The 112,333-nt window shown below is 66.2% G+C and carries 109 protein-coding genes and 8 tRNA genes (2 of these 117 running past the window's edge); 51 read left to right on the top strand and 66 right to left on the bottom strand.

Annotated features, from left to right (window positions below; all coding sequences use genetic code 11):
• Positions 1-601, top strand: the 3' portion of a protein-coding gene (locus tag CR918_RS05825; RefSeq protein ID WP_243378981.1) for a flavin reductase family protein. The gene continues 41 nt to the left of window position 1, outside the view; the window shows 601 of its 642 coding nt (coding positions 42-642); its start codon lies off the left edge, out of view; the stop codon is at positions 599-601.
• Positions 602-609: 8 nt separating this feature from the next.
• On the opposite strand, the gene CR918_RS05820 is transcribed toward CR918_RS05825, so the two are convergent.
• The 5 genes from CR918_RS05820 to CR918_RS05800 form a co-directional block, all read right to left on the bottom strand.
• A complete protein-coding gene (locus CR918_RS05820) occupies positions 610-1,155 on the bottom strand; it encodes a DUF4124 domain-containing protein (RefSeq protein ID WP_238492684.1) in 546 nt (181 codons plus the stop codon).
• 91 nt (positions 1,156-1,246) lie between these two features.
• Positions 1,247-1,807 (bottom strand): DUF998 domain-containing protein, encoded by a 561-nt coding sequence (locus tag CR918_RS05815; protein ID WP_133119670.1) that lies wholly within the window; start codon positions 1,805-1,807, stop codon positions 1,247-1,249.
• 137 nt (positions 1,808-1,944) lie between these two features.
• A tRNA-Cys gene (locus tag CR918_RS05810) sits at positions 1,945-2,018 on the bottom strand.
• Between the two features lie 65 nt (positions 2,019-2,083).
• Positions 2,084-2,159, bottom strand: a tRNA-Gly gene (locus CR918_RS05805).
• Between the two features lie 153 nt (positions 2,160-2,312).
• Positions 2,313-2,388, bottom strand: a tRNA-Gly gene (locus CR918_RS05800).
• Positions 2,389-2,462: 74 nt separating this feature from the next.
• Here CR918_RS05800 and CR918_RS05795 point away from each other — a divergent pair.
• Positions 2,463-2,915, top strand: coding sequence for a hypothetical protein (locus CR918_RS05795; RefSeq protein ID WP_133119669.1), 453 nt, complete (start codon positions 2,463-2,465; stop codon positions 2,913-2,915).
• 12 nt (positions 2,916-2,927) lie between these two features.
• Here the strand turns inward: CR918_RS05795 and CR918_RS05790 are convergent, their stop codons facing one another.
• From CR918_RS05790 to CR918_RS05775, 4 genes are read right to left on the bottom strand one after another with little or no spacing between them, the layout of a single operon-like run.
• Positions 2,928-3,839, bottom strand: coding sequence for an HlyD family secretion protein (locus CR918_RS05790; RefSeq protein ID WP_099842236.1), 912 nt, complete (start codon positions 3,837-3,839; stop codon positions 2,928-2,930).
• Positions 3,836-4,564 (bottom strand): ABC transporter ATP-binding protein, encoded by a 729-nt coding sequence (locus CR918_RS05785; RefSeq protein ID WP_025875189.1) that lies wholly within the window; start codon positions 4,562-4,564, stop codon positions 3,836-3,838. Before CR918_RS05785 ends, CR918_RS05790 begins: the two co-directional genes overlap by 4 nt.
• 10 nt (positions 4,565-4,574) lie before the next feature.
• Positions 4,575-5,714 (bottom strand): ABC transporter permease, encoded by a 1,140-nt coding sequence (locus tag CR918_RS05780; protein ID WP_099842235.1) that lies wholly within the window; start codon positions 5,712-5,714, stop codon positions 4,575-4,577.
• Positions 5,711-7,207, bottom strand: coding sequence for a TolC family protein (locus tag CR918_RS05775; protein ID WP_099842234.1), 1,497 nt, complete (start codon positions 7,205-7,207; stop codon positions 5,711-5,713). Before CR918_RS05775 ends, CR918_RS05780 begins: the two co-directional genes overlap by 4 nt.
• 41 nt (positions 7,208-7,248) lie before the next feature.
• Here CR918_RS05775 and CR918_RS21265 point away from each other — a divergent pair, with 41 nt between their 5' ends.
• Positions 7,249-7,716 carry a hypothetical protein gene (locus tag CR918_RS21265; RefSeq protein ID WP_223485043.1) on the top strand — a complete coding sequence of 156 codons (468 nt, stop codon included), beginning with the start codon at positions 7,249-7,251 and terminating at the stop codon, positions 7,714-7,716.
• A 67-nt stretch (positions 7,717-7,783) separates the two neighbouring features.
• Here CR918_RS21265 and CR918_RS05765 read toward each other — a convergent pair.
• The 15 genes from CR918_RS05765 to CR918_RS05695 all read right to left on the bottom strand — a co-directional run bounded on the left by CR918_RS05765 (position 7,784) and on the right by CR918_RS05695 (position 23,130).
• Positions 7,784-7,859 (bottom strand) — tRNA-Gly (locus CR918_RS05765).
• A 105-nt stretch (positions 7,860-7,964) separates the two neighbouring features.
• Entirely contained in the window at positions 7,965-9,071 is a 1,107-nt protein-coding gene (locus CR918_RS05760; protein WP_099842233.1) for an NAD(P)/FAD-dependent oxidoreductase, read from the bottom strand.
• Between the two features lie 138 nt (positions 9,072-9,209).
• Positions 9,210-9,285, bottom strand: a tRNA-Gly gene (locus CR918_RS05755).
• 262 nt (positions 9,286-9,547) lie between these two features.
• A complete protein-coding gene (gene pgsA, locus CR918_RS05750) occupies positions 9,548-10,174 on the bottom strand; it encodes a CDP-diacylglycerol--glycerol-3-phosphate 3-phosphatidyltransferase (protein ID WP_025875200.1) in 627 nt (208 codons plus the stop codon).
• A gap of 17 nt (positions 10,175-10,191) precedes the next feature.
• Positions 10,192-12,036 (bottom strand): excinuclease ABC subunit UvrC, encoded by a 1,845-nt coding sequence (gene uvrC, locus CR918_RS05745; RefSeq protein ID WP_088100368.1) that lies wholly within the window; start codon positions 12,034-12,036, stop codon positions 10,192-10,194.
• Entirely contained in the window at positions 12,033-13,445 is a 1,413-nt protein-coding gene (locus CR918_RS05740) for a hypothetical protein (protein WP_099842232.1), read from the bottom strand. The genes uvrC and CR918_RS05740 overlap by 4 nt, the downstream gene beginning before the upstream one ends.
• The gene (locus CR918_RS05735; protein ID WP_080149290.1) at positions 13,442-13,930 is read right to left on the bottom strand and encodes a low molecular weight protein-tyrosine-phosphatase; all 489 of its coding nucleotides are present in this window, start codon (positions 13,928-13,930) and stop codon (positions 13,442-13,444) included. The genes CR918_RS05740 and CR918_RS05735 overlap by 4 nt, the downstream gene beginning before the upstream one ends.
• Positions 13,927-14,700 carry a 3-deoxy-manno-octulosonate cytidylyltransferase gene (gene kdsB / locus CR918_RS05730; protein WP_025875212.1) on the bottom strand — a complete coding sequence of 258 codons (774 nt, stop codon included), beginning with the start codon at positions 14,698-14,700 and terminating at the stop codon, positions 13,927-13,929. The genes CR918_RS05735 and kdsB overlap by 4 nt, the downstream gene beginning before the upstream one ends.
• Before the next feature lie 75 nt (positions 14,701-14,775).
• Positions 14,776-15,795: a tetraacyldisaccharide 4'-kinase gene (lpxK, locus tag CR918_RS05725; protein WP_025875213.1), complete on the bottom strand. Its 1,020-nt coding sequence runs from the start codon at positions 15,793-15,795 to the stop codon at positions 14,776-14,778.
• A complete protein-coding gene (msbA, locus tag CR918_RS05720) occupies positions 15,795-17,543 on the bottom strand; it encodes a lipid A export permease/ATP-binding protein MsbA (RefSeq protein WP_025875215.1) in 1,749 nt (582 codons plus the stop codon). Before msbA ends, lpxK begins: the two co-directional genes overlap by 1 nt.
• Entirely contained in the window at positions 17,540-17,962 is a 423-nt protein-coding gene (locus CR918_RS05715; RefSeq protein WP_099783502.1) for an ExbD/TolR family protein, read from the bottom strand. The genes msbA and CR918_RS05715 overlap by 4 nt, the downstream gene beginning before the upstream one ends.
• A gap of 3 nt (positions 17,963-17,965) precedes the next feature.
• Complete coding sequence (locus tag CR918_RS05710; protein WP_025875219.1) at positions 17,966-18,628, bottom strand: MotA/TolQ/ExbB proton channel family protein; 663 nt, start codon at positions 18,626-18,628, stop codon at positions 17,966-17,968.
• 3 nt (positions 18,629-18,631) lie between these two features.
• The gene (locus CR918_RS05705; protein WP_099842231.1) at positions 18,632-21,043 is read right to left on the bottom strand and encodes a DNA internalization-related competence protein ComEC/Rec2; all 2,412 of its coding nucleotides are present in this window, start codon (positions 21,041-21,043) and stop codon (positions 18,632-18,634) included.
• Between the two features lie 70 nt (positions 21,044-21,113).
• Entirely contained in the window at positions 21,114-22,457 is a 1,344-nt protein-coding gene (locus CR918_RS05700; RefSeq protein ID WP_032975720.1) for a sensor histidine kinase, read from the bottom strand.
• 1 nt (position 22,458) lies between these two features.
• Entirely contained in the window at positions 22,459-23,130 is a 672-nt protein-coding gene (locus CR918_RS05695) for a response regulator transcription factor (protein WP_032975718.1), read from the bottom strand.
• Positions 23,131-23,274: 144 nt separating this feature from the next.
• On the opposite strand from CR918_RS05695, the gene CR918_RS05690 reads away from it, so the two are divergent.
• Both CR918_RS05690 and CR918_RS05685 read left to right on the top strand, forming a co-directional pair.
• Positions 23,275-24,042 (top strand): MipA/OmpV family protein, encoded by a 768-nt coding sequence (locus CR918_RS05690; RefSeq protein ID WP_099842230.1) that lies wholly within the window; start codon positions 23,275-23,277, stop codon positions 24,040-24,042.
• 39 nt (positions 24,043-24,081) lie between these two features.
• Complete coding sequence (locus CR918_RS05685) at positions 24,082-24,369, top strand: hypothetical protein (protein WP_099783496.1); 288 nt, start codon at positions 24,082-24,084, stop codon at positions 24,367-24,369.
• 8 nt (positions 24,370-24,377) lie between these two features.
• Here CR918_RS05685 and CR918_RS21130 read toward each other — a convergent pair whose 3' ends face one another.
• Entirely contained in the window at positions 24,378-24,518 is a 141-nt protein-coding gene (locus tag CR918_RS21130) for a hypothetical protein (RefSeq protein ID WP_162887621.1), read from the bottom strand.
• Between the two features lie 107 nt (positions 24,519-24,625).
• Between CR918_RS21130 and CR918_RS05680 the strand changes: the two genes are divergently transcribed.
• The 5 genes from CR918_RS05680 (at position 24,626) to CR918_RS05660 (ending at position 26,479) form a co-directional block, all read left to right on the top strand.
• Positions 24,626-25,195 (top strand): peroxiredoxin family protein, encoded by a 570-nt coding sequence (locus CR918_RS05680; protein ID WP_025875231.1) that lies wholly within the window; start codon positions 24,626-24,628, stop codon positions 25,193-25,195.
• A gap of 11 nt (positions 25,196-25,206) precedes the next feature.
• Complete coding sequence (locus CR918_RS05675) at positions 25,207-25,401, top strand: hypothetical protein (protein ID WP_025875233.1); 195 nt, start codon at positions 25,207-25,209, stop codon at positions 25,399-25,401.
• A gap of 65 nt (positions 25,402-25,466) precedes the next feature.
• The gene (locus tag CR918_RS05670; protein ID WP_088100374.1) at positions 25,467-25,658 is read left to right on the top strand and encodes a hypothetical protein; all 192 of its coding nucleotides are present in this window, start codon (positions 25,467-25,469) and stop codon (positions 25,656-25,658) included.
• 31 nt (positions 25,659-25,689) lie between these two features.
• On the top strand, positions 25,690-25,884 hold the full coding sequence (locus tag CR918_RS05665) for a hypothetical protein (protein WP_032975716.1): 195 nt from the start codon (positions 25,690-25,692) through the stop codon (positions 25,882-25,884).
• Between the two features lie 262 nt (positions 25,885-26,146).
• A complete protein-coding gene (locus tag CR918_RS05660) occupies positions 26,147-26,479 on the top strand; it encodes a hypothetical protein (RefSeq protein WP_099783494.1) in 333 nt (110 codons plus the stop codon).
• A gap of 113 nt (positions 26,480-26,592) precedes the next feature.
• Here the strand turns inward: CR918_RS05660 and CR918_RS05655 are convergent.
• The 3 genes from CR918_RS05655 to uvrB form a co-directional block, all read right to left on the bottom strand.
• Positions 26,593-26,667 (bottom strand) — tRNA-Val (locus tag CR918_RS05655).
• Positions 26,668-26,764: 97 nt separating this feature from the next.
• Positions 26,765-26,839 (bottom strand) — tRNA-Val (locus CR918_RS05650).
• Between the two features lie 107 nt (positions 26,840-26,946).
• Positions 26,947-28,971 (bottom strand): excinuclease ABC subunit UvrB, encoded by a 2,025-nt coding sequence (gene uvrB, locus CR918_RS05645; RefSeq protein WP_025875241.1) that lies wholly within the window; start codon positions 28,969-28,971, stop codon positions 26,947-26,949.
• A 176-nt stretch (positions 28,972-29,147) separates the two neighbouring features.
• Here uvrB and CR918_RS05640 point away from each other — a divergent pair, with 176 nt between their 5' ends.
• Complete coding sequence (locus CR918_RS05640; protein WP_032975713.1) at positions 29,148-29,642, top strand: GspH/FimT family pseudopilin; 495 nt, start codon at positions 29,148-29,150, stop codon at positions 29,640-29,642.
• 55 nt (positions 29,643-29,697) lie between these two features.
• Here CR918_RS05640 and CR918_RS05635 read toward each other — a convergent pair.
• From CR918_RS05635 to grxD, 11 genes are all read right to left on the bottom strand, one after another.
• Positions 29,698-29,771 (bottom strand) — tRNA-Asn (locus CR918_RS05635).
• Positions 29,772-29,816: 45 nt separating this feature from the next.
• Positions 29,817-30,224 (bottom strand): type IV pilin protein, encoded by a 408-nt coding sequence (locus CR918_RS05630; protein ID WP_059063701.1) that lies wholly within the window; start codon positions 30,222-30,224, stop codon positions 29,817-29,819.
• 23 nt (positions 30,225-30,247) lie between these two features.
• The gene (locus tag CR918_RS05625) at positions 30,248-34,009 is read right to left on the bottom strand and encodes a pilus assembly protein (protein ID WP_099842229.1); all 3,762 of its coding nucleotides are present in this window, start codon (positions 34,007-34,009) and stop codon (positions 30,248-30,250) included.
• A gap of 13 nt (positions 34,010-34,022) precedes the next feature.
• Positions 34,023-34,544, bottom strand: coding sequence for a pilus assembly PilX family protein (locus CR918_RS05620; protein ID WP_099842228.1), 522 nt, complete (start codon positions 34,542-34,544; stop codon positions 34,023-34,025).
• Positions 34,545-34,549: 5 nt separating this feature from the next.
• Positions 34,550-35,707 (bottom strand): PilW family protein, encoded by a 1,158-nt coding sequence (locus tag CR918_RS05615; protein WP_099842227.1) that lies wholly within the window; start codon positions 35,705-35,707, stop codon positions 34,550-34,552.
• A gap of 8 nt (positions 35,708-35,715) precedes the next feature.
• On the bottom strand, positions 35,716-36,213 hold the full coding sequence (pilV, locus tag CR918_RS05610) for a type IV pilus modification protein PilV (RefSeq protein WP_099842226.1): 498 nt from the start codon (positions 36,211-36,213) through the stop codon (positions 35,716-35,718).
• Entirely contained in the window at positions 36,210-36,725 is a 516-nt protein-coding gene (locus tag CR918_RS05605; protein ID WP_025875256.1) for a GspH/FimT family pseudopilin, read from the bottom strand. The genes pilV and CR918_RS05605 overlap by 4 nt, the downstream gene beginning before the upstream one ends.
• A 172-nt stretch (positions 36,726-36,897) precedes the next feature.
• Complete coding sequence (ppnN, locus tag CR918_RS05600) at positions 36,898-38,286, bottom strand: nucleotide 5'-monophosphate nucleosidase PpnN (RefSeq protein WP_025875258.1); 1,389 nt, start codon at positions 38,284-38,286, stop codon at positions 36,898-36,900.
• Positions 38,287-38,538: 252 nt separating this feature from the next.
• Positions 38,539-41,754, bottom strand: a complete 3,216-nt coding sequence (locus CR918_RS05595; RefSeq protein ID WP_099842225.1) for a TonB-dependent receptor — start codon at positions 41,752-41,754, stop codon at positions 38,539-38,541.
• Between the two features lie 208 nt (positions 41,755-41,962).
• Positions 41,963-42,760: an SDR family NAD(P)-dependent oxidoreductase gene (locus CR918_RS05590; RefSeq protein WP_099842224.1), complete on the bottom strand. Its 798-nt coding sequence runs from the start codon at positions 42,758-42,760 to the stop codon at positions 41,963-41,965.
• Positions 42,757-43,077: a Grx4 family monothiol glutaredoxin gene (gene grxD, locus CR918_RS05585; RefSeq protein WP_025875264.1), complete on the bottom strand. Its 321-nt coding sequence runs from the start codon at positions 43,075-43,077 to the stop codon at positions 42,757-42,759. The genes CR918_RS05590 and grxD overlap by 4 nt, the downstream gene beginning before the upstream one ends.
• Positions 43,078-43,196: 119 nt before the next feature.
• On the opposite strand from grxD, the gene CR918_RS05580 reads away from it, so the two are divergent.
• Positions 43,197-43,775 (top strand): superoxide dismutase, encoded by a 579-nt coding sequence (locus CR918_RS05580; RefSeq protein WP_025875266.1) that lies wholly within the window; start codon positions 43,197-43,199, stop codon positions 43,773-43,775.
• A 185-nt stretch (positions 43,776-43,960) separates the two neighbouring features.
• Here the strand turns inward: CR918_RS05580 and CR918_RS05575 are convergent, their stop codons facing one another.
• Positions 43,961-45,109 carry a 5-(carboxyamino)imidazole ribonucleotide synthase gene (locus CR918_RS05575; protein WP_099842223.1) on the bottom strand — a complete coding sequence of 383 codons (1,149 nt, stop codon included), beginning with the start codon at positions 45,107-45,109 and terminating at the stop codon, positions 43,961-43,963.
• Positions 45,106-45,609 carry a 5-(carboxyamino)imidazole ribonucleotide mutase gene (gene purE, locus CR918_RS05570; protein WP_025875268.1) on the bottom strand — a complete coding sequence of 168 codons (504 nt, stop codon included), beginning with the start codon at positions 45,607-45,609 and terminating at the stop codon, positions 45,106-45,108. Before purE ends, CR918_RS05575 begins: the two co-directional genes overlap by 4 nt.
• Positions 45,610-45,667: 58 nt before the next feature.
• On the opposite strand from purE, the gene CR918_RS05565 reads away from it, so the two are divergent.
• The 4 genes from CR918_RS05565 (at position 45,668) to CR918_RS05550 (ending at position 48,298) form a co-directional block, all read left to right on the top strand.
• On the top strand, positions 45,668-45,937 hold the full coding sequence (locus CR918_RS05565; RefSeq protein ID WP_025875269.1) for a Trm112 family protein: 270 nt from the start codon (positions 45,668-45,670) through the stop codon (positions 45,935-45,937).
• On the top strand, positions 45,934-46,785 hold the full coding sequence (gene nadC / locus CR918_RS05560) for a carboxylating nicotinate-nucleotide diphosphorylase (protein WP_032975701.1): 852 nt from the start codon (positions 45,934-45,936) through the stop codon (positions 46,783-46,785). Before CR918_RS05565 ends, nadC begins: the two co-directional genes overlap by 4 nt.
• 112 nt (positions 46,786-46,897) lie before the next feature.
• Complete coding sequence (locus tag CR918_RS05555) at positions 46,898-47,878, top strand: DUF2272 domain-containing protein (RefSeq protein ID WP_099842222.1); 981 nt, start codon at positions 46,898-46,900, stop codon at positions 47,876-47,878.
• 69 nt (positions 47,879-47,947) lie between these two features.
• Positions 47,948-48,298, top strand: coding sequence for a DUF3301 domain-containing protein (locus tag CR918_RS05550; RefSeq protein ID WP_025875275.1), 351 nt, complete (start codon positions 47,948-47,950; stop codon positions 48,296-48,298).
• A 37-nt stretch (positions 48,299-48,335) separates the two neighbouring features.
• Here the strand turns inward: CR918_RS05550 and CR918_RS05545 are convergent, their stop codons facing one another.
• From CR918_RS05545 to CR918_RS05515, 7 genes are all read right to left on the bottom strand, one after another.
• A complete protein-coding gene (locus CR918_RS05545; protein WP_025875278.1) occupies positions 48,336-48,791 on the bottom strand; it encodes a ClpXP protease specificity-enhancing factor in 456 nt (151 codons plus the stop codon).
• Positions 48,792-48,875: 84 nt separating this feature from the next.
• On the bottom strand, positions 48,876-49,511 hold the full coding sequence (locus CR918_RS05540; RefSeq protein WP_025875280.1) for a glutathione S-transferase N-terminal domain-containing protein: 636 nt from the start codon (positions 49,509-49,511) through the stop codon (positions 48,876-48,878).
• A 134-nt stretch (positions 49,512-49,645) separates the two neighbouring features.
• Positions 49,646-50,395 carry a cytochrome c1 gene (locus tag CR918_RS05535; protein ID WP_025875282.1) on the bottom strand — a complete coding sequence of 250 codons (750 nt, stop codon included), beginning with the start codon at positions 50,393-50,395 and terminating at the stop codon, positions 49,646-49,648.
• Positions 50,388-51,647 (bottom strand): cytochrome b, encoded by a 1,260-nt coding sequence (locus tag CR918_RS05530; protein ID WP_025875284.1) that lies wholly within the window; start codon positions 51,645-51,647, stop codon positions 50,388-50,390. Before CR918_RS05530 ends, CR918_RS05535 begins: the two co-directional genes overlap by 8 nt.
• The gene (gene petA / locus CR918_RS05525) at positions 51,647-52,267 is read right to left on the bottom strand and encodes a ubiquinol-cytochrome c reductase iron-sulfur subunit (protein ID WP_025875286.1); all 621 of its coding nucleotides are present in this window, start codon (positions 52,265-52,267) and stop codon (positions 51,647-51,649) included. The genes CR918_RS05530 and petA overlap by 1 nt, the downstream gene beginning before the upstream one ends.
• Positions 52,268-52,462: 195 nt before the next feature.
• Positions 52,463-53,401, bottom strand: a complete 939-nt coding sequence (locus CR918_RS05520) for a lytic transglycosylase domain-containing protein (protein ID WP_099783484.1) — start codon at positions 53,399-53,401, stop codon at positions 52,463-52,465.
• A 46-nt stretch (positions 53,402-53,447) separates the two neighbouring features.
• Positions 53,448-54,416, bottom strand: a complete 969-nt coding sequence (locus tag CR918_RS05515; RefSeq protein WP_099783482.1) for a helix-turn-helix transcriptional regulator — start codon at positions 54,414-54,416, stop codon at positions 53,448-53,450.
• A gap of 80 nt (positions 54,417-54,496) precedes the next feature.
• On the opposite strand from CR918_RS05515, the gene CR918_RS05510 reads away from it, so the two are divergent.
• The gene (locus tag CR918_RS05510) at positions 54,497-55,117 is read left to right on the top strand and encodes a glutathione S-transferase family protein (protein WP_099842221.1); all 621 of its coding nucleotides are present in this window, start codon (positions 54,497-54,499) and stop codon (positions 55,115-55,117) included.
• Between the two features lie 170 nt (positions 55,118-55,287).
• Positions 55,288-56,706 carry a tRNA (N6-isopentenyl adenosine(37)-C2)-methylthiotransferase MiaB gene (miaB, locus tag CR918_RS05505; protein WP_099842220.1) on the top strand — a complete coding sequence of 473 codons (1,419 nt, stop codon included), beginning with the start codon at positions 55,288-55,290 and terminating at the stop codon, positions 56,704-56,706.
• A 243-nt stretch (positions 56,707-56,949) separates the two neighbouring features.
• On the opposite strand, the gene CR918_RS05500 is transcribed toward miaB, so the two are convergent.
• Genes CR918_RS05500 through CR918_RS05490 form a run of 3 tightly spaced genes read right to left on the bottom strand, consistent with a single transcriptional unit; the run spans position 56,950 to position 59,959 of the window.
• Positions 56,950-58,062 carry an ABC transporter permease gene (locus CR918_RS05500; RefSeq protein ID WP_080149299.1) on the bottom strand — a complete coding sequence of 371 codons (1,113 nt, stop codon included), beginning with the start codon at positions 58,060-58,062 and terminating at the stop codon, positions 56,950-56,952.
• Positions 58,059-58,982, bottom strand: coding sequence for an ABC transporter ATP-binding protein (locus CR918_RS05495; protein ID WP_099783478.1), 924 nt, complete (start codon positions 58,980-58,982; stop codon positions 58,059-58,061). Before CR918_RS05495 ends, CR918_RS05500 begins: the two co-directional genes overlap by 4 nt.
• 20 nt (positions 58,983-59,002) lie before the next feature.
• Positions 59,003-59,959 carry an HlyD family secretion protein gene (locus tag CR918_RS05490; RefSeq protein WP_099842219.1) on the bottom strand — a complete coding sequence of 319 codons (957 nt, stop codon included), beginning with the start codon at positions 59,957-59,959 and terminating at the stop codon, positions 59,003-59,005.
• A 364-nt stretch (positions 59,960-60,323) separates the two neighbouring features.
• Between CR918_RS05490 and CR918_RS05485 the strand changes: the two genes are divergently transcribed.
• The 8 genes from CR918_RS05485 (at position 60,324) to CR918_RS05450 (ending at position 66,960) form a co-directional block, all read left to right on the top strand.
• Positions 60,324-61,310 carry a PhoH family protein gene (locus CR918_RS05485; protein WP_025875300.1) on the top strand — a complete coding sequence of 329 codons (987 nt, stop codon included), beginning with the start codon at positions 60,324-60,326 and terminating at the stop codon, positions 61,308-61,310.
• A complete protein-coding gene (gene ybeY / locus CR918_RS05480; protein ID WP_033830754.1) occupies positions 61,307-61,792 on the top strand; it encodes an rRNA maturation RNase YbeY in 486 nt (161 codons plus the stop codon). Before CR918_RS05485 ends, ybeY begins: the two co-directional genes overlap by 4 nt.
• Before the next feature lie 47 nt (positions 61,793-61,839).
• Positions 61,840-62,448, top strand: a complete 609-nt coding sequence (locus tag CR918_RS05475) for a hypothetical protein (RefSeq protein ID WP_025875304.1) — start codon at positions 61,840-61,842, stop codon at positions 62,446-62,448.
• A gap of 41 nt (positions 62,449-62,489) precedes the next feature.
• Entirely contained in the window at positions 62,490-63,101 is a 612-nt protein-coding gene (locus CR918_RS05470; RefSeq protein ID WP_099783472.1) for a hypothetical protein, read from the top strand.
• Positions 63,102-63,180: 79 nt separating this feature from the next.
• Complete coding sequence (locus tag CR918_RS05465) at positions 63,181-63,735, top strand: hypothetical protein (protein WP_025875308.1); 555 nt, start codon at positions 63,181-63,183, stop codon at positions 63,733-63,735.
• Between the two features lie 64 nt (positions 63,736-63,799).
• Entirely contained in the window at positions 63,800-64,681 is an 882-nt protein-coding gene (locus CR918_RS05460) for a CorC family transporter (RefSeq protein ID WP_032975685.1), read from the top strand.
• Entirely contained in the window at positions 64,678-65,919 is a 1,242-nt protein-coding gene (locus tag CR918_RS05455; protein ID WP_099783469.1) for a lipoprotein N-acyltransferase Lnb domain-containing protein, read from the top strand. Before CR918_RS05460 ends, CR918_RS05455 begins: the two co-directional genes overlap by 4 nt.
• Positions 65,920-65,925: 6 nt before the next feature.
• On the top strand, positions 65,926-66,960 hold the full coding sequence (locus CR918_RS05450) for a magnesium and cobalt transport protein CorA (RefSeq protein WP_051501564.1): 1,035 nt from the start codon (positions 65,926-65,928) through the stop codon (positions 66,958-66,960).
• Positions 66,961-67,049: 89 nt separating this feature from the next.
• Here the strand turns inward: CR918_RS05450 and CR918_RS05445 are convergent, their stop codons facing one another.
• From CR918_RS05445 to CR918_RS05430, 4 genes are all read right to left on the bottom strand, one after another.
• The gene (locus CR918_RS05445) at positions 67,050-68,414 is read right to left on the bottom strand and encodes an NAD-dependent succinate-semialdehyde dehydrogenase (RefSeq protein ID WP_099842218.1); all 1,365 of its coding nucleotides are present in this window, start codon (positions 68,412-68,414) and stop codon (positions 67,050-67,052) included.
• Between the two features lie 63 nt (positions 68,415-68,477).
• Positions 68,478-69,320, bottom strand: a complete 843-nt coding sequence (locus CR918_RS05440) for an ABC transporter permease subunit (protein ID WP_025875316.1) — start codon at positions 69,318-69,320, stop codon at positions 68,478-68,480.
• Positions 69,317-70,249 (bottom strand): ABC transporter permease subunit, encoded by a 933-nt coding sequence (locus CR918_RS05435; RefSeq protein WP_032975682.1) that lies wholly within the window; start codon positions 70,247-70,249, stop codon positions 69,317-69,319. The genes CR918_RS05440 and CR918_RS05435 overlap by 4 nt, the downstream gene beginning before the upstream one ends.
• Positions 70,246-71,382: an ABC transporter ATP-binding protein gene (locus tag CR918_RS05430; protein WP_099783465.1), complete on the bottom strand. Its 1,137-nt coding sequence runs from the start codon at positions 71,380-71,382 to the stop codon at positions 70,246-70,248. Before CR918_RS05430 ends, CR918_RS05435 begins: the two co-directional genes overlap by 4 nt.
• 249 nt (positions 71,383-71,631) lie before the next feature.
• Between CR918_RS05430 and CR918_RS05425 the strand changes: the two genes are divergently transcribed.
• Positions 71,632-73,101, top strand: coding sequence for a flavin-containing monooxygenase (locus CR918_RS05425; protein WP_425480178.1), 1,470 nt, complete (start codon positions 71,632-71,634; stop codon positions 73,099-73,101).
• Here CR918_RS05425 and CR918_RS05420 read toward each other — a convergent pair.
• The 3 genes from CR918_RS05420 to CR918_RS05410 form a co-directional block, all read right to left on the bottom strand.
• Positions 73,098-74,207, bottom strand: coding sequence for a polyamine ABC transporter substrate-binding protein (locus CR918_RS05420; RefSeq protein ID WP_032975677.1), 1,110 nt, complete (start codon positions 74,205-74,207; stop codon positions 73,098-73,100). The two genes, CR918_RS05425 and CR918_RS05420, sit on opposite strands and share 4 nt — an antisense overlap.
• Before the next feature lie 91 nt (positions 74,208-74,298).
• Positions 74,299-75,693: a glutamine synthetase family protein gene (locus CR918_RS05415; protein ID WP_025875326.1), complete on the bottom strand. Its 1,395-nt coding sequence runs from the start codon at positions 75,691-75,693 to the stop codon at positions 74,299-74,301.
• On the bottom strand, positions 75,690-76,451 hold the full coding sequence (locus tag CR918_RS05410) for a gamma-glutamyl-gamma-aminobutyrate hydrolase family protein (protein ID WP_099842217.1): 762 nt from the start codon (positions 76,449-76,451) through the stop codon (positions 75,690-75,692). The genes CR918_RS05415 and CR918_RS05410 overlap by 4 nt, the downstream gene beginning before the upstream one ends.
• A gap of 161 nt (positions 76,452-76,612) precedes the next feature.
• Here CR918_RS05410 and CR918_RS05405 point away from each other — a divergent pair, with 161 nt between their 5' ends.
• Complete coding sequence (locus tag CR918_RS05405) at positions 76,613-77,890, top strand: NAD(P)/FAD-dependent oxidoreductase (RefSeq protein WP_099842216.1); 1,278 nt, start codon at positions 76,613-76,615, stop codon at positions 77,888-77,890.
• A gap of 198 nt (positions 77,891-78,088) precedes the next feature.
• The gene (locus CR918_RS05400; RefSeq protein WP_099842215.1) at positions 78,089-79,699 is read left to right on the top strand and encodes an MASE1 domain-containing protein; all 1,611 of its coding nucleotides are present in this window, start codon (positions 78,089-78,091) and stop codon (positions 79,697-79,699) included.
• Between the two features lie 116 nt (positions 79,700-79,815).
• Here the strand turns inward: CR918_RS05400 and CR918_RS05395 are convergent, their stop codons facing one another.
• Positions 79,816-80,160 carry a hypothetical protein gene (locus tag CR918_RS05395; RefSeq protein ID WP_025875335.1) on the bottom strand — a complete coding sequence of 115 codons (345 nt, stop codon included), beginning with the start codon at positions 80,158-80,160 and terminating at the stop codon, positions 79,816-79,818.
• Positions 80,161-80,496: 336 nt separating this feature from the next.
• Here CR918_RS05395 and CR918_RS05390 point away from each other — a divergent pair, with 336 nt between their 5' ends.
• The 3 genes from CR918_RS05390 to CR918_RS05380 all read left to right on the top strand — a co-directional run bounded on the left by CR918_RS05390 (position 80,497) and on the right by CR918_RS05380 (position 84,044).
• A complete protein-coding gene (locus CR918_RS05390; RefSeq protein ID WP_099842214.1) occupies positions 80,497-82,059 on the top strand; it encodes an MASE1 domain-containing protein in 1,563 nt (520 codons plus the stop codon).
• 94 nt (positions 82,060-82,153) lie between these two features.
• The gene (locus CR918_RS05385) at positions 82,154-83,497 is read left to right on the top strand and encodes a diguanylate cyclase (protein WP_099844250.1); all 1,344 of its coding nucleotides are present in this window, start codon (positions 82,154-82,156) and stop codon (positions 83,495-83,497) included.
• Positions 83,498-83,582: 85 nt separating this feature from the next.
• Positions 83,583-84,044: a bacteriohemerythrin gene (locus tag CR918_RS05380; protein WP_025875341.1), complete on the top strand. Its 462-nt coding sequence runs from the start codon at positions 83,583-83,585 to the stop codon at positions 84,042-84,044.
• Here CR918_RS05380 and CR918_RS05375 read toward each other — a convergent pair whose 3' ends face one another.
• Complete coding sequence (locus tag CR918_RS05375; protein ID WP_099842213.1) at positions 84,045-85,325, bottom strand: MFS transporter; 1,281 nt, start codon at positions 85,323-85,325, stop codon at positions 84,045-84,047.
• Positions 85,326-85,472: 147 nt separating this feature from the next.
• Here CR918_RS05375 and CR918_RS05370 point away from each other — a divergent pair, with 147 nt between their 5' ends.
• Positions 85,473-86,126, top strand: a complete 654-nt coding sequence (locus CR918_RS05370) for a hypothetical protein (protein ID WP_243378977.1) — start codon at positions 85,473-85,475, stop codon at positions 86,124-86,126.
• Between the two features lie 6 nt (positions 86,127-86,132).
• Here CR918_RS05370 and CR918_RS05365 read toward each other — a convergent pair whose 3' ends face one another.
• Positions 86,133-87,629: an aldehyde dehydrogenase gene (locus CR918_RS05365; protein ID WP_099842211.1), complete on the bottom strand. Its 1,497-nt coding sequence runs from the start codon at positions 87,627-87,629 to the stop codon at positions 86,133-86,135.
• Between the two features lie 202 nt (positions 87,630-87,831).
• On the opposite strand from CR918_RS05365, the gene aptA reads away from it, so the two are divergent.
• The 7 genes from aptA to CR918_RS05330 all read left to right on the top strand — a co-directional run bounded on the left by aptA (position 87,832) and on the right by CR918_RS05330 (position 96,632).
• A complete protein-coding gene (gene aptA, locus CR918_RS05360; protein ID WP_099842210.1) occupies positions 87,832-89,184 on the top strand; it encodes an omega-aminotransferase AptA in 1,353 nt (450 codons plus the stop codon).
• A gap of 63 nt (positions 89,185-89,247) precedes the next feature.
• Entirely contained in the window at positions 89,248-90,132 is an 885-nt protein-coding gene (locus CR918_RS05355; RefSeq protein ID WP_025875352.1) for a ParB N-terminal domain-containing protein, read from the top strand.
• Positions 90,133-90,251: 119 nt separating this feature from the next.
• Positions 90,252-91,538, top strand: a complete 1,287-nt coding sequence (locus CR918_RS05350; protein WP_025875354.1) for a DUF445 domain-containing protein — start codon at positions 90,252-90,254, stop codon at positions 91,536-91,538.
• 488 nt (positions 91,539-92,026) lie between these two features.
• Complete coding sequence (locus tag CR918_RS05345; RefSeq protein ID WP_099842209.1) at positions 92,027-94,252, top strand: TonB-dependent siderophore receptor; 2,226 nt, start codon at positions 92,027-92,029, stop codon at positions 94,250-94,252.
• Between the two features lie 108 nt (positions 94,253-94,360).
• Positions 94,361-94,681: a DUF3649 domain-containing protein gene (locus CR918_RS05340; RefSeq protein WP_099783445.1), complete on the top strand. Its 321-nt coding sequence runs from the start codon at positions 94,361-94,363 to the stop codon at positions 94,679-94,681.
• The gene (locus CR918_RS05335; RefSeq protein WP_099842208.1) at positions 94,678-96,306 is read left to right on the top strand and encodes a PepSY-associated TM helix domain-containing protein; all 1,629 of its coding nucleotides are present in this window, start codon (positions 94,678-94,680) and stop codon (positions 96,304-96,306) included. The genes CR918_RS05340 and CR918_RS05335 overlap by 4 nt, the downstream gene beginning before the upstream one ends.
• Positions 96,303-96,632, top strand: a complete 330-nt coding sequence (locus CR918_RS05330) for a DUF3325 domain-containing protein (RefSeq protein ID WP_032975662.1) — start codon at positions 96,303-96,305, stop codon at positions 96,630-96,632. Before CR918_RS05335 ends, CR918_RS05330 begins: the two co-directional genes overlap by 4 nt.
• A gap of 121 nt (positions 96,633-96,753) precedes the next feature.
• Here CR918_RS05330 and rlmKL read toward each other — a convergent pair whose 3' ends face one another.
• Both rlmKL and CR918_RS05320 read right to left on the bottom strand, forming a co-directional pair.
• Complete coding sequence (rlmKL, locus tag CR918_RS05325) at positions 96,754-98,892, bottom strand: bifunctional 23S rRNA (guanine(2069)-N(7))-methyltransferase RlmK/23S rRNA (guanine(2445)-N(2))-methyltransferase RlmL (RefSeq protein ID WP_099844248.1); 2,139 nt, start codon at positions 98,890-98,892, stop codon at positions 96,754-96,756.
• 144 nt (positions 98,893-99,036) lie between these two features.
• Positions 99,037-99,564 (bottom strand): alpha/beta hydrolase, encoded by a 528-nt coding sequence (locus CR918_RS05320; RefSeq protein WP_099842207.1) that lies wholly within the window; start codon positions 99,562-99,564, stop codon positions 99,037-99,039.
• 72 nt (positions 99,565-99,636) lie between these two features.
• On the opposite strand from CR918_RS05320, the gene CR918_RS05315 reads away from it, so the two are divergent.
• Positions 99,637-100,203, top strand: coding sequence for an N-acetylmuramoyl-L-alanine amidase (locus CR918_RS05315; protein WP_099783439.1), 567 nt, complete (start codon positions 99,637-99,639; stop codon positions 100,201-100,203).
• A gap of 213 nt (positions 100,204-100,416) precedes the next feature.
• Here the strand turns inward: CR918_RS05315 and CR918_RS05310 are convergent, their stop codons facing one another.
• The 3 genes from CR918_RS05310 to CR918_RS05300 form a co-directional block, all read right to left on the bottom strand.
• On the bottom strand, positions 100,417-101,316 hold the full coding sequence (locus CR918_RS05310; RefSeq protein ID WP_099842206.1) for a sulfurtransferase: 900 nt from the start codon (positions 101,314-101,316) through the stop codon (positions 100,417-100,419).
• The gene (locus tag CR918_RS05305) at positions 101,313-102,116 is read right to left on the bottom strand and encodes a CoA pyrophosphatase (RefSeq protein WP_025875365.1); all 804 of its coding nucleotides are present in this window, start codon (positions 102,114-102,116) and stop codon (positions 101,313-101,315) included. The genes CR918_RS05310 and CR918_RS05305 overlap by 4 nt, the downstream gene beginning before the upstream one ends.
• A 129-nt stretch (positions 102,117-102,245) precedes the next feature.
• Positions 102,246-102,947 carry an FKBP-type peptidyl-prolyl cis-trans isomerase N-terminal domain-containing protein gene (locus CR918_RS05300; protein WP_025875366.1) on the bottom strand — a complete coding sequence of 234 codons (702 nt, stop codon included), beginning with the start codon at positions 102,945-102,947 and terminating at the stop codon, positions 102,246-102,248.
• Positions 102,948-103,113: 166 nt separating this feature from the next.
• Here CR918_RS05300 and CR918_RS05295 point away from each other — a divergent pair, with 166 nt between their 5' ends.
• The 10 genes from CR918_RS05295 to pstB form a co-directional block, all read left to right on the top strand.
• On the top strand, positions 103,114-103,908 hold the full coding sequence (locus CR918_RS05295; protein ID WP_025875367.1) for an enoyl-CoA hydratase/isomerase family protein: 795 nt from the start codon (positions 103,114-103,116) through the stop codon (positions 103,906-103,908).
• 4 nt (positions 103,909-103,912) lie between these two features.
• Positions 103,913-104,266 (top strand): hypothetical protein, encoded by a 354-nt coding sequence (locus tag CR918_RS05290; protein WP_033830735.1) that lies wholly within the window; start codon positions 103,913-103,915, stop codon positions 104,264-104,266.
• Positions 104,266-104,955: an endonuclease III gene (gene nth, locus CR918_RS05285; protein WP_025875369.1), complete on the top strand. Its 690-nt coding sequence runs from the start codon at positions 104,266-104,268 to the stop codon at positions 104,953-104,955. Before CR918_RS05290 ends, nth begins: the two co-directional genes overlap by 1 nt.
• 229 nt (positions 104,956-105,184) lie before the next feature.
• Entirely contained in the window at positions 105,185-106,396 is a 1,212-nt protein-coding gene (locus tag CR918_RS05280; protein WP_025875370.1) for an OprO/OprP family phosphate-selective porin, read from the top strand.
• Positions 106,397-106,506: 110 nt separating this feature from the next.
• Positions 106,507-107,286: a PA3715 family protein gene (locus CR918_RS05275; RefSeq protein ID WP_099842205.1), complete on the top strand. Its 780-nt coding sequence runs from the start codon at positions 106,507-106,509 to the stop codon at positions 107,284-107,286.
• A 136-nt stretch (positions 107,287-107,422) separates the two neighbouring features.
• The gene (pstS, locus tag CR918_RS05270) at positions 107,423-108,442 is read left to right on the top strand and encodes a phosphate ABC transporter substrate-binding protein PstS (protein WP_025875374.1); all 1,020 of its coding nucleotides are present in this window, start codon (positions 107,423-107,425) and stop codon (positions 108,440-108,442) included.
• 380 nt (positions 108,443-108,822) lie between these two features.
• Positions 108,823-109,911 carry a phosphate ABC transporter substrate-binding protein PstS gene (gene pstS / locus CR918_RS05265; RefSeq protein ID WP_025875376.1) on the top strand — a complete coding sequence of 363 codons (1,089 nt, stop codon included), beginning with the start codon at positions 108,823-108,825 and terminating at the stop codon, positions 109,909-109,911.
• A gap of 82 nt (positions 109,912-109,993) precedes the next feature.
• The gene (pstC, locus tag CR918_RS05260; RefSeq protein WP_025875378.1) at positions 109,994-110,962 is read left to right on the top strand and encodes a phosphate ABC transporter permease subunit PstC; all 969 of its coding nucleotides are present in this window, start codon (positions 109,994-109,996) and stop codon (positions 110,960-110,962) included.
• On the top strand, positions 110,962-111,825 hold the full coding sequence (pstA, locus tag CR918_RS05255; protein ID WP_099842204.1) for a phosphate ABC transporter permease PstA: 864 nt from the start codon (positions 110,962-110,964) through the stop codon (positions 111,823-111,825). The genes pstC and pstA overlap by 1 nt, the downstream gene beginning before the upstream one ends.
• Before the next feature lie 19 nt (positions 111,826-111,844).
• Positions 111,845-112,333: the 5' portion of a phosphate ABC transporter ATP-binding protein PstB gene (pstB, locus tag CR918_RS05250; protein WP_025875381.1), read on the top strand. It continues 342 nt past the right edge of the window; 489 of the gene's 831 nt are visible here — the first part of the coding sequence; its start codon is at positions 111,845-111,847; its stop codon lies off the right edge, out of view.

The following is a 112,333-nucleotide window of genomic DNA, read 5'->3' as shown; positions in this document are numbered from 1 at the left end:
CGCGCTCTACCCGGGAACACCGGTGGTGCTGATGACCACGTTGAATGAAGACGGCAGTGCGAACATCAGCCCGCTTTCGTCATTCTGGGCGCTGGGCGACCGCGTGGTGCTCGGTATCGGCGAACAGGGCCAAGGCTGCAGCAACCTTCTGACACGCGGCGAATGCGTACTGAACTTCGCAGATGCCACGCAGGCGGTGCAGGTCGAGGCCATCGCCCGCGCCACCGCTCGCACCCCGGTGCCGGAATCGAAGCGTGCCATGGGGTACGTGCATGTGTCTGACAAGTTCGCACTGGGCGGCTTCAGCCGCGTCGACTCGGTGCAGGTGGCACCGCCGGCGATTGCCGAATGCCCGCTGCAGGTGGAGGTCGCGCTGCTCGCCTCGCACCGGCCCAGCGGAACGCAGGATCAGGGCTTCATGATCGTCGAAGGACGGATCTGCCGGGTGCATGCGCACGAGGCGATCACCGTTGCCGGTACCCAGCACATCGACGTGCGGCGCTGGGCACCGTTGATCTACCTGTTCCGCCACTATGTGGGTACCACCACGCCGATGGCGCGCAATTTCCGCGCTGACGATCCTTTGCCGCTGACTGCATGACAGCTGCATCAGGGAGAAGACGCTGGCGCGTTGGAGTACTTCTCGCGAACCTCCTTTTCGCGGTCGCGACGCGCACTCGAGCAGCGCTCGCGGGCTGTCGTCATCTGGCTGTCGGCCGAGGTCCGTTCAGAACTCAACGACTGCTGCAGACTGGAAATCTGCGCACGGATGCCGGATTCGCTGGTGGCGCCGGCGAGATTGCTGCTCGCTGCAGCCAGCTGCCGGTTCAGATCGGCCACCTGCTGATTGACCGCTTGGCTGCGCGATTCCAGCGGGCCGTAGATGCGCGACTGCTCGCTCTGCAGGCAGTTGCGCTCGACAATGCCGGCGTCATTCAATTCGGCAGTGCGATAGACTGCGGTGCGGTTGGCAAGCTCGCCAGCCGATTCCGCTGCGGCGCGGTTGGAGCGCAGCTTCATCGGTTCTGCGCCGGCACCGCACGGATGCTGTGAATAGGTGGTTTCACCGGACGCACCCTTGCACTTGTAGACCTGTGCCGATGCCAGCGGCGCGACCAGCAGTAATGCCAGGACGATGCCAGATTTCATGTTCATGCCAGACCTCCTGTCCCGGGCCCTGCGGCCCCGTTTGGCCATACGCTACGACTGATCGTACCTGCGGGCAAATGCCACCGCGCCAGGCCAATCAGCGCCGGGATCGACTCAGCTCCAGCGCGGCGAAGGTGTACCAGCCGAACGCCGGCAGCAGCGCGATGCGCTGGGTGAGGCCGCGATAGGGCTCCGGGTCGAATCCGGAAAGCATCAGCCACAGATAGGCCATCCCCAGCAGCGAGATGGCACGCGCAATCCAGGCCATCCGCGTCGACGCAGCAGGGCCCAGCTCGGCCAGGAACAGCAGCGGGGTCAGGATCGAGAAGATGCCGATGCCATAGAGGCCATGCAGCGGGCTGCCCGTGGTGAAGACGCCATTGCTGACCATGGACACCCCGAACAGGATGGAGGTGAGCACAGTGAGCGCGAAACGGCGACCTTGCGCGAGCAATGCAAGGCTGAAGACGATGATGGCCGAGCCACTGACCACCGCGCCGACCTGCACCGCCTTGGCTGGCAGCCCCTGCATCAGGCCCAGCTCGCTGAGATGCTGGGAGAGCGGGTGGTAGCCGGGCACGGTGAATGCAAAAGCGATCAGCGCCAGCATGGCGCCGAGGGGAACGTACACCGCCTGCTGGATGGCCAGGTTCCGCACTGCAGTCACCACCGCTGAAGAGAAGTGCGGCGACGTTAGCAGCCGGTCCCGCCGGGTCGCATGTGCAGTTTGGTACCCCTGCTGGCGCCAGGGGACGCGCAAAGAAAAAGCCCTGACCGGAGTCAGGGCTTTTCAATTGGAGGCCTCAAGCGGAATCGAACCGCTGTAAACGGATTTGCAATCCGGTGCATAGCCACTCTGCCATGAGGCCAACGTACTGCGATCAGGAACGACGCCCTGACATGACAAAACCCCGCGATGGGGCCTGTCGGAACATGGAGCGGGAAACGAGACTCGAACTCGCGACCTCAACCTTGGCAAGGTTGCGCTCTACCAACTGAGCTATTCCCGCATAAGCCGTATGGTACCGGAAGCCCGGGACACACACCAGCCATTTCACAACAGTTTTCACTTTTCTGACTGCGCGAAGAGCCTTGTGGCTCAACGTGCCCCGCCTTGCCGTGGCGGGAGAAAAACAAGGCCCCAACCGGGGCCCTGTGCAATCTGGAGCGGGAAACGAGACTCGAACTCGCGACCTCAACCTTGGCAAGGTTGCGCTCTACCAACTGAGCTATTCCCGCAGATTCTCCGACCTGCGTCGAAGGAGCGCTATTGTGTCCAAATTCCTTCACGCCGTCAACAGTCCGCAGCACCGATGAACCCGCCCACGAGACCTCGTTTCGCCCGCCTGTGCTGGAGCCTTGTCGCCCTGGCCTGGCTTGCGGTGATTGCTGCACTGATCAATGCGGGCTTCACCCCGGACTATTGGATGCTGCGCCACTTCGAAGGCGCAACCCTGCCCTACCCCACCGGCGCGGTCATCCAGTTCGCTGTACTGGCCGGAGCGGAACTGTTGGTCACCGTGCTGATCGTGCGTCCCTGGAAACCAGGGCGCGTGTGGTTGCGGCTGCTGATCGCCCTGGTGCTGCTGCTGGCCTGGTCGTTCCCGTGGCTGGCCGCTGCCCTGCACCAGGCGCCGGTGCAGGGTATGCATCTGCTATGCCTGCTGCTGCTCGACCTGGCTGTGCTGCTGGCGCTGTGCGTGGTGTCGCTGGCCAGTGCGTGGCGGGCGCTGACCGGGAAACAGACCCGACGCGCACATCCCTAGCGAAGCACGCCCCTACCTGTGGAACTCCACCCGCACATGCTGGCCGACGCGCGCCTTGGCGGCGCTCTCGAATTCCAGCACGCACTCCACCACCTTGGCCACGCCGCGCCCTGCGTCTTCGGGCAATCGTGCCTGCGCGAACACCGGGCTGATGCGGACCACACGTGCCACCGGCAGTGGCTTGCCCTCTGCGCCATCGCTATCGATCACCACCGTCGCACGCATGCCAACCTGCACGGCATCGGCGTAGGCCGCACTCAGCTCGGCACGCACCTGCAACGGTCGAGCCGGCAACAGTGACATCGCCGGCTTGCCGGCCTGCACGAACGCACCCACGCCCGGCACTTGGCCGACCACGATGCCGGCGTCCGGTGCGGTCAGCGACATCTGTCGCAGCTTGAGCCTGGCGTGCTCCAGCTTGTGCTGGGCCAGGTCGACCTGCGCTCCGGCCACATCCACATCGGCGCGGACGCCGGCCAGCTGCTGCCTCGCTGCGTCGGCCTGCTGGCTGGACGACACGCCTTCACTGGCGCCGGTGGCCAGGCGGGTGGCGTTGCGCTCCAGTTCGCGCAGCTGCGCCTGGCTGCCCTTCAGCCGATCGGTGGCCAGCGCGAGATCGGCATTGGCCATGCCCACCTCCTGTTCAAGCAGTGCGCCATCCAGGGTGAGCAGGACATCGCCCTTGCGCACCACCGCCCCTTCCTTCACCGGTGCGGTGCTGACCGAACCATCCATCGCTGGTACCAGTGCAATCAGCCCGCCTTCCACATCGATGATGCCGCGCGCGACGGCGACGTTGTCCGCGCTGGCGGCCGTGGCAGCGGTCGGCTGCGCGGGTACGGGTGCATCCTTGCTGCAGGCACCCAGCAGCAATGCCGCGCCCAAGGAGAAGCTGAGGGAGAACAACGGCGGCATTCTGGTCATGGGCTGGGCTCTACGGTTTCGTTCTGGCGGCGGTCATCGCGGACCGTGCCGTCTTCCATGGCGATCACCCGATCCGCATGGCGGATCAGGCGTGGATCATGGCTTACACACAACACCGTGGCCTGATGCGCGCGTGCATAGCGGTGCAGGATGTCGATCACGCGCTGGCCGTTCTCGGCGTCCAGTGCGCTGGTGGGCTCATCGGCGAAGATCAGCGTGGGTGACTTGGCGAACGCACGGGCGACGGCTACGCGCTGCTTCTCGCCGCCGGACAGCTGTGCCGGGCGCATGTGGCTGCGGTGCGAGAGGCCGACTTCGTCCAGCGCCTGCCGCGCCAACGGCTCGCTGTCGCGGTTGCGCATGCCGCGATAGCCCAACGGCAGCTGCACCTGCTCCAGCGCCGTCAGCGCCGGGAACAGGTTGAAGCCCTGGAACACGAAACCGACGTGGTGCAGACGGAAGCGCTCCACCTCGCTGCGGGTCATGTGGCTGACGTCCTGGCCAAGCGCATGCACGCGACCGCCATCAGGCGTTGAGAGCCCGGACATCAGCGACAGCAGCGTGCTCTTGCCGCAGCCGGAGGGGCCCGATACCAAGGTCAATTCGCCGGGATAGATGTCCAGCGACAGGCCACGCAGCACGGGCACATGCACATCGCCGGACACGAAGCCCTTTTCGAGTGCGTCGGCACGCAGGGTCGGGATCGCGATGGGAGCATTCGTCATCGGTGGCCCCTCAACGCAACAGCAGCGATGGATCGGAACGGACGACGCTGCGCACCGCCATGATGCTCGACAGCATGGCCATCACCGCGACCAGCGCCACGCAGCCAAGAACCACCATCGGCGTGAGCTGTACCGGTACGCGCTGGGTCTGCGCGGCCATCAGCACCACCGCGCTGAAAGCTGCGGCCAGCAGCATGCCGACACCACCGATCAGCACGGCCTGTTCGAACACCACACGGGCCAGCGCGTAGCGGCCTGCGCCGAGCGCATTGAGGGTGGCGTACTCGCGTACCGACCCGGCCACCACTGCGGCAAATGACTGGTTGGTGATCACCGCGCCGACGAAGCAGACGATGACCGCCATGAACAGCACTGCGATGCCGGCGCCGGTATCGAACAGCCAGTACTGCTGCGAACGACTGGCGAACTCCGGCGCTGTCCAGAACTCGACGGGCGTGGCGCGGCCCGTCGATGCACCGAGTCGATCGCGCGCGCGCGCGGCCAGCTCCGGTGAGCGCGTGCCCGCCACGAAATAGGTGCTGCCTTCATGCGGATCGGTTCCGGCGATGGCACGCGCGGTATCCAACGACGCCAGCACGTTGACGCCGCCAAGGCCACGCAGGCCGGGTTGCGCGGCAACCACACGCACGGCCTTGCCATTGATCCACGCGCGGTTGCGGTGCAGATCGACGCCCAGCGTATCCAGGTCCGCGCTGTCGACGATCACCGCACCGGGTTCGCGCAACCGCGCACGCAGATCGGGCGACAGGATGCGCGAGAACATCATCGCGTCGCCTGCCGTGGAGATGCCGGACAGATACACCGACACGTTGCCGGCACCCTGTGCGCTGGAGCGCCACTCGCCATCGACCCACTCGTAGGGTTCGACGCGGGTGACATCCGGGTCCATCCGCAGGCGATTCTCTACATCTGCACTGATCGCATGACCGTAGTTCACGCTCTGCGTGCCGGCAAAGCCCGCCCAGACATCGGCGCTGGATGCCTTCACGTAGATCGCGGCGGTGCCGAAGATGCCCAGCACCAGCGCCGCCTGCACGATCAGCAGCACGCCGGCGAAACACATGGCCAGCACTACCGGCAGGAAACGGCGCCACTCGTAAACCAGGGTCTTGCGGGCAAGCGCGATCATTGCGCGTCGCCTTCAGGCTCGACTGGCAAGGGAGCACCGCCCACTGCGCGATAGAGCGATGCGAATGCAAGTACGCGAGCACCCTGCGCGCCGATCAGGTCGGCCTGCGCGGACAGCGCGGCACGCTGGGTTTCCAACCCGTCGAACTCACTGGAAAGACCAAGCTGCACCTGCCGGGCCTGTCGTACGACCTGCTGCCGGGCTGCTTCGTCGGCCACCTGCAGCGACTGGATGCTGCTGTCCTGGCGGGCCAGGCTGCCCAGTGCACCCTCCACTTCCGCCACGCCCTGCAGCACTGCCTTGCGATACCCCAGCAAGGCTGCATCCAGCTGCTTGTCGTCGGATTGATAGCGCGCGCGACGTTGGCCCCAATCCCACAGAGGGATATCGATGTAGGGACCGATCGATGGGCTGGAATCGGAATTGGAGCGAGCATTCTGGGTCAGGTTGTAGGCGTAAAGGATGGAACCGCCCAGGCTCAGTTTCGGGAACATCGACGCGCGTGCACTGCCCTTTTCGGCGGCAGCCTGCAGCACATCGGCCTCGGCCAGCAGGATCTGCGGGCGATGGCGCAGCAGATCGGCGGGTACCTGCTGCAGGGTGAAGGCGCTCAGCTGCGGTGGCGTGCGGTAGGCATTCCAGGCCGGATCCGGACCATCGCGACCCAGCAGCAGTGCCAACGCGCGCGAGGCGTTGCCCGCGTTTTCATTCGCCTGCGCAATGGCCGCGCGCGTGGCCGCCCGCCGCGCGCGCAGACGATCCAGTTCACCGGGCTCGTCCAGATGCAGGCGCTGCCGTACCAGGCCCAGTTGCTCGCCACGTGCGTCAACGGCCTGCTGCCTGCCCAGCAGATCCACCTGCGCCTGCGCGACGGAAAGATCCAGGTAGCTGCGCACCACATCAGCGATGACCGCCACCTGCGCCGCATCGCGCAGTGCTTCGGCATTTCCGTTGGCCGCTTGCGCGCTTAGACGGGCACTCTCCGCTGCGCCAAACAGGCCAAGATCCCAGATCGCTTCAACGCCGGCGTGGAAGTACGTGTCGACTGCGGCGGCGTCCTGCACCTGCTTGGCACTGGCGGAGATTTCCGGACGGAAGCGCGCATCGGAGGTGCCCGACACCAGGCGTACCGCCTGCAACCGCAGGGTGGCCTGGCGCAGGTCCAGATTGCCGGCGACGGCCTCGTCCACCAGCGCGTTCAAGCGCGCATCGGCCAGCACCTTCCACCACTGCCGCGCGTCGACCGCTACGCCCTGCCCTGCGGCGGTCTGACTCCAGACTGCTGGCACGCGATCAGGCAGATCGGGAACCGGCACCGACATGCAGCCCACCAGCATCATGCTGGTCAGCAGCGCCCCGGTACCCAGGACGATGCGCGGGACGACGCCATACCGGCGCGCGAACGCTGCCGGGAAAGTGATGCGACTGGCCACCCGCCCGCCTTCGTGGAGAGAGAAGCCGAGGAGGCTACGCCGCGATTGTGGAGTGGACATGGAGAATCGGTCGGAGGTGCGTTACAGCGCGTGTGCGGTGCATGCATTGCGAACCCTCGGCCTTTCCACAGCCTTTCATCGGCGCCGCCAAGCTGAACGCTGGACTGTCCGCGGGCGCTGCGGCACATTGTCCTGAACGCTTCCACTGGCAGGCAATACGCTTGAAATCCGCCCTTCGCCGCACGCTCGGCATCTTCGCGACCGTGCTCATCGTGGGCACGACGGCGATCTGCCTGACCACTCCGTTGGCGTCGAACGCGGCCATGCTGCTGATGGACCGCAGCAACTTCATTCCCGCGCAGTCGTCGATCTTTTCCTTCGAGCCCTACGTGATCAACGAGGGCTCGTCGAACTACTGGTTGTACGGCCAGGACCGGAACTACTACTACCACTTCACCTATCAGGCCGACGCCCCGTATCTGTACATCACGCGGAAGAACGCCTGCGCCGGCTTCGATCGTGCGGACGTGCGAACCTGGTGCGGTGCGGGCCGAGGCAGCCCGCGCTAGCGCGATCGCAATCCCTTTCCGGTGCGCAAACGAAAAACGCCCCCTTGCGGGAGCGTTTTTCTGAATCTGGAGCGGGAAACGAGACTCGAACTCGCGACCTCAACCTTGGCAAGGTTGCGCTCTACCAACTGAGCTATTCCCGCAGATTCCGTTCGACCTGCGTCGAAGGAGCGCTATTGTGTCGGGATTGCTGCACGGCGTCAACAGGATTCTGCTGCCCCCTCATGAAGCAGCGTTCAGCTTCAGGATCACATCCGCACGCCCCGCCGATGGAAGTAGATCTGCTCGGCCAGCCGGCGCATCGGGCCGGTACGCAGCAGCGCATTGACCGGCCAGTCCCGCTGCAGGTGGTCCATTGCCCAGCGCAGCATGCGCTTGCGGTGAAAGGTGGGGGCGGCCTGACGCGCCACCTGCTCTGCGGCCGGCCCCTTGCCGCGCCGGTGCAACCCGATCGCATCACCGACCGCCCAGCCATGCCGCCATGACGAGTGGATGCCGCCGGCCGACAGCGGCGAGACGACACCTGACGCATCACCGGTCAGGATCACGCCCGGCGCAGTGATCGGGCCATCCGGCAACCCGCAGGGCACCAGGCCCGCGCGGGTGCCGGCAACCTGGGCCGAGTGCGGAAGTCCCACAACGTCGCGCACGTGTTCAAGGAATCCCTCGATATCCGGCGCGCGTGCATGTGCGGGATCATGCCGCAGCGCCAATCCCACCTGCACGCCGGTGGGATTCTGCGCGGCCCAGCCGATGTAGCCGGGTGCGAACCGGCGGCTGACAAAGCAGTGCAAGGCATCGCCTTGCGGCAGCTGCACGCCGGCAAACTCGCGCTCGACGCCATACAGATTGTCGCGCACCTGGCCCAGGCCGGTACGCTGGGCAACACGTGATCGTGCGCCATCAGCGCCGACCAGATAGGCCGTGCGCCCCACCCCTTCAACCTGCCACGCGTCGCCGTCGCGGCAGGCGTCGGTGAACGACTGCTGCAGCCGCAGGTCCACGCCACTGGCACGCAGTTCGCTGGCCAGCCAGCGCATCAGGTTCGGCGTATCGGTGGTGAGGAAGTAGTAACCCGGTGCGGTCAGCAGCACGTTGTGCAGGTTCGGCGCATACAGGCGCACGCGTGCGACGCGTTGCACGAGATGATCGGGCATGCGCCCCAGCCAGGTCTGTTCCATCGCCTCCTTCACCACGATACCGGTGGTGTGCAGGCGTTCGCCAAGGTCGGCCTTGCGCTCGAGCACGCAGACGCGCAGGCCGTACTGAGCGGCGGCAAGTGCGCAGGCGGCACCACCAAAGCTGGCGCCGACGATGACCACGTCGTAGTCGTTGGCAGGGGGAGTGTGAGGCATCGCGGCATCACCTTGCTGGATCCGGGAGTACAGCGTGGGATCGGCGCATGGTGAGGCGATGGAGTGGCGGTGAAGTGGGGATGAAGCCGCTCCGGCCAAACGAAAAACGCCCCCTTTCGGGAGCGCTTTTCTTGAATCTGGAGCGGGAAACGAGACTCGAACTCGCGACCTCAACCTTGGCAAGGTTGCGCTCTACCAACTGAGCTATTCCCGCTTGGGAGGCGAAATTCTACCTGTTCTGCGCAACGCGTCAAGGCCTTTTTTTCAGGCAGATCGAGAGGTCATGGAATGCGTCATCCACGCATGGCGTGGATCTACCGCAGGACACATTCCAGGCGATCCACGCCATGCGTGGATGAGGGATCACGCGAAGCCCCACACAGTGCAAGCATGCCCAGTAGATCCACGCCATGCGTGGATGATGGCAGCGATGGGGTCAGAGCCCTTTCCTTCGGAAAGGGATCCGACCCCGGTGCTCAGTTGCCCAGCTTCTTCTGCCGCGAACGCTCGCGCGCGGCGCGCTCGTCGTCACGCAGGCTGGGCCAGGCGGCGTGCAGGTACTGCAGGCCCGACCACAGGGTCAGCACCGCGGCAATGGCCAGGGTCCAGTCACCGATATGGAATACCGGCGGGCCCATCCAGATGTCGTCGACCGGAACGTTCGGCGCCACCGAATACAGCAGGCACAGCAGCGCGACCATCTGCGCGGTGGTCTTGACCTTGCCGATCATCGCCACCCGCACCTTGGCACGCTGGCCGAGTTCGGCCATCCACTCGCGCAGCGCCGACACCGCGATCTCGCGGCCGACGATCACCGCCGCCCAGAACGCCATCCACGGGGTCGGATGCCCCTGCACGATAAGGAACAGCGCCACCGCCACCATCAGCTTGTCCGCGACCGGGTCGAGGAAGGCGCCGAACGCCGACTCCAGGCCGTAGCGACGCGCGATCCAGCCATCGAGCCAGTCGGTGATCGCGGCCAGGCCGAAGATCGCCGCCGATGCGAAGTTGGTCCAGGTGTAGGGCAGGTAGAACACCAGCACCAGCACCGGGATCATCACGATCCGCAACAGGGTCAGCCAGGTGGGCAGGGTCAACGTCATGCGGCTTTATTCTCTCTCTACTCGGCCGGATCCGGCGCGGCCAACCCGTGCAGGTTAGCGTAGATGCGCGCTGCGAGGGCGTCATTGATGCCTTCCACCTTGGCAATTTCCGCTTCTCCGGCCGCTTTCAGGCCGACCAGACCGCCAAAATGCTTCAGCAGGCTGGCGCGCCGTCGCGGCCCGATGCCGGGGATGTCTTCCAGTTTGCTGGTCATCCGGGCCTTCTGCCGGCGCCCGCGATGGCCGGTGATGGCGAAGCGGTGCGCTTCATCGCGCACCTGTTGGATGAACTGCAGGGCGGGATCGGCCGCACCCGGGCGCAGTTCGCGGCCATCGGGCATCACCAGCGCTTCGTGGCCGGCACGGCGTTCCACGCCTTTGGCCACGCCCACCAGCAGCACGTCTTCCACGCCCAGATCGGCCAGCGCCGCCTGGGCCTGTGCCAGCTGGCCGGCGCCACCGTCGATCAGCAGCACATCCGGCAGCACGCCCTGCTCCTCCACCGCGCGGCGGAAGCGGCGATCGATCGCCTGGCGCATCGCGGCGTAGTCATCGCCCGGCTCGATGCCACTGATGTTGAAGCGGCGGTACTGCGCACGCACCGGGCCGGCCGCATCGAACACCACACAGGAGGCCACGGTGGCTTCGCCCATGGTGTGGCTGATGTCGAAGCACTCCACCCGCTTTACCGGTTCGGCCAGCCCCAGCATCACCCGCAGCGCTTCGCTGCGCGCGTGCTGCGCGGTGCGGCTGTTGATCTCGGTGGCCAGGGTCAACTGCGCGTTGCGGCTGGCCAATTCCAGGTAGCCGGCGCGCTCGCCGCGGACGTTCCATTTCAGCTGCACCTTGCGCTCGGCCGAGGCCGACAGTGCGGAACCGATCAGATCGGCATCGGGAATTTCGCGGTCAAGCAGGATCTCGCGCGGTGGATCGAATTCGATGTAGTACTGCGAGACAAAGGCCGCCAGCACTTCATCCGGGCTTTCCTCGCCGTTGGTGCGGGGAAAGAACGGGCGGGTGCCCAGGTTGCGGCCATCACGGAAGGCCAGCAGCATCACGCAGGCCTGCGAGCCCTGCATGGCCACCGCCAGTACGTCGAGGTCGGCCGCGCGGCCGTCCACGTACTGGCGGGTCTGCATGCTGCGCAATGAAGTAATCAGATCGCGCAGTCGCGCGGCCTGCTCGAATTCCAGCGCTTCGCTGGCCACCTGCATCTGCTCGCCGAGCTCCCGGGTCAGCTCATCGCTCTTGCCTTCCAGGAACATCGCCGCGCGGCGCACCGACTCGGCGTAGTCCGCTGCTGGCACCAGTTCCACGCACGGCGCGCTGCAGCGTCCGATCTGATACTGCAGGCAGGGCCGCGAGCGGTTGCGGAACACGCTGTCTTCGCAGCTGCGCAGCTTGAACAGCTTGTGCATCAGGTTCAGCGTCTCGCGCACCGCGGTGACGCCGGGATACGGCCCGAAATAGCGCCCAGGAATGGCACGTGGACCACGATGCAGGGCGATGCGCGGCCAGTCTTCGCGGGTCAGCAGCACATGCGGATAGGTCTTGTCGTCGCGCAGGGACACGTTGTAGCGCGGCGACAGCGACTTGATCAGCTGGTTTTCCAGCAGCAGCGCTTCGGCTTCCGAGCGCGTTACGGTCACGTCCATGCGCACGATCTGCGAGAGCATCGACATGATGCGCGCGTTCTTCGGACTGCCGTTGAAATAGCTGCCCACGCGGTTGCGCAGCGCGCGGGCCTTGCCGACGTACAACAGCGTGTCGTCGGCCGCGTACATGCGGTACACGCCCGGGGCGGTACTCAGCTGGGCCGCGAATGCCTTGCCATCGAAGGTCGGGACAGGAACAACGGTCATTCGCTGATCGGCACTTCGCTGAGCACGCCGCTGTCAGGGTCCAGGCGCAGTACGGTGTGGGAATCGGTTTCGGCGATCCACACCGCGCCGGCACCGACGGCCAGGCCGGCCGGGCCATGCAGGCGCCGCGGCAAGGGCTGGGTGGTCAGTTCGCCGCCGCCCAGGCGCAACGTGCGCAGGCGGCCATTGCCGGTATCGGCGATCCACAACAACGGGGCATCCGGGCTCAATGCGATCGCCTGCGGGAACTGCAGGCTGGCCTGCGCACGCGGGCCATCGTCCTCGCCGAAACGCCAAGTGCCCTGCCCGACCAGGGTCTGCACCAGGTCACCGCGCAGCTGCAATGAACGGATCGAAGAGCCCAGCGCATCGGCCACGTACAGCACCTGCTGGACCACGGCCACGGCGGTGGGCTGGGCGAACGCGGCCAGATGGCCACTGCCGTCGCGCTCGTCGATGGCGCCGCTGCCGGCGCGCCACTGCAGGCTGCGCTGGCCGAGGTGGTAGCTCCAGATGCGGTTGTCGCCGGCCATGGCGACGTGCAGCTGGTTTTCGGCGATGGCCAGGCCCACCGGATGATCCAGCGACACCTGCCGTGGCTGCGTCACCGGCCCTTCCACGGGGGCGCCCGGACGGCCGTTGCCGCACAGGGTGTCGACCAGGCCGGTCAGCAGGTTGATGCGGCGCACGGCATGGTTGCCGGTGTCGGCCACGTACAGCGACTCACGCTCCAGCGCCAGCGCCTGCGGCCGGTGGAAAGCGGCTTCGGCGAGGTTGCCGTCCATGAAGTCGGCGGTACCCAAGCCGAACTGACGCAGCACGCGGCCGCCATGACTGCATTCCAGGATGCGGTGGTGGCCGCTGTCGGCGATGTACAACCGTTCCTGGTTCACTGCCAGACCCATCGGGAATCGCAGCGCCTGGCGGGGTTCGGGGTGCAGCTCGCTGCCGCCACGCGAAGGGGCTGACGGCGCACCCTCGCAGAGGGCATTCAGGGCCCGCTCCAGCTCGCCGGGCACGCCCTGGCCGATCAAGCGCTGCTGTTCGCGACCCTGCGCGTCCAGCAGCACCATGGTCGGCCAGGCGCTGACGCCGAAGCGGCGCCAGCCATCCCAATCGGCGTCAAGCAGCACCGGCATGGTCAGGCCCTGGCGGCGCAGCAATTTCAGCGCAGCCGTGGCATCACGCTCGAAGTCGAAGCGCGGCACCTGCAGCACCAGAGGTTGCAGCTTGCCGGGGTGGCGTGACAGCCACTGGCTGAACTCGGCCAGCCGTTGCGCGCTCCATGCGGAAGCCGCGTTGACGAACAACAGCGCGACCGGCCGGCCACGCAGTTCGGTCAGGGTGCAGGGCGCGGCATTGAGCCAGGCGGCGAACTCGGGCAGGTCCGGGACGGGCTGGATGTTCATGACCCGATTATGCCGGAGTCGGCGTGATGCAACAGGCGTGCCACGGTGCGTTCGGCAGCAGCGTCGACCAGCGACCAGACCTGTTCGAAATGATCGCTGCCACCGGTATAGGGATCGGGAATCGCACGTTCGCCCTGCCCGCCCGACCACGGCAGGTACAACGCCAGGCGCTCGCGCTGGGTGGCGGTAGCAAGGCGAGCGGCATCACGCAGATTGGCCTCGTCGGCGCACAGGATCCAATCGAAAGCATCGAAGTCCTGCCGCTGCAACTGCCGCGCGCGCAGGCTGCCAAGGTCCACGCCATGCCCGGCCGCGCATGCAATGGCACGCCGATCGGGTGGCTGGCCCACGTGCCAGTCGCCGGTACCGGCCGAATCGACCTGCACCCGCCCAGCCAGCGCCGAGGCATCCAGGCGGGCACGCAGCGCGCCTTCGGCCATCGGCGAGCGGCAGATGTTGCCGAGGCAGACGACCAGCAGCCTCATCGCGCGGCCATCGCCTGCAGCAGCGTTTCGGCGCGCTGCAGGTCTTCAGGGGTGTCGATGCCCGGCGGGAAGGGTTCGGGCGAGATCGCCACGGCAATCGGGTAGCCTGCTTCCAGCACGCGCAACTGCTCCAGCGATTCCACCTGTTCCAGCGTGCCCGGCCGCATCGAGGCGAACTGCTGCAGGAAACCGGCACGGTAGCCATAGATGCCGATGTGGCGCAGCCACTGATGGCCTTCGGGCAGGGTGTCGCGGCTGCGGGCGAAGCCATCGCGATGCCAGGCGATGGGCGCACGGCTGAAGTACAGGGCCTCGTTGCGCACGTTGCGCACCAGCTTGACCACGTTGGGGTCGAACAACGTGTGGGCATCCTCGACCGGCGTGGCCAGGGTCGACATCGGTGCGCTGCCCGCCACCAGTGCCTCGGCCACGGCGCGGATGCCGGCAGCCGGCGCGAACGGTTCATCGCCCTGCAGGTTGACCACCACGGTGTCATCGGACCAGCCCGCGATGCGCGCGCACTCGGCTAGGCGATCGGTACCCGAGGCGTGCGAGGCAGCGGTCATCGCCACCTTCACTTCCGCCAGGCCGGACAATGCGTCGGCAATGCGCTGGTCGTCGGTCGCGACCCATACCTCACCTGCGCCGGCCTGCAGCGCGCGGCGCGCCACATGCAGCACCATGGGTTCTCCGCCCAGCAGGCGCAGCGGCTTGCCCGGCAGCCGCGAAGCGGCATAGCGGGCCGGGATGGCAACAACGAAGTCGGTCATGCGGGCGGTACTCGGCAGGCGCGATACAGCAGGAATGCGGCCGGCGGCGTGCATTTGCAAGCGCCGCACGGCCCCTCAGTTCGGTCGCAGCTTGTCCAGGCGATCGGTCAACGCGATCCAGAAAGCAGCAGGCATCTCGGCACGCAGCGGCACCGCGTACTGCCAGTCATTGGCGAACGCGCGGCACTTCACGGCATCCTTTTCGGTCATCAGCACCGGCAACTGGCTGCCAAAGGACAGATCCTGCGGCTGGTAAGCATGATGGTCGGCGAAGGCGTGCGGCACCACGCCGATCGCACGCGCGCGCAGCATGTCGAAGAAGCGTTGCGGATGGGCGATGCCGGCCACGGCATGCACGCGCTGGCCCGCGAAGTACGAAAGGGGACGTGCGCGCCCGCCGGCCAGCGGCTGTGCACTGTCGATGTGCAGGGCCATCGGCCATTGGCCGAAGCCACAGGCCTGGGCAGCCGCCGCTCCATCCGCCTGGCCCAGGTTGACCACCCGGAAATCGCATTCCGCTGCGCGGCTGACCGGCTCGCGCAGCGGGCCGGCGGGAATCATCCGGCCATTGCCATAGCGGCGCTGGGCATCAACCACCTCGATCTCGATGTCGCGCGCCAGCCGGTAGTGCTGCAGGCCGTCATCGCAGACGATCACGTCGCAGCCGGCGGCGATCAATGCCTTGCCCGCTGCCACGCGGTCACTGTCCACGCGTACGGGCACGCCGGTCTTCCAGGCGATCAGCACCGGCTCGTCGCCCCCCAGGGCAGTCGGCGTATCGGCTTCCACCCAACGTGCCTTGTCCGCTTGCTCACGGCCGTAGCCGCGGCTGGCGACACCGGGCTTCCAGCCCGCGGCCCGCAGGCGCTCGACCAGGGCGATGGTCAGCGGCGTCTTGCCGGTGCCGCCGGCGGTGATGTTGCCAACCACGATGACCGGCACCGCCAGCGCATGGCGCTTGCGCCAGCCACGCCGGTACAGGCGCCGGCGCAGCGCGGTGACGCCGGCATACAGCGGCGCCAGCAGTCGCATCGGCCACGGAGCCGGGCTGCCGTCGTACCAGTACGGCGGGGTCTGGGTACCTTTGCCCGCCATCAGTCCTGCCTTTCGCGGAACTGCATGTTGTGCAGGTGCTGGTACAGGCCGCCCATCGACAGCAGCTCCTGGTGGGTGCCGCGTTCAACGATGCGGCCATGGTCCATCACCAGCACCTGGTCGGCATGCTCGATGGTCGACAGGCGATGCGCGATCACCAGCGTGGTGCGCTCGGGCATCAAGCGCTGCAGCGCATCCTGCACCAGGCGCTCGGATTCGTTGTCCAGCGCCGCGGTAGCCTCGTCCAGGATCAGGATCGGTGCATCGCGCAGGATCGCGCGGGCGATCGCCAGGCGCTGGCGCTGGCCGCCGGACAGCAGCGCGCCATTCTCGCCTACCGGCGTCTGCAGCTGCTGCGGCATGCGTGCGATGAACTCCCAGGCATTGGCCGCCTCGGCAGCTGCACGGATCTGCTCGTCGGTGGCATCCATGCCGTAGGCGATGTTGGCCGCGATGGTGTCGTCGAACAGCATGACCTTCTGGCCGACGATGGCCACCTGCCGGCGCAGATCGGCCAACGGGTACTCATCCAGGGCAACGCCGTCGAGCAGGATGCGGCCACCGTTGGGTTCGTAGAAGCGCGGCACCAGCCGGATCAGGCTGGTCTTGCCGCTGCCGGAACGACCGACGATGGCGGTGACCGTGCCCGGCCTGGCAACGAAGCTGATGTCGTCCAGGGCGATGCCACTGTCTTCACGGTAACGCAGCATGACGTGCTCGAAGGCCAGTTCGCCGCGTACGCGCTGCACCGCGTGCTTGCCCTCGTCGCGCTCGACCGGCATGTCGATGATGCCGAACAGGCGCTCGGCCGCAGCCACACCGCGCGAGATCGAAGTCTGCACGCTGGTCAGCCGCCGCAGCGACGGAATGATGGCCATCATCGACGTCATCAGGCCCATGAACTGGCCCGCATTGAGCTTGCCGGCCAGTGCCTCGCGGGTGGATACCCAGACGATGACTGCCAGCGCCAGCGCCGCCAGGAACTGGACCACGCTGGAGGCCGCCGCGCGGGTCACTTCCACCTTCATGTTCAGCGCCAGCATGCGGTTGGCCAGGCGCGAGTAGCGCGAGATCTCGTGCTGCTGGGTGCCGTGCACCTTCACTTCCTGCTGCGCGGCCAGCGACTGCTCGGCGGTCTGCGCCATGGTGCCCATGCCGTCCTGGATGCCGCGGCTGATGCGCCGGTAGCGCTTGCCGACGTAGGACACGATCACGCCGATCAGCGGCACCACCACCAGCATCGCCAGGGTCACCTTGACGCTCATCTGCAGCATCACCGCCAGCATGGCGATGATGGTCAGGGTATCGGCCACCACGGTCTTCAGCGCGTCGGCACTGGCCTGGGTGACCTGTTCGGTGTCGAAGTTCAGGCGGCTGACCATCACCGGCGTCGCCTCGGCATCGAAATGCGAGGACGGCAGGTGCAGGTACTTCTGCAGCACCTGTTCACGCAGGTCGCGGACCACGCTGCGGCCGGTCTTGGCCAGCGTGTAGTCGCTGACCCAGGTGGCCACGCTGCGCATCAGGAACAGGCCGAGAATGGTCAGCGGCAGGATCACCGCCATGCGCGGCTCGGGGTTGACGAACCCGCGGTTGACCAGCGGCTCCATCAGCTTGGTGAAGTGATAGCCGGCCAGGGCTTCGACCACCATCGCGATGACCGCGCCGATCATGAACACCCAGTAGGTGCGGGTATAGCCCAGCAGTCGTTTGTAGATCGGCCACACTGGCGCGTGATGGGAACTCATGGACGCACCTCTGGCGCTGTTGCAATGGCGATACGACGGAAGCCGAGCTGGCCCAGCGCGTCCTGCGCGGTGACCACGGCCTGATAGGGAGTGCGCGCGTCGGCACGCAGCAGCACGGTCTGTTCGCGGTCGCTGCCGGCGACGGCCGCAATGGTCTGCTTGACCGACTCGACGTCGCTGCGCAGCACTTCCTGATCGTTGACGAAGTAGCGGCCGTCAGCGTTGATCAGCACGCTCAGCGAGCGCGGCGGCTCGTTGGTCTGCTGCGGGCTGGCGGTCGGCAGTTGCACCTGCAGCGTCGATCGCGCATCGAAGGTGGTGGTGACCACGAAGAAGATGATCAGCACCAGGATGACGTCGATCAGCGGCACCAGGTCGATATGCGGCTCATCCTGGGACCGGTCGTTGCCGATACGCATCGATCAGGCCTTTGCCGTAGCGGCGGAAGACGCGCGCGCAGCAGGGGCCGGGGTCATCACCCCGGGGCGACCGTCCAGCGTATCCAGCAGCGCGCTGGCTTCCTGCTCCATCTCCACCACGTAGCCGTGGATGCGGCCCTTGAAGAAGCGGTGGAACATCAGCGCCGGGATCGCCACGATCATGCCGGTGGCGGTGCACACCAGTGCCTTGCCGATACCGCCGGCAAGCTGGTTCACATCACCCACGCCGTGGTCGAGGATGCCCAGGAACATCTGGATCATGCCAACGACGGTGCCCAGCAGGCCCAGCAATGGGCCAGCCGAGGCGATGGTACCCAGCGCGTTGAGGAAACGCTCCATGCGGTGCACCAGATGGCGACCGGTGTCCTCGATGCGCTCACGGATCTGGTCGCGCGGGCGGTTGCGCGCTTCCAGCGCGGCGGCCAGCAGGGCACCCAACGGTGAATTGGCACGCAGGGTCTGCAGGTGCGCCGGGTCCAGCTTGCCGCGCGCGGCCCAGTTGCGGACCTCCTGGCCCAGGCCAGGCGGCAGCACCTCGTTACGCCGCAAGGACCAGAAACGCTCCAGGACGATCGCCAAAGCCAGTACGCCCAACAGCAGCAGCGGCACCATCGGCCAGCCACCGGCCTTGACCAGTTCCCACACGTTTCAACCCTCCGGCCCAGCGGCCGCTTGTTCGATCGGCGATAGGATAGCAGCCGACCGAGCTCGCCCAGCGGCATCCCACCACCGGGCGGCGTGGATACGCTGTTCACGCAGCTGCAGGCCTTGTGCGCCAAGCCATACGCGGATCGCGCCCGACTCGGCGGTGGACAGCACTTCGGCGCCCGCCGCCTGCCAGCGCCGCACCACGTCACGTTTCGGGTGGCCAAAGTGGTTCCGGTGCCCGGCCGAGACCAGCGCCAGCCGCGGCGCCACCGCCTTCACCCAGTCCGGCGTGGAACTGCCTCCGCTGCCGTGATGGGGCACCAGCACCATGTCCGCACGCAGCATATCGGCAGCGCCCGCCAGCAGCGCCTGTTCGCCTTGCCGGCCGATGTCACCGGGCAGCAGCACTACCCCGTGCGCGCCAGCAACCCGCAGCACGCAACTGGCTTCGTTGTCGGCGCCCTTCCCGCCAACGGCAGGGAACGCGGCGGGCGGATGCAGCACCTGGAAATCGACCCCGTCCCATTGCCAGCGCAGGCCCTGTTGGCAGCTGCCGGTCGTGGCAATCGCACTGCCCGGTGGAGCCAGGACGTGCAGTCCCGGCAGTTGCTGGCGCAGCGCGGCGAGGTTGCCGCTGTGGTCCAGGTGGTCGTGACTGATCATCAGCTGTGCCGGCGGCTCCTGTCCCAACGCCCGCAACGTCGGCAGCAGCATCCGCTCCTCGCCCTCGCTGCCGGCTGGCGGGCCGACGTCATACCAGAGTGCGTGCCGGGCGGTCCGCAGCAGCACCGCCGCGCCCTGGCCGACATCGTGCACCACCAGTTCCAGCTCACCCTGCCGCGGCCCCGACCGTGCCGGCCACAGCAACGGCAGGCACAGCAGAGAACCGGCAAGCCCGGCCCCGGCGCCGCGTGGCAACAGCCACCAGAACACCCCCAGCGAGGCCGCCGGCAACGCCCAGGCCGGCCCCTGCGCCAGCCACCACATCGCCTGCGGGTGCTCGGCCAAGGGTTGCAGCAGCTGCCAACTGGCCTCGAACACCCAGGCAGCCGTGCGCCAAGGCCACTGCCCTGCCCCGGTGCGCAGGACCTCCAGAGCGGTTCCCAGCAGAGCCAGAGGCACCACCAGCAGGCTCCACAGTGGAATGATAGGCAGGTTCACCAGCGGCCCCAGCCGTGCGCTGCCACCGAACAGTGCCACCGCCAGCGGCAGCAGAGCGACGCTGGCCACCCCCTGCCCTGCCAGAGCGCCGCGCAGCATCGCGGCGAACCCCTTCGGCCGCCCCTGCGGCAGGCACCACAGCAACCACAGCACCCCACCGAAACTGAGCCAGAAGCCCGCAGACAGCACCGACAGCGGTGCCGGCAGCAGCATCGCCAGCGCGGCCAGCGCCAGCCCCTGCGCTACCGTCACCGGACGGCGGGCAACGCGCGCCAGGGCCAGCACCGCGATCATCAGCGCAGTACGCACGGTCGGCAGCTCGCTGCCTGCAACAACGGCATAGCCGGCTGCTGCCACCGCCGCCGCACAGGCCGCCGCCTGCGGTCGTGGCCAGAACCGGGCAAGCCCCGGCCAGGATCGCCAGAGCGCAGAACACAGCAATGCGGCGAAGCCCGCGACGAGACCGACATGGAAGCCGGAGATGGCGATCAGGTGGGTCAGGCCCAGCGCGCGCAGCTGCGCCCAATCGACGTCGGACAGGCCACGCGTATCGCCCAGTGCCAAGGCCTGGATGAACCGCGCCGACGGGTGTGCGATCTGCCTGGCAATGGCGGCACTGGTGCGCTCGCGCCACGCAGGTAGACCATGCGCAGGGCGCAGCCGTCGCGTGGAATTCGAGTCGCGCACGCTGGCGTTTCCTGCCAGCCCACGCAGCAGCGCATGCCGCTCGCCATCGAAGCCCCCCGGGTTGATGCGTGAACGTGGCGGTCGCACGCGCAGCGACAGCCGCCAGTCAGCTCCGGCGTGCAGGTGATGTCTCTGATCAACCTCGGCCTCGGTCGGCCCACCCCGTGGCGCGTGCCAGAGCACCTGCAGCCGCTTTCCACGCAGCGTCGGCATCGCATCGGACGCATCCACCCGGAACTCGAAGCGGGTGTGTGCAGGCGTTTCCTTCGGCAGATCGATGACCTGCCCCCGGACGAGCACATCCTGCGCAGCAGAACCGGCCGGCAGCTGCGTCTGCATTGCCCAATACCCGTGGCAGCAAGTCCAGGCCAAGCCGAACAACAACGCAGCCGCCGCGCGTCCGCGCCAGCGCACCACCCAGCCCAACGCGGCCACGACGGTCGCCGCAACAGAAGCCCACAGCGGTGGCAACACCGGCAGCAGCACGCAGACCAACGCACCGGCAACCAGAGCGGCAGCGCACGCGGGGCCAAACAAGGGCGACAAGGTCCGATCGGCTGCCATCGACACAGCGTGCCGAGGCGCGGCCTCACCCAGCCATCAGGCAACACCGTGTGGCGTTGTCAGCGCCCGGCTAGCGACGCACGCTGCCGCGGTGGAAGTTGACCCGGAAGCTCGCCCCCCCCCCAACGGCCTCGCCCACGCTCACCGTGCCGCCGTGGTGCTGCACGATCTCCTTGACCAGATGCAGGCCGAGGCCGCTGCCACTGCCAGCAGCACGCAGGCGGTGGAACGGCTCGAAGATCGCCTCGCGGTCACCGACCGGCACGCCGGCGCCCTGGTCGCTGACTTCCAGCAGGCCCTGCCGGTCCAGACGCACGCAGATGGTGCCGCGCCCGCCGCCATGGACGATGGCGTTGTGCACCAGGTTGGCGATCACCCGCCCCAGGGCGAGGCCATCGCCGTGGATCCATACCGGCGTCTCCGGCGCATCCACTTCAAAGCCGTAGCCGGCACCAACGACCAGAGGCGCAAGGTCGGCGGCCGCTTCGCGCACGACATGCGCCAGGTCCAGGCGCTGCAAGGCTGCGACGTTCCGGTCCAGGCGCTGCAGGTCGAGCAGGTGCTCGGCGACGTTGCCGAGACGGGCGACATCGGTCAGCAGCTGCGATTTGAGCTCCCCCTGCGGCAACTGCGACAAGCGCGCCTGTACCACCGCAATCGGTACCCGCAGCTCATGTGCGGCGTCGGCCAGGAATTTATCGCGTGCTGCGTAGCCCTGCTGCACCTTGTCGATCGCATCGTTGAACGCTTCGACCAGAGGCGCGACCTCGGTCGATACCAGCTGCGCGTCCAGGCGCGCACCGGGCTGGCCGATATCCAACTCCTTGGCCTGCTGCGCGGACCGGCGCACGCCACGCATGGCGCGATGGATCACCGTCGGCATCACCAGCAGCGTGACCACGATCAACGGCAGGAAGAACCACAGGCCGATCAGCCGCAGCACCATCAATGCGCCATCCAGCAGGCCGCCCTTCGGCGCCCCGCCCACCATCACCGTGATGCGGCGGCCGTCTTCGTTGCGGATCATCACGCGCGCCACATCCAGGTACGGCGGTACCAGCGAACCCAGCTCGGTGGCACCCAGTGTCGGCAGGCGGGCCAGCAGCGGCGCGTGGATGGCAGGCAGCGTGCCGCGCTGCAGCCATGCACCGCGATCGTCCACCGCCGCGAACCACAGGTTGCCACCGGCACGCGCATCGAGCTTCTGCCAGCGTGCTTCGTCCAGCACCAGACGGCCGCCTTCGCTGTGCACCGCATTGGCTGCGCTCTCGGCCATGAACATGTCCATGCCCCAGGTGTCCTTGTCGCCCCAGGTCAGGATCAGCGCGACGACGGCGAACAACACCGTGAAGGCCTGCGCCAGGAACAGCCGCCACGCCAGTCCAAGGGTGATCGAACGAATCGGTCGTGCCATCTCAGGCCTCCGCCAGCAGATAGCCGACGCCGCGGATCACGTGGATCTCCACGCCTGCCCCGGCCTGCTGCAGCGCCTTGCGCAGCTTTGAAATATGCGCATCGAGCGCATTGGACTGGATCTCATCATCGAATCCGTACACCGCCGATTCCAGCGCGCTGCGGGTGACCGTGCGCCCCTGCCGCATCGCCAGCGCCTGCAGCACCAGCACCTGCCGCCGCGGCAGTGCAACCGGCTGGCCGTCCACCTGCGCCTGCAGCGATTCGAAATCGAACTCCAGCCGGCCCAGCCGCAACCGGGGGGTCACCATCGCCGACGGTCGACGCGAGACGGCACGGATGCGCGCCATCAGCTCTTCGATCGCCACCGGCTTGACCAGGTAGTCATCGGCACCGACATCCAGCCCCTCCACCTTGTCCGACAGCCCACCCTTGGCAGTGAGCATGATCACCGCCAGGTTCGGCCGCAGCGCACGGGCAGTCGCCACGAAGCCCACGCCATCACCATCGGGCAGCTGCCGATCAAGCAGCATCAGCTGATGCACCGGCTCACGCAGGGCGAGCGCAGCCTCCGCCAGGCTGCCGACCACGTCGGCGACCACACCCTGGCGCTCAAGCCCGGACTGCAGGGCTCGCGAGAGATCGGGGTCATCTTCGACCAGGAGAATGCGCATCGGGGGCTCGGCAACCGGAAACGGTGCCGATCATAGTGCCTTCGGCGTGCAGGTGGCGGCGATGCCAGCAGATTGCGCCTGCGCAATGTTCCGACAATGTTGCGCGCGCAGCATGCATCGCCATCCCTGCAACGCACTACATCGATGACCTCACTGTCCCCCGCCCTGCTGCGCCCCCTGCTGTGCACCGTCGCTCTCTCCACGCCGCTGCTGGCCTCCGCGCAGGAACAGGCTCCGGGGGTACAGGCCGGCATCACCTTCGGCGCGACCACTGGCGCCTACGCGCACTATGACGACAAGCCGCTGGTGCTGCCGGCGCTGTCCTGGCAGGGCAAGCGCTTCTTCGCCAGCCCCGGTTCGCTTGGCATGAACCTCTACAAGGCCGACGGCCTGCGCCTGTCGGCGGTGGCGACGCCCTACACGTTGCGCTTCAAGACCGACGACGTGAACGATCCGCAGCTGCGCCGCCTGCACAGCCGGCAGATGTCGGCGATGGTCGGCATCAACGCCGACTACAGCGCCGACTGGGGCGCGGTGGCGGCCAGCGTGAAGCGCGAAGTGAGCGGACACGGCGGCGGCGTTGAATCCAGCCTGCATTACAGCTATCCGATCCAGGCCGGCCGCTTCACCTGGGTGCCGCGCGTGGGCGTGGTGCATTCCAGCGCCCGCCTGCTCGACTACTACTACGGCATCAGCGACGAGGAAGCACTGCGCTCCGGGCTGGCGGCCTACAAGCCCGGCAGTGCCACCTCGCCGAGCCTGCAGATCGCGGTCAGCACGCCCCTGGGTACGAAATGGCGCGCGACCGGCGTCGTCGCCAACCAGTGGTTCGGTGATGCCGTCGAAGACAGCCCGATGGCACGGCGCAGCAGCCAGACCTCCGCTTTCATCTCGCTGATGCGCGCGTTCTGACCGAACCTGCATCCGCCCCACGGACCACAAGGATCCCGCATGGCCGCTGTCACCCCCACCGCCGATGCCAACGCGATCCTGCGCGCGCCGGATCTGGACAGCGCCGAGCGCGCCTACCTGGGTCTGCTGCCGGACATGGATCATGTGGACGCGTTGACCCGACGTGCACTTGGCCTGTCACGCGCTGCCGATGCTGCGCGCGGATACGCACTGTCGATGACGCTGGTCGGCCTGCGCCTGCAGGAGCTGGAAATGGGCGAGCCGTGTGCGGCCGAACATCGCCAGGCGACGCTGCGCAGCCTTCGCCAGGCCTTCACTGCGGCCTGAGCGTTCCGTCAGCGGAAGGTCGTCCAGGCCAGCACCGCAGACAGCAGTGCGACCCAGATCACGGCCTTGAAGGTGCCTTCCAGCATGTTGCCGCCGAACAGCAGTTCGATGATCGGGTTAGGCCGGGAAACGGGAGCATGGTCACTCATGGTGGCGTCCTGAGGTTTGGGAACTGCGTCACCGATGATACAAAAGCTTGACATTCCTGTTGCTGTTTCCGGTATGGTCGATGCAACGCGGCGTTCAAGGATGATCGATGCTCAAGCGTGCACTGTTTCCCGTAGTCGCCCTGCTGCTGGCCGCACTGGTCATCATGCTCTCCTGGCAGAACCGCCAGTTGCGGCAGGTCAACGAACAGATGGCGGCGCAGCTGCAGCAGACGCAGCTGGACGCGCATGGTCTTGCCACCGGCACCCGGCCTGAACTGTTGACCCTGCGGACGACGCAGCAGACCCATGTCGATATCGGTGGCGCGCGCGGCGTGCCGCAGATCCTCTACTTCTTCTCTACCGCCTGCCGTTACTGCCTGGCCTCGGTGCCACAACTGCAGCAGATCGCGGCTGCGCGAGGCAGTGCCGAGCTGGTGGGCGTGGGCCTGCCACCGTACGACCAGCTTGCCGACTACGCAGGCAAGCACGCGCTGGCGTTTCCGATCGCCGTCGACGATCAGGGCGAAGTCTCCAAGCGCTACCGCGCCACGCTGACACCGATGCTGATGGTGCTGGCCGCAGATGGCAGCATCGCCTACAAGCATGTCGGCCAGCTCGACACCGGGACGGTGCAGGCCGTCGCCAACGCAATGAATCCGGGAAGCCACACCAACTGAAGGAGATACACATGATCGGGAAGAAAACGCTGTTCTCGTCCGTCGCCGGTATCGTCATCGTTGCTGCAATGTCATTCGGGGCCGCACAGGCCTTCGCCACACCGGTGAAGACCGGCTTTGCACCGGGTTGCGTGGATACCCCCGGATGCATGTTCGGCGGCAATGGCCGCGCCGGCGGCACGCGCATCTGCTGCGTCGCCAACTGATCCCGCTTCGACACCGCCCCGCACGCGGTGACTTCATGTTCCATCGCCATTCCAAGGAGATACACATGATCGGAAAGAAGAAGCTGTTCTCGTCCATTGCCGGCCTCGTCGTGGTGGCCGCCATGTCATTCGGCGCCGCGCAGGCCTTCGCCACTCCGGTGAAGACCGGCTTCGCGCCGGGCTGCAAGGAACATCCGAGCTGCCCCTATGGCAACGCAGGCTCCCACGGCCTGCTGGTCTGCTGCGACCCCATGTAACCCGCCTCGAAGCGCTGCAAAGGAGATACAGATGATCGGAAAGAAGAAGCTGTTCTCGTCCATTGCCGGCCTCGTCGTGGTGGCCGCCATGTCATTCGGTGCCGCGCAGGCCTTCGCCACTCCGGCCAAGGCCGGGTTCGCACCGGGCTGTGAATTCACCCCGGGCTGTCCGTATGGCGGCTCAGGGCATTGGTCCGGCCCTCGCCTGTGCTGCGATCCGCTCTGAGCCCGCCTGATGGTTCCAGCCACGTCGTGACCTGAGCCCAGGCTTCCCGGCCAACGGGGTCACTTACGGGCAAACGGGCCGGACTGCCTTCACGGGTGGCCCGGCCCTTTTTCATTATCGTGTTCTGCCGCCGCCCCGGCCGGGCACGGATTCATCCTTGCTGGCTCTGGTTGGCGCGCACTTTTCCGGTCTTCGTCGGATACCGGTTTCACAGCGCAGGCCGCAGTGCAACGCTGGGCTCCCTTCTCCGGAGCACCGTGCCATGCCGATGCTTGCCCTGCTGCTGTTGATGGCCGGTCTGTGCAACCGCGACGGCGGTACCGGAAGCGATTCGCTGCGGATGCAGATCCTGCAGGCCGACGCCCAACGTGCCGCCCGCGCGCCTGCCAGCTACGGCCAGACGGACAGCCAGAGCGTGCAGATCCTGCGCCTGAGTGCGGATCGCGTACTGCAGGTGGCCCACGCTCGCGTGCACGGTGATGCCGACGGTAAACAGCGCGGGCAATCGCACGCCCGGGGAATGCTGCAACTGTGGCAGCGCGTGGATGGTCATTGGCAGCTGCAGCGCAGCGCCAGTGTCGAGCAACGCGGTTGACGCTGGCAGCAAGCCGGCCAGGCTGAAACGAGCGCGGATCGCAGGCACAAAAAAACCGGCCCAGGGCCGGCTTTCATCGTTTCCACCGCTGCTCCGGCCATGCCGGGAACCGGTGGTGGGCGGTACAGGGTTCGAACCTGTGACCCCTACCATGTCAAGGTAGTGCTCTACCGCTGAGCTAACCGCCCAAATATTCCGTGCAGCCCGCAGGCTGGTGCTTCTACGTAAAAACCCGGCGCCAGGGCCGGGCTTTTCATGCTCACGACAGCCCCCTGGGGGACTTCGTGGTGGGCGGTACAGGGTTCGAACCTGTGACCCCTACCATGTCAAGGTAGTGCTCTACCGCTGAGCTAACCGCCCGTTTGTTGCTTCTGCAGCGCCGCGATTGCGTCGGTGCAGGCCGCGTATATTACGGACGACGACCGGCAAGCGCAATACTTTTGTGAAGAAAAGCCGCATTACCGCGTTCAGCCCAGGCTGGCTTCCTTCAGCTGCCTGATCTGGTCGCGCACCCGGGCGGCATCCTCGAATTCCAGGTCCTTGGCATGCTGGTACATCCGCTGCTCCAGGGCCTTGAGGCGAGCGGCCAGCTGCGCCGGACTGAGCGAACGGTAGTCGATCGTGTCCTCTGCCACCCCGGAACGGCCTTTGCCCTTGCCCTTGCGGGACTCCTTCTCGGCGGCGTCCGAGCGTGCGCCCTCCAGCACGTCGACGATCGGCCGCGCCACGGAGCGCGGAGTGATGCCGTGCTCCAGGTTGTACTCGACCTGCTTGGTGCGGCGGCGGTCGGTCTCATCGATCGCTGCCTGCATCGAACGGGTGATCTTGTCCGCATACAGGATCGCCTTGCCGCGCACGTTGCGCGCCGCACGGCCGATGGTCTGGATCAACGAGCCGGTCGAGCGCAGGAAGCCCTCCTTGTCCGCATCCAGGATCGCCACCAGCGAGACCTCGGGCATGTCCAGCCCCTCGCGCAGCAGGTTGATGCCGACCAGCACATCGAACTTGCCCAGACGCAGGTCACGGATGATCTCCACGCGTTCAACGGTATCGATGTCCGAGTGCAGGTAGCGCACGCGGATGCCGTGCTCGGTCAGGTACTCGGTGAGGTTCTCGGCCATGCGCTTGGTCAGGGTGGTGACCAGCACGCGGTCACCGGCCTTGATCCGCTCGTTGGCCTCGCTCATCAGGTCATCGACCTGGGTGCCGACCGGGCGGATCTCCACCACGGGGTCGATCAGCCCGGTCGGGCGCACGACCAGCTCGGCCATGTCCTCTCCGGCCTCGCGGAATTCATACGGACCCGGTGTCGCCGACACATAGATGCTGCGCGGGCAGCGCGCCTCCCACTCCTCGAAGCGCAGCGGACGGTTGTCCAGCGCCGACGGCAGGCGGAAGCCGAACTCGACCAGGGTTTCCTTGCGCGACCGGTCACCCTTGAACATGGCGCCGATCTGCGGAATGGTCACGTGCGATTCGTCGATCACCAGCAGCGCATCAGCCGGCAGGTAATCGAACAGGGTCGGCGGCGGCTCGCCCGCGTTCTTGCCGGTCAAATGCCGCGAGTAGTTCTCGATGCCGTTGCAGAAACCGACTTCGGCCATCATTTCGAGGTCGAACTGGGTGCGCTGGGCCAGGCGCTGCGCCTCGACCAGCTTGTTCTGCGCGTACAGCTGCTCCAACCGCTCCTTCAGCTCGACCTTGATGGTCTCCACCGCCGCCAGAACCCGTTCACGCGTAGTCGCGTAGTGGGTCTTCGGGTACACGGTGAAGCGCATGAGGTTGCGCATGGTCTCGCCGGTGAGCGGATCGAACATCGTGATCTTTTCCACCTCGCCATCGAACAGTTCGATGCGCAGGGCCTCACTGTCCGACTCCGCCGGGAACACGTCGATCACTTCACCGCGCACGCGGAAGGTACCGCGCTGCAGCTCGTATTCGTTGCGCGTGTACTGCAGCTGGGTCAGGTGATTGATCAGGTCGCGCTGGTCGATGCGCTCGCCCTTCGACAGGATCAGGCGCAGCGACAGGTAGTCTTCCGGCGCACCCAGACCGTAGATGGCCGACACGGTCGCCACCACGATCGCATCCGGCCGTGACAGCAGGGTCTTGGTCGCCGCCAGCCGCATCTGTTCGATGTGCTCGTTGATCGAACTGTCCTTCTCGATGAAGGTGTCCGACGACGGCACGTAGGCTTCCGGCTGGTAGTAATCGTAATAGCTGACGAAGTACTCCACCGCGTTGTGCGGGAAGAACGCCTTGAACTCACCGTACAGCTGCGCTGCCAGGGTCTTGTTCGGCGCCATGATCAGCGTCGGCTTCTGCACCTGCTGGATGACGTTGGCGATGGTGTAGGTCTTGCCCGAGCCGGTGACGCCCAGCAGGGTCTGCTTGGCGACGCCGGCCTCGAAATTGCTGGTCAGCTTGGCGATGGCATCGGGCTGGTCTCCCGCCGGCGAATACGGCGAGACAAGTTGAAAACTGTCGCTCATGGTGTTGCCAGGTCTCGGGGAAGGTAAGTATAGGGGGCGTCCGGTGACGGTCGGCTGAGGGGAAGCCGGGGAGACCGGCAGGGGGATGCCCGATGGCGACCCCCATTGAAAGGGGCGACGCTCGCTCCATGACCGCGCCCTTGAAACGCCCCCCTGTCCCCGGCCCCGCCCTTGGCATGCAACTGATTGAACTGGTGACGATTATTGCCGTCCTTTCGGTATTGCTGGCGGCAGGATGGCCGACGCTGCAGTCAACACTGCTGCGCCACCGGGCCGACGCACTGCAGCTGACGCTGCATGCCAGTCTCTCCAGCGCGCGCAGCCAAGCGCTGATCCGGCGTGAACTGATCGGCGTGTGCGCCAGCGAAGACGGGCATCAGTGCACGGACGACTGGAGTGCCGGCTGGATCATCTATCGCAGTGGCCTGCGGCGGGGCTCACCAGCAACGCCGGAAGCCATCCTGGCCCATCACCGTGGCCGCGACGATGTCTCGATCCTGGCACACGCCAGCAGCGGACGGCCGCTCCTGTTTTTCCAGGCGGATGGGCGAAGCCCCGGCGCCAATCTGACCCTGCGCATCTGCGCTGGCAGACACCTGCACGGCAAGCTGGTGGTCAACAATGGCGGGCGTACCCGCAGTGAACGCAGCAACCGCGATCTGCCGTGCTGAACAGAGCAAAGAAAAGCAAAAAGCCGCGATTTCTCGCGGCTTCTGCAGTATCTTGCGCCCGAAGTTGGACTCGAACCAACGACCCCCTGATTAACAGTCAAGTGCTCTAACCGGCTGAGCTATTCGGGCGGGGAGGCGCATTGTACTGGTCGAATCCTGGAAGATCAACACCCACTACCAACAATCGGAAACCGCTCCTTCCGAGGTCTTCCGGTTGGCCTGGTCGAGGGTCAGCTTGCCGCAGCTGTCCTTGACCTGCGTACCCGAGGGAGACGCCGTGATCGTGAACGTGGAACCATCGCCCTTGTAACTCAGGTCGTATCGCGTGGCCCCGCCCTCGCGTGGCGAGACCTTGCTGGGCAGGGCGTAGCCCGAGTAGGAATTGTTGCTGGAGTGATAGCGCTCCGCACGTTGCGCGTACTCGGCCAAGTCCGCTTTGGCTACTGCACGGTGTGATCGAAGTACGTACTGCTGGTACGAAGGAATGGCGATGGCCGCCAGGATGCCGATGACGATCACCACGATCATCAATTCGATCAACGTAAAGCCCGCTGAGCGATGAGGCGCACGGAAAGACTGCATGGATGTGGATCCTCGCACAGGGGTCACTGGAGCTGCCGCCAGGACTGGCGACCGCAGGGATAAGGCAGATACAGCGACTGGCTGCCGGCGGCGCCTACCACCATCCAGCAAGAGCTGCCCCCGGGCGGACCTTCCTTGCCACTACCCAGACGCGGTATGACCGACAGGGATACGTCCTTGACCGGCGCGGTTCCCTCGGTCTTCAACGACAGGCCCGCTGTACCCGACGCCGGCTTGACACCCGTGGGTGAACCGGTCCGGACATTCTCCAGGGCAGGCGCACCGGTCAGCGAGGAAAGACCAAACAGCCAGTTCGAACCACTCGTCGAACAGCCAACGGTTTCCAGATTGGGGACATAGGTCGGCATGAACATGATGCCGCTGACCAGCAGTGGATTACCAACGAACCGTTCACCGTTGCTCGCAGGCAGGTTGATCATCCACCCTCGCGCATTGGCCGGCGCAGTCCCTGCCACAATCCTGCGCGCCTCGGCGCCCGTCGCCGGAGCATCCGCGGTATAGGGCGCCAGATTGGCCGAGGTCAAGGTCGATGTGACCCTCTTCCCGCCAATGTCATTGACCGCATACAACGCCTGTCGCGAGGTGTCGTCCTTGTCACTGTAGAACGAGAAGCTGCCCGTACCGAAATACAGCATCACGCCACCCGATGGACCGGTCGCAGCGGTCATGCCGCCCGTGATCGGCTGGCGGAAGTTCCGCGCGCTGGTGTCTTGGCTGACCTGGGTGGTGAACACGGGAACGGTCAGCGCCGCGTCGGAACTATCGGTGAGGTCGAATTTCCAGATGGCGCCACGCTGATCGGCGGCGTAGACGGTATCGGCAAGACCATCGCGACCGCGCAGGTCCTGGCTGTCGCCACGCCAGCGATCCACCACCACCACGTTGCCCAACCCATTGTCTCCGGAGATATTGGCTCCCGAGGCATTGCTTTCTACCGCCTCGATCATCCGCGTGGCGCCGGACGCCATATCCACGACGAACAGAACGGCCTTGCGGCTGGCACTGTTATAGCCGTTGCCGAAGATCGCCTTCCATGCAACCGTCTTGCCTTCCTTCACCGGTACGATCACCGGCTTGCCCAGCACGAAGCCGATGTTGTTGCGCACGCCCTCGGCCAACGACATGTTCAAGTCGCTGATCTCCCAGAGCGCTTGACGCGTGGTAAACGCTGCCGGGTCACTCACGTCCAGCGCAAATACCGAGCGACCACCAGCGCCAGCCGTACCGACCAGTCCCGTCTGCCAGGTGCTGCCGACGAGCATGTCCGAGATGGTGATTGCACCGTCGACGAAATAGCGATGGCGGAAGGTCTGATCAGCGGTATCCGGTTTGTACGGGAACAGCAGGTTGGCCATGTGGCCCAGCGAGGTTGAGGGAATGTACGCAAAGCGCTCGGTCCCTCCCGTACTGTCCATCTCACCCGACGCCCCCATGCCACCATCGAAGGCATGCAGCATGCCGTCATTGGCACCGACGTACACCGTGTAACGACCACTCTTCGCCTTGGTGTCCAGGTACTTGGCATAGCTGACGGCATAATCGTCGCCGAGCTGGCGATAGCCGTAGTCATCGGTAGGCGAACTGACCACCGGCGCCGAATTGACGATATCGCCCAGCGGCGTGGTGCGGTCGCGGTACTTGCCGCCGCTGCGCTTTTCCATCGTCGTATCCGCTTTCAGATAGCGGATGGCCGTGTCGATATCAGCATCAATGGACTTCAGCTTGTCAGTCGAGCACACCAGCATCTCTGCGTACTTGCCATCCGGCTTGCTGCACAGATCGGCCAGGCTGATGTCGGCCGAACCGAAGTCAACCAGCGTACCCGCTTTGTTGGCCACGATGCGGCGACCCGTTGAAGCGAGTTTCGTTGACGCCTCCCAGGCCTCGCTGAACACAGCGACCTGGTCACTGTTGATCTTCACGGTCGACGCCTTCAGCTTGCTCGACCAATCGGTCGCACCATTGCGGATGTCATAGCTTGGCGTCACCGACAGCGAACCTGCGCCAATGCGGGCGCCGGTCATGCCAATGGTTCCCGACGACGACTTGCCGCCGGAAATCGAGGCCAACACACGTCGCATCGCCTCGGTTACATCGGCAGGCGTCTGCGCATTGATGAATTCACCACGGCTGTTGAGCGCGGCGTGCCAGATCTCATCGATGACCGTTCCATCGTCCACCGTCGACGGATCAGGGCTGCCGTTCCAGTTCGGCGGATTCTTGTACGGATCCGCCGTGGCGGCAGCATTCACGCCGTAAATCCGCCCCTGAGCACCAAGCGTGACACCGTAGAAATTCATGTGCAGATCGGCCTGGCAGTCCAGTCGCTTCCACTCCGCGCTGCCTTGGGACAACGTGCCGCAGCGCTCGTCCACCGGCACCTGCCCCTTGGGGAAGCCGGTATCGGAACGAAGCGGCGTCTTGCTGCCCGAGTAATAGGCCGCAGTGATGTCGGCCATCGTATTGCTGTAATTGTCGGCGAAGGGCAGTGTCGGCAGATTCACGGTATTGACCGCGTCCGCGTTGGCGAACGAGCCATTCGGATAGTTCTTGGAATTCGTGTAGCCATCCGTGAACAACATGCCGCCATTGCGCTGGCAGGCGCGGATGACGGGCGCGCCGTCATCGGTACGGCGGAACTGTTCGGCCAGATACTCCACAGCACGACGGTTGGGCGTACCGCTGATCGGCTTCAATCCGTAGATCTGCTGATAGAGATCGGCGCGGTTGGTCACCAGATCATGCATCTTCACGTTCTTCAGGTCATTGATCGTGAAGTAACCCACCCGCATGTTGTCGACGCCGTACAACGCCTCGGTGGACGCACCGACAATGGCCAACGTGCGGCTCCGGTGATACTGGAACCAATTGGCGAAGTTCTGCACCGCAGTATCGTAGGCACCATCGATGCTGTAGTTGTCCTTCTTGATCTGATAGCGGCGCAGATTGCACTTGGGCCCACAGGCCCCCTGGATCACCGGTCGATTCGCATCGCCCGACTTGTATCCGTACGGCGCCGGGGAATTCTCCGGCAGGTAGAAGGTCGCCGGGAAGTACTGCACGCCATATTGCACGGCAGAGCCGATGTCACGCGAAGCGGTGCGCCAGGCGTTGTTGCGGTAATACGCATTGTCGGTTCCCGTGAGATCGGGAATCTTCATCCCGTCGACGAACTGGAATCCCTCACCGCTGCTTGAACGGACACTGGTCATGTTGTACGTGATGTCATACCCCGCAAATCCGGAGCGCGGGTCGACACGCGCCGCCGTGGTACTGGCAGGGTTCCAGCGGGTTCCATCGGCCCTCAGCCACGGCTTGTAGCTGACTGACGGGTTGTAGTAGCTGGCGTTGTAGACGTGCGAGCGGGCGAAGCCGAAGATATCCAGCGGCGGGATCGCACGACCATACGAATAGCGCTCGTTGTAGTTGTTGTGCGCGTAAAGGTAAAGATAGCAATCGACTGAACCGGAGTTGCAGTCCTGCCCAACGCTGTAGAAGCTGCCATTGTTGTTGAAGAAGCTGCCAGTCGACGTGTTGAAGATCAACCGCCCGTCACCGCCCGGGAACATGCGCTCGAAGGTCATCGAATTCGAGTCATCCACGGCCATGATGAACGCAGGCGGGGTCTGCACCTGCACGTTCAAGGGCTCCTGCGCCAACACACCCTGCGCCTGTGCGGCCATCAGGGTATGCACCAGATAGCCGCCAGCGGCGACAACGGCAAGGCCTACGCCCGCCAGGATCCTGCGATTTCGCGTGTTCATGGGTTCCCCACCCTCACAGCTTGAATACGGTGTCGACCGCCGAGCGCGATGTCGCGTCGGTGGCCGTGTCGCCGGCGTATGTCGTGATCTGGTAGACCGGTGTTGCGGCCTCCAACGGCTTGCCCATGTCCAGCGCCCCCTCTCCCTGGATGCAGCCCTGGATCTGCCGGACCTTCACTGCCGGCTTGCTGCCCAGCTTGGTCTTGGCGACCCAGTCCGATGGATCGAAGCCATCGTCGCAGCGTTGATCGATGTCGGCCGAGGTAACCGTCGGGCTGTCACCCGGCGACTGGCGATTGGCAATCTTCTCCACGGCATTCTCGGCACTGCGGGCGGCGCCCTCGGCACTCTGGAAGGCCACGTTGCCTGCACGGTAGCCCGATGCCATGCGCTCCTGCATGCCGGCCACCTGCATGCCTATCACGCCCAGCAGCGCCAGCATGATCAGCAGAATCAGCGCGACGTAGAGCACGGCACCACGCTGCCGGACAGGGGCAGAGAAGGTGTGGCGCGAAGACAGCTTGATGGAGCGCATGGTCGTCAATTCCCGAACAGGCGGTTGCGCAACGCAACGGAAACTTCATAGGCGCCACGGTGGCGCTGGTCATAGGGATCGCCCGGCGCGATGGTCACACCAAGCACCCCCAGGTAGGTAGCTGCCGAACCCGGAGCCTGCGCCGACGCCCGCTGCGGGCTGCGCGCAAGCAGCCCCACCTGTACCATGCCGACGCGGCGCCATGCGCCAACAGCGGTCGCATCCGTCGCGGTGCTGACGGCACTGGCAACACGCTGGTCGACGATGCGGCCACTGGGCGGAGTGGAAAGCGAAATATCCGGCGTTGCGTCAAGGCCGTACAGGAGCTGCATGCTCTCGATGCCCTCCACCAGCTCCTCACCGTCACCGTAGCCACCGGCTCCGTTGGCGCGGGCGCGGTACAGGGCAGGCTCATTATTGCCGTTGCTGGCGATGTAATACACGAGGCCATCGGCGCGATACAGCATCGTCATCGCGTTGCTGACCGAATAGCCGGTCAGATCCAGCTTCTCGATCTTGACGGTGGATCCACTGATGGTGGCCGGGAACACATCGGCGCGGGTGCAATCGGCCAGCGCGAACACGGTCGGAGTGCCGGCGGCACCCGCCTTCAGGCGCGCCATGCCGTCACTGGACACCGTCACCGTGGTTGTAGTGCCATCCACACCGACGCCTGTCACAACCGCCCCTTCCGGGCTCAACAGGCGGAGCACAAGCACATCACTGCCGGGCAGTGGCGCCGGCTTCAGGTTGATGATGCTCTTGGGCACGGATATCGCCGCGCTCCACGTGCGCCCCAGGGTCAGTGTATTGGTCGGGCCGGTGCCTGCGGCCTCATACCCCTGCACCGGCACCGAGAAATCCAGCGGATCTCCACTGCCGGCGGCGATACCGAGGTTGTAGCGGACATCGCCGGTGTTCTTGATCACATGCGCCTGGTCGTTCACGCAGCCAAAGTGACCCGCCATGCGCAGGTCACGCTGCAGGAAGTCCAATGCGAAACGTGCATTCTCCTGGGTCCGGGCAGCCCCCTCGGACAGGCGTGAAGCCGCGCGGGACGCGATGAAGATCTGCGTGATGCCCAGCAGAAGGACCAGACCGATGACCATGGCAATCATCAGTTCGATCAGCGACAGGCCGCGGGCTCGTGAAGACGGACTCATGGACGCGCTCACAGGAAAGTGGTCAGGCCGAAGGTGGTGAGGCTGTCGGGCTCCTTCGGATCCCAACGCTGATCACCCCAGGTAATGGCCACGCTGACCCGGCCGGTGCTCTGGGTAAACTGGACCTCTGCACTGGCCTTTTCACCGAGTGTCTTCACAACCTCACATTGCCAGCGTGCCACGTTGGTCTTCGGCGTCACCGCCGCGCCGGTCGGCCAGGTACAAGCACCATTGGCCGTCACCGCTCCGGCAGCGAACGAGGCCGAAGAGTAGGCCCCGCCGGCAAGCGTATCGGTGCGCTGGGCGCGCATCAGTTCGATCAGGTCGTTGGCCAGGTTGGTCGCCTGGGTCCGGTAATTGGCACTCTGTACGAAGCGCACGCTCGTGGTCTGCAGCAAGGCAAAGCCGAGCAGCCCGAACGCAAGGATCAACAACGCCACCATCACTTCGATCAGGCTGAAGCCACCCTGGGACGAACGCGGAGAGGCAAGGTTGCGGCGATTCATGAGCAGGTTCCCTTGGTCACCCGGACCTGGCCGGACTTGTTGATCGTCAATGTGCTGCGCTGTTCGCCGGCCTTGCAGGACGCCGGGGACAGCACAACCGTCTGATCGTCCGCGGCCTTGCGACGGCCACGGCCGTCAAAGGCGATGGTCGCTCCCGGGGGACCAACCACGCTCAATTGCGGGTTGCCCAGGGAGAAACGCAGCACGCTGTCATTGCTGCCCAGCACGCCATCAGCGTCGAGATCGGACCAGGCCAGCAGCCCCTTGGACCATTCACCGTCACACGCCTGGCCATCGGTACTGCCACAGAGGCCACCACCACGGTTGTTGCGGATGGCCTCGCTGCGCGCAAGGTTGGTCAACGCGATCACTTCGTTGTTGGCAGTTGCCAGCCGGTTCGAACGAATCATGCTGCGGAAGCTCGGATAGGCGATCGACGCCAGGATCACGAAGACGGTCAGGGTGACCATCAACTCAATCAGCGTGAAGCCGTTTTGCCGGCGCAAAGACATTGGACGCTCCCCAGCGTGTTGGTGACCACGATGGCGCACCGGCCTGCCGCCGGCAAGCGGCGGCAGGATGAACGGTCAGATCCGGGCGACGGGCGTCAAACCCTTGACATCCCGCCCTCCCCCACCGGTCCGGCGCGGTCCCCGCCGCGCCGTCCAGCCACCCTCGCCTCGCTTACGCCAGCACCTGGTAGCAGGGCTGGTATTCGCCGGAGATCTTCATCCGGCGCTGCTCGACGAAGGCACGCAGCAGCGCGTCCAGGGCCTGCATCATGTCGGGGTCGCCATGGATCTGGAACGGCCCGAACTCCTCGATGCGGCGCATGCCGTCTTCCTTCACGTTGCCGGCGACGATGCCCGAGAAGGCCCGGCGCAGATCGGCTGCCAGCGCGTGCGGCGCACGCCCGTGGTGCAGGTCCAGCGCCGCCATCGCCTCGTGGGTCGGCACGAACGGCTGCTGGTATTCCCACGGAATCTCGATGGACCAGTTGAAGAAGAACGAATCCTTCTGCGCCAGGCGATGCTCACGCACGCGCTTGATGCCGGCCGACATCTTCTTGGCCACCGCCACCGGGTCGCCGATGACGATTTCGTAGCGCTCGGCCGCGGCGTCGCCCAGGGTCAGGCGGATGAAACGGTCGATCTGCTCGAAGTACGGCGCAGCGACGGTCGGGCCGGTCAGGATCAGCGGGAACGGCAGGTCCTTGTTCTCCTCGCGCAGCAGGATGCCGAGCAGGTACAGGATCTCTTCGGCGGTACCCACGCCACCGGCGAACACGATGATGCCGTGGCCGATGCGGACGAAGGCCTCAAGGCGCTTCTCGATGTCCGGCATGATCACCAGGTGGTTGACGATCGGGTTCGGCGACTCGGCGGCGATGATGCCCGGCTCGGTCAGGCCGATGTAGCGCGTCACGGTCCGGCGCTGCTTGGCGTGGGCGATGGTGGCGCCCTTCATCGGGCCCTTCATCGCGCCCGGGCCGCAGCCGGTACAGATGTCCAGGCCGCGCAGGCCCAGCTCGTAACCGACCTGCTTGGTATACAGGTACTCGTCGCGCGAAATCGAGTGACCGCCCCAGCAGACCACCAGGTTCGGGTCACCCGGGTTGAGGATGCGTGCGTTGCGCAGCAGCCCGAACACCGCATTGGTGATGCCCTCGGACGACTCCAGCTCGGCCGCGTAGGCCGGGCCCATCTCGATCGCCATGTACGCCAGGTCACGGACCACCGCGAACAGCAGCTCGGCCACGCCGCGGATGATCTCGCCATCGACGAATGCCATCGCCGGCGCATTGGCCAGGTCGATGCGCACGCCGCGATCCTGCTGTGCGACCTGGATATCAAAATCGGGGTAAAGATCGCGCGCGGCGCGCGGATCATCGGAGGCACTGCCACTGGTCAGCACGGCCAGCGCGCAGCGGCGCAGCAGCTCGTGCATGCCACCACTGGAGGCGTCGCGCAGGCGCGCAACCTCGGCCCGCGACAGCACATCCAGGCCACCACGCGGGTAGATCCGCGCGTCCTGCACCGGCAGCGTCCGCGCTGCCTTTTCATTCGTTGTCATATCCACTTTTCTGCTTCCTTTAAGGTGTCCGACTGTACTGCCGCCCCCTTAAAAAGCAAAACGGCCGGGAAGCCCGACCGTTGGATAGGTGCGTCCCGCGTTCGCCGCTCCGGGACCGCTTCGGCGGCATCTGCGCCGCGCACGTGCTTGGATGCTACGCCGATGCACCACCTCCCGCAAGGACTTTCGCCTGAACGGAAAACGGCCGGGTTTCCCCGGCCGCTTCCTTTTACTGCATCAGGCTCTGACGGATCAGAACTTGTACTTCAGGGTCAGCTGCATCGACCAGCGCGACACACCGGTGTTGCCCTTGTCGTTGTTGTTTTCCTGGATCGACGAATCGTCAGCACCGGTGAACGAGTACACATACTTGCCGGTGGCCGGATCGATACCGGCGTAGTTGGCAACACGGCGGGTCGAGTAGAAGCCGTAATCGTCGATCAGACCCCACTTCTTGTTGATCAGGTTGCCGACATTCATGATGTCCAGCGCGATCTCACCCTTGTGGCTCTTCACGAAGCCCGGGAACTCCTGGCTGATGCGGACGTCGAAGGAATTGATCCACTTGGCACGGTGCTGGTTGGCCGGGACGACGCTGCCACGGTAGGCCTCGAGCTCCGGATTCTTCGCGAGCCAGTCGAAGAAGCTCTTCTCCATCGCCACGCCGCCGGTGAACAGCACGTCGCCCGGTGCATTCGGCACGTAGAACAGGTCGTTGGTGGTTGCACCATCGCCGTTGGCATCGTTGTAGAAGATGTAGCTGTACGGACGGCCCGAGCGACCTTCGTAGAACAGGCCGATGCGGGTGGCGTTGTCACCGAAGAAGTTGTGCTTCCATTCCAGGGTGCCGGTGATGCGGTCCTTGATCGCGTAACGCGAATTGTAGGCCACGTCTTCATTGGCATTGAAGATCAGCGTGTTGTTCCAGTTCGAGGTGTTCTGCGAGCTGGACAGCGGGCTGACTTCCTTCGACTGGGTGTAGGTGTAACCCAGCGACCAGCCCCAATTCTCGGTCAGCGGCTTGGCCAGCGAGAAGGTCGCCTGGCTGCCACGGCCCTTGTCGGTATTGCGCATGACCAGCACGTCGCCCATGTCGCTCGGACGGTTGGCACGGTCACCCGCGCCATTGGTGCCGGTGGTCATGCCGAAGTTGGTGCCATCGGCGATGCGGCTGTTGGCCGGATTGCGACCCTGGGCGTTCCAGTAGATCGCACGGCCGTCCGGACCGTAGATGGTTGGCGCGGACACGTCCAGGCGATCAAAGTAGATGCCGTCCTTGACCTTGGTCACCAGCAGTTCGGCCGACGCCACGATGCCGTACCACGGCAGTTCATGGTCGAACGCCAGGTTGGCCTTCCACACCGACGGCAGGCGGGTGCCCGGCGCGATGATGTCCACGTTCTGGCGCGCCGTCGCCGGGCCACCGGCCGGAACGTACGGGTTGTTGCCATCCGGGGTGAAGGAACCCACCGGCGGGTTGCGCTGGTCATACTCGATGTAATTCAGACCGGTGTTCTGGTACGCACCGGCCAGCCAGACGTTCGGGGCGGCGCCACCGAACAGGCCCACGCCACCGCGCAGCTGGGTCGGACGCTCGCTGTCGAAGGTGTAGTTGAAGCCGACACGCGGCTGCACCAGGTTCTTGTCGACCAGCTTGGTGTTGTTGAAGCCATACAGCTGCTCGATGCGCGCGTTGTACAGGCGCTGGCTGCTGAAGTCAGGCATGTCGATGCGCACGCCGAACATCAGGTTCAGGTTGTAGTTGATCGCCCAGGTGTCCTGCACGAACACGCCGGTGTTCTTCAGGGTGAAGTCGGCCGGGATATCACTGCGGCTGCCATCGGCGCGCGGCGCACGCAGCTGGTAACGCGCCGCCTTGCCCGCCAGGAAGTCGTTGACGCTGTTGAACTCGTACACGCCGTTGAGGTTGCGGCCATAGAAGTTCATCAGCTCGTTCTTCGAATAATCGAAGCCGAACTTGACGGTGTGGTCACCGACGTACCAGGTGCCGGCACCGAAGGCGCTCAGTTCCTTCGACTCGACGATGTTGACGTGGGTGTTCTGCTCGGTACCGACGTACAGCGAATCGTTGCCCGAACGGATGCGGATCTGCGGCATGTCGACCAGCGGCACGCGGTTGGCCGAGTAATCCTTGTGCGAGACCTTGAACTCGGTCGAGAAGTTCTCGGACCAGTCACTGAACAGTTCGCCCATCCAGGTTTCGTATTCGGTCGGCTGCTGGTACCAGAAGTTGCTCAGCGAGATCGCGCTGCTGCTGACCTGCGGGAAGCGAACGACGTTCTGCTCCATCTTGTTGTAGCGCAGGGCGGCACGATGGTTCTCGTTGATGTTCCAGTCCAGCTTGACCGCGTACTCTTCGATCTCGGTCTTGCTGTTCGGCGCGGCCAGGCTGCCCGGGTCATAACCCAGGTTGCCCAGGTAGTTCTGGACATCGGTGATCTGCTGCTGGGTGATGGTGCCCTTGCCGATCGGGGTGTCGCTCAGGCTGATGCCGGCGGCCGAACGCTCGTACTTCTCGTAGTTGCTGAAGAAGAACAGCTTGTCCTTGACGATCGGGCCGCCGAAGGTCATGCCATAGGTCTTCTCGTCTTCGAAGCCGTTGAAGTCCTGGCGGTCACCTTCCAGGCGCGAACGGACCATGTCCTTGTCGCGGTACGAACCGTACACGGTGCCGTGGAATTCATTGGTGCCCGACTTGGTCACGGCGTTGATCACCGCACCGGTACCACCAGCGATGGTGGTGTCGTAGTTGGCCAGGTCGATGTTGATTTCCTGGATCGCGTCCATCGACACCGGCTGGCGCTCGGTCGGCAGGTTGTTGGAACCCAGGCCGAACGGATCGGAGGCACTGATGCCGTCGATGCGGATGGCGTTGTAACGGGTGTTCTGGCCACCGGCCGAAATCGCACCGTCAGCCTTGCTGACCTGCGAGATGCGCGGGTCGAGGCGGACGTAGTCCTGGATGTTGCGGTTGGCCGACGGCAACGCATCCATCGTTTCGCGGGTCACGTTGGTGCCGGTGCCCATCTTGTTGGCGCTGAAGATGTCCAGGCCACCCGCGGTCGCGACGACGTTCACGGCATCCAAATTGGTGGCCGCAACATCGCCGGCCAGGTTGGCGTTGACCGTGTTGACCTGGTTCAGGTTGAGGTACACGCCCTCTTCGGTCTTGGTGCCCTCACCCGGCTTGGTGATGGTGATGGTGTACGGACCACCCACGCGCAGGCCGCGCGCGTTGTAACGACCCGACGCATCGGTGGTCGCACGCGAAACCGTGCCCGATTCGGTGTGGGTGATGGTGACTTCAGCACCAGCAACAGGCGCGCCCGCATTGGACACGACCTGGCCGCCGACACCGGCAGAGGTGCTCTGGGCGAAGGCGGGAGCGGCGGCGAGCGCAGCCACGAGACCAAGGGTGAGCTTGGACATCCGGAATGGGTGAGTCATTGTTCGGTAGCCTCGATGCGAGTTGGCGATGGCGGAAAAAAAGCGCATCCAAGCAGCCTTGCGGGCGGCTGTTCGGACATTTATCTGGGGTTCCCTACCGTGAACGGCAGCTGCCGCAACGGTTAACACTAGATTAACACGCTACGCTTTCAATGTGACGGTTGTGCGACAAACGGCACCGGATCGCAACGCTATCGTGACGGAATCTTCATTCCGCTTTACGAACGCCTTCACTCGTCGATGGCGGATTGCCCGCATCGAGCACCTGCCCGCGCCACGCCAGTCCAGCAGCGGACAACAGGGTCACGGCCGCTGCAGCGGCGGCCTCGGGGCCGCATGCGGCCGGGTCCTGATCGATCGAATAGGCCCGCGCTCGCAGGGCGGTACGCAAGGGCCCGGGATACAGGCCACTCACCCGCACCGGGCTGCGGGCCAGCTCGTCATGCAGGCTGCCGATCAGCCCGCGCAGGCCGTGCTGGGCGGCACCGTAGCCGCCCCAGTACGCCTGCCCCACCCGCTCAGGGGCATCCACGGTGAACACCAGCGCCGCGTCTTCACGCTGGCGCAGCAACGGCAGGCAGGCCTGGGCCAGCCAGGCCGGGGCGGTCAGGGTGACGTGAACGGCGCGGGCAAAGCTGGCCGGGTCGGCCAGCTCGAACGGGGTCAGGCCGGGAAAGTGGGCCGCGCAGACCAGCAGGCCATCAAGGCGCCCCAGCTCCTGCGCCACCGCCTGGGCCAGTTCGGCATAGTCATCGGGACCGGCACCTTCCAGGTCCAACGGGTACAGCAGGGGCTCCGGCCCAACCGCCTGCACCTGGGCGTAGACCCGGTCCAGCCTTCGTGGCTTGCGCCCCAGCAGGACCACGGTCGCCCCCGCCTCGGCGGCTGCAACAGCGGCAGCGCTGCCGAGCCCGCCGCCCGCACCGGCAATGAGCATCACACGGTCCTGCAACGGGCGGCCATCGAGCGCCCCGTCTGCCGGTGACGTCGATGGCCAGGCGCTCATCCCTGCGCAGCCTCTTCGACGATGCGCTTGAGCTCGCCGGCTTCGAACAGTTCCATGACGATGTCGCAGCCGCCGATCAACTCGCCGTTGATGAACAGCTGCGGGAAAGTAGGCAGATTGGAGAAGCGCGGCAGGTTGGCGCGGATCTCGGGCTCTTCCAGCACGTTGACCGTGCGCAGCGCAACGGCGCCTGCGGCCATCAAGGCCTGCACGGCGCGACTGGAGTAGCCGCACATGGGGTATTGCGGGGTGCCCTTCATGAACAGCACGAGCGGGTAACGATCCACCTCGGCCTGGATTTGCTGCATTACCGCCACACCTCACTCCTTGCTTCGCCGGACAAACCAACCGTGATGGTCGGCTAGACTGCCCACGGTAGCTGCCATTGTAAGCCGATGGTACCGGCTGCCGCCGCCCCCTGGCCACGAACCTGTCCATGCCCGTCGAACTGCCCGCCCTGCCCTACCTGCCCTCGTCCCTGCAGCCGCACCTGTCGGCACAGACCGTGGAACTGCATCATGGCCGCCACCATCGCACCTACGTCGACGCGGTCAATGCCGCCATTGTCGGCACCGAATGGGAAGAATCCACACTGGAGGACATTGTCCGCCACGCCCAGGGCGCGCTGTTCGATGCCGCCGCCCAGGCGTGGAACCACGGCTTCTACTGGCAATGCCTGCGCCCGCGCGGCGGTGGCGAGCCGCAGGGCCGCCTGGGCGAACTGGTCAAGCGCCAGTTCGGCGACGGCCAGCGTCTGCGCGAAGAGTTCAATCGAACCGCGCTTGGCCTGTTCGGCTCCGGCTGGGTGTGGCTGGTGCAGCACCCCGGCGGGCAGCTCGGCCTGCAGGCCACCCGCAATGCGGGTACGCCGCTGACCGGCGACAGCACGCCGCTGCTCTGCTGCGATGTCTGGGAGCACGCGTACTACACCGACTACCAGAATGATCGTGCACGCTATCTGGAAGCATTCTGGCAACTGGTGAACTGGGAATTCGCCGAGAGCCAGCTGCGCTGAGACCGACGGGCATCCGCATCCGCCGGGCATGGCCCGGCGCTACCGGCATCACGCCTGGCCGTGGTGGATGCCCATCCTGGTCGGCCCCGCTCTGGTAGATGCCCACCTTGGTGGGCGTTGCCGACCAGCGGCCGGCACTACCGGGTTCAGCGGCGCCTGCCGGCCGACGGCCGGCAGGCCTTCGGTCAGCCGTTACGCAGCGCGTGTACCGCAGGGGCCACCTGGGCCTGGCGGTCGAGCTCCAGGCCTACCTGCTCCAGCGCATCGGCCAGTGCATCGGCATCATCATCACGCAGGGTGGCATGCCCCACCTTGCGGCCGTCACGCGATTCCTTGCCGTAATCGTGCCAATGGCCACTGGCCTGCTGCAGCACCGGCGTCGGGTCGGGCATTGCCCCCAGCCAGTTCAGCATGCAGGCATGCCCGAGCATGCGGGTACTGCCCAGCGGCAGGCCGAGCACCGCACGCAGGTGGTTCTCGAACTGGGAGGTTTCGCTGCCTTCGATGGTCCAGTGACCGGAGTTGTGCACGCGCGGCGCCATCTCGTTGGCCAGCAGTTCACCGTCGCGGCAGAACAGTTCCAGCGCGAACACACCCACGTACTGCAGGTGTTCGGCAACACGACGGGCATAGCCGATCGCTGCTTCGTGCTCGGCAGCGGACAGCACCGCCGGTGCCACGCTGGCCGACAGCACGCCGTCGACATGCCAGTTGCCGGTGACCGGCCAGGCCTGGAAGCCGCCATCGCGGCCACGCACGGCAACCACGCTGACTTCGCGCTGGAAGGCGACAAAGCCCTCGAGGATCAGGCCGGTGCGCTCGACCTGCGCCCCCAGGGCCTGCCATGCCGCATCGATGTCCGCTTCGCTGCGCAGGCGGAACTGGCCCTTGCCGTCGTAGCCCAGGCGGCGGGTCTTGAGGATGCACGGCAGGCCGAATTCGGCGGCCCTGGCAGCCAGCTCGTCGCGGCTGCGGATATCGGCGAAGGCCGGCAGCGGAATGCCGAGCTGCTGGAACAGGGTCTTCTCGCTCAACCGGTCCTGGGCCACCGCCAGCGCCGACGGCGGCGGGTAGACCGACACGCGGTCGGCCAGCCATTGCGCGCTGTCCGCCGGCACGTTCTCGAAATCGAAGGTGATCACATCGACTTTGGCGGCGAAGTCCGCCAGTGCCTGGCGATCATCGAAGGCACCCACGGTGAGCGGTGCCAGCGGGCCACTGCAGGCGTCGGCCGCCGGATCATACAGTTCGAAGCGCAGTCCCAGCGGCGCACCGGCCAGGACCATCATGCGGGCGAGCTGGCCGCCGCCGAGGATGCCGACGGTCAGGCTCATTGGCGCGGATCGTCGTGGGCCATCACGTCTTCGGTCTGGCGCGCCCGGAAGCTGTCCAGCGCCTGGCCGATGGCCGGCTGGTCGCTGGCCAGCATCGCGGCGGCGAACAGTGCGGCATTGGACGCACCGGCATTGCCGATGGCGAAGGTGGCGACCGGGATGCCGGCCGGCATCTGCACGATCGACAGCAGCGAATCCATGCCGTTGAGGGCCTTGGACTGCACCGGCACGCCCAGCACCGGCACCGCGGTCTTGGCCGCGATCATGCCCGGCAGATGCGCGGCACCGCCGGCGCCGGCGATGATCGCGCGCAGCCCGCGCGAACCGGCCTGCTCGGCATAACTGAACAACACATCCGGCGTCCGATGCGCGGACACCACCTTCACTTCGAACGGAACACCCAGAGCTTCAAGCTTCTGGGCGGCGTGCTGCATGGTTTCCCAGTCGGAGCGGGAACCCATGACGATGCCGACAAGCGGCGCGATCGGGTTGGGGGTCATTGGCCGTCACCTGCCTTAAAGACGTATTCTAGCCATCTTCCACGCAAGACGAAGAACCATGGATCGCAAGCTGCTCGACCTGCTGGTATCGCCCGACACCCGCCAGCCCCTGTCCCTGCTGGATGGCAAGGGCCTGGAAGCCCTCAACCGGGCGATCGCCGCCGGTTCCGTCAACCGCGCCGATGGCAACCCGCTGGCGCAGCCGCTGCGCGAAGCCCTGGTCACCCGCGACCGCAAGCAGGTGTTCCGCGTCGACGACGGCATCCCGGTGCTGCTGGCCGAAGAAGCCATCCCGACCGCACAGATCGCCGACTTCCCGGCCGCATGAGCGCGCTGCCGACGCCGGATCCAGCCGTCGTCGCGGCCGATGTCGCCCGCGCGTTGGCCGAGGACCTGGGCAGCGGTGACGTCACCGCCGCCCTGCTGCCCGACCAGCCCGACAGCGCCTACCTGCTGTGCAAGCAGGATGCGGTGATCGCGGGCCGTGCGTGGTTCGATGCCACCCATCGCGCACTCGATGCGGACGTGCAGATCGAGTGGCGGGTGGCCGAAGGCGACAGCGTCAGCGCCGGCACCGTGCTGGCCCTGCTGCATGGGCGCAGCCGCAGCCTGGTCAGCGCCGAACGCACCTCGCTGAATTTCCTGCAGACCCTGTCCGGCACTGCCACCACCACGGCCCGCTACGTGGCTGCGGTGGAAGGTACAGGCACGCGCATCCTTGATACCCGCAAGACCCTGCCCGGCCTGCGCCTGGCGCAGAAATACGCGGTGCGGTGCGGGGGTGGCGACAACCACCGCTTCGGCCTGTACGACACGGTGATGCTGAAGGAGAACCACATCCGCGCGGCCGGTTCACTGGCTGCCGCTGTGTCGGCCGCCCGCCAGCAATGGCCACAGCTGCCGCTGGTGGTCGAGGTCGAGGACCTGGAACAGCTGCGGCAGGCGCTGGAAGCCGGCTGTGAACGCATCCTCCTGGACGACTTCAGTCCGGAACTGCGGCGCGAAGCGGTGCGCATCACCGAAGGCCGCATTCCACTGGAGGTGTCCGGCAGCGTCGGCCTCGGCGGCCTGCGCTCGATCGCTGAAGATGGCGTGGACTGCATTTCCATCGGCGGCCTGACCAAACACGTGCAGGCAATCGACCTGTCGTTGAAACTGGGTCCGCCACCGGGTTGAGGGTGGATTCGCGGATCGTGATGTTGCCGGCCAGCGGCCGGCACCACCGTTCTCACACCCGGCGTTCACAACGGCGCTGCGACGCTGCGGCCATCCCCCACAGGAACCGCGCATGCGCCGGACGCTCTTGCCTGCCTGCCTGCTGCTGGCCGCGACGCCTTTCTCGGCCGCCGCTGTCGAAGCCTGCGATGTCCCACCGCGTTTCGGCCTGAGCCCATTGGCGGTCGCCATCCGCAACACCGCCTGCAACGAGCATCGGCTCTGGTATCGCCCCTTCATCGACCGCGACGGCCGCGCCGCCAGCCTCAGTGTCACCGAGGCCGAAGGCGATCATCTGGCCGACAACGGCCTGATCGCCTGGCAACGGGTCACCGGCTACTGGCGCGAAAGCGGCACGCTCAACGCACTGGGCAGCCAGCCCGGCGCCAGCAGCTGCCTGGCGCCGCTGGGCACGCGTTACACCGACAGCGATTGCCGCGCCTTCCTGATCGACAATCCATGGTCGGCGGCCTTCATTTCCTGGGTGATGGTGCGTGCCGGCGTACCCGGCTTCCATGCTTCCCCACGCCATATCGACTACATCCGCGCCGCCTACCAGGCAGGCCCTTCCGGCGTGCCCTACCGCCTGGTGGACCCGGCCACCGCCAAGCCTGCGCCGGGCGATCTGCTGTGCTTCCTGCGCGACCGCAGCAGCACGCTCAGTTACAGCGGATTGGTGCAGGCCCTGGGCAACGGCTCGGTCGGCCATTGGAAATCGCATTGCGAAGTGGTGGTGGCGGCCAACCTCGGTGGCGACCAGACGCTCTACCTGGTGGGCGGCAATGTCATGAACACCGTGGCGATGCGCCTGCTGCAACTGGATCGCACCGGCACGATCAAGCTGCCACCGCCGCGCGAGCGCGACACCACCGGCATCGACCCGACCTGCACACCGGGCCGTGAGGACGAATGCAGCTTCAACCGGCAGGATTGGGCCGCGCTGCTGCAGTTGAATGCCACTGCGCCGCGGGTCGCACCGCTTCCGCCGGCGATACCCGCTGCGCCGGCACCGGTGCCGCTGCAGCCGGCAACGGAGCCTGGCAGCAATCGCTGAGCAGATGCCGCTTGATCCGGTCGCCATTCGTCGCCATCTTTGGCGGATCGACACCTGACGGCTGATGCCATGCCCACCCTGCTGTTCCTGCTCATTGCCGGCGGTATCGTCTACTTCTTCTGGAACGCAGCGCGTTCGGCCGCCGAACGTGCGATCGAGCTGGGCCGCAACGCCTGCCGTGCCGCCGATGTGCAGTGGCTGGACCAGGCGGTGCACGCCACGGGCCTGCGCCTGTCGCGCGGGGAAGACGGACGCCTCGGCTTCGAACGCACCTTCAAGTTCGAGTATTCCTACGACGGCATCGATCGCCATGTCGGCCGCATGGTGCTGCGCGGCGACCAGCTGGTTTCCTTCACCGGCCCGGGCGCGGCGCGGATCAGCCAGATCCGTGCGGACAACGAAGAGGCCGAGGATGTGTAGGGGCTAGAGGTGTGCCGACCAACGGTCGGCCCCACCATTACTTGACCACGCGCAGGGTCGGACGGCCTTTCGGCGGCGGACCAGCGGGCGGCGTGTCGTCCGGCGGCGTCTGCTCATCGTCGTGCAGCAGCTCATCACTGGCCGGCGCCGGCTCGCCACCGGGAATGTCATCCGGCAGGGCCATGCCCTGCCCGGTTTCGCGGGCATATACCGCCAGTACGGCGCTGATCGGCACCTGCACCGGATAGCTGGTGCCGGAGAAGCGCGCCGAGAAGCTCACCGACTCGTTGTCGATCACCAGCCGTACCACCGCGCGTTCGGCGATGTTGAGCACCACCCGGCCATCCTTGATGGCTGAAGGCGGAACCTGCACGCCGGGAACGCCGGCGTCGACCAGGATGTGCGGCGTCAGCTGGTTGTCATTGATCCATTCCACCAGGGCCCGCAACAGGTACGGTCGGTGGCTGGTCATGTGGAAGAAGTCTTCGGTCATGCGTGAAGTGTAGCGCCCGACGCCCCGGCCGGGGCGGATCGCCTGCACGCCGGTCGGCGTGCAGACGGGAAAGCGGATGGCGGATCAGCCCGGCAGATCGCGCAGTTTCTTTTCCTGATCGGTCAGGCTGCGGACGAAACCGGGGTGGCGGAAGATCCGGTTGCCATAGTCCTCGATCGCCTTGCCGTCCTTCGGCAACGGCACATCCAGCGACTGCAGGCGCCAGATGATCGGGGCCATCGCGCAGTCGGCCAGGCTCATTTCCGGGTTGAGGAAGAACTTGCTGGCCTTGAACAACGGCAGCGAGGCCGTCAACAGTTCCTTCAGCCGCTTGCGCCCTGCCTCGGCCTGGGTCTTGTTGCCCAGCTGGATCGCCTGCACCTGCGGCACCCAGTCGTGTTCGATACGCAGCATGGCCAGGCGGATGCGCGCGCGCGACAGCGGGTCGACCGGCATCAGCGGCGGATGCGGATAGCGCTCGTCCAGATACTCGCTGACCACCGACGCGGCATACAGCACCAGCTCGCGCTCGACCAGGGTCGGCACCGAGTGGTACGGATTGAGATCGATCAGATCTTCCGGCGGGTTCTGTGGATCCACCGGTACGAAGTCGAAACTCACGCCCTTGGCCGCCAGCACCAGGCGCACACGGTGGCACAGTACATCGTCGTTCGAGGAAAACAGCGTCAGTGTATTGCGCATGCGTACGCTCGCCGCCATCAAAGGCTCTCCTACGACAGGAGACCGCCTGCCGTATCGGCGCCGCCAGCACCGTGCTGACGGTCGACTCCTCCCCGAGTGTGCAACCGACCATCACAAAAGCCAATAGGCCCGTTGCGATGGCCGGCCCTGGATCAGTGCACGTCCTTCCAGTATTCCTTCTTCAACAGGTACACCAGGAAGGTCAGCAGGGCCAGGAACAGGATCACCCAGACACCGAGCTGCTGCCGCTTCAGCGCAGCCGGCTCGCCGGCGTATTCAAGGAAGTTGGTGATGTCGCGCACGGCCTGGTCGTACTGCGCCGCATCGACCGAACCCGGGCTTTCAATGCGCAGGCCCGTCACCGGCGGGTCCATGCCCGCTGCTTCGGCCTTGCCATGTACCGCATGCTGCAGGCCCTGCATCTCCCACAACGGATTGGGCATGGATGCGTTGGCAAACAGCGCATTGTTCCAGCCCAGCGGGCGGCTGCTGTCCAGGTAGAACGACTTCAGGTAGGTGTAGATCCAGTCGCTGCCGCGCACCCGGGAAATCAGGCTCAGGTCCGGCGGCATCTTGCCGAACCACTTTTCGGCCTGCTCCTTGGGCATCGCCACCGGCACCGGATCGCCGATCGCCGAGCCGGTGAAGTTGAGGTTGTTCATCACCTCTTCCTCGCTCAGCCCCAGGTCCTCGCCCATCCGCGAATAGCGCAGGTACTTCAGTGCATGACAGCCACTGCAGTAGTTCATGTACAACTGGGCGCCGCGCTGCAGCGACGCCCGGTCACCCAGGTCGTTACCGGCCTGCAGGAGCTTGGTGCCGCCCTCGGCGGCCATGGCCAGGGTACTGCCCAGCATCAGGGCGGCCGCCAGGGCCAGCCGGACCATCCAGCGCTCAGTCATGCGTGGTCACCCTTTCCGGTACCGGCTTGGTCTTGTCCAGCCTTGTCCATATCGGCATGGTGATGAAGAAGGCGAAGTACAGGAAGGTCAGCACCCGCCCGACATAGGTCTCGTGTGCATCGGTACCAGGACCGGAACCGATCACCATCAGCCACGCAAAGCACACCACGAACATGCCCAGCAGGCCGCGCGACAGCCAGCCGCGGTAGCGGTAGGACTTGACCTTGGCCCGGTCCAGCCAGGGCACGAGGAACAGGATGGCGATGGCCGAGAACATCACGATCACGCCACCCAGCTTGTTGGGCACCACCCGCAACATCGCGTAGTACGGCGTGTAGTACCAGACCGGCTTGATGTGCTCGGGGGTGACCAGGCGATTGGCTTCGGTGAAGTTGTCGTGTTCCAGGAACAGGCCACCGAAGGCTGGTGCGAAGAAGATGATGAAGGCCGCGATGATCAGCAGGAAGCCCGCACCGACGCCGTCCTTGAGTGTGTAGTAGGGATGGAACGGGATGCCGTCGGTCGGCGCGTTCGGCGACCAGCGGTTGCCCTTCGGGCCCTTCTTGATCTCCACGCCATCGGGATTGTTCGATCCCACTTCATGCAGCGCGCCCAGGTGCAGCACCACCAGCAGCAGCAGGACCAGCGGCAGCGCGATCACGTGCAGTGCGAAGAACCGGTTGAGCGTGGCGTCGCTGGGCAGGTAATCGCCCATGATCCATTCGGTCAGGCCGTTGCCGATCACCGGAATGGCGCCGAACAGCGAGATGATCACCTTGGCGCCCCAAAACGACATCTGGCCCCACGGCAGCACGTAGCCCATGAAGGCTTCGGCCATCAACACCAGGTAGATCAGCATGCCCAGGATCCACACCAGTTCGCGTGGCTTCTGGTAGCTGCCATACAGCAGCCCGCGGAACATGTGCAGGTAGACCACGATGAAGAACAGCGAGGCACCGGTGGAGTGCATGTAGCGGATCAGCCAGCCCCACTCCACGTCACGCATGATGTATTCGATGGAGGCGAATGCTTCGGCGGCATTCGTCTTGTAGTGCATGGTCAGGAAGATGCCGGTGACGATCTGGTTGACCAGCACCAGCAGCGCCAGCGAGCCGAAGTAGTACCAGATGTTGAAGTTCTTCGGCGCGTAGTACTCGCTGACGTGCTTGCGGTAGATCGGCATCAACCCCGGCGCGCGGGCATTGACCCAGTCGGCCACGCCGGTGGCGGTACGGCTGAGGATGTTGGACATCAGGCAGCCCCCTGCGGATCGACACCGATGATGATGGTGTTGTCGTCCTGGTAGTGGTGCGCGGGCACCTTCAGGTTGATGGGTGCGGGCACGTCCTTGAAGACGCGGCCGGACATGTCGAAGCGCGACTTGTGGCAGGGGCAGAAATAGCCGCCCTTCCATTGGGGGTCGTAGGGCTCGGGGCGGATTTCACCCACCATTTCCGGCGAACAGCCCAGGTGCGTGCAGAGACCGACCAGCACCGAGATCTCGGGCTTGATCGAGCGCAGCTCCGGGTTCTGCTTGAGCACGTACTCCGGCTGCTGGTCCTTCTCGCCGGACTCGGGGTCCTTCAAGCGGCCATCCAGCCCATGCAGCGCGTCAAGGATCGCCTTGGACCGTTTGACGATCCAGATCGGCTGGCCACGCCATTCCACGATCAGGCGTTGGCCTTCCTGCAGGGCGCTGATGTCGGCCACCACCGGTGCGCCGGCAAGCTTGGCGCGGGCACTGGGGTTCCAGGATTTGATGAAAGGAACTGCGGTGAATCCGACGCCGACGGCGCCCACCACGGCTGTGGTGGCAGTAAGAAAACGCCGACGTCCGGTGTTGACTGGATCGTGTACCCCATCGTTGGCCATCCGGCACTCCGATATTGATTAGGTAGCTTTAAGGCTGCCAGCGGTTCCGGTGGGGGCCAGAGCCGCATTGAATCTCGGTCGAGTGTAGCGGAACCGTTGCGCGCCACACAACGCATTGCAACAACATAGTTTGCGGGGTTGCCGGCCAGCGGCCGGCACTACCTGTTCAAAGGTGTGCCGACCAACGATCGGCACCTACTGCTTGCTCAGCACCGTGCGATAGCGCTCGGCCAGCTGGCCGACCCGGCGCACGTAATACTGGGTCTCGCTGTAGGGCGGCACGCCGCGATGGCGATCGACCGCGCCCTCGCCCGCGTTGTAGCCGGCAGCGGCCAGGGTCAGGTCTCCATTGAAACGCTTCAACAGCCACGCCAGATACTGCACACCGCCACGGATGTTCTGCCCCGCGTCGTAGGAATCGCTGACGCCGAAACGCGCGGCGGTGGGCGGCATCAGCTGCATCAGGCCCTGGGCGCCGGCACGGCTGAGTGCGGTCGGGTTGTAGGCCGACTCGGCATGGATGATCGCGCGTACCACGGCCTCTTCCACCCCGAATTCGCGTGCCGCCGAGGTGATCTCGCTCTGGAAGGCCGTGGTGTTCAGGCGCACGCTGCCGAAATCGACGCGCGGATTGACCCCACAGGCGTAACAGCGCTCCATGAAGCTGTAGCGGATGGTCCGCACCGGGCCGAGGTTGGCGACCTGGGTCGGGCGTGCGCTGGTGTAGTGGCGCACCCCGTCCTGCATGTACGAATAGACCTGTCCGCTGACCATCCTGCCGCCGCGTGGACTGGCCGGCGTAGAGGTCGTTGCGGGTGCCGGGGTCGCTGCGACAGCGGGACTGGCCGCAGCGGCGGCGACCGCGACCGGATTACGCTCGGCGCTGGCCACCACTGCAGCAGGTGCCGCAGGTGCTGGTAGCGGCGCCGGCACCGGCGTGGCAACGGGAGCGCGCGCTGCCCTGCCCGCGCTGCGGGTGTAGCTGATGGTGCTGCATTGGGCACCGGCCACCCGCTTGCTGACATAGCTGGTGACACCGTCGGCGCCGAGGCACTTGTACAGGGTACCGGCGCTGGCCGGCGCAGCGGTCAGCGCAGCGATGATGATCGCCGTTATCCCCAGTCTCCCCTTCATGGCCGCGAGTGTCCCAGCTTCGCTGCGGCTTGCCAAGGGCGCCGGCTCAGACCGTGACGGCGGGCACGGCCAGGACCTGGCCAAGCCCGGCCAGGCGCTGGGCCAGCTCCTCGCGCAGCTCGGCCGGCATGGTCCACATCGCCACCGGCAGGCGATCCAGGCTGAGGATCTGCGCCAGCATCATGCCGCGGCTCTCCGCGCCCATCCGCAACAGGCAATGCGCTGGCCCGTCGGCCTCCAGCACGCCGCACCAGGGCGGAATGCGCCCGGTCAGCTCCGCTTCGCTGCCGGCCAGGCGCAGGACGGCCTGCAGCGCGAACGGCGCCTGGCTGACCGCCTGCCGCACCATCACATCCGGCGGCGCCGGAGTGCGCCGATGCAGGCCAGGCTCTGGCAGCGAACGCACTGCGCCCATCCGGTCCACGCGCAGCGTGCGCCAGTCCTGCCGCCCCAGGTCCCAGGCCAGCAGATACCAGCGCCGTCCGTAGTTGACCAGGTGCTGGGCCTCGACTTCGCGTTGCGTCACCGCGTCCTGCGCGCTGCGGTATTCGAAGGCCAGCCGCGCGGCCTGCCGGCAATGCTGGGCCAGTCGCCCGAGCAGGCGCGCGTCGGTGGACGGCAGGTCGGACAGGGTTGCGGTGGCGGCATGTACTTCGCCGGCCTGCTGGCGGCGACGCGCCGGCACCAGCGGGTCGAGCTTGGACAGCAGGCCGCGGGCGGTGTCGTCGATGCCGGACACCGTGGCCGACGCCGCGCGCAGGGCAATCGCCAGTGTGGTGGCCTCCTCCTCATCCAGCAGCATCGGCAGCACCGGCGCACCGGCGCCCAGCCGGTAGCCGCCACCTACACCGGCCGAGGCCTGTACCGGATACCCCAGCTCACGCAGGCGCTCGACATCGCGACGGATGCTGCGCCGATCCACGCCCATGCGCTCGGCCAGCTCGGCGCCGGACCAGTGACGGCGGGCCTGCAGCAGGGAAATCAGGCGAAGCAGGCGATGGGCGGTATGGCGCATGACGGATCGCGGACAGAAGTCGTCCGCAATTGTGCCCCAGCATGGGCCCCACTTCACCACCACCTGCAGGGAGCAATGCCATGACGTCACGCCAGATCACCCTCTACCACGCCGCCCGTTCACGCTCGAGCGGCGCTGTCGCCCTGCTCGAAGCGCTGGGCGCCGACTACCGCATGCAGGTGCTGGACCTGAAGGCCGGTGCCAACCTGGCCCCGGCCTATCTGGCTATCAACCCGATGGGCAAGGTGCCGGCCATCGTCCACAACGGCGCCCTGGTGACCGAGCAGGTGGCGATCTATCTGTACCTGGCCGACCTGTATCCGGAAGCCGGGCTGGCACCGCCGATCGGCGACGCCCTGCGCGGCCCTTACCTGCGCTGGATGGCCTTCTATGGCGCCTGTTTCGAGCCGGCGATGATCGACAAGGCCATGCATCGCGAGCCGCCGCCGCGCCTGATGTCGCCCTACAACGATGCTGATACGGTGCTGCAGGTGATCGAAGCGCAGCTGGCGCAGGGACCGTACCTGCTGGGCGAGGTGATGAGTGCGGCCGACGTGCTGTGGGGCAATGCGCTGGCATGGACCAGTGCGTTCGGCCTGGTGCAGCCAGCACCGGCGACGGCCGCCTATATCGATCGGATGAGCGCGATGACCGCGTTTGATCGTTCGCGGCAGATCGATGCGGAGCTGATCGCGGCGTAAGAGCACTCGCCGGGCACGGGCCCGGCGCTACAGAACGGGACGGGATGCAGGTAGCGCGGGGCCATGCCCCGCGAGCGCCCAGCGCGGCGCCGCCGGCGTTGCGCCGGACGCACGCCCTGGGATGCGGGTAGAATCGCCCCCTTTCCCGCCACCCGAATGGATTAAGCGCCATGACCGGGACGCCAGACGTCTTTCCGCCCGCCGCCCAGGGCGGCACTCCGCTCGTTGCCCTGCCCTCTGGTCCGCGCAAGCCCGACCACGTGAAGGGCAAGCTGTACATCAAGACCCACGGTTGCCAGATGAACGAGTACGACTCGGCCAAGATGGCCGACGTGCTCGCCGCCAGCGATGGCCTGGAACTGACCGATCGCCCGGAAGACGCCGACGTCATCCTGGTCAATACCTGCTCGATCCGCGAAAAGGCGCAGGAGAAGGTGTTCAGCCAGCTGGGCATCTGGAAGAGCCTGAAGAACCAGGGCCGCGAGGTCATCATCGGCGTAGGCGGTTGCGTGGCGTCGCAGGAAGGCGAGGCGATCATCAAGCGTGCGCCGTTCGTCGACCTGGTGTTCGGCCCGCAGACACTGCATCGCCTGCCGGAACTGATCCGCGCCCGTCGCGATCAGCAGCGCCCGCAGGTGGACATCAGCTTCCCGGAAATCGAGAAGTTCGATCGCATGCCCGAACCGCGTGCCGATGGCGCGTCGGCGTTCGTGTCGATCATGGAAGGCTGCTCCAAGTACTGTTCGTTCTGCGTGGTGCCCTACACGCGTGGTACCGAAGTCAGCCGCCCGTTCGAAGACGTTGTGGTGGAAGTGGCACAGCTTGCGGCACAGGGCGTGCGCGAGATCAATCTGCTCGGCCAGAACGTCAACGCCTACCGTGGCCCCTATGGTGATGGCGAGCTCGCCGACCTCGGCCTGCTGATCCGCACCATCGCCGAGATCGACGGCATCGGTCGCATCCGCTTCACCACCTCGCATCCGCTGGAGTTCAGCGATTCGTTGATCGACGCGTTCCGCGACGTGCCGCAGCTGGCCAACTTCCTGCACCTGCCGGTGCAGGCAGGCAGCGACCGCGTGCTGTCAGCGATGAAGCGCGGTTATACCGCACTGGAATTCAAGTCGAAGATCCGCAAGCTGCGTGCGGTGCGCCCCGATATCTCGATCAGTTCGGACTTCATCGTCGGTTTTCCCGGCGAGACGGATGCTGATTTCGAGAAGACCATGAAGCTGATCGAGGATATCGGCTTCGACCACAGCTTCTCCTTCATCTATTCGCGTCGCCCGGGCACGCCGGCTGCAGACCTGGAAGACACGATCAGCGACGCGGAAAAGCATGCGCGCCTGTCGCGGCTGCAGGAACGGATCAACGCGCATGCCGCGCAGATCTCCGAAAAGATGGTCGGCAGCGTACAGACCGTGCTGGTGGAAGGCCCTTCGCGCAAGAACCCGAACGAACTGACCGGCAAGACCGAGAACATGCGTTCGGTGAACTTCCCGGCGCACCCGCGCCTGATCGGCCAGTTCGTGGACGTGGTGATCACCGAAGCGATGACCAACTCGCTGCGCGGGCGCGTGGTGACGGAATAAGGTGTGCCGACCAACGGTCGGCACCCACCGCAATTGATGCCGACCAACGGTCGGCACCCACCGAGGGATTGAGGCGTGCCGACCAACGGTCGGCACCCACCGAGGGATTGAGGTGTGCCGACCAACGGTCGGCACCCACCGAGGAATTGAGGCGTGCCGACCAACGGTCGGCACCCACCGCAATTGATGCCGGCAAGCGGTCGGCACCTACCGGGGTGGATGCCGACCGTTGGTCGGCATGCTTCAATCCAGGCGTTTGCGGAAGCGCAGGATGGCCAGGGTCATCATCGCCACGATGAACACCAGCAGCGCCAGCGCGTCCGGCCACAGCTCCCACAGCGAAGCACCGCGCAGCATGATGCCGCGTACCAGGCGCAGGAAATGGGTCAGCGGCAATACTTCAGCCAGCCACTGCACCGGCCGGGGCATGCCGGCGAACGGGAACATGAAGCCCGACAGCAGGATGGAGGGCAGGAACAGGAACAGGGTCATCTGCATGGCCTGGAACTGCGAACGCGCCCGGGTTGAAATCAACAGGCCCAGCGCCAGGTTGGCCAGCACCAGCAGCACGGCGGCCAGATAGACATCCAGCAGGCTGCCGCGGATCGGGACCTCGAACAACCACGTGCCCAGCAGCAGCACCAGGGTGGTCTGCAGCAGACCGATCGCCGCGTAGGGCAATACCTTGCCCACCATCAGTTCGCTGCGCGATACCGGCGTGGCGATCAGCAGCTCCATGTTGCCGCGTTCGCGCTCGCGTACCACCGCCACTGCAGTGAACATCACCAAGGTCATGGTCAGGATCACCCCGATCAGGCCAGGCACGATGTTCACCGCTGACCGTCGTTGCGGGTTATAGAAGCTGATGACACTCACCGGCCCGCTGGCGATGCTGCCTTCGCGCAGCGGCCGCGTGTTGCTGGTCGGCCGCGTGTCCAGCGGTACCTGCGCCAACTGGATCGCCGCGCTTTGCACCACCGTATCGCTGCCGTCGACCAGCACCTGCACCGCTTCGCGGCCTTCGTAGCGGCGTCGTTCGAAATCGGCGGGAATCACGATGCCCACGCTGATCCGGCCCCGTCGCAACGCCTCCATCAGCTGGTCGGGCGTATAGGCCTGTGCGCGCGGGGCGATCACACCGGTGGCAACCATGTCCTGCACCAGGGCGCGAGAAGCCGCACTGTTGGCCTGGTCGGCGATGCCGGCATCCAGGTGCCGCAGGTTGAGGTTGATCGCATAGCCGAACAGCAGCAGCTGCATCACCGGGATGCCGATGATCATCGCCAGGGTGATCCGGTCGCGGCGCAGCTGGCGCAGCTCCTTGAGCATGATCGCCCACAGCCGTCGCAGGCTCATGCCGCCGGCTCCCGACCACGGCCACGGGTGGCGGCAACGAAGACGTCTTCCAGGTTGGGCGCCACCGGTTCGATGCTGGCCTGCGGATCGGCGTCGGCAAGGGCCTGCGCCAACACGCGGGTATCGGCCGCGCCCTCGCTGCACAGCACGCGCAGTTCGGTGCCGATCTGCGCCACGCTGAGCACGCCCGGCAGCGCCGCCAGCGCGCGGCTGGCCTGCCGGGGTTGCGCGGTGGTGACGGCCAGGGTGCGACCCTGCAGCTGCGCGCACAGTTCGGCCGGCGTGCCATCGGCTACCAGGGCACCGCGATCAAGGATCGCCAGCCGGTGGCAGCGTTCGGCCTCGTCCATGTAATGGGTGGACACCAGCACCGTGGTGCCGGCATCGGCGAGTTCGAACAGCGCCTCCCAGAAATCGCGACGCGACTCGGGATCGACCGCACTGGTCGGCTCATCCAGGAACAGCAGTTCCGGCGCATGGATCACCGCACCGGCCAGCGCCAGCCGCTGCTTCTGCCCACCACTGAGGGTGCCGGCCAACTGCACCTGGCGGTCCTGCAGGCGATACTGCAGCAGCAGCGCATCGACCCGTTGCCGCGCCTGCGCGCGTGGCAGATCCTGGATGGCGGCAAGAAATTCCAGGTTCTCCCGCACCGACAGGTCTTCGTACAACGAAAAACGCTGGGTCATGTAGCCGATGCGGCGGCGCAACGCCTCGGCCTGCGCCGGGATCGCCAGGCCCAGCACGTCGATCTCGCCCGAGCTCGGCTCAAGCAGCCCGCACAGCATGCGGATGGTGGTCGATTTGCCCGAGCCGTTCGGGCCTAGGAAGCCGTATACCTGCCCACGCGGCACCTGCAGATCGACGTTGTCCACCGCCAGCAGGTCGCCGAAACGGCGGCTCAGGCCCCGCGCACGCACGGCGATGTCATCGACCGGGTTCAGAAGCGCACCTGCACCGGCAACCCGGCGGGCAGCGCCTGCATGTCGGCACTGTCGTCGATCTCGATCTCGGCCAGGTAGCTCAACCGCGAGACGTCATCACCAGTCAACGCGTAATAGGGGGTAAAGGAAGGTTCGCTGCGGATCGACCGCACATGCGCTTTCAGTACGGTGTTGGCGCCGTCCAGCTGCACCAGCGCGGCCTGCCCGACCTTCACCTGCAGGCGCAACGGCTGCGGCAGGTATACGCGCGCATACGGCCGTTCGCCCACCAGCATCACCACCAACGGTGCACCGATCGGTGCCTGGTCGCCTTGCCTGTAGGGCAACGCATCGACCACGCCATCGCGCGGCGCGCGCAGCTGCAGCTTCTGCAGGTTGACGGCCTGCACGACCTCCTGTGCCTGTGTCGCCCTGGAGGCGGCCTGGCCCTGGGCGATGTCCTCACGACGGTTGCCGCGCTGCAGCTGCAGCCACGCCTGTTCGGCAGCACGCACGCTGGCCACGGCGTTGTCGGCGGCCGCGCGGGCCCGGTCCAGATCAGCGGCAGCCACCAACCGCTGACGGGCCAGCGGTTGCACCCGGCGGTAGTAAGCGGTGGCTTCCGCCGCCTGCGCGCGCAGCGCGGTGAGCTGTGCCTGCGCCTGGGCGATCTGCTCCGCACGCGGGCCCACCTGCAGTTCCTCGAGCTGTGCCTGCGCGCGGGCCGTTTCGGCCTGTGCGGCGTCGAGCTGGGCTGCGCCACGGACAGGGTCCAGGCGCATCAGCAGCGCGCCCGCCTTGACCGCCTGCCCCTCGCGCACGTCAACGGTACTGATCACTTCAGCCGCCGGTGCGGGCACGCTGATCCGGTCCCATTCAAGCGTACCCAGTGCTGCTGGTGGTGCTTCGCCGCACCCCGCCAGCAGGCAGCTGCCCAGCAACCCCATCCTGCGCACCCACGTGCCCACGGCCATGCGCCACCTCCTGCGATGGCGCCACGGTGCCATGCCCCCTGTGCACCCGCAATGATCCAGATCAGCGCTGGCCAATAATTGATCAGTCGCTGCCAAGGCCACTGCCGCAAGGCTCGCTGCCACCTATCCACAGGTTCGTGGCAACACCGTCCACACCGCATGTGGAAAACCCTGCAGGCACTGGCACAATTTTCACCACGACATCATCTTCCTTGTGGCACAAGCCCTGCGAAGGTCTATCCACAGGTTTCTTCGGCGCCGGTCCACACCCGGTGTGGAGAACTGTCGTCATGCCGGCTTGCGCGTTACCCTTGTCGTCCCTGACTCCATCGCGGTGGACGGCGACCCCGCCCCACCCCAAGCAATGAAAAGCATCGAGCATCGAGACTTCACCCTGTCGCCGGAAGACAACGCGCAGCTGGCCAACCTGTGCGGCCCGTTCGACGGCCACCTTCGCCAGATCGAACTGAAGCTTGGCGTGGAAATCGCCAACCGCGGCTTCGTGTTCCGCATCAGCGGCCCGGCCGAGGCCAGCGCCGAGGCGCAGAAACTGATCGAGGCGCTGTACGAAGAAGCCGCAGAGACCACCTTCGACAACCACGCCATTCACCTGCGGCTGAACGCGGCCAACATCGAACAGATCGCCGACCGCTCCTATGAAGCGCAGGACGTGGCGATCAAGGTCAAGCGCGGAACCGTGCGCGGGCGGGGTTCCAACCAGAGCCGCTACCTGCACCAGATCGTCAGCCACGACATCAACTTCGGCATCGGCCCGGCCGGTACCGGCAAGACCTTCCTGGCCGTTGCCAGCGCGGTGGAAGCACTGAACGAATCGCGCGTACAGCGCCTGATCCTGGTGCGTCCGGCGGTCGAGGCCGGCGAGAAGCTGGGCTTCCTGCCCGGCGACCTGAGCCAGAAGGTCGACCCGTACCTGCGCCCACTGTACGACGCCCTGTATGAAATGCTGGGCGTGGAAAAGGTGCTCAAGCTGCTGGAAAAGAACGTCATCGAGATCGCGCCGCTGGCCTACATGCGCGGCCGCACGCTCAACGATGCGTTCGTGATCCTGGACGAAGCGCAGAACACCACCATCGAACAGATGAAGATGTTCCTGACCCGTCTGGGCTTCGGTTCCACCGCCGTGGTCACCGGCGACCTGACCCAGACCGACCTGCCCAAGCATGTGAAGTCCGGCCTGCGCGATGCGATCGACGTGCTGCGCGACGTGGAGGGCGTCAGCTTCACCTTCTTCGAAGCCCGCGACGTGGTCCGCCACCCGCTGGTGGCGCGCATCGTCAGTGCCTACGACCGCCGCGACCTGCATGAGATCCAACCTGGAGCGACTCCATGACCCGTGGTCCCGTACGACTGGATGTCGCCGTCAACTACGCCCTGCCCCGTGCCGGGCTGCCCTCTGCCGTCAGCTTCCGCAAGTGGGTGGCGGCTGCGCTGAAGGGCCGCATCCGCGAGGCCGACCTGGCCATCCGCGTGGTCGACAGCAAGGAAGGCCAGTCGTTGAACCGGCACTACCGGGGCAAGGACTACGCCACCAACGTGCTGAGCTTCCCGGCCGACGTGCCGGAGGGCCTGCCCAAGGGCGTCAAGTTCCCGCTGCTGGGCGACCTGGTGATCTGCGCACCGGTGGTGGCGCGTGAAGCCGAGGAGCAGGGCAAAGTGCTCAACGCCCACTACGCGCACCTGACCGTGCACGGCGTGCTGCACCTGCTTGGCTGGGACCACGAGGACGACAAGGAAGCCGAGGCGATGGAACAGCTGGAGCGCGAAATCCTGGCCGAGCTCGGCATCGACGACCCGTACGCGGGCGAGCGCTGAGCCGGGGACAGCGCTATCCTGCGCCTGCAACCTCCCCGGAGACATGGATGATGATGGGCGACATGGGGCCGCTGCTGGCCGGAAGTGCAATCTTCTCCCTGCTGCTGGTCGTGACCGCCAACGTGGTGCGCCGCGTCAGTGCCAACCACCCCGACGGCCGGCACTGGCTGCTGGGCACACTGGCCCTGTTGTCGCCCACCAGCCTGCTGGCAGGCGTAGCCGTGGGTGTGGTCGGGCCGCACCTGCTCAGCGGCAATGGGCCGGTGAGCAGTACGTCGGCGATCTGGATGACCGCGATGGTGCTGATCCTGATCGGCGCGCTCTCCGCACCGGTGAGCTGGCGCGTGGTCCTGCAGCAGCGCCTCGGGCGCGCAAGCGGCAGCCAGCCGTTCTTTTACGCAACGCGTGCGCAGCTGTGGGCGCTGTTCCTGCTCGCAGTGGTGTACATGAGCACCATCCACCTGGCGAGCACGAACCTGCCGGACTGGCTGCTGGAACCGGGTGCACTGCCGGTTGCGGTCCGCGCAGTGATGCAACTGGTCCACGTGGCACTGCTCTCGGCGATGCTGACCCTGCCGGCGATGGCGTTGCGCACTGTGGCCAATCGTTCGGTACGACGTGTGCGGGCGCTGCTGCACCGGACACCGCAGGGCTGACACCGCCCTTTGCAACGGGTGATGCTGCCTCGGGAGCACCAATGACCTTGATGTCCGCACTATTGCTCTCCACCCTGCTGCAGTCCGGGGCAGGCCTGATGCCCGATCCTGACCGGCCCTCACCGTTTCCCGCCAGCGACAGTGAGACCGACATCAGTGCCAAGGTCGCCGAGCTGCGCGCTTTTTTCGGCAGCAGCGAGCAGGACGCCCGCAGTGCCGTCGCCACCGCCCAGCAACGGGCGCTGATCGAGCGCCTGGAAGCCAGGCACGCGGCGCGGCTGGCGGGTATCTGGGTGGACAACGATCCGGGCTGGCACGTCGTGGTGCGACTGACCGGTGATGAACCGGTAGCAGATGAGGTACATGGCGGCGCAGATGGCCCGCAGTACGTGCACTTCCGCACCGGCGCCGCGCTGACGGAGGCGGAGATGCAGCGCCGCATGCGGGCGCAACACCCCTGGATCCGCAGTCAGATCCCGCACCTGGACGCTCTGGCGTTGGACGTCAGAACCGGCGAGCTGGTGCTGGATGTGGAAGAGGGCCACGAGGCCCGGGCAACGGTGACCACCGTTCGTGATCACCTGGAAGCGCAATTGGGCTTCCCGGTCAGGGTCCGCTGGCAGCCCGCCTCCAGTCAACGGTACCCACCCTGACCCACGCTCCCTGCTCGCCGCCCGCCTGCATCGTCGTTACCATGCACCGCTTCCATCCTGCCGACGGGGTGCTCCCGCCATGTCACCGCTGCGTCTCCTGCCCATGTTGCTGGTCGTCGCCCCAACCGCTTCCGCCGCGCCACTGGACCTGCCTGCCCTGATCGAATGCCGCCAGGGCGTCGCCGAGCACGCCGCGCTGGCACCGCTGCTGGCCGATCCGCTGAAGGCCGTGGCGCATGGCCTGCAGCCGCTGCCGCAGGGCAACCAGTTCATGAGCGAGTACCGCCTGGCCAGCCCGATCACCGTGTTCGGCCAGCAGACCGAGCGTGTGGCCGTGGCCGGCGCCAGCATCATGGCCGTGCTCGACCAGGCCGATCCGCGGCCGCTGGCCAAGCAGCTGGCCCTGGAGATCGGCTACGACCAGGACGGCAAGTTCATGGCCGGGCGCGAGCTGGTCAGCCGCGATGTGACCGACCCGAAGACCGGGGAGGCGCAGATCGAGTCGATCATCCTCAGCGTATCCACCGTCGCCAGTCACCCGGGCAGGACCCTGGCCGGCTGCACCTACAGCCTGGACCTGCCGGCCGAGGACGAGGGCCCGGCCGCCACCGCCCCAGCGGCCGACGGTCACTGACAGGCCCCCACATCCTGCTAGACTGGAGTCATCGCCCGGCCTGCCGGGTGCCTTTTTTCCAGAGATGTCAGAAGACGACAGTAGTAGCTCCTTCGTGGAGCACAGTGAAAAGAAGCGCGGCTGGCTTGAACGCCTGACGTCTGCTTTTTCCGGCGAACCCCACACCCGCGACGAGCTGGTCGCTGTCCTGCACACCGCGCAGGAAGAAGGGTTGATCGCCGCAGATACCCTGAAGATGATGGAAGGTGCCATTTCGGTGGCCGAGCTGACCGTGGGCGACGTGATGATCTCGCGTTCGCAGATGGTCTCGCTGCCGGTGGAGGCGCCCTTCCTGGAGCTGATGAAGCAGGTGGTCGAGTCCGGCCATTCGCGCTTCCCGGTGCATGGCGAGAACAAGGACGACATCCTCGGCGTGTTGCTGGCCAAGGACCTGCTGCGCGGCGTGGTTGCCGACAACGGTCCGGGCAACGTGCGTGAGCTGCTGCGCCCGGCGGTGCTGATTCCGGAAGCGAAGAAGCTCAACGTGCTGCTGAAGGAATTCCGCCTGTCGCGCAACCACATGGCGATCGTGGTGGACGAGTACGGCGGTGTCGCCGGCCTGGTCACCATCGAGGACGTGCTGGAGCAGATCGTCGGCGAGATCGACGACGAGCACGACGAAGCCGAGGATTTCTCGGCGCAGATCGCCATCCAGGCCGATGGCCAGTACGTGGTGGATGCGCTCACGCCGATCGGCGATTTCAACGAACGCTTCGGTGCCACCTTCTCCGATGAGGACTACGACACCATCGGTGGCCTGGTGACCGAAGCGGTGGGTCATCTGCCGGAAGTCGGTGACGAACTGGCGCTGGACCGCTTCATGTTCCGTGTAGCCCGCGCCGATGCGCGCCGGGTCCAGGCCTTCCATGTAACGGTGCTGGCACCGGACGCGCAGGACGACGCTTGAAGCACCGTGGCCTGATCCTGACGGTGTGGCTGGCACTGTGCGTGCTGGCCACGACCCTGCCACTGACCGCGTTCGCGCAGGCGGCGCCACCGGCCGTTTCGACGGCCAGTGATGCCCCTGCCCCGCGCGTTGGTGTGGTCACCATGCAGCCCGGCACCGTGTTCTTCGAGCGCTTCGGCCACGATGCCATCGTCGTGCTGGACCCGGTGAGCGGCGAGGCGATCTCGTACAACTTCGGCTACTTCGATCCGTCCGAACAGGATTTCATCGGCCGCTTCGTGCGTGGCGACATGATGTATTACCTGGTGGCGCTGCCACTGCAGCAGGACCTGTCGTACTACGATGAGACCGGCCGCGGAGCCAGCGTGCAGTGGCTGGATATCACCCCTGACCAGGCACGCTCGCTGGCCGCCGACCTGGCCGAACGGGCCAAGCCGGAAAACGCGCGCTACCACTACGATTACTACACCGCCAACTGCGCGACGATGGTGCGCGACACGCTGGACAAGGCACTGGGCGGCGGGCTGCATTCACAGCTGTCGGGCCGTTCGCGTGGCAACACCTATCGCAGCGAGTCGGTACGGCTGGCGTCCCCGGCCCCGTGGATGTGGCTGGGCTTCGATATCGGCCTGGGTCCGTTTGCCGACCAGCCGCTGTCGCGCTGGCAGGAAGCCTTCGTGCCGATGCGCCTGGCCGATGCCCTGCGGCAGGCCCGCAACAGCGACGGCCGCCCGCTGGTGCAGTCCGAGCAGGAACTGCTGCCGCACCGCATCGATCCCGAACCGAAGGAATTCGCGCGCCACTGGTGGTCGTGGCTGCTGTGTGGCCTGGTGATTGCGGTCGGCGTGCTGGCGCTGCGCAGGCGTACGCGCCTGCTGGCCGGCCTGGCCTTGCCGCTTTGGCTGCTGTGCACCATCGCCGGTGGCCTGCTGGTGTTCCTGTGGGGCTTCAGCACGCACTACGCTGCCTGGGCCAACCGCAACCTGCTGCTGCTGTCGCCGCTGTGCGTGCTGCTGTTGCCGGGGGCGATCAGCCTGCTGCGGCGGCGCGTGCCCGGCCGCATGTTCAGGATCGTGCTGTGGCTGGTGGCGGTGCAGGCCGTGGCTGCCCTGGTGCTGCACTGGCTGAGCCTGCAGGCGCAGTACAACGTGCAGTGGATCGTGCTGCTGCTGCCGGTCCACGCGGCGCTGGCCTGGGTGCTGGGGCGCCGTCCTCACTTGTCGGAAACGCAGCACTGACGCACGATGGCGGGCATGTCATTGCCCGCCCCACTGCCCGCCCCTGCTGCCGCCTCCGCCGCAGCCAATCCCACCTGCGTCATCAACTGCGTCCACTACGATGACGACGGCAAACGTCACGACATCAGCCTGGATGCCATCAGCGATGTCATCGCCAGCAACAATGGTTTCGTCTGGGTCGGCCTGTACGATCCGAACGAAGATGTACTGCTGAAGCTGCAGGAAGAATTCTGCCTGCACGACCTGGCCGTCGAAGATGCGCGCAACGCGCACCAGCGCCCCAAGGTGGAGGCCTACGGCAACTCGTTGTTCGTGGTGGTGACCACCGCGCAGATGGTTGACGAGCGCATCCAGTACGGCGAGACCCACGCCTTCCTCGGCCCACGGTTCCTGGTGACCGTTCGCCATGGCGCCTCGCTCTCGTACGCACCGGTGCGCGCGCGCGTGGAGCGCGAACCACAGCTGCTGAAAATGGGCCCCTCGTACTGCCTGTACGCCGTGGCCGACTTCGTGGTCGACAATTACCTGCCCATCACCAACCGCTTCCGCGACACCCTGGAACTGCTGGAGAAGGACATCTTCGCCGACAGCTACAAGCGCAGCACGGTGGTGCGCCTGTATGAGCTCAAGCGCGAGTTGAACAAGATGCGGATGGCGGTGGCGCCACTGCAGGATGTACTGGCACAGCTGCGCCGCTACCAGGGCGAGCTGTTCCCGGACGAAGTGAAGCTGTATATCCGCGACGTGCACGACCATGCGGTGCGCATCAGCGATGTCATCGACACGCTGCGCGAGATGCTGGGCACGGCCCTGAGCGTGAACCTGTCACTGGTGACGCTGGCCCAGGGTGAGACGGTGAAGCGGCTGGGTGCATGGGCCGCGCTGCTGGCCGCACCGACGCTGATCACCAGCTGGTATGGCATGAATTTCAGCCACATGCCGGAATTGAACCAGCCGTGGGCCTACCCGCTGATGATCGTCGCTGTCGGTGGCATCTGCGTTGGACTGTACCGGCTGTTCAAGCGGGTGAAGTGGCTGTAGGGCGTATCGACCAACGGTCGATACCCACCGGACCGGTAGGCCACGACGGTCGACACCTAGCGTACCTGTCGTGGCGCATTGGGTGAACATCAAGCCACGTAGATGGTCTTGATGTTCATGAACTCATGGATGCCGTGGTCGGCCAGTTCACGGCCGAAACCTGATTCCTTGCTGCCGCCGAACGGCAACCGCGCATCGCTCTTGACGATGGCGTTGACGAAGGCCGCGCCGCATTCCATGCGCTGGGCGAAGGACTCGCCACGCACCGGGTCACGCGTCCACACGCTGCCGCCGAGGCCGAAGCGGGTGTCGTTGGCCACGCGCAGCGCTTCGGCTTCATCCTTGACCCGGATGACCGCAGCGACCGGCCCGAACAGTTCTTCGTCATAGGCCGGCATGCCCGGCCCTACCTGGTCGAGCACGCTGGCCGGGTAACCCGCGTGCGAACCGGCGATCGGTTCGCCGCCGATCAGCACCCGCGCGCCTTTGGCGACGCTGGCCTGCACCTGCTTGTGCAGTTCGTCGCGCAGATCGGCACGGGCCATCGGCGCCAGCGTGGTGCCGCGCTCGTTCGGGTCGCCGTACTGACGCTCGCCTGCGGCTTCGACGAAGCGCCGGGTGAATTCATCGGCCACCGCTTCAACCACGATGAAGCGCTTGGCGGCAATGCAGGTCTGGCCACTGTTGTCGAAGCGCGACTTCACCGCGGCGGCAACCGCCTTGTCCAGGTCAGCATCATCGAGCACCACGAAGGCGTCGCTGCCGCCCAGCTCCATCACCGACTTCTTCAACTGGCTGCCAGCGTTGGACGCGATGGAGCGCCCTGCCCGCTCGCTGCCGGTCAGGGTGACTGCCTTCACCCGTGCATCGCGCAGTACGTCGGCAGCCTGGTCGTTGTCGATGTGCAGCACGTCGAACACACCGTCCGGCAGGCCACCATCGCGGCACACCGCCAGGATCAGGTCGGCACACTGCGGCACGTTGCTGGCATGCTTGAGCAGCGCCACGTTGCCGGCCATGAACGCCGGGGCCAGGAAGCGGAACACCTGCCAGATCGGGAAATTCCACGGCATCACCGCGAACACGCAGCCGATCGGTTCATAGCGCACGTAGCTGCGCTGGGCCTCGGTGTCGATCAGCTGCGGCTTCAGATAGTCGGCGGCATGGTCGGCATAGAACTCACAGGTGGTCGCGCACTTTTCCACTTCGGCCAGGGCCTCGGCCTTCAGCTTGCCCATCTCGCTGGTCATGGCCTGCTGCAGGTCATCGCCGCGCGCACGCAGCTGGCCGGCAATCTGCTTGAGGATCGCCCCGCGATCCTGCAGCGAGCGCTCGGCCCAGCGTGGGAACGCCTCGGCTGCGGCCTGCAGGCGCTGCTCGATGGCAGCGGCATCCATCAGCTCATGGCGGTAGGTCACCTGGCCGGTGGCCGGGTTGATGATCTCGACGGTCATGGGGGGTCTCCATCAGGTAGACCCCCATTGTGCGCCGGCCGCCGTGAGCCGGATGTTGCCGGCTCAGCCGTTGTCCTGGCGGGCCAGCTGCAGGTCGCGCTGGCGTCGCTTCTCCGCACGCGCATTGATGTACCAGCCGATCACCGCAGCAATGGACACTGCAGACACCAGCAGCGTGGCCAGCGCATTGATCTTCGGGCTGATGCCCATGCGAACCGAGGCGAACACCTTCATCGGCAGCGTGGTCGAGCCCGGCGTGGCAACGAAGCTGGCCACCACCACGTCATCCAGCGACAGGGTGAACGCCAGCAGCCAACCGGCCACCAGCGCCGGGGCGATGATCGGCAGGGTGATGCGGGTGAACACGGTCAGCCGGCTCGCGCCGAGATCCATCGCCGCTTCTTCCAGCGACAGGTCCATCTCCTGCAGGCGCGAGGACACCACCACGGTGACGAAGCACAGGGTGAAGGTGACATGGGCGATCCAGATGGTGGCCAGGCCACGCGCCGGGAAGCCCGGTATCGCGCCCATCGAGGCCAGCAGCGCCATCAGCGAGAAGCCGAGGATCACGTCCGGCATCACCAGCGGCGCGGTCACCAGCGCACCGAAGAACGGCTTGCCGCGGAAACGCTTGAAGCGGGTCATCACCATCGCCGCCAGCGTGCCGAGCACGGTGGCGGTACAGGCGGTCCAGAACGCGACCACCAGGCTGGTCCACATCGCATCCATCAGCGCGCGGTCGGCAAACAGGTCGCTGTAGGCACGGGTGGAGAACCCGGCCCAGACCATGGCCAACCGCGAGCTGTTGAACGAATAGAACATCAACAACAGGATCGGCAGGTACAGGAAGGCGAAGCCGAGCAGCAGCACGCCCAGCCCGAGGCCCTTTGCGCTACGCGGGCTCATGCCTGCTTCCCTTCCAGCAGGCGCTGCTGGGATCGGTTGAACAGTAGGATCGGTACCAGCAGCAACAGGATCATCGCCGCCGCCATCGCCGAGGCGCCCGGCCAGTTGCGGTTGTTGAAGAACTCGTTCCACAGCTGGCGACCGACCATCAGGGTTTCCGAGCCACCCAGCATTTCCGGGATCACGAATTCGCCGATCGCCGGAATCATCACCAGCATGCAGCCGGCGATGATGCCCGCCTTCGACAGCGGCAGGGTGATGCGCAGGAATGCCTGCCACGGCTTGGCGCCGAGGTCGTAGGCTGCTTCCAGCAGACGGTGGTCATGCTTGACCAGGTTGGCGTACAGCGGCAGCACCATGAACGGCAGATAGCAGTACACGATGCCGATGTAGGCCGCGGTCGGGGTGTCGATCAGCTGCAGTTTCGGCAGGCCCATCGAGGTCATCAGCGACTGCAGGCCGGTGTACTGCAGGAACTGGTCGAGCAGGCCGTTGCGGTCCAGGATCGCTTTCCATGCATAGACGCGGATCAGGAACGAGGTCCAGGACGGCAGCACCACCAGCATCATCGCCACGTTGCGCGCGGCCGGCGACAGGCGGGCGATGGCATAGGCCATCGGATAGCCGATCAGCAGGGTGAGGAAGGTCGAGATCGCGGCGATCTTGATCGAGCTCAGGAACGCCTGCGCATAGATCGAATCACGGAACAGCGCCAGGTAGTTCTCGAGGTTGAGCTTGAGCGAGAGCCCGCCATCGACGTACTGCAGCAGCCAGGTGTACGGCGGCGAGCCGACCCGGCTGTGCGAGAAACTGATCATCAGCACGATCAGGAACGGCACGGCGAAGAACAGCAGCAGCCACAGGTACGGAATGCCGATCACCGTGGCACGCAGCCCCGGCAGCCAGCGCTTGAGGCCGGCGGCGCTCATGAGGTCAGCACCACGCCGTCGTTGTCGCGCCAGTGCACCCACACCTGGTCGCCCCAGGTCAGGCCATCGCTGGCCCAGCGCTGCGAGTTGGCGAAGTTGGCCAGCACCTTGGCGCCGCTGGGCAGGCGCACGTGGTAGACCGAATGGCTGCCGAAGTAGGCAATGTCCTCGATCACGCCCTGCGCCTTGTTGGTGTGCCCTTCCGGCTCGTCCTTGCCGATCATCACCTTCTCCGGGCGCAGCGCGAACGCCACCGGCTGCCCTTCATAGCAGGTGATGCCATGGGCGATGTAGACCGGCGCCGGGAACAGCGGCGAACGCACGGTCACGTATTCGGGCAGGTCCTCGTCGATCACCCCGTCGAACAGGTTGACCGAGCCGATGAACTCGGCGACGAAGCGGTTGGCCGGCTGCTCGTAGACCTCATCGGGCTTGCCGACCTGCTGGATCCAGCCGGCGTCCATCACCGCGATGCGGGTGGCCATGGTCATCGCCTCTTCCTGATCGTGGGTGACCATCACGCAGGTCACGCCCGACGACTCGATGATGCTGACCAGCTCCAGCTGCATCTGCGAGCGCAGCTTCTTGTCCAGCGCGCCCATCGGTTCGTCCAGCAGCAGCAGCTTGGGCCCCTTGGCCAGCGACCGCGCCAGCGCCACGCGCTGCTGCTGGCCGCCGGACAGCTGGTGCGGCTTGCGCTTGCCAAGATGGCCCATCTGCACCAGGTCGAGCATCTCGCCCACGCGCTTGGCGATGGTCTCGCGGCCGAGTCCGTCCTGCTTCAGGCCGAAGGCGATGTTCTGCTCCACGGTCATGTGCGGGAACAGCGCATAGGACTGGAACATCATGTTGACCGGCCGCTGGTACGGCGGCAGCGCATCCATCCGCTGGCCATCGACGGTGATGCTGCCCTTGGTGGGTGTCTCGAAGCCGCCCAGGCAGCGCAGCAGGGTCGACTTGCCGCTGCCGGAGCCACCGAGCAGCGCGAATATCTCGCCCTTGCGGACGTCCAGGTTGACGTCGTCGACGGCGACGAAGCCATCGAATTCCTTGCGCAGATCACGAATGGAGAGATAGCCGGGCACACCGCTCGCTTCGACGACGGCGGCTTCCGGCTGGGCTTCAACGGGCATGGGGGCTCCGGGAGCGGGCGGTGGACAGCGGCCGCCATTCTACCGGCCGGGGGCCGATGGGGATATGACGACGGCGGGCGGGAAGGCGCCGCTGGCCGTCCTGGAGTACCGGACCGGTGTCGGGTTTGGCCCGCAAATGGCGCACTCCAGGCGCAACACGCGCCCCCCCTGCGTGGCCGTTGCCTGGTGTTTCCGCCTTGGCCTGCGGGTGCCGCGCCGAATCTGCAACGTTTTTCAGAACCGGGAGCCTTGATCGCCCGCCACTACCCCGTCGCAATCCCCAGGATCGAGGCCGACCATGGACGAACACGCGTGACATCCGCAGACACTTCTGTCTTCGCCCCACCCGCCCCCCAGCCCTCGTCAGCCGATCGGCTGGAGGTGGCCATCATCGGCGCCGGCCAGGCCGGGCTGTCACTCAGCGCGGTCCTGCAGGAGGCCGGCATCCAGCATCGCGTACTGGAGGCGGATACCGTGGGCGCCAGCTGGCGGCGGCGCTGGGATTCCTTCCAGACCAACACCGCCAACGCGACGATGGCCCTGCATGGCCACGCCTATGCGGGCGACGACCCGGAGGGCTTCATGGCCGCACCGGAAGTGATCCAGCGGCTTCGCGACTACGCCAGCGAAAGGTCACTCCCGATCCACGAAGGCTGCGCGGTCCTGCGTGTCACGCCCAAGGCGGGCGGCTACGCCATCGAATCCAGCCGCGGGCCGATCCAGGCCGCTGCGGTGGTGGTGGCCACCGGCGAATACGGCCGTCCCCGGATGCCCCGCGTTCCCTTTGCGCCCGGGCCGGCGCTGGCGGTACTGCACTCCAGCAACTACCGCAATTCCCGGCAGCTTCCCGACGGCGCGGTGCTGGTCATCGGCGGCGGCCAGTCCGGCGCGCAGATCGCCCAAGATCTCCGCGCCAGCGGCCGCACCGTGTATTGGTCGCTGGCCGAGCGCCATTCGCATACGCGCCGGCTGCGCGGCAAGGATTCGATGACCTGGTGGGACATGGCCGGACGCATCCACCAGCATGTGAGTGAATCGGCCGGGGTACTCGCCGGGGAGCCGGACGCGCTGCGCAAGGCCCGGACCGCAGAGTTCCCGCTGATTTCCGGCAAGGGACGCGCAGGCCTGGGCAGCTCGATCAGCCTGCTGGCGATGCACCGCGAGGGCATCACGCTGCTGGGCCGCCTGCAGGGCTTCGACGCGGACATTGCCCGCTTCGCCGATGTCCGCCCACAGCTGCGCACCGCGGTCGAGTCGACGCGGTCCGAGTACGCCTATCTCGATTCACTGGCAAGCGGGTACTACGCCACGCGGCCCGAACCGCGCACCGATGATGCCCGCTACATTCCCGAAGAGGTGTACCTGCACTGGGAGCCGGACGCCTCGCCGCGCGAGCTGGATCTGAACGCTGCCGGCATCCGCTCGGTTGTCCTCGCTACGGGCTTCGTCGCCGAATGGCCGTGGCTGCATGTGGACGGCGTGCTGGACGAACACGGGTACCCGCTCGGCGAGTTCGGTGTCTCCCCGCAGCCTGGCCTGTTCTTCATCGGCATGCACAACCTGCAGCGGATGAGCTCATCATTCCTGTGCAACGGCGGTCGCGATGCGCGCGACCTGTTGCCCGCCATCCTGCGGCACCTTGGCCGGGCCGGCAGTACCGGCTCCGACCCAGGGCAAGGCAGCTGCCGGGCAAGGCCCGGCGCTACCGGAAACGCTTAGCGACCGGTCTTCACCTCGGTCCACAGCCGGGTGTAGAGCTTGTCGGTCTCCGGCGTGTTGATCGAATAGGTGAACATCTTCGCGGCCACGTCGGCCGGCGGGTAGATGGTCGGGTCGGTGCGGATCGCCTCGTCCACCAGCGGGGTCGCGGTCGGCACCGGGTTGCCGTAGTGGATGAAGTTGGTGTTGGCCGCGGCCACCTTCGGTTCCAGCAGATAGTTGATGAACGCGTAAGCCGCTTCCGGATGCTTGGCATCCTTCGGGATGGCCAGCATGTCGAACCACTGCGGCGCGCCTTCCTTCGGGATCGAATAGGCCACGTGCACGCCATTGCTGGCCTCGGCAGCACGGTCGCGGGCCTGGATGATGTCACCCGACCAGCCCACCACCAGGCAGGTGCCGCCGTTGGCCAGCGAGCCCACGTACTGCGAGGAGTGGAAGTTCTGCACGTACGGGCGGATCGACTTCAGCAGGTCCGCCGCCTTCTGCAGATCGGCCGGATCGCCGCTGTGCGGGTCCAGGCCCAGGTAGTGCAGCGCGATCGGAATCATGTCCGCCGGCGTGTCCAGGATGGTCACGCCGCAGTCCTTCATCTTGCTGATGTTTTCCGGCTTGAACACCAGGTCCCAGCTGTTGGCGATGTCGGTGCTGCCACCGAAGCGCTCCTTCAGCATGTCCACGTTGTAGCCGATGCCGGTGGTGCCGATCATGTACGGCACACCGTACTGGTTGCCCGGATCCTGGGTGGCGATGCGCTTCATCACCGCCGGGTCGAGGTTGGCCAGGTTCGGGATCTTCGACTTGTCCAGCGGCAGGAACACGCCGGCCTGGATCTGCCGGCCGAAGAAGTTCAGCGTCGGCACCACCACGTCGTAGCCGCTGTTGCCGGCCAGCAGCTTGGTCTCGACCATCTCGTCACTGTCGAACACATCGTAGGTGACCTTGATCCCGCTCTGCTTCTCGAAGTTGGGGATGGTGTCTTCGGCGATGTAGTCGCTGTAGTTGTAGACGTTCAGGACCTGGCTGTCCTGTCCGCCGCCGTTGCCGCCGCCACAGGCGGAAAGCATGGCGGAGGCCAGGCCGAGCGTGAGGATACGCAGCTTCATCGGGTGCTCCAGAATGCAGAAAGGGGGGCCGGCCGGGCCGGCGACGGGTGCCAGCCTACCCCCCGGCGAGGGATTTTTCTATTCGCGGCCTTCACACGTTCAGCAGCAGGAACTCGCGCTCCCACGAACTGATCACGCGGAAGAAGGTCTCGTATTCCTTGCGCTTGACCGAGGTGTAGGCGCGGCAGAAGCGCTCGCCGAGCAGCGCCTGCAGCTCGCTGCACTGCTCCAGCCCGTCCAGCGCTTCACCCAGCGAACGCGGCAGGTCGTAGCCCAGTTCCTTGGCGCTGCCGGTCACCGGCGCATCCGGCGCCAGGCGCTCACGGATGCCGAGCAGCCCGCAGGCCAGGGTCGCGGCCATCGCCAGGTAAGGGTTGGCATCGGAGCCGGCAAAGCGGCTTTCCACCCGCATGTTCTCCGGCGTATCCAGCGGCACCCGCAGGCCGCAGGTGCGGTTGTCGAAGCCCCAGTGCACGTTGCTAGGCGAGACCTCACCGAACACCAGGCGCCGGTAGGAATTCACGTTCGGCGCGAAGAACGCCATGGCCATCGGCACATATTTCTGCAGGCCCGCCAGGTAATGGGCGAACAGCGGACTGAAATCCTCACCACCGTGCTCGCCGGTGAACACGTTCTGGCCATCGCTGATGCGCAGCAGGCTCTGGTGGATGTGCATCGCACTGCCCGGCTCGTTCTCCATCGGCTTGGCCAGGAAGGTCGCGTACACCCCATGGCGCATCGCCGATTCGCGCATGGTGCGCTTGAACAGGAACACCTGGTCTGCCAGATCCATCGCATTGGCGTGGGTGAAGTTGACCTCCAGCTGCGCCGCGCCGGATTCGTGGATCAGCGTATCCACGTCCAGCTTCATCGCGTCGCAGTAGTCGTACATCAGGTCGAGGATCGGATCGAACTCGTTGACCGCGTCGATCGAGTACGACTGCCGTGCCGTTTCCGGGCGGCCGGAGCGGCCCGCCGGTGGCAGCAGCGGAAAATCCGGATCGGTGTTCTTCTGCACCAGGAAGAATTCCAGCTCGGGCGCGACCACCGGCCGCAGGCCGAGCTCGGTGTATGCATCCAGCACCCGGCGCAGCACGTTGCGTGGCGCCAGCTCATGCGGTTCGCCGTTCTTGGTGTAGCAGTCATGGATGACCTGCGCGGTCGGGTCGGTCGCCCACGGCACCATGCGCACGGTGTCCGGGTCGGGGCGCAGGATCATGTCCGAGTCCGACGGCGAGGTCAGGTCGTAGTAATCGTCCGGAAATTCACCGGTGACCGTGGTCGCGAAGATGCCTTCGGGCAGGCGCGTGCCGTAATCGTGCGAGAACTTGTCGGCCGGGATGATCTTGCCGCGCGCATTGCCGGTGATGTCCGGAACCAGGCATTCGACCTCGGTGATGCGCCGCTCCTTCAGCCAGCGCAGCAGGCTGCTTTCCTGCGGGGGCGGAGGCGTGGCCGTCTTGCGCGGGCGCGTTCGGGAACTCATGGGGATTCCAGTCGATTCTGTTGGTGCTGCCGGCAAGCTTGGCCGAACGCACGGAAAATAGCGTGATAGAACGGCGTCTGCATGACACGCCACTCCGGGTGCCACTGTACGCCGAGCACGAATCGATGGCGCGGGCTGCGTGCTGCTTCGACCAGGCCATCATCGGCCCAGGCCTCGATCTGCAGGCCTTCGGCAACCTGTGCGATGCCCTGCCCGTGCACGGAATTGACCTGCACCCGATCGGCGGCACACCACTGCGCCAGCCACCCCCCATCGGCCAGGGTGATCGCGTGGGCCGGCCCATACTGCACCTCCACCGGCGCCTGTGGATCTTCGCGATGGTCTGCCAGGCCAGGCACCGCATGCACCTGCGGATGCAGCGTGCCACCGAGCGCCACATTCAATTCCTGGAATCCGCGGCAGATCGCCAGCACGGGTAGATCCATCGCCAGCGCCTCGCGCAGCAGCGCGAACGCAGTGGCGTCGCGCGCCGGGTCATGCCGGTTGCCGTTCCAGGTGCGCCCGCCTTCGTAATGCTGCGGCTCGATGTTGCTGACCGCGCCGGTCAGCAGCAGGCCATCCAGGCCCTGCAGCCAATCGCGCGCCGGCAGCGGCGGCTGCACACTCGGCAGCACCAGCGGTGTTGCCTGCGCAGCGTCAACCAACGCATGCACATATTTTTCCCCGGCCACCGCGAAACGATGATGGCCGAGCACGGTGCTGTCGGTGGGCAGGCCCACCCAGGGCAGGCGGCGCATGGGGAAACTCCTTGGCGTGGCATCAAGGTACGCGCCCGGCATCGGCATCGGCAAGCCGCTGCCCTCACACCACGGGCGCCCGGCTTGGGCCAAACTATCGGCGTGAAGCCCGACCGTCCTCCTCCGCTCCGACGCCCTTTCCCGCTTCTGCGAGGCCGCCGGTGAGCGCCGCCTTCCCGCCCAGCTGGTACGCCAGCAGCCTGCCCGAACCGCCCGCATTGCCGCCGTTGCGCGGTGAACTGCATGCCGATGTGGCGATACTGGGCGCCGGCTATACCGGCCTCACCGCCGCACTGGAACTGGCCCTGCGCGGCCAGCGGGTGGTGGTGCTGGAAGCGCAGCGGATCGGCTGGGGAGCCTCGGGCCGCAATGGTGGCCAGGCGCTGGTCGGCTACGGCTGCGAAGTGGACGAGCTGGAACGCCAGCTCGGCCACGAGGATGCGCGCCGCCTGTTCGACTGGTCGCGCGAGGCGGTACAGGCGATGCGTGCGCGCATCGACCGGCATGGCATCGATTGCCATTGGGTGGAGGGCCACGCCAGCGTTGCCATCCGCGCACGCCACGAGCGCGACCTGCGCGCCAACTGCGAACACCTGCAGCGACATTACGATTACCCGATGCAGTGGTGGGAGCGCGATACCCTGCGTGGGCAACTGGACAGTCCGCGCTACCGCGCGGCGATGTTCGACCCGCTCAGCGCCCACCTGCATCCGCTGGCCTACGCCCGCGGGCTGGCCGATGCCGCGCGCGCAGCCGGGGTGGTCATCCACGAACAATCGCCGGTGACGCGCATTCAACGCGGCGCACATGCGGTGCTGCATACCGACCACGGCAGCGTGCGCGCGCCGCAGCTGGTGGTGGCCGGCAACGCCCTGCTGCAGGGGCTGGTGCCTGAGCTCGAGCGGCGCATCATGCCGGTCGGTACGTATATCGGCGCCAGCGCACCGCTGGGGGCCGAGCGCGCCCGTGCCCTGATCGGCAACAACATGGCGGTCTCCGATACGGCCTGGGCGCTGGACTATTTCCGGCTCAGCCATGACCACCGCCTGCTGTTCGGTGGCCGCGCCAGCTATTCCGCGCTGCCGCCGCCGGGCCTGCACCGGGTGATGCAGCGGCGCATGCACGAGGTGTTCCCGCAACTGGCCGACATCCCGCTGCAGCAGGTCTGGGGCGGTTATGTGGACATCACCCGCAACCGTGCCCCGCACTGGGGCCGGCTGGATGGGAATGTGTACTTCGCGCAGGGCTTCTCCGGCCACGGCGTGGCAGCGGCCGGGCTGGCCGGTGAAGTGATCGCCGAAGCCATCGTTGGCCAGAGCGAGCGGCTGGACGTGTTCCAGCGCCTGCGCCATGCCCCCTTCCCCGGCGGACGCCTGCTGCGCATGCCGCTGCTGGTGGCGGCCATGTCCTGGTACAAGCTGCGGGATGCGTTGTGGTGAGCTGATCAGGAAGCGAGCTGAATCTACCGCCCGCCGAAAACTGTGAAACTCGTCGCCGCCGGTATTCCTGTGATGACTTTCTCACTTGCCGGGCCGAGCGCTGAGGCGATTGCATAATCGAACGCGTGTCGATACCGTCGCTAAGAACCGGGTCCCGCGGCGAATGGATGCTGACAGGGAACGTACTGTGAAGGGGTAGTGCGATTGAACTGGTGGAATGAAGGCCTGCAGCTGAAGTTGCGCATCCATCCGGCAGGACTTGCCTTGGCTGTGCTGTACGCGATTGCCTGCTGGGCCACACGGCAGCTCTCGCTTGATCAGTTCTATCTTCCCGCCGGCGTACGCGTTGCTGCGGTACTGCTCTGCCCACCTCGGCTTTGGCCTTATCTCCTGCTGGGCGAGTATGCCTACTTCGCGCAGATGCGCGTGCCGATGATCGATCGGTACGGATTGACGTGGGTCATTCTTGGCTCGGCATTCCAGATGCCGGTCGTCATGACGATCGTCCATCTTCACCGCAACGTGATCTCGGCAGTAAAGAATGCCTGGCTCATATCGGTTGCCGCATTCGCCGCAATATCCGTCACGCTGATCAACCTGCTTCTTGCAAATTTCCTCTGGCCGACACCACCCGATTTCCCCCTATTGACCGGCATCGTCCGCCTGGTGGTGGGTGACTTCATCGGTATCCTGACGTTCGCGCCACTTGTGCTGCTCTGGTCTCGAGGGAAGGCCGAAGTACAGGTACGGAAGCGTGACGTCGCGCAGATGGCGGGGGCCCTCGCACTGATGGTCGTGCTCGGCCTGTCAGCTGCGGATGTGCCAGCTGATGCAGTGACGACGAAAGTGTCTCTGCAACTTCTCATGGCACTTCCTGCGGTCCTTCTGACATGCGTGTATGGATGGCGGGGCGCCGCCATCGGCGTGCCGACCCTGAACATGATCATCGGTCTGACCACACCCGCCACTCACCCGGAGTCGTTCGACCCTGCGTCATTCGCTACCCAGCAGATCATGGCCGTCACCGGCGCAGCGCTGCTCATACTTGGCTCCCGGATCACCCACTACTATCGGCGTTATCGACTCAGGGAGATCGGGGAGAGAAATGCCATAAGACTCGCGCGGAGCTCACATGTCGCCAGTGAGCTTGACCTTCGCGAACGTGCGTTGCATCTAAGGAGGCTGGGTGATGGCATTGATCACGCGCTTGACGAGGTGATCAACTGGCTTTCCGCTCAGGGCCATCTTTCGATTGCGGAGAGTCTTGTGCATGTGGCGTCGATCCATTCGCGCCAGCTGCGCGAGCAGACAAGCATGATCTATCCGACGGCTCTGGAGCACCTCGGGCTTTATGTTGCATTGAGGGCAGGAGGCGTCCGCGAAGCGTGGGAGAAGACGGCCCGTGTCGCCAATCCGGCGCTGCTTGGCGACCCCTGCCAACTCAGCGTCGGCCTGCAACTAGCCGCCTACCGCACGGTGATCGACGCGGTGTCATTGCTGATCCAGGGTGAAGCAGGGCAGATCCACGTGCGGGCACGCTGCGGACGTATCGGTTCGCATCGTGGAATCCTGATGACGGTTTCCTTGCTGGATCAACAGCGACACCTCTCCGACGCAACTGTCGCCGCAGCCATGGAACGTTTGGCCGGGAGAACGCTGGCCTACGGGGGCGCACTGAAATGCACCCGGAATCGCATCATGCTGGCAATGAAGGAAACGGGCACGGCCGCCCCTCTGGAAGTTTTCACGTCAAATGGAAGAAACAGCATTTCGGGATTCGAAGCGGATGCCTCACGCGCGAAGGCGTGATTGACAGGCCCCGCCGGCTTCTGATTCCGGAGCATGCATGTACCGCCACCGGTGTTGAGGCGAAAACGTGCAAGCGGCTTCAGCCGCCTGCACGTCCAGCATCTTGAAGCCGAGTACTACGGTGCTTCAATGGACCAGATGTCGCCATCGCTGCTCGCGTACCGCACCAGCACCACATCCTGCGCACGATATACCTCGAAACGCCGTGCCGCACCCGGAACAGTGAGTCGCTGACCGGGAAGCGAAACACGCGCCGCAGACTTGCCTGCGGGCAATGCGAAGTAGGCATCACCGGCGTTGCCGATGATCACCTTTACCTGCCCGGCCAGATCGTTGACCTGCAGATAGACCACGCCATCGCGCTGGAAAGCGTACACCTGCAACGCGGGATCGGCGCTGATGTCTGCAGCGGCGGGATGGGTCTCACCAAGGCCCTCCGTCGAAACTGCGGCACTTGCCAAGGGTTTTCCGTGGTAGTCACCGCCTCCTCTATCACTCGCGAAAACTGGAGCTGCGACAAACACTGCTGCACTGGTTACCACACCAACAATCATGGATCGCACAATGACCTCCTGGTCGGGGTGAGAGCAAACAACTTCGCAGCGATAGTAACGTCTTCCAGCCCCAACACAGTGAGGGCTGAATAATCCGGACGATTTAGTCCCATATGTGCACCCGACGCCCCCCCGGCCCTACTTCCTTGGCGGGAAAACATGGTGCCGATTGCGTCTGCACTCATCCATGGATAGTGTTCATTACCGGGTCGGCGGTAGCTTAGCGATGGCAAGGAGGCTTTTCTGGACCGTTTGAAGAATGCCTTCGAGGTGAGCTTCCGCATTCGACCGGTCGGACTTGCGCTGGCCGCCGTCTACGCTGCCAGCTGCCTCGTCTCGCGCCAGTTCTCGCTGGACCAGTTCTTCCTGCCAGCAGGTATCCGGGCGGCTGCGCTGCTGATCGTCCCGATGCGCCTGTGGCCCTATCTGTTGCTCGGCGAGTACATCTACTTCGCCAAGCTGCGCCTTCCCATGATCGATACCTACGGCTTGGACTGGGTCATCCTGGCATCGACCCTGCTGATGCCGATGGCGATGCTGGTGATCTATCTGCATCGGATGAGAACACCATCCGAGGCCGCCACCGGCCTCTGGCTGCTGTCGTTGTCGTTCTGCACAGCGCTGTTCGTCCCGGGTCTTAATCTGGGCATTTCATATGCCCTCTGGACGAATCCGCCGCCCAGCAACCTGCTGGACGCGGTCGATCGGGCAATCTTTGGCCACTTCGCCGCCATCATCACCTTGGTCCCGCTGGCCTTCCTGTGGGGCCTGCGGCACGCAGATCCCAGCTGGCGCACCCGCCTTGTCGCGCCCACCGCTGTGGCGATCCTGTTGATGCTGATACTGGGCTTGGGTATGCAGCTGACAGGCAGCAGCGCCCATGTCGCCCGCAAACACCTTGTACTGATAGCGGCCCTGCCCGCCATCGCCCTGACCTTCATGCATGGTTGGCGTGGTGCAGCCATTGCAATTCCGCTGTTGAACCTCCCGCTTCATGCCGCGACGCCCAGCACTGGCCTCCCCTCCTCCTTCGACCTGGGCACGTTCGCAACCCAACAGAACATGGCGGTGATGAGTGTCGCTCTGCTCGCGCTGGGATCCAGCATCAGCTATCACCATCAACGCGCCCGGTCCCGAGGCTTGGCAGAGGAAACCACGTTGCGCCTGACACGCAGCTCCCACCAGACCAGCGAGCGTGAGCTACGCGAGCGGGCCATCCGTCTCAAGCATCTGAGTGAGGGCATGGACAGTTCGCTCAGCGAGATGGTCAGCTGGCTGAAGTCCCAGGGTCACCACGCGGTTGCAAACAGCCTGCACCATGCATCGTCCGTGCATTCACGACTGTTCCGGGAACAAGCCAGCCTGGTCTACCCCACTGGACTGGAACAGGTCGGGCTGTATGTCGCGTTGCAAGGCGGTGGCGCGTACAGGATCTGGAGCAATACCCACCGGGTCAATCGACCCAGGTTGACCGGAAACCCGTTCATCCTGAATGTAGACCTGCAATTGGTGATCTACCGCACCCTGATCGAGGCGGTCTCGCTGCTGCTGGAACTGGAGGCGGGCCAGATCTGTGTACGGACCCGGTGTGGCACGGCCGGTAGCCGCCGTGGCATCGTCGCGGTCGTCGCACTGCTGGACCGTGGCTGTGCGCTGTCCACTGACACGACCCACCAGGCCGTCGAGCGCCTGAGCGGACGGATTCAGGCCTACGGTGGCGCGGTACATTGCCGCAGCAATCGGCTCCGCCTTGCGGTATACGACTCGATTTCCAGTGTGCAGCCGCAGATTCCAACGTCGGCCTGACACACCCGCTGCGTGCCGGTTGTCCTGCGCGGCTAAAGTTGCACCTGAAACCGCCGCTATCGGTGCCGAGCCCTCCCACGTGAGCCACCGCATCATGCCCGTCCTGCCGCAGGCCGCTGTCGATGGCGACCTGGCCGATCCGCTGCCGCAGCGCATCCTGCTGGTGGAAAATTCCCGTGCCTTCACCGGCATGCTGCGCGAAGCCATCGAACAGCGCCTGGAGCTGCCGGTGGTGGTGGCCAGCTCGCTGGCCGAAGCTGATCGCCTGCTCAGTGAAGAAGGCGGCTGGTTCCTGGTGCTGACCGGGCTGGTGCTGGCCGATGGCGACCGCGACGCGGTGGTCGAGTTCTTCCTCAAGCGCAACCTGCCGACCGTGGTGGTCAGCGGCGTGTACGACGAGGATCTGCGCAAGCGCGTGCTGCAGCAGCAGATCATCGATTACGTGCTGAAGAACACTCCGGGCAGCATCGACTATCTGGTCTGGCTGGTGCAGCGCCTGGAACGCAACCGGCGCATCGCCGCGCTGGTGGTGGACGACTCGCCGTCCGCACGCGGCTATGCCGCCGCCCTGCTGCGCATGTACGGTCATGAGGTGTACGAGGCTGCCGATGGCAGCGAAGGCCTGGCAGCGATCGAGGCGCACCCGGCGATCCGTCTGGCCGTGGTCGACCAGGAGATGCCGGGCATGCAGGGCGTGGAGTTCACCCGCCGCCTGCGTACCCTGCGCTCGCGCGACAAGGTGGCGGTGATCGGCATTTCCGGCAATGCCGATGCGTCGCTGATTCCGCGCTTCCTGAAGAACGGCGCCAATGACTTCCTGCGCAAACCCTTCTCGCGTGAAGAGTTCTTCTGCCGTGTCTCGCAGAATGTGGACCAGCTGGAACTGATCGGCACGCTGCAGGACCTCGCCACCCGCGATTTCCTCACCGGCCTGCCCAACCGCCGCTGCTTCCTGGAACAGAGCCAGCGCCAGCTGCCGCAACTGCAGCTGCATGGCCAGTGCGTGGCGGTGGCGATGATCGACATCGACCATTTCAAGCACATCAACGACACCCACGGCCACGAAGCGGGTGACGATGCGCTGCGTGCGGTAGCCCGTGCTGTCGGCGACCACGCGCGAAGCCAGGACCTGATCGCGCGCTTCGGCGGCGAGGAATTCTGCCTGCTGGTGCCGGACATGGAACAGGACGAAGCCCTGCTCTATTTCGAGGAGCTGCGCCAGCGCATCGCCGCGCTGGAAGTGGACATCGGCAGTGCCACGCTGCGCATGACGGTCAGCATCGGCCTGTGCTGCCTGCGGCCGCAGCGTGACGCGCTGCACCGGCTGATTTCCGAGGCCGATCGCCAGCTGTACCTGGCCAAGGCCGGAGGCCGCAACCGGGTCAGCTGCACCACGGTGGCCAGCCCGCTGCGCCCGCGCGAGGCTGCGCTGTCCTGACTGGCATGCCTTGATCCAGATCAACGCCGCCCATGGGCGGTGCCTCTACAGTCGGCCCCGACATCAGCATGAAGGGGAGCCGGGGATGGCACTACTGGTCTGGCAGGACGATCTGAACATCGGCATCGATGTGATCGATCAGCAACACCGCCGCATCATCGAGATGCTCAACCACCTGCACGTGGCGCAGACCAGCCTGCAGCGGGCAGCGGTGGGCGAAGTCATTGACGAGGTGGTGGACTACACCATGTCGCACTTCGCATTCGAAGAAGAGCTGATGGAGGAGGCCGGCTACCCGTTCTGTGCCGCGCACAAGCGTGTGCATGAGGTCTTCATCAAGCGGGTATCGGAATACCGCATGCGCTTCCAGGCCGGTGAGGACATCAGTGACGAGTTGCGCACCATGCTCTCGCGCTGGCTGTTCAACCACATCCGCGGCGACGACCAGGCCTATGCCGAACAGGTCAAGCAGCACCTGAACCAGTTTGCCCGCGAGCACCAGAGCGGCGGGTGGCTGGGCCGCACGCTCAAGCGCTTCTTCGGCTGATCAGCGCTGGCGGCGCTGCAGGGCGAGCAGCGCGCACAGGGTGATCACTGCGGTCAGGCACAGGTAGTAGCCGACCGCGACCAGCCCATAACGCTCGGCCAGCCAGGTCGCCAGGTACGGCGCCGGGGCTGCGCCCAGAATGCCGGCCAGGTTGAACGACAGCGAGGCACCGGTGTAGCGCACTTCCACCGGATAGATTTCGGCCAGGAACGTGCCGCACGGGCCGTAGGTCAGCCCCATCAGGAACAGGCCCAGGCACAGGAACGTCAGTACCAGCCACGGGCTGCCGGGTTGGAACAAAGGCGCGAACAGCACACCGAAGCCGATGATCAGCAGGCTGGCGATGGCCATCGTGCGGCGCGTTCCCCAGCGATCACCGTAGCGCGCCGACAGCGGGATGCCGGCGGCGAAGAACAGCATCGCCACCATCTGCATCAGCAGGAACTGCTCGCGGCTGTAGCCGAGCACGGCGGTGCCATGGCCGAGGCTGAACACCGTCATCAGGTAGAACAGCACGAAGGTGGCGAATGCACCCAGCGTGCCCAGCAGCATCGGCAGCGGATGGTCGCGCAGCACCGTCCACATCGGCAGGCGCACCGGCGCCTTGCGCTCCAGCGCGCGCTTGAAATCCGGTGTCTCGTGGATGTTCAGCCGCACCCACAGGCCAAGGCCGACCAGCAGCGCGCTGGCAACGAACGGAATGCGCCAGCCCCATTGCAGGAAATCGTCCTGGCCCAGAAAGCGACCGAGCAGCAGAAAGATGCCGGCTGACAGCAGGAAGCCGATCGGTGCACCCAGCTGCGGGAACATGCCGTACCAGGCGCGCTTGCCCGGCGGCGCATTCTCGGTGGCCAGCAGCACCGCCCCACCCCATTCGCCGCCCAGGCCCAGGCCTTGGCCGAAGCGGCACAGCGCCAGCAGTGCCGGCGCCCACAGGCCGATCTGCGCATGGGTGGGCAGCAGGCCGATGGCGACCGTGGACAGGCCCATGGTCAGCAGCGCGGCCACCAGGGTGGCCTTGCGGCCGATACGGTCCCCGAAGTGACCAAACACCGCCGAGCCCACCGGGCGTGCGATGAACGCCACCGCGAAGGTGGCCAGGGACTGCAGCAAGGCGGCCTGGTCGCTGCTTTCCGGGAAGAACAGGTGCGGGAACACCAGCACCGCGGCGGTGGCGTAGATGTAGAAGTCGAAGAACTCGATGGTGGTGCCGATCAGGCTGGCCAGCAGGACACGGCGGGGAGAATTCACGGGTGGCGCGGCAGCGGTGATCGTCGACATCGGCAAGGCGGGTAACGGCGGATCGACCGATTCTGCCACGCTTGGCCGCCCCGCCGGGGCAATGGTTTCAGGCGACACCGACGCCAACGAATTCTTTCCCGGGGGCCGCTACGCTGCACCACCGGTCCCTGCATGGATGCTTCACCGATGGGTTCTGCCGCCCCGCAGTCGTGCTCCGATTCCCCGCTGCTGCCTCGCCTGGCTGCATGGCTGGTGGTGCTGCTGGTGCATCTGCTGATGCTGTGGTGGCTGTTGCATGCGGGGCGCATCGCCTTGATCGCACACGACAATTCGCGGATCAGCCTGCGTTGGCTGCCGCCGGAAGCGCCGCCGATGAGCCGTCTGGTTGTCGATGCATCACGGCCGGCGGCTGCGCCGCACCAGGTTCCGCACGCCCCCGCGCTTCCTACTGCGCAGGCCAAGCAGCGCTCAGCGCATGTCGATCGGCAACGCAGCGCGGCTGCGCGCAACCAACCACTGAATCTGAGGCTGCCGGCTGGCAGCATCGATGGTGGCGATGGCATCACTGCCGAGGGTGTGGCCGCAAAGCTGATCGGCCGCCGTGAGGTGCATGCGGCGTTCGCGCCCCATCGCCCACCTTTCCGGATCCACCGGCAAATGACGCCCGAGCAGATCCTGCAGGGTGTTGCCCAGATGCTCGGCACCTGGCCACCGGACTACATGGTTGACCCGTGCACGCTGGGCCAGCAGGACATGCACTACTTCCAGAACGCAGTGGAGGAAGTGGACCGGCAGTTGCTGCGCGAGGCGGTGCTGCAGGTCAGTGCAAGCTGCCGGTAGCGCGGTCTACAGCTGGATCCAGGTGGCCTTGATCTCGCTGTACTTGTCGAAGGCGTGCAGCGACTTGTCGCGGCCGTTGCCGGACTGCTTGTAGCCACCGAACGGTGCCGTCATGTCACCGCCGTCCCAGCCGTTCACCCACACGCTGCCCGCGCGCAGTTGGCGGGCTACGCGATGGGCGCGTCCAAGATCCCGCGTCCACAGGCCGGCGGCCAGTCCATAGCGACTGTCGTTGGCCAAGCGCACGGCCTCGGCTTCGTCATCGAAGCCGAGCACCGCCAGCACCGGGCCGAACACTTCCTCGCGGGCCAATGCCTGTTCCGGGCGTACCTGGTCGAACACCGTCGGCTGCACATAGCAACCGCCCGCCTCCACTTCGGCCCTCTGGCCGCCCAGCAGCAGGCGCGCGCCATCGGCTTCGGCCCGGGCGATATCGGCCAGTACCTTGTCCACGTGCGCGGCATCGACCAGCGCGCCCATCGGTGCATCGGCCTCCAGCGGATGGCGGGGCTGCATGCGTTGGCCGTAGGCGATCACCTGGTGCACGAAGTCATCGCGGATCGAACGCTGCACCAGCAACCGCGAACCGGCGGTGCAGACTTCGCCCTGGTTGAAGAAGATGCCCTGCGCCACGCCCTTGGCGGCCGCATCCAGGTCCGGCGCGTCGGCGAACACCACGTGTGGGCTCTTGCCACCGCATTCCAGCCAGACCCGCTTGAGGTTGGAGCGCCCCGCGTATTCGAGCAGCCTGGCGCCGGTAGCGGTGGAGCCGGTGAAGGCCAGCACGTCCACGTCCATGTGCAGGGCCAGCGGCTCGCCCACGCGTGAGCCGTGACCGGGCAACACGTTGAGCACGCCGTCCGGCAATCCCGCTTCGGCCGCCAGTGCGGCCAGCCGCAACGCACTCAGTGGCGAGCGCTCGGAGGGTTTCAGCACTACTGAATTTCCCATCGCCAATGCCGGCGCGATCTTCCAGCACGCCATCAGCAGCGGAAAATTCCACGGCACGATGGCCGCCACCACGCCTGCGGCCTCGCGCGTGACCAGGCCCAGCTCGCGCGGACCGGTGGGGGCGATTTCACCGTACAGCTTGTCCACCGCTTCAGCGGTCCAGGTCAGGCAGCGCACCACGCCGGGCAGATCGATGCGACGCGCATCGCGGATCGGCTTGCCCATGTCCAGCGTTTCCAGCAGGGCCAGCTCATCGGCGTGCGTCTCCACCAGCGCGGCCAGCGCCAGCAGCACGCGCTTGCGATGGGCGGGGCTGGCCTGCGACCAGTGGCCTGCCTCGAACGCGCAGCGCGCCGAGGCCACCGCACGCTCGACGTCCTGTGCATCACAGTCGGCCACCGCACCCAGTACACGCCCGTCGATCGGGCTGATGCAATCAAAGCGCGCGCCGCTGGCGGCATCCACGTAGCGGCCATCGATGAACGCTTGCGCAGGAATCGCCACGCGGCTGCGCAGGGTCTGCCAGTGGCTGCGGTCGGGGAAGTCGGCCATGGGTCGCTCCAGCAATCAACGATCCTTGTTTATACCGGCGCGGCCGCGACCCCACCGTGATCGACCGCGCTGCGCGCTCGCCGGGCATGGCCCGGCGCTGCCACAAGGTCGAGGCCCGAACGGTAGCGCCGGGCCATGCCTGCCGACAGAACCGTGACGCGGCTGCGCTAGAGTCGCAACCATCGGACCCGACGGAGCCGGCATGAAAACCCCTGCAAGCGACCTGCACGACCTGGCCACCCAGCGCCCCGATTCACTGGACGCGTACTGGATGCCGTTCACTGCCAACCGCCAGTACAAGGGCGCGCCGCGCATGCTGGTACGTGCCGAGGGCATGCACTACGAGGACGTCGATGGGCGCGCCATCCTCGATGGCACCGCTGGCCTGTGGTGCTGCAATGCAGGGCACGCCCGCCGACGCATCGTCGACGCGATCGCCGAGCAGGCCGCCACCCTCGATTACTCGCCGGCCTTCCAGATGGGTTCGCCGCCGGCCTTCGCCCTGGCGCAGCGGCTGGCGGCACTGGCCCCGGCCGGGTTGAACCACGTGTTCTTCACCAGCTCGGGTTCGGAGGCAGTGGATTCAGCGATGAAGATCGTGCTGGCCCACCACCGCCTGCGCGGCGAGGGACAGCGCACGCGCTTCATCAGCCGCGAGAAGGCCTACCACGGGGTCGGCTTCGGCGGCATGGCACTGGGCGGGCTGCCCAACAACCGCCGCCAGTTCGGCCTGCAGCTCGGCGGCGTGGACTACCTGCGGCATACCCTGGACCTGTCACGCAATGCGTTCAGCAAGGGCCTGCCACGCCAGGGCGCCGAGCTGGCCGACGATCTGGAACGGCTGATCGCCCTGCACGATCCGTCCACCATTGCCGCGGTGTTCGTTGAACCCATCGCCGGCTCGGCCGGGGTGATCCTGCCGGCGCCGGGCTATCTGCAACGACTGCGCGAGATCTGCGACCAGCACGGCATCCTGCTGGTGTTCGATGAGGTCATCACCGGCTTCGGCCGGGTTGGCATGGCGTTCGCCGCACAGCGTTTCGGGGTCACTCCGGACCTGTTGACCTTCGCCAAGGGCGCCAGCAACGGCGCGGTGCCGCTGGGAGGCGTGCTGGTCGGCGACAGCGTGCATGCCAGCTTCATGCAGGGTCCGCCACAGGCCATCGAGCTGTTCCATGGCTATACGTATTCGGGCCACCCCTTGGCCTGCGCGGCGGCGTTGGCCACGCTGGACATCTACGCCGAGGAACGGTTGTTCGAGCGCGCGATCGAGCTGGGCGAATACTGGCAGGAGCGCCTGCACGCCCTGCAGGGGTTGCCGAACGTGATCGACATCCGCAACTTCGGCCTGGTCGGTGCGGTGGAGCTGGCACCGCGCAAGGATGCCCCCGGCAGCCGTGGCTACGAGGTGTTCCGCCGCTGCTTCCACGACGGGCGCCTGCTGGTGCGCTGCACCGGCGACATCATCGCGCTGTCACCGCCGCTGATCGTGGACAAGGCACAGATCGACCGGATCACCGGGACCCTGGGCGAGATGATCCGGGCCACCGCCTGAGGCCAGGGCGGTGCTGGCGAGCAGGTACAATGGGCGGTTCCGCTCCTGCCTGTTGCCGTGCCCATGAACATCGTCGTCAAAGAAGAACTCAAGGCCTACATCGACCCGCTCACCGCCGACGAACACGAGGCGCTGGAGCGCAGCATCCTCGCCGAAGGCTGCCGCGATGCGCTGGTACTGTGGGGCGACGTGCTGGTGGATGGACACAACCGCTTCGGCATCTGCCAGAAGCATGGACTGCCGTTCAACACCGTGCAGAACACCCGCTTCCAGAGCATGGAAGACGTGCACCTGTGGATGATCGAGCAGCACCTGGGCCGGCGCAGCGTTTCCGATTTCCAGCGCGGCGTGCTGGCTCTGCGCAAGCGCGACATCCTGTCCGCGCGCAAGCAGGTCGAACAGGCGCAGCTGCAGCGCGAAAGCGACGGCACCGCCGAGCCTGCCGACGAGGCCGGCGAAGACAGCCCGCCGTGGGAACCGGCGCCGAAGATCAGCCGCGCCGAACTGGCCCGCGAAGCCAAGCTGAGCACCAGCCAGGTAGGCATGATCGAGCGCATCCACGCCCAGGCTGCGGCCGAGGTGGTGGAAGCCGTGAAGGCCGGCATGATCTCGATCAGCGCCGCCGCCGCCGTGGCCGACCTGCCGGAAGAAGAGCAGCGCGCGGCGGCTGCCGGTGGCAAGGATGAACTGAAGCAGGCTGCAAAGCGCGTGCGTGAGTCCAAGCGCAAGCCGCGTGCGCCGAAGCCTGAACCGGAGTCGGCGGAAATGGACTTCGAAGAGGCCAACGAGGATGAGATCGCCAGCCGCGATGCCGAGGTGCTGGCCGCGCTGGAGCAGCTTGGCGAGGATGCCCCGGCGCTGCGCCGCCGCGTGGTTGCCCTGACCCGCGAGAACGACACCCTGCGCGCACAGCTGGCTCACCTGCGCAGGCAGCTGGAAACGCTCTGAGCATCCCCCGGTAGTGCCGGCCGCTGGCCGGCAGCTGCAAGGTGCTTCCAACGTCCATGGGTTGCCGGCCAGCGGCCGGCACTACCGGGTACTCACCGGCCTGCGGGTAGACTTCGGGCATGACGTCTGCCATCGATCCGCGCCGCGCCCAGCTGCGGCGCCTGAAAACCCTCGCCCTTGGCCTGCTGCTGCTGATGCTGGCCGGTTTCGCGGTCAGCCACTGGCAGGGCGAGCGTGGCATCTGGGCCTGGGTCTCGGCCTTCTGCGAGGCCGCCGCGGTTGGCGCGCTCGCCGATTGGTTCGCGGTGGTTGCCCTGTTCCGGCGGCCGATGGGCCTGCCGATTCCGCATACGGCGATCATTCCGCGCAGCAAGGAACGCATCGGCGACAGCCTGGCCCTGTTCGTGCGCGACCAGTTCCTGGAACCGACGGTGCTGCTGGCCAAGCTGCAGGTATTCGATCCAGCCAGCCGCCTCGGCAGCTGGCTGGCCGATCCCGCGCGTTCACGGATGCTGGCCGACATGGCCCGTGGCTGGGCGCTGCAGGCGCTGGACTTCTTCGATGAAGCGGCGGTGCGGCGGCAGCTGCACAGCTTCGTGGTGCAGCAGCTGCGGCAGTGGAACGCCGCAGCCACCGCCGGCGAACTGCTGGGCCTGCTGACCGCCGACGGCCGCCACCAGCGCGTGCTGGACGAAGGCCTGCAACGGCTGGGGCGTTGGCTGGAGCAGCCGGAAGTGAAGGAACGCGCCTCGCAGCTGATCGTGCGCTACATCCAGCGCGAATGGCCGACGCTGTCGAGCACGGTGAACTGGGTCAAGCCGATCGATGAGATCGGCGACAGCCTTGCCGAACGCCTGGCGCGCGCGGTGCTTGAGGAGCTGCAGCAGGTGCTGGCCGAGCCGCAGCACCCTCTGCGCCAGGACTACGAACAATGGCTGGGCAACTACGTACAGCGCCTGCGCGAAGACCCGGCACTGGCCGAGCGCATCGAGCAGCTCAAGCAGGAAATGATCGACCACCCTGCCCTGCAGGACTACGTGCAGGGCCTGTGGTCGCGCATCCATGCCAGCCTGCGCGGCGATCTGCAGCGCGAGGATTCGGCACTGGTCGGTCATCTGCAGCGCAGCCTGGCCTCGCTGGGTGACAGCCTGCAATCGGACCCGGCGTTGCGCGAGGCATTGAACCAGCACCTGCTGGAAGGCGCGCAGCGGCTCACCGGGCGCCTGCGCGAGGGCGTCACCACCCATATCGCGCAGACGGTGAAGAGCTGGGACGAACGTCATCTGGTCGAGCAGCTGGAACTGAGCGTGGGCCGCGACCTGCAGTTCATCCGCTTCAACGGCACCCTGGTGGGTGGGCTGATCGGGCTGCTGCTGCATGCGGCTACGGTGCTGTTCCGGTTCTGAGGGGCGTTCCCGGCCGGGCTGCGCCCGGCACCCGCAGAGGCCGGAGCCAGAGCAACAGCCACAGCTGGTTTCCTGCGGGATGGCAGGGCGCTGTGGGTTTGCGGGGCCGCCGTGTACCCATCCCTGGGGGCTTGGTCGCCGCATCCATGCGGCTCACACCCCGCAAACCCACAGCGCCCCGCCTTCGACCGTTTCCCTCGATCTGCCTGGATCCACATGTTCGGGGGACGAATGGGGCTGTCACACTTGCTTAACGAAATGCGAATGCCTATCATTTACTGATCGGTTGTACGCTTAGCCAAGCGGGGCACGGAAGCACGCGCCCACCCGCCCCTTCGCCCGTGTACATCCCCCGACCACTGGGTCGCCTGCCTGCCGCAGGTGGCGCGCCGTCGATGGGAATCACGCTGGGTGACGTGCGCGGAGCGCATGGCTGCCATGGGTGCGTTTGCCATCGCCTGTTTTTTGTCCTGCATGGAATCGCACCGATGGCTTCTCCCCTGATTACTCCCCGCCCAACCCTGCTGGCCCTGGCCCTGACCGCTGTGATGATCGCTCCGCTGGCCCACGCCGATGCACCGCTCGCTGCCGATGCGCGCACGCTGGACACGGTGAAGGTGACCGCTGACGGCGAGATCGCAAACGGCTACACGGTGAAGAACACCCGCAGCGCGACCAAGCTGGATCTGTCGCTGCGCGAGACGCCGCAGTCGGTCACCGTCATCACCCGGCAACGGCTGGATGACATGGGGTTGTTCTCGTTGTCCGACGTGATGGGCCAGGTCACCGGCGTCAGCGTGTCGGTCACCGACAGCGAGCGCATCAGCTATGTTTCGCGTGGCTACACGATCGAGAACTTCCAGATCGACGGGATGCTCAACACCTTCGGTGGGTCGATCAAGACCAACACCGACAACGTCATCTACGAACGCATCGAAGTGATCCGCGGCGCCACCGGCCTGACCACGGGCGCCGGTGATCCGTCCGGCACCATCAGCATGGTGCGCAAGCGCCCCACCGACACCTTCCAGATGAGCAGCAACCTGACCGTGGGGCGCTGGGGCAACCAGCGCCTGGAAGCCGACCTGGGCGGTCCCGTGGCGTGGGACGGGCGCATCCGCGCACGCGTGGTCGCGGCCAAGCAGCAGAGCGATTCGTTCCGCGATGTCTACAAGCTCGACAAGGACGTGTTCTACGGCATCGTCCAGGCCGACCTGACCGACAGCACCCTGTTCGAGCTGGGCTATGAATACCAGTCACCGCACACCACGGGCGTGACCTGGGGCGTGGTGCCTTACTGGGGTGCTGACGGCAACCCGGCAAACCTGCCGCGCTCGACCAATCTGTCGGCGTCGTGGAGCGAATGGCCGATCATTGAAAAGACCACCTTCGCCCGCCTCGAACAGCAGCTGGGCAGCGGCTGGTCGCTGAAGGGCAACGTCAGCCATGCCGTGCGTGATACCGATGGCAGCGTCTGGTACGGCGCAGCCGGCTACCCGCGCGCGGACGGCACCGGCGTCACCGCCTACGTCTCGCACTTCAACGAACACAGCACGATGGACGTGTTCGACGTCAACGTCGGCGGCCCCTTCCAGCTGTTCGGCCGTGAACATGAACTGGTGTTCGGGCTGGGCCAGTCCGTGCGCAAGGGCGAATCCGAAGCGACCAGCTTCGACACCAGCGCACCGGGCTACATGCAGGTTCCCGACTGGCGCAACTGGACCGGCAAGGTGCCGGTCCTGCCGGTAACACGCTACGGCCGTCTTTCCTCGGAAAACGAGCTGCGCCAGCGCGCCGCCTACATCGCCGCGCGCCTGCGCCTGGCCGACCCGCTGCTGGCCGTGGTCGGCGCCCGCTATGGCAGCTGGGAAACCCGCCAGTGGGGCTACGGCTACGACACCAACGGCAACCGCAACCGCACCACCCGCACCGGCTACAAGCCCGACGACACGCTGACCCCGTATGCCGGCCTGGTCTACGACTTCAATTCGATGTTCAGCGGTTATGTCAGCTACACCGACATCTTCAAGCCGCAGAACTACCGCGACCGCAACGGCAACTACCTTGAGCCGGTGGTCGGCGACATGTACGAAGCGGGCGTCAAGGCTGAATTCTTCGGTGGCCTGCTGAACGCCTCGGCCGCCGTGTTTGAAGGCAAGCAGGACAACGTGGCCGAGATCGATGATTCGGTGCCGCTGAACTCGCTGCCCGATGGCGGCCAGGCCTATCGCTCGACCGGCAAGGGCAACAAGGTGAAGGGTTGGGAACTGGAAACCCAGGGCAGCATCGGCGAGCAGTGGAACATCTCGGCCGGTTTCGCCCGTACCCGGATCCGCAACGCCGCGGGTGTGCTGCAACGGACCACCACCCCGCAGGAAACCTTCCGCCTCAACACCAGCTGGCGGCCGGGCGGCATCGAAGGCCGCTTCTGGCTGGGCGGTGGCGTGACCTGGCAGAGCCGCATCTGGAACAACAGCACCAAGCCGACGGCCGACTACCTGACCACCGGCCGCACCGAAAGTGCGCGCATCACCCAGGACGCGTTCTACCTGCTGAACCTGGCCGGTGGCTACCGCTTCAACGAGAACTTCAGCGCCCAGCTCAACATCAGCAACCTGCTGGACAAGAAGTACTACAACAACGTCGGCTTCTACCAGGGCGTGTACTGGGGCGAACCCCGCAACGTCAGCGTGACGCTGCGCTGGAAACTCTGATGACCTGATGGATGGTGCCGGTTCTGCGACCGGCACCCGGCCACGGATGGCCAACCCCGGCGCGCTTCGGTGCGCCGTCCTTCTCTTCATTCAACCTGCAGGACCGCCGTGGACCGCTCGCCCGCAACCGCCAGCCCCCGCCTCAGCACCTTCTTCGCCAACCCGCGATGGGGCGTGCTGTCCCGATCCCTTGCCGCCATCTTAGGCGGCTACGCGCTTGCCTCGATGACCACGGTGTTCTGTGCGCTGGCGCTGCCGGGCGCGCGCGGCCAGGCCGTGCTGACCGGCATGCTGCTGGCGATCCTGGTCGCCGCCTGCGCCGCGCTGTGGGCGTTCGCCACGCGCAGTGCGCTGCGTGCCTGGGTCGGCATTCTTGCCCCCACCCTGCTGTTGGCCGGCATTTCGCGCCTGCTGGGGGCGTGGGCATGAAGAATGGATTCCGCCAATCCATGGCCTGGCTGCATACCTGGACCGGCCTGCTGGTCGGCTGGCTGCTGCTGCTGATCTTCATGGCCGGCACCGCCAGCTACTACCGCGAGGAAATCAGCCGCTGGATGCGCCCGGAGCTGCCGCGCAGCACGGTCAGCACCGACGAAGCGGCGCAGCGCGCGGCCGACTACCTGCTGGCCAACGCACCACAGGCCGAGAGCTGGTTCGTCACCCTGCCGCAGCCACGCAATCCGGCCATGCAGATGTTCTGGCGGTTGCCGGCCGAGCTGGCCGACCCCAGCAAGGGCCGACGCGGCGCCTTCGGTGATGCCACCCTGGACCCGAACACCGGCACCGAGCTGAAGGCCCGCGAGACACGTGGCGGCGACTTCTTCTACCGCCTGCATTTCGACCTGCACTACATTCCCGTGCTGTGGGCGCGCTACCTGGTGGGCTTCTGCGCGATGTTCATGCTGGTGGCCATCATCACCGGCGTGATCACCCACAAGAAGATCTTCAAGGACTTCTTCACCTTCCGGAAGGACAAGGGCCTGCGTTCCTGGCTGGACTTCCACAACGTCAGCGCGGTGATGGCCCTGCCTTACCACGCGATGATCACCTACACCGGCATCGTCACCTTGATGATCATGTACCTGCCGTGGGGAGTGAACGTGGCCTACGGCACCGACCAGGATGCGTTCTACGCGGAGGCCTTTGGTGGCCTGCCCGAGGTCACCGCGCCCGCCGAAGGCAAGGCAGCCCCCCTGCCGCTGCGGCAGCTGCTGGACAGCGCCCGCACGCATTGGCACGGCACCGAGGTCGCCGGTTTCAGCGTTGCCAATCCCGGTGCCGCCAATGCGGTGATCGACATCCGCCAGCGCGATGGCAAACGCCTGTCCATCGATACCCCGGCGCTGCGCTATGACATGGTCACTGGCGCGCTGCTGCAGGAAACGCCGCCTTCCGGTGGCGCCACCGCCACCCGTGGCGTGCTGTATGGCCTGCACCTGGCCCGCTTTGCCGATTGGGGCCTGCGCGCGTTGTTCTTCCTGTCCGGCCTGACCGGCTGCCTGATGGTGGCCAGCGGCGTGGTGCTGTGGGCGGTGAAGGAGCGGCCGAAGCATGCCAAGAGCGGTCGCACCGGCTTCGGCCTGCGCCTGGTCGATGCACTGAACATCGGCGCCGTGGCCGGTCTGCCGATCGCCTTCGCCGCCTATTTCTGGGGCAACCGCCTGCTGCCGCTGGGCCTGGCCGAGCGCTCCAACGCCGAAGCGAACGTGTTCTTCTACGCGTGGGGCGCCTCGCTGCTGGCAGCCTTCATCTGGCCCAAGCGGATGATGTGGGCGTGGCAGCTGTACATCGGCGCGGCCGCGTTCGCGCTGATTCCGGTAGTGAACGCGCTGACCACCCACGCGCACCTGGGCGTCACCTTGTTCAACGGTGACTGGGCATTGGCCGGTTTCGACCTGTCGATGATCGCCTTCGGCGCGATGCTAGCCCTGTGCGGCTGGCGCATGCAACGCTGGACGCCGCCGCTGACTGCCGCCGAGAAGAAGAAACGCGCGGCGGCCGCTGCAGCGACGAGGGCACCGGCCGATGCAGTGGAAGCGGAGGCCAGCGCATGATGCTGCTGGTACTGGGGTTGTCGTTCACAGCGTTCACCGCGCTGTCGCTGGCGATGGAAAAGCACCAGCAGGAACTGCACGGCAAATCCGCGGCATCACCGGCACGGCGCACGCAATGGCGGGTGCTGGGCTGGGTACTGCTGACGGTGGCTTTCGCACTGTGCGTGGTCGACCACGGCTGGGCGATGGGCCCGGTGCTGTGGCTCGGCGCGCTCACCCTGGGTGGAATCGTGCTGGCGTTCGCGCTGTACCCGTACCGGCCGAAATGGATCGCGCCGCTGGCGATCGCGTTGCCGGTGATCGGGCTGGTGGTGGCGCTGTTGTAACCCGTGCGGTGGACCGCATCCACGCATGGCGTGGATCTACCGGACCCACGCTCGCCGGGCATGGCCCGGCGCTACCGTTCTGCGCGCACGTGGGTAGCGCCGGGCCATGCCCGGCGACGCGTCACGCCAGGCGCTTCAGCTCCCACGCACGATGGATGCGCGCGTTGCGCTCGAAATCCGGGCCGATGGTGCTGGCGCTGATCTCGCGGCACTGGGCGAATTCGGCGATGGCGTTCTCTTCCAGCTTGAAGCGGCGGAAGTTGTTGGAGAAGTACAGCACGCCACCCGGCGCCAGTCGCGCGACGGCCGCACGCAGCATCTTCACCTGCTCGCGCTGTACGTCGAAGTCCTCGGCGCGGGCCGAGTTGGAGAACGTCGGCGGGTCGCAGAAGATCACGTCGTACTGGCCGCGATCGCCTTCCAGCCAGGCCATCGCATCGGCCTGCACCAGCAGGTGCTGATTGCCGCCCTGCCCGTTCAGGGCCAGGTTGTCGTAGCACCACTGCAGGTAGGTGGCCGACAGGTCGACGCTGGTGGTACTGGCCGCACCGGCCACCGCCGCCTGCACGCTGGCCACGCCGGTGTAGCAAAACAGGTTGAGGAAGCGCTTGCCGCGCACCTGCTCGGCCATCAGCCGGCGCAGCGGGCGATGGTCGAGGAACAGACCGGTATCGAGATAGTCGAACAGGTTCACCTGCAGCAGCGCGTTGTTCTCGCGCACCACGAGGAACTCATCACGCTGCTCGAAACGGCCGTACTTGCTGCCGCCCTTGCCACGTTCACGCGATTTCATCGATACCTGTTCCGGCGGCACGCCGAACACCTCGCGCGCAGCGGCCAGCAGTTCATTGCGGCGGCGGCGCACGTCGTTCTCGGGAATCGCGGCCGGTGCAGCGTATTCCTGCACATGCAGGAACGTGCGGCGCTGGCCGCCATCTTCCTCGTACACGTCGATGGCCGCTGCGTATTCCGGCAGGTCGGCATCGTAGGCACGGAAACAGGTGACGCCTTCGCGCGCGCGCCAGCTCTTGAACTTCTTCAGGTTCTTGCGCAGGCGGTTGGCCACCATCTGCGCGCCTTCGCTCAGCTCGCGCACCTGTGCCGGGTCGCGGCCCGGCACCGCGATCGGATCGCAGACGATCAGTGCGCATTCCAGCGCACCATTGAACATCTGGTATTTCTTGCCCGCACGCAGGCCGGTGGCGAAGGCCAGTTCGTCATTGCCGCACAGCAGGCTGGCGCGCCACTGCGGCACGGCCTTCTGCAGGGCATTGCCCAGCTTGCGGTACAGCGCCGGATCGGCGGCCAGGCGCTCGTCATACGGCGGGTTGCAGACCACCGCGCCGATCTCCTGCTCCGGGGTGGGCAGGTCAGCCACATCGGCGCGGGTGAAGCGGATGGCATGGGCGACGCCGGCAACTTCGGCGTTCTCGCGTGCGGCCTGGATCGCCACCGGGTCGATGTCGCTGCCGTGGATGACCGGCTTCAGCGCGGCAAGGCCGGCCGCTTCGCGATCACGCGCTTCGCTCTGGATGGTTTTCCAGGCGGCCTTGTCGAAGCCCAGCCAGCGGCTCGGCGGCAGGCTGCCATGGCGCATCAGGCCGGGGGCTACATCGGCCGCCATCAGCGCGCCTTCGATCAGCAGGGTGCCGCTGCCGCACATCGGGTCCAGCAGGCCGCCACCGGCAGCGTGCAGGCGCGGCCACTGCGCGCGCATCAGTAGCGCGGCAGCCAGGTTTTCCTTCAACGGCGCGTCATGCGCCGCACCGCGCCAGCCGCGGCGATGCAGCGGGCCGCCGCCGAGGTCGATCGACAGCGAGGCGCGGCCCTTGCGCAGCGACAGGTTGACGCGCACGTCCGGCAGGTCGGTGTTGACCGAAGGGCGCTCCAGCCCTTCGTCACGCATGCGGTCGACGATGGCGTCCTTGATCCGCTGCGCGGCGAAACGGGCATGGGTGATCTTGTCGCCGGACACATGTGCATCCACCGCCAGGGTCATCTCCGGCTTGATGTGTTCGTGCCACGGCAGCGCACGCACGCCGTCGTACAGCGCCTGCTCGTCCGGGCATTCGAATTCGTCGATCGGCCACAGCACGCGGCTGGCCAGCCGCGACCACATCACGATCCGCAGCGCCTGCTCCAGTTCGCCATCGGCGTTGACGCCGGCGATGGTGGCAGTGGCCTTTTCCAGGCCCAGGGCCGACAGCTCATCGGCAAGCAGGTATTCCAGGCCCTTGGCGCAGGAGACAAAAAATTTCACGGGATCGGTTCGCAGGTGGTCAGGCACGGCAGGGGGCCGGGCCATTCGGAAGGGAGGGCCGTAGGCACGGCCGGCAGGCCCGCGCCGGGGGCGGCGGGGCTGCCATTGTAGTCAATGCGGGCGGGCGCGCCGTGCGCCCGGGCTTCACAGCTGGCGCAGCAGGCGCTCGAAGGCCTGCGCAGAGGCTTCCACGTGGTGCTCCAGGCGATGGCCATCGTCCACCAGCAGCAGCTGCGCCGAGCGCGCCTGCGCCCAGGCGATGACTCCGGCGGCCGGCACCACCTCGTCATGCCAGGCCTGCATCACCGTGGTCGGCACCGGCGCGGCATCCAGCGCCGGCATCGGGCCCATGGTGGTGGGCGGCACCATCAGGAACAGGCCGGCCACCGGCACCTGCAGCGAGGCGATGGCAGAGATGTAGGCGCCCAGGCTGGAGCCGGCCAGCACCACCGGCCCCTGCGCAGCGGCAGCGGCCGAGCGCTCGATCAGGCGTTGCAGGCGGGTGCGCACATCGCCAACGCGGCTGACCTGGCTCATCGCGTCCAGGTCGGTGTAATCGGGGCGCTCATGGGTCCAGCCCAGTCGCTCGGCGACTTCGGCCAGCGCGGTGACCTTGGTCGCCTCCGGGCCGCTCTCGAAGCCGTGGGACAGGATGCAGTGACCGCGGCTCATGCGTGCGCTCCCACGGAGCGGATCGACAGCAGAAGGGAAGGCAGTTTCATCCGGCAATGCTAGCATCGCCGCATGCCCAAACCGCTCCTGCCCGGCCTGCAGCTGCAGCCGTTGCCCTACCACGACCGCCTGCCACTGCGCGATCCATCCAGCCTGGCGATGGTGGTGATCCACTGCACCGAACTGCCCGACCTGGCGACCGCCCGGGAGTACGGCGAGCGCGTGCTGTACGACAGCGGCGCCGGCAACAGCGGGCATTTCTACATCGACCGCGACGGCAGCGTGGTGCAGTACGTGGCGCCGGAGCGCATCGCCCACCACGTGCGCGGCATGAATGCCGATACCGTAGGCATCGAACTGGTCAATTCGGGGCGCTACCCGCACTGGCTCGACAGCCGCCACCAGGCGATGGACGAGCCGTACACCGAAGCGCAGCTGCTGGCGCTGGAACGGTTGCTGCAGGCACTGGTGGCTCGTTACCCGTCGCTGCGGCGGATTGCCGGACATGACCAGTTGGACCTGGAGCAGGTGCCGGCCAGTGATGACCCGGCGGTGACCGTGGCGCGCAAGCGTGATCCGGGCCCGTTGTTCCCGTGGGCGCGGGTGCTGGCGAAGGTGCCGTTGCAGGGGTTGGGATGATGGGCAGGGCTGCGCCCTGGGTACACGCCATCGCATACGCGCTGTCGCTCCCACGCTTCGCTGCGCGAACCGCGGGCCCCACTTACCAGCTCCCACACCCCCGCCGCTTCGCGGCCGCCCCCTGACTCAGGGGGCTCTGCCCCAGAGATGAACCGGTGGCCAGTAGATCCACGCCATGCGTAGATGAACGTCAAATCGACCAACCGGCTTTGCTCAGGCGCCGGTGGCGACCGGGCGGTTGCTGTCGCTGACCCAGCCACTCCATGAGTCCGCGTAGATGCGTGCGCCGGACAGGCCCGCGCTTTCCATCGCCAGCAGCAGGTGGCAGGCGGTCACGCCCGAACCGCACATCAGCACCACGCGTTGCGGGTCCTGGTTGCCGATCACGCCCTGCAGCTCGGCACGCAGTTCCTGTGCATCGCGCAGGCGGCCGTCCAGCACGTTCAACGCAAACGGGCGATTGACCGCGCCCGGTACATGGCCGGCGACCGGGTCCAGCGGCTCCACCTCACCGCGGAACCGCTCGCCCGCGCGGGCATCGACCAGCCAGCCCGGTGCATGCTTGAGGCGTGATTCGATCTCGTCCGCGCTGGCAACCTGGCTGCCATCGAAGCGCCCCGGATACGCGGGCAACGCGGTGACCTGGCTGCTGCCGGTCGCCAGCGGCTGGCCGGCGGCCTGCCAGGCGGCGATGCCGCCATCGAGTACGGCCACGTTCGCATGCCCGATCAGGCGCAGCAGCCACCACAGGCGCGCGGCGGCCATGCTGCCATCGCTGCCGTCATACACCACCACCTGCGTGTCGGTGCCGATGCCCCATTGCCCCAGTCGTGCGGCGAACGCATCGCTGTCGGGCAACGGGTGGCGGCCATGACCCACCCGCGTCAGATCGGACAGGTCGCGACTGAGATCGGCATGCACTGCGCCGGGAATGTGTCCCTGCGTATAGAGGCTGTTGCCCGCCTGCGGGTCGGCCAGCGATGCACGCGCGTCGACCACGCGCACGGTACTGGCGGTCGCGCGGGCATCGACCACGCGTACCCCATCGCCCAAGGCCGCAGCCAGGGTCGCAACATCGACAAGGGTGGTCCACGGTGGGTCGATCGGCTTCATTGCACTTGCTCCAGGCGGCGACGCAGGTTGTACAGGATGGCCGCGGTGGCGCCCCAGATGCGCTGGCCGGGCCAGCCATATTCAAGGACATGGCGGACGCGGCCGCGATGGTTGATTTCTACCTGGCGCAGGTTGTCGGCGGCCATCAGATAGTCCAGCGGCACTTCGAACACCTCGGCCACTTCGCTGGGCTGCGGGACCGCCACGAAATCCGGATCGATCACTGCCACCACCGGGGTCACCCGGTAGCCGGTGATGGTCACGAACGGATCGAGATATCCCAGTGCCTGCACCTGTGTCGGCGCCAACGCGATTTCTTCCTGGCTTTCGCGCAGTGCGGCAGCCAGCGCATCGCGATCATCGGGCTCGGTGCGGCCGCCGGGGAAGCCAACCTGGCCACCATGTTGCCGCAGGGTTTCGGTACGCCGGGTCAGGATCACCTGCGCACCGTTGGCGCGCGGCACGATGCCAGCCAACACCGCCGCCTCGACCGGTGGGCCCGGGGGCAGCAGGTCATCCAGTTCACTGCGGTTCCAGCCGTCACCTGCCGGCGGCTCGGCCAGCGGATGCAGCGCGCGCAGCAGCCGCTCATGATCGGCCAACGAACCTCGCAGCGACTGCTGCAGCTGTTGGCGCAGGGGCAGCACACGCTGCAGGATGTGGCTGCGTTCGCTGTCGCTCATCGACGACCACCGTGCGATTTCGTCGATATGCCGCCCGCACCCGGCGCAGAGCCGGTTGCGATCCAGCTTGCAGACGTTGATGCAGGGGCTTGCGACAGCACGCGCCGTTTCTTCCATTATTTGCACCGGTCAACAGTAGCGCGAATGGGCTGAATTTGGGATGGGCCCCGCACAGCTGCAGCGTGGTGCAGAAACAAAAACGCGCCGGTGGGTTCACCGGCGCGTTGATGTTGACGCTGTTTCTTCTTACTTGACGCTGATCAGCTTGATCTCGAACTGCACAGCCACGTTCGGCGGGAACGGGGTGCGCGGGTCGGCGCCGTAGGCCTGATCCGGCGGCAGCGAGACTTCCCACTTCGAGCCTGCCGGCATCTGCAGCAGGGTCTCACGCATGGCCTTCATTTCGACTTCGCTGACCTTGATCGACGGAATCTGCTGGGCCGGGCGGGCTTCGGTCGGGCGCTGGCCGTACGGGAACGGACCGGCCACTTCCAACTGCACGGTGCTGGCCTGGGTCGGCTTGGCACCCTTGCCGGCTTCGATCACACGGTACTGAACGCCGCTCGGCAGGGTCTGCACGCCCGCCTTTGCCTTGTTCTGCGCCATGAACTGATCGCTCTTGGTCTTGTTTTCGGCAGCAGCCTTTTCGTACTCGGCCTTGGCGGCCTGGGCACGGCCCTGCTCGCGCTTCTGGAACGCTTCAACGGCCGGCTTCAGCTGCTCGGCGGTAATGGCCGGCTGCTTCTTGGCGTAGGCGTCCTGAAGGCCCTTCACCACCGAGTTGATGTCCAGCTGCTCACCGCGACCGGTCAGCTCCGCCAGGTTGTTGCCGTAGTCGTAACCGAAGTAGTAGCTCAGCTTGCCCTTCTCGGACGCGATGTCCTGGGCGAAGGCATTGCCCGTCAGGGCCAGGGCCGCGACGGCGACCGCGATAGAACGCAACTTCATCAAACAGTTCTCCAGGGGTGGTAACTCAGGGACGTTCTGCGCCGCCCTGAGGCGACGGGTTAGGATAACGGCCACAACGTGTAACCGCTACTCACCACGCAGGCTATGACCTGTCTGCGTTTACAGAGTTCAATCTCACTTTTTTTTAACGTTCCAGGAGTTTCCCGTGGTCGAGGCCCCCGCTCCCCACCCGGTCGACGTCAGCGATGATGGCGCCGTCCGCACCATTACCGTGCAACGCCCGGACAAGCTCAACGCCCTCAATGCCGCCACCCTGCAGGCCCTGGCCGAGGCGTTTGGCGACGCCGCCGCCGACCCGGCAGTACGGGTGGTGGTGCTGACCGGGGCTGGCCCCAAGGCGTTCGTGGCCGGGGCCGACATCGCGGAAATGAACACCTTGAGCGCGGTTCAGGGACGTGATTTCTCCCTGCTCGGCCAGGCCCTGATGCGCCGCATCGAACGCATGCCCAAGCCGGTGATCGCCCGGGTGAACGGATTTGCGCTGGGCGGCGGGCTGGAACTGGCCATGGCCTGCCATCTGCGCATCGCCGCTGATTCGGCCAAGGTCGGCCAGCCGGAGATCAATCTCGGCCTGATTCCCGGCTTCGGCGGCAGCCAGCGCCTGCTGCGCCTGTGTGGTCGCGCGGCCACGCTGGAACTGTGCCTGCTGGGCACCCCGATCGACGCCGCGCGCGCACTGGCCCTGGGCATCGTCAACGAAGTGGTGCCCGCCGCCGAGCTCGATGCCCGCGTGCAGGCCCTGGCCCGGCAGCTGGCACAGTCGGCGCCGCTGGCGCTGCGTGGCCTGCTCGACGCGGTGCACGTGGGCGGCGAATGCAGCCTGGAAGCCGGCCTGGAATACGAAAGTGCGCAGTTCGGCCTGCTGTTCGCCACCGAGGACATGCGCGAAGGCACCAGCGCCTTCCTGCAGCGCCGCCCCCCCGCCTTCCAGAACCGCTGACGCCATGGCATCCCGACCCAACCCCGTGCTGCTGTTCGCCCGGGTCCAGGCAGACGATCCCGATGGTGCGCTGCAGGCTGGACTGATGGACTACGTGGTGCGCCCTGGCGATGAGCGGCTGCTGCCCGATCATCCGGACCTGCCGGACCGCCTGTGCCAGATGCAGTTGCAACTGCAGCGTGCATGGGCGGCGCGCGAACGTTTCCGCGCACGCGCCGTGCGCCTGGCCCGCCGCGAGGCCGAGCGTGATGCGCGCCGGACGCCCGCGCCGGCACCGGACGTAAAACCCGCCCTGCCTGCTGCCGCGGCCGCCATCCTCGCCCGGGCCAAGGCCCGCGCCGCCGGCAAGGAGCAGTAATGGCGACCGCGAAGAAGACCGCGCGCGCACCTGCGCGGCGCGGCGGTACGATGCCGCGTGCCGACGTGGTGGAAATGTTCACCCGCCTGCGCGAGCTCAACCCGCATCCGAAGACCGAGCTGGAATACAGCTCGCCGTTCGAACTGCTGGTGGCGGTCGCGCTGTCTGCACAGGCCACCGACGTCGGCGTCAACAAGGCCACCCGACGCCTGTTCCCGGTTGCCAACACGCCGGCGAAGATCCTCGCCCTGGGCGAAGAGGGACTGAAGAAGTACATCGCCACCATCGGTCTGTTCAACGCCAAGGCGAAGAACGTGATCGCCACCTGCGCGCTGCTTCTGGAGAAGCACGGTGGCGAAGTGCCACGCGATCGCGACGCACTGGAAGCCCTGCCCGGTGTCGGCCGCAAGACCGCCAACGTGGTGCTCAACACCGCCTTCGGCGAACCGGTGATGGCGGTGGACACGCACATCTTCCGTGTCGCCAACCGCACTGGACTTGCGCCCGGAAAGAACGTGCGCGAAGTCGAAGATCGACTGGTCAAAGCGATTCCCGCCGAGTTCCTGCTCGACGCGCACCACTGGCTGATCCTGCACGGTCGGTACGTGTGCAAAGCGCGCAAACCGGATTGCCCGGGCTGCGTGATTGCCGACCTGTGCCGGTTCAAGGACAAGACCCCCGCAGAATGACGGCGCCATCCACGCATGGCGTGGATCGGCTGGAAAATCCATCCACGCATGGCGTGGATCTACTGCAACCGGGGCGCAATCCGCGCGTCATACGTAACCGGTTTCAATGGCAGGCCCAGCCGTGACGGGGCCTGCGGCGGATCGCCGCCGTGCGCGAACTGTCACATTTACGCAATCTTCACGTTTTAGCCTGCGCGCATCTTCCCACCTGCCTGCAAGGCTCCTCTCCATGAAACTGCATCACCAGCTCCTGACGATCGCCGTGGCTGCTGCGCTGTACGTGCCGGCCGCCCACGCCGAAGTCGCCATCGATGTGATCGGCGGTTCGGAAATCACCTTCGAAGGCCTGGTCCAGGCCGACGGAAACTGGTACGACAATGACGTCGTGGACCTCAACGGCGGTGACGCCGGCAACGGCAAGAACAGCGAATTCGAACTGCGTCGCGCCGAGCTGGTGCTGAAGGGCAAGGGCCCGGGCAACGTGGAATGGGTCGTGGGCTACGACGCCAAGGCCGACAAGTTCCTCGACACCAACGTGAAGTACAAGCTGCTGGGCAACGCCAACCACTTCATCCAGGTCGGCCAGTTCAAGCAGCCCAACAGCCTGGAAGAACTGTCCAGCACCAAGAACAACGACTTCATCTCCAAAGCTGCGGTCACCAACACCTACGCTGTCGCCCGTCGCCTGGGCGGTGCCTACAGCTACGGCCAGGACAACTGGTCGGTCACCGCCAGCGCCTTCGGCCGCGAACTGACCCGCAACCTGGCCCACGGCAGCGGCTACGGCGCACGTGGCACCTGGGCCCCGATCAACGAGAAGGGCCAGGTCCTGCACTTCGGCCTGAGCTACGTCGACTACGACACCGACGCGGACACCCTGCGCGTGCGTGCCCGCCCGAACGCCGATCTGGCCACCGCGCGCCTGGTCGATGGCGGCAACATGACCGACACCGACCGCGTCAGCACCATCGGCGCCGAAGCGATGTACTTCCAGGGCCCGTTCAAGGCCCAGGCCGAGTACTACACCAGCAAGGCCAAGCGTTACGCCCATGACAACTACACCACCGACGGCTACTACGTCAGCGGCGTGTGGAATGTCACCGGCGAAAGCTGGAGCTACAAGGGCGGCACTCCGGGTACCGGCCTGCCGAACAACCCGGCCGGCGGCCAGTGGCAGCTGGGCGTGCGCTATGACCACATGGATCTGAACGACGGCAACCTCGCCGCCAACCCGGTGGCCGGCCGTCCGCCGATCGTCGATGGCGTGCTCGGCGGCAAGATGGACATCTGGACCGTCGGCGCGAACTGGTACTGGCGCTCGAACTTCAAGCTGATGCTCAACTACGTGATGGTCGACAGCAAGAAGTACAGCTCGACCGCCCGCGGCTTCGTCAACGACGATCCGAACATCCTGGAAGCCCGCGCGCAGTTCTTCTGGTAAGTCCGGAAGCACGCGTTCGAACGAAGGCACGGCCCAGGCCGTGCCTTCGTCGTTGTGGGCAGGCGGTGGCCGCGCGATGATGCCCTGCCCTGTCGACAAGGACCTTCGGGATGCCTTCTTCGCTCCGCCTGCGCCGCCTGCTTTGCGGTGTCCTGCTCGCTGCCCTGCCCGCCACTGCGTTCGCCTGTGACGATGCGGAGGCCGTGCGCGAGGCCGCGTATCGGCAGTTGCCGGCCGGCGCCCTGCCGGTCACGGCACGTTTCACCGATGCGGACAGCACGGCCTGCCGCGCGTGGCCCGCACAGCCCGGCACGACCCTGCTGGCCGTCGCGCAATGGACCGCCCCCGCCTCGGAAGACGTGCGCGGTGGCGACCTGGACCTGTTGCTGATCGATACCGCCAGTGGCCAGCCGCTGGCCTGGACCCGCGTGGCCGATGCGGTCAGCAGTGATGCGCTGCGCTTTACCGGACTTCGCCTGGACACGGCACGCTGGCAGCTGGACCCGGCCACCCGCGCGTTCGGCGTGCGCATGGACTACAACGGCAGCTCAGGCCCCAACCCGTTCGCGCAGACCGAGCTGCAGTTGTTCGTACGCGAGGGCCGGCAGCTGCGCCGGGTGCTTGCCCCGCTGGCCGTCAGCGGCAGTCGCGGCGAATGGGATACGCGGTGCGCCGGCGAGTTCAGCCGCTTCGAGCGCACGCTGGAGATGGGCAGTGCCAATGCCGCTGGCCTGGCGCCGATCGTGGTGCGCGAAAAACGCACCGATACGATCAGCGTCGCCGCCGGTGACGACTGCCATGCCACCGACACGACGGCACCCGTACAGCGCTGGACACTGCAGCCCCGCGACGGTCGCTATGCCGTTCCGGAGGCGCTGCGCGGGCTCTGAAGGGCGGGCTTGGGCACCGCCATGACGGCTGTCACGTTCGCGTCATATGACAGACGCGGGTGTGTCATGGAACCGTTATGGAATGTGCACCGAAACGTCGGGCAGCCGCCCCTCGACCACCCCAGGAGTCTCTCCCGTGATCCACGCCTTCAAGTCGCGCGCCGCCGTCGCCATTCTGGCAGCGTCGTCCGTGTTCGCCGCCAACGCCGCCGATGTCACCGGCGCGGGCGCCTCGTTCATCTACCCGGTGATGTCCAAGTGGTCGGCCGACTACAGCACCGCCACCGGCAAGAAGGTCAACTACCAGTCGATCGGTTCCGGCGGTGGTATCGCCCAGATCAAGGCAGCGACCGTGGACTTCGGTTCGTCCGACGCGCCGCTGAAGCCGGAAGAGCTGGCTGCCGCCGGCCTGGCCCAGTTCCCGTCGGTGATCGGTGGCGTGGTGCCGGTGATCAACGTTGCTGGCGTCGCCCCCGGCGCGCTGAAGCTGGACGGCCCGACCCTGGCCAACATCTTCCTGGGCAAGATCACCACCTGGAACGACCCGGCCATCGCCGCACTGAACAGCGGCCTGACCCTGCCCAGCGGCAAGATCACGATCGTTCATCGTTCGGACGGTTCGGGCACCACCTTCAACTTCGTCAACTACCTGTCCAAGGTAAGCCCGGAGTGGAAGAGCAAGGTCGGTGAAGGCACTTCGGTACAGTGGCCGGCCGGCATCGGCGGCAAGGGCAACGAAGGCGTTGCTGCCTACGTGAAGCAGATCAAGGGCGGCATCGGCTACGTCGAACTGTCCTACGCGCTGCAGAACAAGATGTCCTACGCGGCGATGAAGAATGCGGCCGGCAAGATCGTGCAGCCGTCGGACGCCTCGTTCTCGGCCGCTGCGGCCAGCGCCGACTGGGCCAACGCCCGTGACTTCTACCTGGTGATGACCAACGCCCCGGGCGCTGATGCATGGCCGATCACCGCCACCAACTTCATCCTGGTGCGCAAGCAGCCGAAGAACGTGGCGGGCGCCAAGGCCACGCAGGAGTTCTTCCGCTGGGTCTACAAGAATGGCGATGCGCAGGCCAAGCAGCTGGACTACGTGCCGCTGCCGGACGCGCTGGTGCGCCAGATCGAGACCTACTGGACGCAGAACCTGAAGTACTGAGTTCGTTGCAAGGCGTTCCCCCGCAGGAACGGGGCCGGCGGGTCCTCTCTCCCCCGCCGGCCCCAACCGGGCGCTGGATCCTTCGGGGTCCGGCGCTCTTCTTTTTTGCAGGGTAGTCTGTTGCGGTTGGTCGTGAAGGCGCTGCGCCTCCTCGAATGTGGCATTGCGGCGATGGGCCGGCCCTCCGCCGCGCCGGGGACCGCGCAGAAGCGCAGTTGGGGCTGTCAGCCGACCCGGTAGCCAACCGTGAATCCCGCGAAACCCTTGCCAGAACGTGATCCAGGACACCTCTGTCATGGACGTCATACGGCTGTAACAAAAACATCATTTCATAGCCGCATCCGCCGACACCGTCGGCTCTACCCCGCTATGGAGTGACCATGAAACTGCACTCGGCCAGCCTTGCCGCCCTTTCCCTGGCCATCGCCCTGGGCCTGTCTGCCTGCGGTGGCGACAAGCAGGCCGCACAGCAGCCGGCCGCTGACGGCGCCGCTGCTCCGGCCGCTGCCGGCGACAAGGTGACCGCTGAGGTCTCCGGTGCCGGCGCCTCCTTCATCTTCCCGCTGGTGTCCAAGTGGTCGGCCGACTACAACACCGCCACCGGCGCGAAGATCAACTACCAGTCGATCGGTTCCGGTGGTGGCATCGCCCAGATCAAGGCCGGCACCGTCGATTTCGGTTCCTCCGACAAGCCGCTGAGCAGCGACGAGCTGGCCCAGGCTGGCCTGGCCCAGTTCCCGTCGGCCATCGGCGGCGTGGTGCCGGTGGTCAACATCGACGGCCTGGAAGCCGGCAAGCTGCGCCTCAGTGGCGCCCTGCTCGCCGACATCTTCCTGGGCAAGGTCAAGACCTGGAACGACCCGGCCATCGTCGCCGCCAACCCGGGCGTGACCCTGCCGGACGGCAAGATCACCATCGTCCACCGTTCGGATGGTTCGGGCACCACCTTCAACTTCTCCAACTACCTGTCCAAGGTCAGCCCGGAGTGGAAGAGCAAGGTCGGCGAAGGCACCTCGGTGCAGTGGCCGGACGGCGTGGGTGGCAAGGGCAATGAAGGCGTTGCTTCCTACGTGAAGCAGATCAAGGGCTCGATCGGCTACGTCGAACTGGCCTATGCCCTGCAGAACGCGATGCCGTACACCTCGCTGCAGAACGCCGCCGGCACCTGGGTGCAGCCGAACGCTGAAACCTTCGCCGCCGCTGCCGCCAGCGCCGACTGGGCCAGCGCCAAGGACTTCAACCTGGTCATCACCAACGCCCCGGGCGAGCAGGCGTGGCCGATCACCGCCACCAACTTCATGCTGATGCAGAAGAAGCCGAAGGATGCCAAGCGCAACCAGGATGCGCTGGCCTTCTTCAAGTGGGCCTTCGAAAGCGGCCAGACCCAGGCCAACGAACTGCACTACGTGCCGCTGCCGGCCGAGCTGGTCAAGCAGATCGAAGCCTACTGGGCGACCGAACTGAAGTGATGGACCCGACGGTGCCCGCCACGTGCGGGCACCGTCTCCTGCACATCGTGCTGCCCCGCCCCTTCCTGGCCCTGCCGTCCCCATGAATGCCATCGCCCAGCCTGTAGCCGCCCCGTCCACGCGTGACACGCGTGATGCCCGCAACGACAAACTGTTCCGATGGGTGCTGGTCGGCACCGTCATCTTCGTCCTGATCGCGCTGGCCTGCGCCGCACTGTCGATGCTGTGGGGTGGTCGCCACGCCCTGCAGATGCAGGGCCTGAGCTTCTTCTTCTCCTCCGACTGGAATCCGGTCGAAAACAAGTTCGGCGCCCTCGCCCCCATCTACGGCACCCTGGTCACCGCGCTGATCGCGATGGTCATCGCCGTACCGGTCAGCTTCGGCATCGCCTTCTTCCTCACAGAAGTGGCACCGCGCTGGCTGCGTGGCCCGGTCGGTACCGCCATCGAACTGCTGGCGGGCATTCCCTCGATCATCTACGGCATGTGGGGCCTGTTCGTGCTGGTGCCGGTGATGACCGAGTACGTCACCCCGTTCCTCAATGAAACCCTGGGCGAATGGCCGATCATCGGTCCGGTGTTCCAAGGCCCGCCGCTGGGCATCGGCATGCTCACCGCCGGCTTCGTGCTGGCGATCATGGTCATCCCGTTCATCTCCTCGGTGATGCGCGAAGTGTTCCTGACCGTGCCGACCCGCCTGAAGGAATCGGCCTACGCGCTGGGTTCCACCAAGTGGGAAGTGAGCTGGGACATCGTGCTGCCCTACACCCGCTCGGCGGTGATCGGTGGCGTGTTCCTCGGCCTCGGCCGCGCTCTGGGCGAGACGATGGCAGTGGCCTTCGTGATCGGCAACAGCGTGCGCCTGTCGCCGTCGCTGCTGGAACCGGGCACCACCATCGCCGCACTGATCGCCAACGACTTCGGCGAAGCCACTGAAACCTACCGCTCGGCGTTGCTGCTGCTCGGCTTCGTCCTCTTCATCGTCACCTTCGTGGTGCTCGCCATCGCCCGCCTGATGCTGATGCGCCTGTCCCGCAAGGAGGGCAACTGATGTCCAGCACCGCTGACTCCCTGTACCTGCGCCGCCGCATCGGCAACGTCATCGCCATCGCGATGTCCTGCGCCACCGCGCTGTTCGGCCTGTTCTTCCTCGGCTGGATCCTGTTCACCCTGGCCTCCAAGGGCCTGGCCGGCATCAACGTGGATCTGTTCACCAAGATGACACCGCCGCCGATGCAGGAAGGCGGCCTGGCCAACGCCTTCTTCGGCAGTGCGGTGATGTGCGCGCTGGCGATCGGCATCGGCACCCCGCTGGGCGTGCTGGCCGGCACCTGGCTGGCCGAGTACGGCAACGCCCGCAAGGCCGGCACCGTGGTCCGCTTCGTCAACGACATCCTGCTGTCGGCCCCGTCCATCGTGCTGGGCCTGTTCGTCTACACCCTGTACGTGATGCAGACCGGCGGCAGCTTCTCCGCCTTCGCCGGTGCACTGTCGCTGGCCTTCATCGTGCTGCCGGTGGTGGTGCGTACCACCGACGAGATGCTGCGCCTGGTGCCTTCGCAGATGCGCGAAGCCGCGCTTTCGCTGGGCATTCCGCAGTGGAAGGTGATCGTGCAGGTGCTGTACCGCAGTGCCTCGGCCGGCATCATCACCGGCATCCTGCTGGCGCTGGCCCGCATTTCCGGCGAGACCGCACCGCTGCTGTTCACCGCCTTCGGCAACCAGTACTGGAACAGCAACGTGTTCCAGCCGATGGCCTCGGTGCCGGTGGTGATGAACCAGTTCGCCGGCAGCCCGTACGAATCCTGGCAGGTGCTGGCCTGGGCCGGCGCGCTGGTGCTGACCGTGTTCGTGCTGCTGGTCAGCCTCTCTGCGCGCGGCATCCTGCTGCGCAACCGTATCTCCCATGACTGACCTTTCCGTGGATACCGCCATGAACGACCTTTCCAACGCCGTGCCGATGCAGCGCATCGTCGTGCCGGCCTCGCACGAGAACCTGCACGCTCCGGCCCCGGTCAAGCTCGCCGCGCGTGGACTGGACTTCTACTACGACAAGTTCCACGCCCTGAAGGGCATCAACCTGGAGATCCCGGAAAAGCGCGTGACCGCGCTGATCGGTCCCTCCGGTTGCGGCAAGTCGACCCTGCTGCGCATCTTCAACCGCATCTACGCGCTGTACCCGAAGCTGGAAGCGCGCGGTGAGGTGATCCTCGACGGCGAGAACATCCTGTCGCCGAAGTACCCGATGAACCGCCTGCGCAGCAAGGTCGGCATGGTGTTCCAGAAGCCGGTGCCGTTCCCGATGACCATCTTCGAGAACGTGGCCTACGGCATCCGCCACCACGAGAAGCTGTCCAAGGCGGACATGGCCGACCGTGTCGAGCACGCGCTGCGCCAGGGCGCGCTGTGGGACGAAGTGAAG

Origin of the sequence: Stenotrophomonas indicatrix, from assembly GCF_002750975.1 — a bacterium.
Lineage (GTDB): Bacteria > Pseudomonadota > Gammaproteobacteria > Xanthomonadales > Xanthomonadaceae > Stenotrophomonas > Stenotrophomonas indicatrix.
The sequence above is the reverse complement of the archived record's forward strand: the minus strand, read 5'-3'. Positions and strand labels throughout refer to the sequence as shown.

Bases quoted from the DNA above. Each gene is read 5' to 3' on its own strand.
- CR918_RS05820 (WP_238492684.1), bottom strand. From the start codon at position 1,155: ATGAACATGAAATCTGGCATCGTCCTGGCATTACTGCTGGTCGCGCCG.
- CR918_RS05795 (WP_133119669.1), top strand. From the start codon at position 2,463: ATGAACCCGCCCACGAGACCTCGTTTCGCCCGCCTGTGCTGGAGCCTT.
- CR918_RS05790 (WP_099842236.1), bottom strand. From the start codon at position 3,839: ATGACCAGAATGCCGCCGTTGTTCTCCCTCAGCTTCTCCTTGGGCGCG.
- CR918_RS05785 (WP_025875189.1), bottom strand. From the start codon at position 4,564: ATGACGAATGCTCCCATCGCGATCCCGACCCTGCGTGCCGACGCACTC.
- CR918_RS05780 (WP_099842235.1), bottom strand. From the start codon at position 5,714: ATGATCGCGCTTGCCCGCAAGACCCTGGTTTACGAGTGGCGCCGTTTC.
- CR918_RS05775 (WP_099842234.1), bottom strand. From the start codon at position 7,207: ATGTCCACTCCACAATCGCGGCGTAGCCTCCTCGGCTTCTCTCTCCAC.
- CR918_RS21265 (WP_223485043.1), top strand. From the start codon at position 7,249: ATGCATTGCGAACCCTCGGCCTTTCCACAGCCTTTCATCGGCGCCGCC.
- CR918_RS05760 (WP_099842233.1), bottom strand. From the start codon at position 9,071: ATGCCTCACACTCCCCCTGCCAACGACTACGACGTGGTCATCGTCGGC.
- pgsA (WP_025875200.1), bottom strand. From the start codon at position 10,174: ATGACGTTGACCCTGCCCACCTGGCTGACCCTGTTGCGGATCGTGATG.
- uvrC (WP_088100368.1), bottom strand. From the start codon at position 12,036: ATGACCGTTGTTCCTGTCCCGACCTTCGATGGCAAGGCATTCGCGGCC.
- CR918_RS05740 (WP_099842232.1), bottom strand. From the start codon at position 13,445: ATGAACATCCAGCCCGTCCCGGACCTGCCCGAGTTCGCCGCCTGGCTC.
- CR918_RS05735 (WP_080149290.1), bottom strand. From the start codon at position 13,930: ATGAGGCTGCTGGTCGTCTGCCTCGGCAACATCTGCCGCTCGCCGATG.
- kdsB (WP_025875212.1), bottom strand. From the start codon at position 14,700: ATGACCGACTTCGTTGTTGCCATCCCGGCCCGCTATGCCGCTTCGCGG.
- lpxK (WP_025875213.1), bottom strand. From the start codon at position 15,795: ATGGCGGGCAAAGGTACCCAGACCCCGCCGTACTGGTACGACGGCAGC.
- msbA (WP_025875215.1), bottom strand. From the start codon at position 17,543: ATGAGTTCCCATCACGCGCCAGTGTGGCCGATCTACAAACGACTGCTG.
- CR918_RS05715 (WP_099783502.1), bottom strand. From the start codon at position 17,962: ATGCGTATCGGCAACGACCGGTCCCAGGATGAGCCGCATATCGACCTG.
- CR918_RS05705 (WP_099842231.1), bottom strand. From the start codon at position 21,043: ATGGCAGCCGATCGGACCTTGTCGCCCTTGTTTGGCCCCGCGTGCGCT.
- CR918_RS05700 (WP_032975720.1), bottom strand. From the start codon at position 22,457: ATGGCACGACCGATTCGTTCGATCACCCTTGGACTGGCGTGGCGGCTG.
- CR918_RS05695 (WP_032975718.1), bottom strand. From the start codon at position 23,130: ATGCGCATTCTCCTGGTCGAAGATGACCCCGATCTCTCGCGAGCCCTG.
- CR918_RS05690 (WP_099842230.1), top strand. From the start codon at position 23,275: ATGACCTCACTGTCCCCCGCCCTGCTGCGCCCCCTGCTGTGCACCGTC.
- CR918_RS05685 (WP_099783496.1), top strand. From the start codon at position 24,082: ATGGCCGCTGTCACCCCCACCGCCGATGCCAACGCGATCCTGCGCGCG.
- CR918_RS21130 (WP_162887621.1), bottom strand. From the start codon at position 24,518: ATGAGTGACCATGCTCCCGTTTCCCGGCCTAACCCGATCATCGAACTG.
- CR918_RS05680 (WP_025875231.1), top strand. From the start codon at position 24,626: ATGCTCAAGCGTGCACTGTTTCCCGTAGTCGCCCTGCTGCTGGCCGCA.
- CR918_RS05675 (WP_025875233.1), top strand. From the start codon at position 25,207: ATGATCGGGAAGAAAACGCTGTTCTCGTCCGTCGCCGGTATCGTCATC.
- CR918_RS05670 (WP_088100374.1), top strand. From the start codon at position 25,467: ATGATCGGAAAGAAGAAGCTGTTCTCGTCCATTGCCGGCCTCGTCGTG.
- CR918_RS05665 (WP_032975716.1), top strand. From the start codon at position 25,690: ATGATCGGAAAGAAGAAGCTGTTCTCGTCCATTGCCGGCCTCGTCGTG.
- CR918_RS05660 (WP_099783494.1), top strand. From the start codon at position 26,147: ATGCCGATGCTTGCCCTGCTGCTGTTGATGGCCGGTCTGTGCAACCGC.
- uvrB (WP_025875241.1), bottom strand. From the start codon at position 28,971: ATGAGCGACAGTTTTCAACTTGTCTCGCCGTATTCGCCGGCGGGAGAC.
- CR918_RS05640 (WP_032975713.1), top strand. From the start codon at position 29,148: ATGCAACTGATTGAACTGGTGACGATTATTGCCGTCCTTTCGGTATTG.
- CR918_RS05630 (WP_059063701.1), bottom strand. From the start codon at position 30,224: ATGCAGTCTTTCCGTGCGCCTCATCGCTCAGCGGGCTTTACGTTGATC.
- CR918_RS05625 (WP_099842229.1), bottom strand. From the start codon at position 34,009: ATGAACACGCGAAATCGCAGGATCCTGGCGGGCGTAGGCCTTGCCGTT.
- CR918_RS05620 (WP_099842228.1), bottom strand. From the start codon at position 34,544: ATGCGCTCCATCAAGCTGTCTTCGCGCCACACCTTCTCTGCCCCTGTC.
- CR918_RS05615 (WP_099842227.1), bottom strand. From the start codon at position 35,707: ATGAGTCCGTCTTCACGAGCCCGCGGCCTGTCGCTGATCGAACTGATG.
- pilV (WP_099842226.1), bottom strand. From the start codon at position 36,213: ATGAATCGCCGCAACCTTGCCTCTCCGCGTTCGTCCCAGGGTGGCTTC.
- CR918_RS05605 (WP_025875256.1), bottom strand. From the start codon at position 36,725: ATGTCTTTGCGCCGGCAAAACGGCTTCACGCTGATTGAGTTGATGGTC.
- ppnN (WP_025875258.1), bottom strand. From the start codon at position 38,286: ATGACAACGAATGAAAAGGCAGCGCGGACGCTGCCGGTGCAGGACGCG.
- CR918_RS05595 (WP_099842225.1), bottom strand. From the start codon at position 41,754: ATGACTCACCCATTCCGGATGTCCAAGCTCACCCTTGGTCTCGTGGCT.
- CR918_RS05590 (WP_099842224.1), bottom strand. From the start codon at position 42,760: ATGAGCGCCTGGCCATCGACGTCACCGGCAGACGGGGCGCTCGATGGC.
- CR918_RS05580 (WP_025875266.1), top strand. From the start codon at position 43,197: ATGCCCGTCGAACTGCCCGCCCTGCCCTACCTGCCCTCGTCCCTGCAG.
- CR918_RS05575 (WP_099842223.1), bottom strand. From the start codon at position 45,109: ATGAGCCTGACCGTCGGCATCCTCGGCGGCGGCCAGCTCGCCCGCATG.
- purE (WP_025875268.1), bottom strand. From the start codon at position 45,609: ATGACCCCCAACCCGATCGCGCCGCTTGTCGGCATCGTCATGGGTTCC.
- CR918_RS05565 (WP_025875269.1), top strand. From the start codon at position 45,668: ATGGATCGCAAGCTGCTCGACCTGCTGGTATCGCCCGACACCCGCCAG.
- nadC (WP_032975701.1), top strand. From the start codon at position 45,934: ATGAGCGCGCTGCCGACGCCGGATCCAGCCGTCGTCGCGGCCGATGTC.
- CR918_RS05555 (WP_099842222.1), top strand. From the start codon at position 46,898: ATGCGCCGGACGCTCTTGCCTGCCTGCCTGCTGCTGGCCGCGACGCCT.
- CR918_RS05550 (WP_025875275.1), top strand. From the start codon at position 47,948: ATGCCCACCCTGCTGTTCCTGCTCATTGCCGGCGGTATCGTCTACTTC.
- CR918_RS05545 (WP_025875278.1), bottom strand. From the start codon at position 48,791: ATGACCGAAGACTTCTTCCACATGACCAGCCACCGACCGTACCTGTTG.
- CR918_RS05540 (WP_025875280.1), bottom strand. From the start codon at position 49,511: ATGGCGGCGAGCGTACGCATGCGCAATACACTGACGCTGTTTTCCTCG.
- CR918_RS05535 (WP_025875282.1), bottom strand. From the start codon at position 50,395: ATGACTGAGCGCTGGATGGTCCGGCTGGCCCTGGCGGCCGCCCTGATG.
- CR918_RS05530 (WP_025875284.1), bottom strand. From the start codon at position 51,647: ATGTCCAACATCCTCAGCCGTACCGCCACCGGCGTGGCCGACTGGGTC.
- petA (WP_025875286.1), bottom strand. From the start codon at position 52,267: ATGGCCAACGATGGGGTACACGATCCAGTCAACACCGGACGTCGGCGT.
- CR918_RS05520 (WP_099783484.1), bottom strand. From the start codon at position 53,401: ATGAAGGGGAGACTGGGGATAACGGCGATCATCATCGCTGCGCTGACC.
- CR918_RS05515 (WP_099783482.1), bottom strand. From the start codon at position 54,416: ATGCGCCATACCGCCCATCGCCTGCTTCGCCTGATTTCCCTGCTGCAG.
- CR918_RS05510 (WP_099842221.1), top strand. From the start codon at position 54,497: ATGACGTCACGCCAGATCACCCTCTACCACGCCGCCCGTTCACGCTCG.
- miaB (WP_099842220.1), top strand. From the start codon at position 55,288: ATGACCGGGACGCCAGACGTCTTTCCGCCCGCCGCCCAGGGCGGCACT.
- CR918_RS05500 (WP_080149299.1), bottom strand. From the start codon at position 58,062: ATGAGCCTGCGACGGCTGTGGGCGATCATGCTCAAGGAGCTGCGCCAG.
- CR918_RS05490 (WP_099842219.1), bottom strand. From the start codon at position 59,959: ATGGCCGTGGGCACGTGGGTGCGCAGGATGGGGTTGCTGGGCAGCTGC.
- CR918_RS05485 (WP_025875300.1), top strand. From the start codon at position 60,324: ATGAAAAGCATCGAGCATCGAGACTTCACCCTGTCGCCGGAAGACAAC.
- ybeY (WP_033830754.1), top strand. From the start codon at position 61,307: ATGACCCGTGGTCCCGTACGACTGGATGTCGCCGTCAACTACGCCCTG.
- CR918_RS05475 (WP_025875304.1), top strand. From the start codon at position 61,840: ATGATGATGGGCGACATGGGGCCGCTGCTGGCCGGAAGTGCAATCTTC.
- CR918_RS05470 (WP_099783472.1), top strand. From the start codon at position 62,490: ATGACCTTGATGTCCGCACTATTGCTCTCCACCCTGCTGCAGTCCGGG.
- CR918_RS05465 (WP_025875308.1), top strand. From the start codon at position 63,181: ATGTCACCGCTGCGTCTCCTGCCCATGTTGCTGGTCGTCGCCCCAACC.
- CR918_RS05460 (WP_032975685.1), top strand. From the start codon at position 63,800: ATGTCAGAAGACGACAGTAGTAGCTCCTTCGTGGAGCACAGTGAAAAG.
- CR918_RS05450 (WP_051501564.1), top strand. From the start codon at position 65,926: ATGGCGGGCATGTCATTGCCCGCCCCACTGCCCGCCCCTGCTGCCGCC.
- CR918_RS05445 (WP_099842218.1), bottom strand. From the start codon at position 68,414: ATGACCGTCGAGATCATCAACCCGGCCACCGGCCAGGTGACCTACCGC.
- CR918_RS05440 (WP_025875316.1), bottom strand. From the start codon at position 69,320: ATGAGCCCGCGTAGCGCAAAGGGCCTCGGGCTGGGCGTGCTGCTGCTC.
- CR918_RS05435 (WP_032975682.1), bottom strand. From the start codon at position 70,249: ATGAGCGCCGCCGGCCTCAAGCGCTGGCTGCCGGGGCTGCGTGCCACG.
- CR918_RS05430 (WP_099783465.1), bottom strand. From the start codon at position 71,382: ATGCCCGTTGAAGCCCAGCCGGAAGCCGCCGTCGTCGAAGCGAGCGGT.
- CR918_RS05420 (WP_032975677.1), bottom strand. From the start codon at position 74,207: ATGAAGCTGCGTATCCTCACGCTCGGCCTGGCCTCCGCCATGCTTTCC.
- CR918_RS05415 (WP_025875326.1), bottom strand. From the start codon at position 75,693: ATGAGTTCCCGAACGCGCCCGCGCAAGACGGCCACGCCTCCGCCCCCG.
- CR918_RS05410 (WP_099842217.1), bottom strand. From the start codon at position 76,451: ATGCGCCGCCTGCCCTGGGTGGGCCTGCCCACCGACAGCACCGTGCTC.
- CR918_RS05385 (WP_099844250.1), top strand. From the start codon at position 82,154: ATGCCCGTCCTGCCGCAGGCCGCTGTCGATGGCGACCTGGCCGATCCG.
- CR918_RS05380 (WP_025875341.1), top strand. From the start codon at position 83,583: ATGGCACTACTGGTCTGGCAGGACGATCTGAACATCGGCATCGATGTG.
- CR918_RS05375 (WP_099842213.1), bottom strand. From the start codon at position 85,325: ATGTCGACGATCACCGCTGCCGCGCCACCCGTGAATTCTCCCCGCCGT.
- CR918_RS05370 (WP_243378977.1), top strand. From the start codon at position 85,473: ATGGGTTCTGCCGCCCCGCAGTCGTGCTCCGATTCCCCGCTGCTGCCT.
- CR918_RS05365 (WP_099842211.1), bottom strand. From the start codon at position 87,629: ATGGCCGACTTCCCCGACCGCAGCCACTGGCAGACCCTGCGCAGCCGC.
- aptA (WP_099842210.1), top strand. From the start codon at position 87,832: ATGAAAACCCCTGCAAGCGACCTGCACGACCTGGCCACCCAGCGCCCC.
- CR918_RS05355 (WP_025875352.1), top strand. From the start codon at position 89,248: ATGAACATCGTCGTCAAAGAAGAACTCAAGGCCTACATCGACCCGCTC.
- CR918_RS05350 (WP_025875354.1), top strand. From the start codon at position 90,252: ATGACGTCTGCCATCGATCCGCGCCGCGCCCAGCTGCGGCGCCTGAAA.
- CR918_RS05345 (WP_099842209.1), top strand. From the start codon at position 92,027: ATGGCTTCTCCCCTGATTACTCCCCGCCCAACCCTGCTGGCCCTGGCC.
- CR918_RS05335 (WP_099842208.1), top strand. From the start codon at position 94,678: ATGAAGAATGGATTCCGCCAATCCATGGCCTGGCTGCATACCTGGACC.
- CR918_RS05330 (WP_032975662.1), top strand. From the start codon at position 96,303: ATGATGCTGCTGGTACTGGGGTTGTCGTTCACAGCGTTCACCGCGCTG.
- CR918_RS05320 (WP_099842207.1), bottom strand. From the start codon at position 99,564: ATGAGCCGCGGTCACTGCATCCTGTCCCACGGCTTCGAGAGCGGCCCG.
- CR918_RS05315 (WP_099783439.1), top strand. From the start codon at position 99,637: ATGCCCAAACCGCTCCTGCCCGGCCTGCAGCTGCAGCCGTTGCCCTAC.
- CR918_RS05310 (WP_099842206.1), bottom strand. From the start codon at position 101,316: ATGAAGCCGATCGACCCACCGTGGACCACCCTTGTCGATGTTGCGACC.
- CR918_RS05305 (WP_025875365.1), bottom strand. From the start codon at position 102,116: ATGGAAGAAACGGCGCGTGCTGTCGCAAGCCCCTGCATCAACGTCTGC.
- CR918_RS05300 (WP_025875366.1), bottom strand. From the start codon at position 102,947: ATGAAGTTGCGTTCTATCGCGGTCGCCGTCGCGGCCCTGGCCCTGACG.
- CR918_RS05290 (WP_033830735.1), top strand. From the start codon at position 103,913: ATGGCATCCCGACCCAACCCCGTGCTGCTGTTCGCCCGGGTCCAGGCA.
- nth (WP_025875369.1), top strand. From the start codon at position 104,266: ATGGCGACCGCGAAGAAGACCGCGCGCGCACCTGCGCGGCGCGGCGGT.
- CR918_RS05280 (WP_025875370.1), top strand. From the start codon at position 105,185: ATGAAACTGCATCACCAGCTCCTGACGATCGCCGTGGCTGCTGCGCTG.
- CR918_RS05275 (WP_099842205.1), top strand. From the start codon at position 106,507: ATGCCTTCTTCGCTCCGCCTGCGCCGCCTGCTTTGCGGTGTCCTGCTC.
- pstS (WP_025875376.1), top strand. From the start codon at position 108,823: ATGAAACTGCACTCGGCCAGCCTTGCCGCCCTTTCCCTGGCCATCGCC.
- pstC (WP_025875378.1), top strand. From the start codon at position 109,994: ATGAATGCCATCGCCCAGCCTGTAGCCGCCCCGTCCACGCGTGACACG.
- pstA (WP_099842204.1), top strand. From the start codon at position 110,962: ATGTCCAGCACCGCTGACTCCCTGTACCTGCGCCGCCGCATCGGCAAC.